Genomic DNA, 85,680 nt, shown 5'->3' with positions numbered 1-85,680 from the left:
TCTCGTTTTGTTTTTTTTTTTTTTAACGCTCCGCCGACCACCGAGAACTACACAGGGCTATTCGTCGGAAGCGTCAGATGTGTATAAGAGACAGTTATAAAATAATTATTGAAGTAAGATCATGTTATTAAGTAAAAATTATATCTGGCTCACATATTTCTTTTTCTCGCCACCATTGTTTATTTATATGTTCTTGATGAACGTAAAAACTCTCCCCCGGCATTGGCGTCAGCAGCGTTATATGTTCTTTTTGACAATGGGTAAGCAAATCTAAAATCGGCTCGTCCCAGCGGTGAGTAAACAGTTCGTATGTAGCCCAATGTACTGGCAACAGTTTTTTCGCATTTAAATCGCGAAACGCTTGCACGGTATGATGAGCCTGCATGTGCCCCCAGTTTTCGACCGGATAACCTTGGCCTTTCACATCGGCAGCCACTTCCAAACAGGCAATGTCGATTGGCCCACATCGCTGTGCGATCTCAGAAAAGTGCGAATCGTAAGCTGAATCACCACTAAAATAGAGCGTCTCTTCTTTGCCTTTGATGACCCAAGAAGCCCACAAGGTCGAGTTTTTATCGAAATAAGTACGACCCGAATTATGGTTAGCGGGCGTACAAATCAGTTCGATTCCAGCATAGTGCACGCTATCCCACCAATCGAATTCCACGATGTTGTCTGCGCAAACGCCCCATTTTATCAGATGCTTGCCAACCCCTAAGGGCACATAAAACGTCACGGGTTTATCAGCGTAGAAACGTATGGTCGACGCTTCTAAATGGTCGTAATGATCGTGCGAAATCACGATAATTTCAGGAATCGGCAAACAATCTCTGGCGTGAGTATTGGGAATATTGCGTTCAAACCACGCTTTTGCGATGAACGGAGAAGCGTAATCAAATACCGGATCGGTCAGAATTCGAATGCCATCGACCTCCACCAGCATAGTGGAATGGCCCAGCCAAGTAAGGCGCATCGATTCACTTCGCTGCGCAAACTGCGTGGGTTGAATTGGGGAATGTGGCAGATGTTCGTTAGGACTCAACGGTGTTCTACCACCAAGATAACTCCAACAAACCTGCCAGAACGATTGCGGACTAGGGACATTTGGCATCTCGTTTTTAACGCGGCCGTTTTCAAATTGAGGCGAGTGGTGAACACGGTGCGCCAACTGCGCATGGTAGGTTTGAGGCGGAATCAGTGAACTTGGCTTTTGTGTCTTTTGTTCACTCGTTAGGTATGTGCGCTTAAGTATCGTCTCAGACATATCGTAGTTTTGTCTCGCTTGCGAACGCTCAACAGTAGGTTTATTAAAACGTGCGTGTATGTCTATTTCGTGACCAAAATGAAGTGTAAGATGAAGATTCAGTTTCAATCAAACGTCTTCTATTTAAGGATACGGTTCTCAAACCTTCTGAATACTGAGTCGGTTTGAAAGGAGAAAACTATGGTGACTTGCAGCCAATACGATTTTATTGAAATCGCCTGTATGTTTAAGCTCCCTATCGAGATCACACTAAAAAATGGTGAAACTCATCAGGGCAACGCGTTCGACACAGGCTACGACATGCAGCGACAAGAGTGCTTGTTTTTAGATATGGATGGTGAGCACACCGCTTTCCCGACTGAACAATTAGTCGCAATGCGCGCGCTCAAAGCCAATCCGCATTTTGACGAAGTGACGTTTGAGTAAACGTCCGTCTTTCATTGACACCGTCCAATAAAAAACGCCTCTCAAGCTGTCACAACTTGAGAGGCGTTCTCTGACACGGTTCACCTGAACTTGTTGTTATTCACGCGACCGGATGAAAACCAGCATCGGCATCATGATCACGAACATCACTCCCACAAGCTGGAAGGTGTGCACAAACGCGACCATTTGCGATTGCTGCTGCAACATCTGCTGGTATTGGTCTAACGCAACCGGGTCGGTAATGGAAAGCCCCTGATTGGCCGCCCAGTCATGCAAGTTAGGATTATAAGGATTAATACCCTCTCCCAGCGCATGCCATTGCTGCTGACTATCACGATATTGGAACGTGGTGGCGATAGAGATACCAAACGAACTACCAATGGTACGGAACAGATTGTAAATGCTCGCCGCCGCGACAGATTGCTCTTTCGGAATCGTTAAATACGCCAAGGTGGACAGCGTCGAGAAGGTTAAACCAAGCCCCATGCCCTGAATCATACTCGGCATCACAATCCAAAATGTATCGATCTGCAGTGAGTATTGCGTCATCAAATAACTACCAATCCCGATGCAGCTCAAGCCAAAGACTATTTTGATTCTGGGATCGAATTGCGGATTGAGTTTAATCACCAAAATCAACATCGCCGCTGACGCCAATCCACGCGGTGCCATTAACAAGCCAGTGGTTGAGACCGGATAATTCAGCAAGCTTTCCAACAACATCGGTTGTTGAGTCGTCAGACCAAACATCGCCATCGACACCACAGCAATCATCAGCGACGAGACCATAAGATTTCGGTCTTTAAGCAGCCATAATGGCGCTATTGGGCTTTTGGTTTTCCAACTGCGATGGATCCACATAACCAATCCCATGACCGCGAGCAATATCGCCGTCTGAATCATGCGTGAGTTGAGCCAGTCTTCTTCGTTCCCTTTATCCAACACAAACTGCAACGCGCCCACACCTAACGCCATGTAACCGATGATCCACCAGTCAAAGTTAGGTTTGGATTTGTTGTCGATGTGGATATAGCGATAAATCAAAGAGGTACAGATCAAACCGAATGGCAAGTTGATGTAAAAAATCCAGCGCCAGTTGATGTTGTCGGTGATCACGCCACCCACGACTGGGCCCAAAATAGGACCAAGCAAAATGCCGATGGAGAAAATCGCCATCGCTTTGCCTTTTTGCTCGTACGGATAAATCTGCACTAACGTCGACTGCGCCAATGGAATCACCGACGCGCCGAAAGCGCCTTGGATAATGCGAAATAGCACCATCTCTTCAAGCGACTGTGCTTGCCCACAAAGCGCACTGGCAATCACAAAACCGATCACGGCAACCAGCATGACTTTGCGTTCACCAAAGCGAGACACCCAGAAACTGGTCATCGGAATGAAGATCGCTTCCGCCATGCTGTAACCCGTCAGCACCCAAGTAATTTGGTCTGCCGTTGCGCCCAATGCGCCCATCATGTGCGATAGCGACACGTTCGCAACGGTCATATCGATTAACACCATGATGGCAGAAAGCATCACGGCGACGGTGGCAATCCCCCGTTTGTCTGCCGTAATTTGATGACTCATTGCACGCTACTTTGCAAATCAATGGTGACTTCTGAGCTCGCACCCACGCGAAGTTGCGGCGCATCGGCCGGTACTTCTAACGCCAAACGTACAGGGAAACGCTGTTTGATTTTAACCCAGTTACCCGTTGCGTTTTCTGGTGGCATCAAGGAGAACGATGTACCACTCGCAGGCGACAGCTGTTCTACCGTTGCTTTCCACACCACGTCTGGGTACATATCAATCACCACATCCGCATGCATGCCAGCTTTAATATGAGTAAGATCGGTTTCTTTAAAGTTCGCGCGTACCCAATAGCTGTCTTTTAAAATCACAGGGAACAGCGTTTGACCCACGCTAACGACCGAGCCCACGTGCGTATTGATTTCTCCGGCAATGCCATCCACTGGTGACGTAATGTCGGTGTAACTCAAGTTCAGCTCCGCTTGCGCTAACTGCGCTGCCGCTTGTTGAACGACCGCAGCCTCTACGCCTTCTTCACCACGGTTCGCAATGGCTTTTTCTACCGTCGCACGCGCTTGCTCTAGGCTCGCTTGGGCATTAGCAAGTTTGTTTTTCGCCGTATCTAAATCTTGGTCCGACGCCAGTTTGCGTTTCACCAGTGAGTCTGTACGTTTGTACTCCACTTGAGCTTCTGTCAGGTTAGAGCGCGCCGCATCTAAGCCCGCTACGGCTTCAGTTACCTGCTTATCGGCAACGTCATGTTGCTGGACCGCCAATTGGTATGCCGCTTTTGCTTGCTTCACTGCCAACAGATATGGGCGTGAATCTATCTTCAGCAGTAGGTCACCTTTATTAACAGATTGGAAATCTTTGGCATCCACAGAAACCACTTGGCCTTTTACCTGAGGCGCTACCGACAAAATTTTTGCCCTAACGTAGGCATCTTCCGTGCTTGGATGACTGTCAGAATACTGCCAAGACCAATACATCGCACCAAATGCGATAACACAGAGAGTAAAGAAAAGAGTTTTTACCAGCTTAGATCTGGAGGAAGAATGCTTCGCGATGTCGCCGCTCATTTATATTGTCCACTTGTTCAATTATGTGATCAGTGTAGGACTTTTCGATCTTCGGACAATAAAATGATCTGCAAGGTAAAGATCCAATTTTGCGTGTTGCTAAGTGGAGTAAATGATGTGCAATCAAAACGAGGATAAAAAAGAGGGGCAGTCCCCGTAACCGCCCCCAAAGTCATGCCAATAATAGTAATGTGCGTGTAACTACTGGTTTTTCTTAGAACTTGTAACCGCCGCTGATCATAAATACCCAAGGGTTAATTTTGACGTCGGTTTTTTGCTTCGCTCCACCTGCTTTGTAAGTTGCTTCTGTTTCAATGTTTGCGTACCACGCAGCAGCGTTGAGGAACCATTGATCGTTGATCATGTAATCCACACCAATATTCGCTGCTAGACCGAATGAGTCATCCAACTTAAGATCTGAAAGACCAGCGCCTTTACCCGTGCTATTGAAGCCCTCATCAAAGAACATGGTGTAGTTGAGACCTGCACCAACGTATGGACGGAACTTACTTTGTGGCTCGCCAAAGTAGTACTGCACCATAAGCGTTGGTGGAAGGTGTTTGGTGTCCGCGATATCACCAAGACCTAACAAGTCTGTTGAAATATCGTGGCTGAATGGTGTTGCTGCTAGAAGCTCTAGACTGATGTTATCTGTGAACATGTAGCCAAACGTCAAACCAAGCTGCGTATTTGAATCCACTTTCAATTCTTCTTGAGAACCAAGAATCTTATCGCTGCTGTCATTAGGAACGACAGACGCCGCACCAACACGAAGAACGAAGTCACCTTGTTTATGAGCGAAAACACTTGGTGACACGAGTGCAGCAACCACTGCTAGACTGCAGATTGTTTTTTTCATTTTTTATTTCCTTTTATAGGGCTTCGTTATGTCGTACCCAAAGGTGTGCCTGCTGACTGGCCTTAGATTTCAAGTAAACTCAGCGCCTTGAAGCACACGGGCATCTATATTTTTTTGAGCTGCGCGCAATCTAGCACATAGAAACCCTACTATTTTGATGGAAATCAATTTGTGAAAAATATAGTTTTTTTGTATAGAGAAACGCCATACCGATCAACAAATTATGCAAATCGGATACAATTCTGTAATGCAAACTGTGCGTGTGAGAAGCCATGCCTACTCAAAAACACGAATCCTCTCGCTAGGGCTCGTAGCCAGCAAAAACTTTTTTCTTCCTCTACGTCTTCTATTTTCAAAAAACAACCCACTTAAAACGCTCGTTTGACCCCTTAAAATTGCGATTTGAGGGGTTTGTAAAACACTGAAATACAAGAAGTTATTTTTCTGGAAAATCAGTCACTTGGAGTGCTAGTCTGCTCGCAGCTAAGGAGAAGATATGTTAAAAACCGATCTCATTTTTGAACGAGAAAACTTTTCTCATCACGATTTTCAGAATGCCACCTTTAAAAACTGCCACTTTTATATGTGCAGTTTCGAGCATGCCGATCTGCGCGATGCTAAGTTCATCGACTGTCGCTTTATCGAATCCAAAGCGCTAGAAGGGTGTAGTTTTCGCTTCGCAAACTTAAAAGACGCCAGCTTTACGAACTGTATGTTGGCGATGAGCCTGTTTAACGGCGCAAATTGTATGGGCTTGGAGCTGCGTAAGTGCGATCTCAAAGGGGCAAACTTTCAAGGTGCGAACTTTGCTAATCGCGTCAGTAACACCATGTTTTTCTGTTCTGCTTTTATTACTGGCTGCAACCTCACCTACTGTAACTTCGAGCGAGTGTTACTAGAAAAATGTGACCTCTTTGAAAACCGTTGGAACGGTGCGAACCTCGCAGGGGCAACTCTCAAAGGCTCGGATTTATCTCGCTGCGAATTCTCGCCAGAACAATGGGGAACCTTTAACGTTGAGCAGTGTGATCTGACTCATGTCGAACTAGACGGGCTAGATGTTCGCCGCGTTTCTCTGTTTGGTGTTAAAATTTGTGATTGGCAACAAGAGCAATTGCTTGCGCCTTTTGGACTGATCATTATCTAAGGAAAGGCCATGAACCTGTTTAAAGACTTACCGAATACCCTCGACGAGGAAGTGTTCGAAGACCTGCTGATCCACAAAAACCTGCGTATAGAACGCATTGTCTCAACAGGGCAAACCTCGCCCAAAAGTGGCTGGTATGATCAAGAAGAACATGAATGGGTATTGGTTCTTAAAGGAGCTGGAGAGCTGACTTTTGAATCAGGTGTAGTGCAACGACTTGAGGCAGGCGATCACGTTACGATTCCAGCTCATACTAAACACAAAGTGAGCTGGACTGACCCAACGCAAGAAACCATCTGGTTAGCGGTGTTTTATCAATAAACACAAAACGATCTTAAATCGAAAAATAGGCGCTGAATTTGCTCGATACTACCAAGCCGTCACTGGCACTGTTTGATTTTGATGGCACCATCACCCGAGAGGATATGTTTAGCCTTTTCCTCCACTATTCTGCTTATGGCCTGCGCAAACGAGTAGGAAAGGTCGCTATCATGCCATTTTATGCGCTGTACAAACTCGGAGTGTTACCCGCTCGTCTTATGCGTCCGCTCAGCAGTTTTATTGCATTTTCAGGGAAAGAAACGCAGCAAATTGAAGCGATTGGCGCTCAGTTTGCCCATGAAGTGATCCCACTGTACTTACGGCCAGAAGCGATGGAAAGGTTGGCGTGGCATCAACACAGAGGCGATACCATTGTGGTGGTGTCGGCATCACTCAATGCGTATCTCAAACCTTGGTGTGAAGCGAGCGGTTACCACTTGCTGTGCAGTGAACTGATCTCAGAACAGCCAAAACTGAGTGGCTTTTACCAGCAAGGTGATTGCAGTTTAGAAAGAAAAGTCTCGCGTGTTAAGGCGGCGTTTTCGCTCGACGAGTTTGCGTCTATTTATGCCTACGGTGATACACACGAAGACATTCCGATGCTCAAACTGGCAGACTACGCGATGCTCAACTGGATCGAGTGGAGAGCAAGCGAATAACGATATGTGCTCTGATTTTCAAGACAACCACTCCGCCAAAGTGGTCGTTTTAGACTGAAAAAACAAACCCTTCTCATGTGAGAAGGGTTTTATTGATCAGGGCCCGAATAACTGGCTTAACGCCATACCCCCCATTGACCCGTTGTGCCTGGTTCCTCACCAGACGTCCACCACTGGGCAGTCCATTCTTTACCGTTGTGCGTCACCACATCACCTTGGTCGTAAACGGCCGTCTTGTCCCACAAGTTGGTTGGTTCAACTGGTGGCGGTACATCCGCTTTGATCAGTGACAACGCATAACTGAAGTCTGCGCTTGGCGCTAATACTTGGTTCGCATTCACATTCTTACTATCGAACATGTAGTGGTTCATCTCTTGATGCCAAATGCCTACATACCAATCGCCCGTTTGCTGCGCGTTAAATTGATCCGCAATTTCTGCCGCCCAAGTCGTCGTATTGTTTGCGCTGATTGGCAGTGAAATATCAACAATTTCATTGCCTGTCGCATTAAACGTACGGAAACGGATGGTGTCACCCGCTTCTACTGGTCCAAAACCTTGCTGAACAAAGTAGCCCAGAGATGTCAGATTGTTGCCAGGTTCGGTTGGATCAACGGGTTCAGTCGGCGGCGTCGTGCCCGTTCCGTTTAACGTAATGTCACTACAGTTGTAGAAACCTTCACCAGCGACATCAATGCGCTGCCAACGAGTATAAAGCACCGCATCGCCGGAACGATCAGCAGGGAAAGTCACCTGAATACGGTAGCGTTTTTCCGCATCAACATACACATCACCTGCGGTGTCGATCAGCTCTAAATCACTCCAAGTAAGCGGTTTTGAATCATCATAGGTCGGCTTGGTGAGATAGAATTCCCAGTATGATGGGTTGTGCGGCGCCTTGCCGTAAAACACCAATTCAATCTGGTTATTTGCATCTGGCGTAACATTGGTGCGCTGCCAGTTTGGAGAAGGAATGTTCAAGCCTTTCTTAGCGGCATCGCCGGCAGAACACAGTTCGCCGTCACGGACTACGGCTTTGACATGCTCCATATCTCGGTAATTTGGTACGTTTGCTGCAATTTCACTGCGTTGCACAAACGGGTAAGCACCAGATTCTTCAAAAGCCGCTTTACACGCTTGGTTGGGGATCTCATTGGTCCAAAAACCACCGTCTAAATAACACGTATTCTGACGAGCACTTGGAAATTCTACCCAGCCGTGGGCGTTGACGTTAAATGAGCTCAATGCGGCAACAGCGCTTAAGCTCAAAAGAGGAAGTGTTACATGTGATTTCATCGTTCATCCTTAAATTTGCTTAAACCGCTCATGAACACAAGCGGTTTAAGCAAAACTAGCAGGATGAGATTATTTCGAAGGTGAGAATAAAGGTGGAAATTGTAAGAGTGCCATCTGCTTTCCAGCATTTGTTGTGTACTTATCTCATACTCGACTGACTCTTTCGAGTCACTTCAAATTCATGTGCCACAAAACCATGCCACTCTTGACCGACTAACGTTCGTCTTTCGGTGTGTCCATTACCACCATGGTTGTGATCGACTTGACGTGCTCACACTCACCCAGTACATCGGCATGGAACGCTTTATATGCGGCTAAACTTTGCGTTTCTACGCGTATTAAATATTCATTGGCTCCCGTAATATTGTGACATTCCACCACTTCATCCACAAAGCGCACGTGTTCTTCAAAACCAAGCTGTGCTTGCTTAGAGTGCGAGGCCAAACCAATCGACACGTAAGCGACAAAACCCACACCAAGTTGCTGATTATCCAGCACCGCTCGGTAGCCTTTGATCACGCCTTTACGCTCTAAATCTTGCACTCGGCGTAAGGTTGCAGACGGAGATAAACCAACGCGTTCCGACAGCTCTACATTGGAGATTCTTCCGTCTCGTTTGAGCACTTGCAATATTCTTTCGTCAAATCTATCCATGATGATGTTTCATTGCTTATTTAGTTTCTAATCATCAAATAAAAGCACAATATTGACCTCAGTTCTACTTATAGTTGTTCTCAACTTATCGAGAACTGATTCAAGGAACAATCTATGGAATATCATCAACTGGGCGCTTTGGCGTTGTTCGCTTTTGTCTCCACTTTTACGCCGGGTCCCAATAACATTATGTTGATGACCTCAGGGGCAAATGTCGGCTTTAAACGCACTATCCCACACATGTTGGGCATTACCTTCGGTTTTGGTGCCATGTTAATTTTGGTGGGCATTGGTTTGATGAGTCTCTTCAACGCTTACCCGATTACTCACTCCATTTTGAAAGTATTGAGCTTGAGTTATTTGCTGTACTTAACGTACAAAATCGCCACGAGCGGCAAAACCGAAGCAAAACACGATTTTCGCCCGATGTCTTTTTTAGGGGCGGTAGCATTCCAGTGGGTGAACCCAAAAGGTTGGTCGATGGCGTTGACGGCCATTACGGTATACACCAGTGGCGGTTCTTGGCTTGAACTGACTTTTATCGCCGGTATCTTCTGTTTAGCCAACTTGCCATCGGTAACATTTTGGACCGCGGCAGGCATGCAACTTCAACGCTGGTTGACCACATCTAGGCGTGTAAAAGGGTTTAACTATGGGATGGCAGCGCTTTTACTGCTGTCGACTATCCCAATGATATAGAAGACAAAATAGCCGTAAAACCGTGATCTAATACAAAGTTCAGGTAGATACTGAATCAATAATCACAATCTAACGCCACTTTTGGACAATGCCAGGGTCATAGTAGCGAAGCAATGCGCTATTTATTAAAAGCACACTAATTATAAGCCACAGCTATTTTTAATGTTCGTTGCTTGCTCGCAGTAACTGCGATGAATCTATCACCCTGGCCAAAAGCTCATGAGCTTAAGGTCCTTTACACAAGGAGCGTTACACAATGCACACTCGCAAGCTTTTTCTTGCTGCCACTTTTGGATTATTATTGGCGGGTTGCAGTCAAACATCCACCACAACCAATGCTGAAGTCATTCCACCCGAGTATCCAGTGGATTATTTCTTTAAAAACAGCGAAGTTTCTAGCTATCAAATCTCTCCTGCTGGTGACTACATCTCAATGATGAAGCCATGGCAAGACCGTAAGAACGTCTTTGTTTATCCCACAGATAACCCCGATCAGATAAAACGCGTCACATCCGTAACAGGGCGCGACATTGCATACTACTACTGGGTTGGCGAAGACACCGTAATTTACTCTCGTGATACGGGAGGAGATGAGAACTTTTATCTCGTGACGGTTAATGTCAAAACAGGCGAAGAGAAAACCATCACACCGACATCCGGTGTTGTGGCATACGTTATCGACACACTAGACAATCAACCCGATGACATTTTGATTTCGAGTAACGAGCGTAACCCGCAAGTATTTGATGTTTATCGACATAATCTAAAAACAGGCGAAAATACTCTCGTCGCGCAAAACCCGGGCAATGTGCGCTCATGGGGTACCGATCACGATGGCAACATTCGTGTCATCACCACATCAGATGGTGTTAATACCTCCGTTTTATATCGCGATACGGTTGAAGATGAATTTAAGCCGCTAAAAAATCTCACTTTCAAAGAGAGCTTTAGCCCCATTTCATTCACGCCGGACAACAAAAACTTATATGTGGCATCACGAATTACGCGTGATAAATCAGCCATCGTTGAATACGATGTAAAAGCCAATAAAGAAATACGAGAAATCTTCTCTCACCCGGAAGTTGACGTGAGTAGCGCTCATTACTCTGAAGCGCTTAATAAGCTGGTTTCAGTCTCTTACGTGACAGATAAAAACCACTATCACTTCTTAGATGATTCCTACCAACAAACCTTCGAACGCCTCTCAGAGAAACTGCCAAATGTAGAAATTTCTGTAACCAGTGCGACGCGAGATGAAAGTAAAATGATTGTCGTCACCTACAGCGATGTCGATCGACCAAATTACTACTTCTACGATCGTAAAGCAGATAAATTGGAGAAATTGGCAGAAAACGCTCCATGGCATAAGCCAGAACATATGGCGAAGATGACGCCTATCCAATACACCGCTCGCGATGGAGAAACCATTCATGGCTACCTAACGCTGCCGAAGGGTCGAGAAGCCAAAGATCTGCCTTTGCTTGTGCTCCCACACGGTGGTCCATGGGCTCGTGATCACTGGGGATTTCAGCCTGAGGTACAATTATTCGCTAATCGTGGTATCGCCGTGCTGCAAATGAACTTCAGGGGCTCAACTGGTTATGGTCGCGAGTTTTGGGAGAAGTCGTTCAAGCAATGGGGACAATCCATGCAGGATGACATTACCGACGGTGTCAAATGGGCTACCGAACAAGGTTACGCACAAGATGGCAACGTATGTATTTATGGTGCCTCTTATGGCGGCTACGCAACTCTGGCGGGGGTGACATTCACTCCTGATTTATATAAGTGCGGAATCGACTACGTTGGCGTATCTAACTTATTTACCTTTATGGACTCCATTCCACCTTATTGGGCACCATTCCTTGCAATGTTACACGAGCAAGTAGGCAATCCGAATGATCCTGAAGATGCGAAAATGATGAAAGCCTACTCACCAGTGTTCCATGTCGACCAAATTAAGGCACCCTTATTGGTTCTACAGGGAGCACAAGATCCACGCGTGGTGAAGAGCGAGTCAGACCAAATCGTTAATGCACTACGTGAACGAGGCGTCGAGGTCGAATACATCGTGAAGGAAAATGAGGGGCACGGATTCCGCTCTTTGGAGAACCGTCTTGATGGTTATCAAGCGATGGATAGATTCCTAAAAACACATTTACTTGAGCAAACTCAGTAAGCCTTTACATCGTTAAGTTCGAAAGGGCATGTTGGCGTGCCCTTTCTTATTTTTTCTACGTATTTTGCTCGCCCCAGTCCCCAGTACTACTGCAATACTCCAATAATCCAGCTCAATTCACAGTGTAAATTTATATAAAGACACTACCCTCTTATGAGAGATCTTGATAACCTTAAATGAGAAAGAGAATAATTATCGAGTAGAGTCAAAGATGAAGAAGAAGCCTCAACCTAAAACGATTGTTGTCACAGATACAGAGACAATTACCCCAAATATGCAGCGTATTACTTTGCAAGGTGAAGCGCTAAGCCAGTTTCCACGCGACTGCGAAGGTAGCTACATCAAGCTATTGTTCAATGAGATGGGCGGTACCGATTTGAACACGCTAAGCGACGATGACCGACCATTAATGCGAACCTATACTATTCGTCGTTTCCATCCGGAAACACACACCATCGAAGTCGATTTTGTCCGCCACACCACACAAGATTTACAGTGTGGCTTTGCCGCGCGTTGGGCGATGGCCGCACAAAAAGGCGATACGATTAATATCGTAGGTCCAGGCAGTATCTCTAATTTGAATACCGAGGCTGACTGGTTCTTTATGGCCGCCGATATGACAGCACTTCCTGCTCTTTCAGCGAAAATTCGTACGCTACCAGAAGAGGCAAAAGGCTACGCCGTGATCAGTGTGATGTCTGCGGCCGACATCCAGCCTCTGCACGCACCAGCTGGTATAGAGCTAATTTGGCTTACAGAAGGTCAAACCCTAGCAGAAGCGGTACGCGAACAAAAATGGCTAGATGGGGACGCCGCAGTATGGTGTGCCTGTGAGTTCGATTCAATGCGCGCGCTGCGCCAATATTTCCGCAATGAGAAAGAAGTCGAACGCGAGAATATCTACATCAGCAGCTATTGGAAACAAGGCGTGTCGGAAGACGGGCACAAAGTGATTAAACGTGAAGACGCGGAATCCAATCAATAGTGGTTCATGTCTTTTCGATTCCAGCTCTCATCCCAATAAAAACGCCCGGCATCACCGGGCGTTTTTCATCATCATGTTTGACGTAATCAGTGTTTGTAAGACTCCGGCACGTCCGCAATGTAAATCGCAGGAACGCCTTCAAAGTCACTGGTAAACAACACACCATCATCGTTCGGTGTGAATGACGGATGCGGGTGAGTAATTTGGCGATCGCCATCCAACACATCCCAAGATGTGCTGTGCTTACACAGTTTTTGCGCCGATTTCGCTTTTGTGTTCAATACATACAAGAACGGGTCATTTTCGATGTTGTAGCTGTCCGCGTCTGCAACATCAACTGGCGCATCGCAACCATCACCAACCATCAAAGAACCATCGAAGTTACTCATAAGGTGAGAACAAGGTGGCATCACCATCACTTCTTCATTCTCTAATGTCTCTGGGTTGGCTTTGTAAATCACGCGATCAGTTTGACCTTTGAAGTAAGAAACGTACGCCATTGCGCTGCCATCTGGAATCCAGAACTCGTGCGTGCACGATTCACCTTCTGCGTGCTCTTTGATTTTACGAACGTTGCTGCCATCTTCATTGACCAGCCACATGCGCGCATCCACCAAATCATGCGGACCTTCATGACAGAAACCAACCGTTGAGTCATCAAACGGACGGTAAATTGGGTGACCTAGCCACGCAGTGTCTTGATGGATCACCTCCAGCTCACCGGTTTCGATATCCACTTTAATTAGGCGACAAGTTGGATTGGTGTGGTAGAACTCGGCAAACTTTTCCCACGATGTCAGCGGTTGCCAATCACGTTTTAGAATCTCGATGCCGACTAACTTGGTACAGTCAGAATTTGCCACCCAAGTACCGTAGCCTTTCCACTCTTCATCGACCGTATAAATGACTTGTTCTTCCAGCGTCTCTAAATCGACTTTCATCAAATTCAGTTCGTTTTTCACGTAGAAAAATGCACGCTCATCCGTCGAAATGAAACCGCCAAAGGTGTTGTCACCTTTACCTTCCGTCAGTTGGACTGCTTGTTGCGTTTCAAGGTTAAGCAGGTAATAGTTGCGATTTCCGTCGAAATCACCTGCAAACAGCAGCTTTTTTCCATCCTGAGTAAAGCACTTCTGGTAAAAGTAGTTACGGTGACAAATCACGTCCGTTGGCGTTAATCGCGTCACTTTCACTTGGGTATCACTATCAACAAACGTTTCGAAGTTGAGAGTAATCACATCACCTTTAGCCATAATATATCTCCACAAAAGGGCTGCCCAAGCGAGGGCAGCCAAAACAAAAATTCAGATTATTGGGTCGTTGTCGCGGCTACTTTAGAGGGCTGCGTGTCTAGCTTGGCACTCTTCTTCAAGCCGTAGCCCACAGCAAAGACTGACGCTGCACAAGCAAGGAACAATAAGCGGCCCCATAGTGGGTTTGGAATCAACACCATCAGTGTTAAACCTGCGGCCATGTAGATAACCAGCGTACCCAATTTCGCGCGTTGCATGCGGTCAACAATGTCTTGGCCTTCTTCTGCAACACACTCGGTGTCCACATCTTTAAAGAATTCCGCCGTTGTCTCTTTGTGCGTGTCTGTTTCTTCTTTGTAGAACAGAGTCGATAGGCAGAAGAAACCAGCAGTAAAGACAAGGTGAGCAGCAATGGTGATCATTGTGCGCATTTCACCTGCTTCGCGGCGTGTTAGCTCATCCATACCGAACCAGCTACCAACAAATTCTGGAGTGAAGATTTTCACCACTGACCAAGAGACAAGCATACCAACCACAACTGTTGCCCATGGTGCCCATTTCGGCGTTCTGCGAATGATGATGCCAAGGAACAATGGAACTAGGATTGGTGATTGAAGTAGCGTCGCCACTTGCATCATTAGATCAAACAAGCTTAGGTGCTTCAGTGAGTTGAAGAACTGAGCCATCATGATAACGAGGATGCCGTTCACCAAACATGCGATTTGACCAGCACGCAGTAGCTCTTTATCCGAAGCTTGGCCTTTACGCACGATGTTTGAGTAGAAGCTGCGAACGAAAATACCTGAGTTACGGTTTAGTGCAGAGTCCATCGAAGACATGGTCGCCGCAAACAGACCTGCCATGAGCAGACCAACGGTGCCTAGAGGCATTGTTTCACGAGCGAAGACAAGGTAAACCGCATCGCTTGCTTTCGCACCCAATGATGAGTATTGCGTTGCTGCATCTGGGTACAGGATTGCTGAAGCCCAAGGTGGGATGAACCAAATTACCGCGCCAAATAGCATCATCACAAGCGCCATCAGCGCAGCTTTGCTTGCGTTTTTCGAATCTTTCGCGTTAAGGAAACGGTAAGACTCCTGCATGTTGTTGATACTTTGCAGCTGTTTCACTACGAAGAAGATGAACGTACAAACTAACAGTAGTGGGTAGTTCATATCTGGGCCCATGATGAAGCCACCAGGGAAGTTCTCAACGATCTCGCCAGGGCCACCAACGACGTACAATGCAACTGCCGCACAAGCAATGGAGATAACCGCAACTACCAGCGTTTGAATAAAGTCCGACGCCACTACGCCCCACGCACCACTCAGCAATGAGATAGCCAATACCGCAAGGCCAGTCACCCAAATGGTAGTCACGATGTCGGCATTAAATACCGCAGAAGCAAACACACCCAAACCGTTTAGCCAAACACCCGCGTTAATCACACTTAATGGAATGATTACCCAAGTGAAAAACTGCTCGTTAGTGTTACCAAAGCGGCGTTTTACCCCTTCAGTCGGCGTATCGACACGCATTTGGCGGAAGCGGCGAGCAAAGTAGAAGTAAGCGAAAACATACGCCACCATGTTGCCAACAAACACGGCCAATACCGCGAAACCATCGTTAAACGCTTTACCCGCTGCACCGGTAAACGTCCATGCAGAGAACTGAGTCATAAATGCTGTGGCACCAACCATCCACCAAAGCATCTTACCGCCCCCGCGGAAATAGTCGCTGGTACTATTGCTTGCCATTTTTTTGAACAGCAAGCTGATTGCCACCATCAGGGCAAAGTAGCCTGCTATTACTAAGTAATCGTATTCCATAATAGAATCCTCGAAACGCTGTTTTAATTTAGATAAATTATATTTTCAAAAAACAAAACTAACTGAGACAAAAATCAAAACAACGGTTCATTTTTTTATTTTTTGCGCTCAAACGTGATGAAGATCAATAGTGAGCGTCTTGTAAATAATTGCGGATCCATACTCGTCGTTGCTGCATTCCCTTAGTTAATCTTAGAACCAAAAAGAGATTGTCACTGACAAGTCGAAAAGCGTAAAAATGCGACCGTTGTAAGGTGAGTTTTGACGAAAAAAAGGGCTCCTGAGAGCCCGTGGTTACTCGTTAGTGAATAAGTTGCTTAAGCTGCATCGCCTCTTGCTTACCCGGAATGGCTTGTTGGGTATCAATCACTGACGCTTGCTTTAATGGCGCGAGCATTTTGCTGTCGACCGCTTTGCCATCACTGGTGTAAGTCGTGCCATTTTCGACCAACGCATTGCCAGTCGATTTCGCACTGTTGATCACGTCGTCATATTTGCTGCTGACATGGAATCGGTAAGAACGGTTATTGGTGAACGTGCCTTGCTCAATCTCGCCGGAATATGGGCTCTTACGGAACAAGTAGTTGAAGCGCTTGTTATCAATCGACACGTTGTCGCTCAATACCAGTGCACCAGGGTTAAAGTTGTCCGTAAATCCGTCCATGTTGTTATTGAAAGACAAGCTGTTTTTCACCACATGTGGAACCGGAATCCCCTCGCCGCCTAGCTTGAAGCCGTTACCAATCGTGCCACCCTTGTTGGCAACATCGAGTGTGCGCCCGTTGCTGAACGAGATGGAATCCAAAATAGTCACCGCACCGTTTGCGCCATCTTCCACTTTGTTGAACAAGTCCCAACCGTCATCAATGTTGTGGTGAGACAAACAACGGATGAAAGTGTTGCCATCGCCGATACGCATCTTGGCAGCAAAACCGTCTGCGTTGATCTGCGAAGGATCCATGTTGTTGTAGCTTTCGCTTTCAATCACTTGGTTGTAACTTGCCCACAGTGCGCGGCCAATGTTTTCAGGAGAGGTGATCACGAAACCAGTATCTGGCGCGCCGTGTGTCACCATTTTTTCGAAGGTGTTGTGGCTACCATGAACAATGAACTGCGCACCCGCAACTTCAATACCTTGGTAATGCCAGTAATTTGCCTCGTGACGAAGTTCCGAAACAAAGCGAACATTGTCTCCTTCCGCACGTAGGTGCTTGAGCTTGTCGGCACTGCCACTCGCCGTCAGCGGGATCTCCATCCCTTGGTAGTCACCATCTTTCAAAATGATGGTGCCACCAGTAGGAAGCAGTTCTACTGCGGTTGCTAAATCAAGCGGTTGCGCTTGAGATCCATTGCCTTTGTCGCTTCCGTTTGGTGCAACATACAGCGTCATTGGGTCTGGCAGAGAAACAACGTCAACGCTGTAACGGTGCGCTTGTGTCTCTTTGTTTCGGCCGTCAATGGCGGTGAATCTCACTTCCATTTGATTCGCGCTGCTATCAAGTGTCAGCCACTGGCTGAACAGCTCGCCCGCCGTCACGGTTTGCTTCGCAACCACTTTGCCATTGTGCAGAACTTCAAATTCGCCCGAGTAGTTGGCACGAGCTTGAACCGGATACTCTTTGGTTGCAGAGCGAGGTGAAGAAGCGATTTGGAATACCAGTTCTCCCTGCTTGGCCGCGTATTTTGGAGCGTCCACGGTATCCGCCGCAGCAAGCTGCAAATCGACATTGCTCACCGTCATTTTTGCATTGCGTGACGCAAAGAAGCCGACGTATTGCGAGTCTGAGTTTTGCATTTCAACGATATTGGCATTCGCGCCTTTTACCGCTTGCTCAACGAATTTTTCGCCATTACGGTAGCTGACTTTGAAACCATCATTGGTGCGTGTCAGCGTCATGCGGTAGGTTTCAGCCGTGCCGTAAGACACCCCTTCCACATAATCGACACGGCTTAAACGGTTACCCGGCGTTCCCCAAGGTTGATAAACGCCTTCACGAAACGATGCGTTGATGTTGGTCATGCCATCGTTCGTGCGGGTGTGAGAACGCATTAGGTTCATCACCATGTTCGATGCAGACGGAAACTCTTCATGGCCCTCAGGTTGCGGCACTAAACGCTCGGCACCTAGAATGTCGCGCACCATCAAACCTGCGCCTTCTTGGCGGTTGGGTGTCGCGCCTGTTTCCGGGCCAAGCTGTTCAAGCACCACATCGGCACTGAGGGTAAAGTTCACATCAGTTGGTAGCTCGGTGTAGTAAAAGGTGAGTCCTTCATGCGAGTTAGCTAACTTGCCGCCGCGGCTTTCAATGGTAAATGTGGACGCTAACTTACCAGCAGCGACAACATCACCATTGACCGTCACTTGGTTCACGCCGACTTTTTCCGGCAAAATGGTTGAGCCAAAGTTCATGTCGGTCGATTGACCAAAAGTGATCGCTTTCCAAGTCAGGTCTTCGACCTTAATCTCAGCAGCGTGTGCGGCTGGGGCCAATATGGCCGCCAGACACAAGGCTAAAGTGTGTTTTTTCATGGTCACTTTTCCTTGTTAGAAGTTGTATTTCAAACCGACACGGAAACGAGGAACATATTCATCTTTAAACTCTGAGCCGTCACCCTTGTGCGTGATAGCCGCGATAGCGAAGAATGGAATCACGCCACTTTCTAACTTGGTGTATTCGCCTTTAAAGTCGATCAGCTGATCATGACCTTTGTCTTTCCAGCCACCTTCACCGCCATGAATATCTTTGTACTCCGCTTCTACGCCAAGCTTGCCCCATTCAAACTTACGGTTTGCGTAAAGGTTGAGCTGGTTGTAACGCGAGTCGTCCGTGTTTTTGTACCCATGACGAATACGCGCAGCGACATCCCACTCGTCATTGATTTTGTACGCGCCAGTCAAGTTGTACTTGAACACTGACGCACCCGATGGGCTGGCATCAATGTTAATGCCCGGCGTTAGAGAGAAATTGTCGGTCGCTTTCCAACGGTAGCTCACGCCAGTTTCATGGCCTGCATTGCCCATGTGACCATCTTTGTAGTTCCATTTTGCTTCCACGCTAAAACCGATTTGGTTGTCGAAACGGTGAGAAACGTAAATACGATCTCGATGTTCGTCACCATCACGATCAGGCACATATTCATGACGAATATCCACCGATGCGGCAGCCGCTAAACCAGAAGTCATTGCAAGTAAGAGTGCAGAAGTAAGGTATCTAACTTTCATTTTGAAACACCATTTTATTTTATAAAAAATCTTGTTTTAATATATTCATTATTACGTACTGATAAAGTTCTTATCGGTATTTTTGTGATCTTTAAAACGGTGTTTTAATTTTTTCGTGAGCTATGGCACATGACTTTATTGGATTCGATGATCGTAATGATCTATCTGCTCTTTATTGGGTTCGCTGCGTGGCTATTTCGCCGCTTTTCCACCTCGTCGAACGACTTCCTTCAAGGTGGAGGAACCATGATGTGGTGGATGGCTGGCGCGACCGCATTCATGACGCAATTTTCAGCGTGGACGTTTACGGGTGCCGCTGCCAAAGCGTATGAAGATGGCATCAGCGTGATGTTCATCTTTTGGGGAAATGCGTTGGGATTTTTCGTCGCGGCGGCGTTTTTTGCGCGTCGCTATCGAAGGTTACGCGTAGAAACTGCCATGGAAGTGATTCGAGTGCGGTTTGGCCACACATCAGAACAGCTATTCACATGGTTAAGCTTTCCGCTGACTTTGATCGCCTGTGCTATTTGGATGAACGGATTGGCGTCTTTTTTCTCTGCCGTTTTTGCCATTGAGATGTCGACCACCATTCTCGCTATGGGGGTGATCGTCACTTTGATCGCCGTGAGCGGAGGCGCGTGGACGGTGTCTGTGACGAATGTGATTCAATTAATTTTGCTGATCGCCATTACTCTAGTGATCGGCTATACCGCACTGCAACGCTTTGACTCACCAAGCGAAGTGTTTGCGTACACCACGCCAATTTATGGTGAACAGATCAGGATTCCGTCTCTGTTTGTGATGTGGGCAATCGCCATGCTGCTGCAACAAACCATGAGTAATAACCACACCTTGAGCTGCTATCGCTTTCTGACCACCGCCAACGATAAAGACGCCACCAAGGCCGCATTCGTTGCTGGTGTGCTGTTTGTTTTTTCCCCTGTACTGTGGTTTATGCCAGCGTGGTTCGTGGCAGCACAAAACATCGATTTACTGGCGATCTATCCTGCACTAGAGCAGAGTGCGAACAACGCCGCTTATCTTTACTACATCCAACATTACATGCCTCAAGGTTTACTCGGATTGGTGATGGTGGCATTGGTGGCCGCGACCATTGCTCCGCTCTCATCAGCACACAACCGCAACGCTGGCATTGTGGTCAAAAGCCTCTACCAAGTGTGGTTCAACCCAAATGCTACCAGTCGTCAGCAGTTGATGGTTGGAAAAATTGCGACGATAGTATCTGGCGTATTAGCCACGGTCACAGCTTTGCTGCTGGCGTCTGTTGAGTCGTACAGCTTGTTCGACATGATGATTGTGTTCGCGGCGTTCATTCAGATGCCAATCAACATCCCATCTCTGCTTGCACTCGTCAGTTTGAAAACATCGAACTGGTCGGGATGGGCCACCGTTATGGTCGGATGCGCAGTATCGCTCTTTATGATGTTTATCTTTGATGTACAGTGGCTCTCTTCCTCACCGTTAACGCCAAGAGAAAGCAAAGACCTGTCCGTGGTCGCAACGCTTGCCGTTCATTTACTGGTGACGGGAGGCTTCTTCCTGTCTACTCGGGTCTTTTATGCCAAAGAGTCACCATCAATCCAGCAAAGTCGCACTGCACTTGCGATTCAACTAGCCACACCGATCAGCGACGAGGAGCAATCCCCTATCAATCATAAGCAAGGACTTTATGTCGGCTCCATCACAGCGTCGGCGGGCATGTTACTGATTCTTGCCGGCGTCGTGTTAGCGGGCTCTTCTCAATCCATCTTTGTCGCAATTGGCTGCATCGTGTTGCTGTTTAGCTTGTTCCTACTACAACCTATCCAGCACTCTAAACGTGCTTGGCAGAAACAAAAAACTAAGTAAGTAAATGGGTAAGTAAACCGTATTGGGCGCGTTGTTTTGTGTCGCGCCTAGTGGAAAGCTGGCTTTTTAACTCGCCAAAACTGCACATAAAAAAACGCCTACGGTGGAGCCGCAGGCGTTGGCAAATTGCTCAAAAGATCGTTCGACTATCTACGATAGTTCTCGGCGCTAACCGGGGTGAGGAATTATTCGATAATTCCCGCAACTTCACGAACCAGCTTCGCCAGTTCATCCCATTGCTCGTTGTCAATCAAATCGCCGGGTACCATCCAAGTACCACCACACGCTAAGACTGAAGAAATAGACAAGTAATCTTTAACATTGCTTGGGCTCACGCCACCGGTTGGCATGAATTTTACAGGATAAACCGCAGATAATGCTTTTAGCATCGCGACGCCGCCTGACGGTTCTGCTGGGAAAAACTTCAGCGTACGCAGACCCATTTCCATTGCTTGTTCAACCAAGCTTGGGTTGTTGACACCAGGGACGATGGTCACGTTACGCTGTTGGCAGTATTTCACTGTAGTTGGGTTGAAACCTGGGCTCACAATAAAGTCCACGCCCGCATCAATCGCTTCATCCACTTGCGCGCTTGTCAGCACAGTTCCCGCGCCAATCAACATCTCTGGGTACGCTTCGCGCATGTTTTTGATCGCTAAAGCGGCATCCTCAGTACGGAACGTCACTTCAGCACATGGCAGGCCATTTTCAATCAGCACCTGTGCCAGTTTCACTGCCTTGCCTGCGTCTTTGATCGCGATAACAGGGACTACTTTAATTTCTGAAAGTTGTTGGTTCAGATCTTTCATTTCATCGTTCCTTAAATAGTTGGCATCGCTTGGCTTGGAATGATCGCGCCGCGATGTTGAATAACCGTGCAAGCCACTTTGTGCCCAGCAAGCGCAGACTCAGCAACGTCTCCGCCTAAAATTCGTTTTGCAAGATAACCCGCACTAAAAGAATCACCCGCCGCCGTGGTATCCACCACAGCATCAACCTTCAAGGCCGCAACGGTGTGTTGTTGATCTTGCGTCACAACAAAGCAGTCGTCCGCGCCACGTTTCACAATGATCTCTTTAACGCCAAAGTTTTTCGTGCGGCTGATCGCTTCATCTTCGTGCTTATCTCCCCACAGCATGACCTCGTCATCGAAGGTCAAAAATGCCATGTCGGTGACGCTGAGGATCTTTGAGTAAAAATCACGAGCTTGCTCGATGTTAGGCCAAAGCTTAGGACGGAAGTTGTTATCGAATGCGATTTTCACACCTTCTTTACGGCACATTGTTAGCAGCTCAATCAACATCTGACGACAATCGTCCGAGATGATCGCCAAGCTAATGCCACTCAGGTAGATCATTTGATGCTGGCAAAGATCTTTCACCAACGACAACAATGCTCGTTCACGCAACCAGTATTTTGCTGCCGCATCATTACGCCAGTAAAAGAAGCTACGCTCGCCATCTTCGGCGGTTTCAATCGCGTAAATGCCTGGCAATTTATCTTCAGAAAGGTAGACCATGTCCGTATTGATCCCCTCTTCACGCCATGCCGTTAGCATTTCACGACTAAACGGATCATGCCCTAATCCCGTCACATACGAAGTTTCGACCCCGTGTTGTTTGGTTAAACGAGAAAGGTACACCGCGGTATTGAGCGTATCACCGCCAAAACCTTGCTGTAGCACGCCGTCATGTTTTTTAAGCTCCACCATACATTCGCCGATGATGGCGACACGACTGATTGGGTTCATGGGAAGTCTCCTCAGTATTTGATGTCGCCATTATTGCAATTACAAAACCAGTTAACAATAAAAATAAAACAACGGTTCATTTATTTCGTGAGCTTGATCTATCTGCGTGCTTTCTCGGCCAGATTTTGTAGCCATGCAGAGAGCAATTGCGGCCACGCCGCGACAGGCAAACCTTGTGCATCGCGAATGCCAAAACCGTGTTTACCTTGCTCAAACAAGTGCATTTCGGTCGCGATTTCGTGCTGGCGAAGTGCTTGCCAAAACACGAGGCTGTTTTCCACACTCACAGCGGTATCATCACTGGCATGTAAAAGAAAACAAGGCGGCATGTCTGACGTCACCTGTTTTTCTAGCGAGAATCGGAGAAGGTCAGATTCACGTTCTAAATTAGCCAGTAACTCGGCACGCGAGCCCATGTGCGCAATGTCGGTGTTCATACTGATCACCGGGTACATCAAAGCGCAAAAATCGGGCTTGGCAGATACACGGTCCGCCTCATCTTGAAGAGGATAAATATCCAATGCGTGATTCGTCGCTAAGCTCGCTGCAACGTGTCCGCCAGCCGAGAAACCTAACACACCAATCGATGATAAATGAGACGCCAAAGGCAACCGACGCACCAAACGCATTGCTCGCTGCGCGTCCGCCAGTGGCGTCCAAGCTCCAAATTCGTGCCCTTCGTTTGGCATGCGATAGGTCATCACAAACACGGTAAAACCTACTTGGTTCAGCACGCGTGCGCTGTCCGCCCCTTCTTTATCCACCGAGACTCGCTGATAACCGCCACCAGGCATCAATAAAATACCAATCCCGTTGGATTGCTCTGGTTCAAACACGACAATTTCGGGATGCGTGATGTCAAACACTGCGCGATCTGGTAACAACTCGTTCGGATTTCTTTCTTGATAACTTTGCACCAGATGGGAGGGGATTTGAGGCTCAGACCATAAAGGCAAAACGGGATGCTCAGGAAACCAAGTCTGTAGTGAAGTAATCGGCGCAACGTGCATGGCATTTTCTCCAGCTTAAAAACAAAAAAAGCCAGCTCAATGGCTGGCCTTAACCTATTTCCCGATAAAATGAGTGCTTAGTCTAGTAGCGACTTCACATATTCTGCAATTTCAGGCACTTGGCAGTGCGCAAAGAAACACTCTTGGAATTGCGTGCTGCCTACTGCAGTTTTCACTAGCTCTTGGTCGATAGCACGTAGACCTTCAACCACGTCTTTTGCTACCGCTGATTTCACGTTGTTTAGGATAGCCGCGTTCGCTTGCTGAGGTGCTGCACGCTCAATTGGGTAACCTTCGCCGCGTTTGCCTGTGAACGCTTTTTCGAAGATGTAACGAACGTTCAATTCACCCGCCCAACCAAAACCTTTCGCAAATGCTAGAGAAATCGCGTTGCCGTTATTGATTTGGTTGAACAGGAACGCGTCTGATGGCTCTAGGCAGTAACCACAAACAACGCCAGGGTGTAGGTTGCAAGACATCAATGCACCTTGGCCAGTACCACAACCAGTTACCACGAAGTCCACAGCTTTTGAGTTCAGCAGAATGCTCGCCATGATACCTAGGTGAATGTAAGTTAGGTGATGGTCGTTTTCATCCGTCATACCAACGTTGAAAACATCGTGACCAAGGCCACCTGCTACTGAGTTAAGCTCACCAGCCACCATTGCGTTTTTCGCTGCTTGGCTGTTTTCCATCATTAGTGCAATTTTCATGTGTTACTCCTGCGGAAACTCCGCATTCAAATTTCAATTCTTAAACAAAATCTTTGCGCATTGGGGTGAAAGTATCGATAAGTACACCCGCTTTCAGACAAACACAGCCATGCTCAATGTTTGGCTCTTTGTACATAGTATCGCCCGTTTTGACGATTTTTTTCTCATCACCGATGGTGAATTCAAACTCACCAGAAAGCACGTAAGTCAGCTGCTCGTGCGGGTGTGAGTGCATCGCACCAATTGCACCTTCTTCAAAGTGCACTTCTACCGACATCATGTTGTCGCTGTGTGCCAGTACTTTGCGTGAAATCCCTTCGCCGAGATCTTCCATCGGAATGTCTTGGTTAAATACGAACATGGTTCACCTAATAACTTGATTGATTAATCATGGATTCTGATTGCTGACGATGTAAGCGATAAATCGTCAATAAATTCATCACGATCACGGTCATTTCTAACAGCGTTCCACCAATGGAACCCACCAGAATATTATTGGTTAGCCAGCAAGACGCGCCGAGCAAAAAGCCAATGCGCATCCTGATCCCTGACAAGCAGAACACCGAGTATGTACCAATCACCGTCCCGATAATCGGCCATAAATCACGCCATTGCTCTGCTACCCAAAAGCCACTGACTAAACTGATCACAATAAAGACAGCAGCGACTCGTTTCGACGAGACAAAAATCGCCGTGGTCGTTCTGAGCGCCGACAGCAATGCGCTCAGCGCAGAGGCCATCGAGCCCAGCAATAAAAAGTGGAGAAGATGATTGAGGTTAAAAATCAGCATCAAGATTTTTAGGTGCCTGTCATTCTTCTGGTAGAAGACGGAGAATCCCAAACCAAAACTAATAAACCCTAAAGCTTGCGCTAATATAGTGGTATCCACCATCACCTTCTCGCAACTCGATTAGCGCGCTAGCCAGCCACCATCTACTGCGATGGTGTAGCCGTTGATGTAATCCGCAGCTTTAGATGCTAGGAATACACAAGGGCCAGCTAGATCTTCTGGCGTACCCCAACGAGCAGCAGGAATACGGTCTACGATTTCTTTGTTGCGCTGTTCATCGGCACGCAATGCCGCCGTGTTGTTGGTTGCCATGTAACCCGGAGCAATCGCGTTTACGTTGATGCCGTGGCTTGCCCATTCGTTCGCCATTAGGCGAGTCACACCCATTACGCCACTTTTAGACGCAGTGTAAGAAGGCACGCGAATACCGCCTTGGAAAGAAAGCATTGATGCGATGTTGATGATCTTGCCGCCTTCACCTTGCGCGATGAACTGTTTTGCAACCGCTTGAGACATAAAGAACACAGACTTCACGTTGATGTTCATTACGTCATCCCAATCTTGCTCAGAAAACTCGATGGCATCGTTACGACGAATGATGCCCGCGTTGTTTACTAAGATATCAATGCGACCAAGTTCGGTTACTGCGCGGTCAACGATAGTTGGGATGTCGTCTAGTTTCATTAAGTTAGCGCGGATATCGACAAACTTACGGCCTTCAGCCTCTACTTTCTCAATCGTTTCTGTTGGTTCGCTGATGTTTACGCCAACAATGTCACAGCCCGCTTTTGCTAGACCAAGCGCCATACCTTGACCAAGGCCAGTGTCACAACCAGTAACAATGGCCACTTTTCCCTCAAGGTTAAATGAATCAAGAATCATGTCGTTTTCCTCAATAGTAGGTAATGTCGTGATTTGGCGTCTTGGCCATGTCACTTTGTATGCATTCATCCTGACCCAAAAAGAAACTGTTTGCAATTTTTTTTGAAAAGGCGTTTTAAAAATATTGATTACGATCTTGTTTTTCTGGATTCTTTAATTGCGCGGTTTCAAATTTTTGAAAAGGCATTTTAAAAATACTGGTTCTTAAATTTTTCAGCGATATAATGCAGAAAACTAAGAATGAAAGGGGCAACAATGGAAAAGTCGACTCAGCCTGAAGCGGTTTCGTCAGTACTTAAGGTTTTTCATATTCTTCAAGCACTTGGTGAACAGAAAGCCATCGGCGTTTCAGAGCTTTCACAACGTCTAATGATGTCGAAAGCGACTACTTACCGTTTTCTGCAAACCATGAAATCGCTCGGTTACGTGTCTCAAGAAGGCGAAGCGGATAAGTACTCTCTAACACTTAAGCTGTTCGAGTTGGGCGCAAAATCGCTTGAGTACGTCGATCTGATCGAACTGGCCGACAAAGAAATGCGCCACATTTCAGAACAAACCAACGAAGCCTTGCACCTTGGTGCGCTGGATGAAAATGCCATCATTTACATCCACAAAATCGACTCTGGCTACAACCTACGCATGCAATCGCGCATCGGTCGTCGCAATCCGCTCTATAGTACTGCTATTGGTAAAGTGCTGCTTTCTGAGCGCGATGAAAGCTTCGTTCGTGACGTATTGAGCGATGTTGAGTTCATTAAGCACACAGAAAAAACATTGGAAAACACCGATCAAGTGCTAGAAGAATTGGCGAAAGTGCGCGATTTCCACTATGCAGAAGATAACGAAGAGCAAGAACCAGGTCTTCGTTGTATCGCTGCGCCGATTTATGACCGCTTTGGTCAAATCATTGCTGGCTTGTCTATCTCATTCCCAACCATCCGTTTCGATGAAGAGAGAATGGAATATTACGTCGGCTTACTGCATCAAGCAGGTAAAAACATTTCTGAGCAATTGGGTTACCACGATTACCCGGCATAATCAGAAACAAGAGGCAGCCGCGAGGCTGCTTTTTTTGCCACTTAGAACAATGTTGAAACACCGGTTCATTTTAGAGGTAAACCATGGGCACATCCGTCACTCCAAACATCTTCGACTTTTTAATCAAAATTGACCCCTTTGATAAACTGCCAGAACCTGTGGTTGAAAGCATCGCGAATTCCGTCAAGGTCAAGTATCTCGTGAGGGGCGAAACCATCGGTTTTAGCGCCTTGTGCGATCAACGTTACCTCTACATCATCCGAACCGGTGCCATTGAACAGCGCACGCCTAACGGCGAACTGCGTGCGCGCCTTGGGCAAGATGACCAATTTGGTTTTACTTTCCTCGACCCACTCGAAAATGCCGAAGATGGTTACCAAGCGGAAGCGATTGAAGATTCATTGCTCTATTTGATCCCCCATTCTGAGCTAAAACTGGTCAGCGAAGAACACCCAGAATTTGCCGACTATTTTGCCGCCCAAGCCAATGTGCGCTTGAGTTCTGCGGTGAAGTACGTTTGTCGGAAAGAAGAAAAAGGGCTGTTCTTTCGTACTGTTGGCGAGATCGCCAGCGAAAACATTGCGATTGTCGATGTGAACGACTCTATCCGCAGTGTGGCGCAAACCATGTGCGGCAAACAACGCAGCTCCTGTGCCGTTGTGATGAAAGAAGGCGAAATTATTGGCTTAGTCACCGACCGAGATATGACGAAATCGGTCGTCGCGCAAGACATGGATACCAATCAGCCCATTGCCGACGTGATGACGCCAAACCCTGTGTTGATCGAAGACGATGCTAAAGTGATTCAAGCCATTTCCTTGATGCTGCAGTACAACATTCGCTGTTTGCCCGTGGTACATGGCAAGCAAGTGAAAGGACTTCTAACGACAACACATTTAGTGCATAACCACCGCACGCAGTCTTTGTTCTTAATTGAGAAAATCAAATACGCGAGTTCACTCAACGCGCTGGCGGCTTTGAAAGAAGAACGTCAAACCATTTTCCAAGCGTTGGTGGAAAGCGGTGTGAGTGCGGAAATTCAGGGTCGGGTGATGTCGATGATCATGGACGCTTTCACGCGCCGCATCATCCAGCTCAATGAAGAACTGTTGGGCCCACCTCCATGTGATTACGCGTGGTTGGTTGCAGGCTCTCACGCCCGTAACGAAGTGCACATGCTGTCGGACCAAGACAGTGCGATTGTGCTTTCCGATGACGCCACCGAAGAACATAAACTGTACTTCACTCACCTTGCCATGCGGGTGTGTAATGGTTTAGCGGCGTGCGGTTATCCGCTTTGTGACGGCAAGTACATGGCAGCGTCACCAAAGTGGTGTCAGCCAATTCGTCGTTGGAAAGAGTACTATCAGAAATGGGTGGCCAGCCCAGAATACAACAAATTATTGAGCATTAGCGTATTCCTTGAAGTGCGTGCCATTCACGGCAACCGCGAGTTTGTCGACCAAATCCAACAACACTTGCATGATTGTATTCAAAAGAGCCCGAGCTTTATTCCGGCTTTGGTGCGAGACGCGATTGACACTCAGCCGCCACTTGGCATTTTCAACAATTTGGTGTTGGAAAAAGGTGGGGAAAACAGCAACACGTTAAACATCAAAAAGTACGCCTTGAATCTGATCATCGATCTGGCGCGTATTTTCAGTCTTGCTGCTGGCGGCTCGTTAACTGGCACAGAAGAGCGTTTTCGCTACGCAGCCCAGCACGGCACATTGTCGAAAGACAGTGTTGAAAACATCATTGGCGCGTATCGCTTTATTACTCAGGTACGTTTCCGTCATCAACTCAATGCGATTCTGGCAGGCACCACACCTGACAACCACATCGCACCCGATGATTTCAGTAGCTTTGAGCGCAAGCACTTAAAAGATGCATTTAAGATCATCAGTGAGCTGCAAGATGTCGCGAAACTGAAGTTTGTGAAAGGGGCGTAACCATGATTAAACGTTGGTTTAAGCGGTGGGAAACGCCGCTCTCTCCTGAGCAAAAACGCCAAGCCATTCACGTTGTTGACGATTGGCCAATCGTGCTGAAAGACTATCTTCAACAGCCTTTGGTGGATGACTCAACGACCTTGAAGGATTTGAGTTTTGTTGCGTTGGACTTTGAAACCACGGGCGTGGACGCGCAAGGCGATAAAATCTTATCGATTGGCGTGGTTGACCTAACGCTGGACGGCATTGATATCGCCAGCTCCAAAGAGTGGTACATTTGTCACGGACAATTCATCAAACCAGAAACAGCGAAAATTAATGGCTTAACTCCGCAAGATCTCGCTAAAGGACTGCCATTGGATGAGGGGATGAATCGGTTGCTGAAACGCATCACAGGAAAAGTGGTGCTCGCCCACGGATGCTGCATTGAAAAAGCCTTCATTCACGCTTACTTTTCCTCTCGCTACCAAGTAGAGGGTTTCCCCGCGTATTTTATCGACACTCTGCAAATCGAAAAGCAGTTTAGCTATGCAGGGAAAAGCGGCGCGCACAGCAGTTATCAGTTGGACGATTTGCGCCGCTACTATCACCTGCCGGGGTACTTATCGCACTCAGCCGCCAGTGATTCCTTGGCGTGCGCGGAATTGTTCTTGGTGCAAAGTAAAAAACTGACCGCGCTTCCGGATGTCACGTTGCGTCAGTTGATGCGCTGATCATGCCAACTCTTGCGCCAAAAAGTCGATCAATAACCGCACTTTTGGCGACAAATTGCGACTTTGCGGATACAGCGCCCAAATGCCTTCGCGATCATCACGGTAATCGGTCAGCACCTCGACCAACTCACCACTGTCTAATGCTTCTTGAACGTAGTAATCCGGCAGCTGCACTAAACCCAGACCACGTTTCGCTGCGTCCACCAAAGCAAAACCGCTGTTGCATTTAATCCGTCCCGACACGCGTAAAGATTTATCGCGTTTATTTTCCTTAAAGTGCCAATAGTCGACCGAGCCAACCAAGCACTGATGCCGTCCCAATTCCGACAACGTATGTGGCTCACCAAAACGCTCCAAGTACATCGGACTGGCACACACGTAGGTTTGACGTGAGGAAAGACGCTTAGCGATCATGCTGGAATCTTGCAAGCGGCCAAGACGAATCGCCACGTCCACACCTTGCTCAATCAAATCCAGCTTTTGGTTGGTCAGCACTAAATCGAGATCCACACGCGGGTATTTTTCCAAAAACTGATGCAAAAGCGGCGCGAGGTTCATTTCCCCATACGTCACAGGAGCCGTCACGCGCAGTAAACCGCGCGGTTCCGTCTGCATTTGCGTTACGGCAAGCTCGGCCAGTTCTAACCCTTCCACCAAATGTTTACACTGCTGGTAATAGAGTTGTCCGGCTTCAGACAGGGAGACTTTTCGCGTCGTGCGATGCAGCAATTTCACCGCAAGTCGTTCTTCAAGTGCTGATACCCGACGACTGATTTGTGCCACCGATGTTTTCAGCTTAGCTGCTGCTCCGGTAAAACTGTTGGTTTCCGCCACAGCAACAAATTCGCTGACCCCTTCCCAATTCGCCATGCTGTATTCCTGTCGACCTCTTTTAGACAAATAGTGATGAAAATGTTCTCGTCGCGCTACGCTTTGAAAACGGGAGAATTTTACGCATCAGGCAACGGACGAAGATCGCCGTACTGCGCATCAAGTTCAATGCCGAAGTATTCTTTCAATGCATCCAGATAGGCTTGGCCTGGCTCTAACTCCAATTCTGTCTGCTCACCTTGGCTGGTGTATTTGAGTGTGTAGTTAAGCAATGTCACCAACCCACTTTCTGTTGCTTTCGCCGCGACTCTTGCGCTGGTAAAACGCGAGTGAGGAGAAGTGGAAGTAAAAAAGTTGCCACACGCGATATCACCCGCAAACACAAACTCTAAATCGAAGCTATAAAGATTGTTCCATGTGTCCGTTCCATCCGTTGACAACACTTGAAGGAAGTAACCAAACTGAGCATCTTCGACAAAGCGGAAGGTTTGTAAATCCGTCTGAATCACTTGGTTGAGGATAAACGGCAATGGCGCGCGCGGCGTATTGGAGCCAAAGCCCACATCAACAATCCATGCTTGTTCATCCAGCGTTACCAACGTGATTTGATGACTACGGCCAGTTGGTGTGCCCGACACATGCACACGCCCTAGTAAACTGCGTGCTTCAAATCCGAGAGTATTGAGTACCTCAAGCATTAAACCATTCAATTCAAAACAGTAACCACCGCGAGAGTGATACACCGTTTTTTGAATGATGTCTTCAATCTCAACAGAGATGCCGCGCTGCAACGCAATATCAAAGTTCTCAAACGGCAGGCTGCGGTGCTGTGCCACGTGTACTTTATGTAATGTTTCTAAATCGGCAGGTAGCTCTCTTGGCAAACCGAGCTTGGTTAAATAGGCATTCAGATCCGTCTTGTTCATAATTACTCTTACTTCGCTGATGGGTTGATTGCGTTCTACTCTAGCCCCTCTAGCTAACTTCAGGTCAACTGCCTTTCCGCTTTCCCTGCCGCTTTGAGGAGACGTCACACTCATATAATCTGCTTACCTTACCATTATTACGTATATGTAAAAATCATTTTCAAAATGGACGGATTATCATTTTTATTGAAACACCTAGAATAGATACCAACAAAACGACGCAGCGCAGTAAGCAAACCTTAACTACGCTTATTACGTCACTCCATATACTGAGAATATAAAGGAAAATCCAATGACTGTTGAAATCAAACCTGGTCAAACTCACATCAAATCCAAGGCAATGGTTGCATGGGCCGCTGGCGAACCACTGAAAATGGAAGAAGTGGATGTACAGCTTCCTAAAGCGGGTGAAGTGCTAGTGCGCATCGTCGCGACAGGTGTTTGTCATACTGATGCGTTCACTCTGTCAGGCGACGATCCAGAAGGCATCTTCCCTTCTATTCTTGGTCACGAAGGTGGCGGTATTGTTGAAATGGTGGGCGAAGGCGTTACCAGCGTTGAGGTTGGCGACCACGTGATTCCTCTTTACACCGCAGAATGTGGCGAGTGTAAGTTCTGTAAATCGGGCAAAACCAACCTTTGTCAGGCCGTGCGTGAAACACAAGGTAAAGGTCTGATGCCCGATGGTACAAGCCGTTTTTCTATCAACGGTGAAACCATCTTCCACTACATGGGTTGTTCTACTTTCTCTGAGTACACGGTACTCCCTGAAATCTCGCTAGCGAAAGTAAACAAAGATGCACCACTTGAAGAAGTGTGTCTGTTAGGTTGTGGCGTAACAACCGGTATGGGCGCAGTTATGAATACGGCAAAAGTTGAAAAAGGCGACACGGTTGCGATATTCGGTCTGGGTGGTATCGGTCTTTCAGCAATCATCGGTGCACGCATGGTGGGTGCAAGCCGCATCATCGGTATCGATATCAACGAAAGCAAATTCGATCTTGCAAAACAGCTAGGCGCAACCGATGTGATTAACCCACAGAAATTCGACAAGCCTATCCAAGAAGTGATTGTTGAAATGACGGATGGCGGTGTTGACTACTCTTTCGAATGTATCGGTAACGTAAACGTGATGCGTCAGGCACTTGAGTGTTGTCACAAAGGTTGGGGTGAGTCGGTGATCATCGGTGTTGCGGGTGCTGGTCAAGAGATCTCAACTCGCCCATTCCAGCTAGTTACTGGTCGTGTATGGCGTGGCTCGGCTTTCGGTGGTGTTAAAGGCCGCTCTGAGCTTCCAGAAATCGTAAACCGTTACATGGCTGGTGAGTTTGGCTTGCAAGAGTTCATTACTCATACAATGGGATTGGCTGACGTAAACAAAGCGTTTGATCTGATGCACGAAGGTAAGAGCATCCGTACTGTTATTCATATGGATCAATAATGCTGCCTCAGGCTCTCCTTTTGGGGAGCCTGAATTCATTCTGTTGTTAGAGAGTTTATTCATGACCATTGAAAATGTAAGCCAAACCAAAGTGTTTGGCGGTTGGCACAAACAATATACACACGAATCCAAAGCCCTAAACTGCACGATGCGCTTTGCGATTTTCTTACCACCGAATGCCACTAAATCGAACCCCGTACCCGCTTTGTACTGGTTGTCGGGCTTAACCTGCACCGATGAAAACTTTATGCAGAAAGCGGGCGCATTTCGTATGGCGGCCGAGCTTGGCATTGCGATCATTGCTCCGGACACGAGTCCAAGAGGCGAAGGTATCGCTGACGATGAAAACTATGACCTGGGTAAAGGAGCTGGCTTTTATCTTAATGCGACTCAAGCACCTTGGTCACTGCATTACTTCATGTACGATTACGTGACTAAAGAGTTACCAGAGATCATTGAAAGCAATTTCCCTGTCTCAGAAGTAAAATCCATTTCTGGGCACAGCATGGGAGGTCACGGAGCATTAACCATTGGTCTGAAAAATGCAGAGCAATATCGCTCAATATCGGCGTTTAGCCCTATCTGTAACCCAGTCCAATGCCCTTGGGGACAAAAAGCTTTTACTGCTTACTTAGGCAAAGATATTGAAAGCTGGAAGCAATACGATGCAAGTGAGCTTCTCAAGCAAAAACCATCACCACTTCCTATTTTGGTTGATCAAGGTGATGCTGATGGCTTCCTCAACGAGCAACTTAGGCCAGAAGCGCTGGTTGCTGCAGCAAAAGTGCATGATTCAAACCTGAACTTAAGAATGCAATCTGGTTATGACCATAGCTATTATTTCATCTCAAGCTTTATTGACGATCATCTCAACTTCCATGCGAAGTATTTGTTTGCCTAATTCATAGAAGTAACTTTATGAATTAAAAAATAAAGTCACCTACCTAGGTGGCTTTATTTTTGGTGCGTATTAACATACCAATCTTAAATAACATTGGAATAAAGATAGAGAACAATGTAAGGATGAAATCGGATTCGCTTATACCTCAATCATTAACCCTTCTAATTCTCATTCACAATACAATTCATCGGTTGAAAATAGGATTAATTTCCATTAAAAATCTGCGAAATGACACGAATTCGTTATAGAGAGAAATAATAACGCATATTTCTGACCTTTTAATTAAGAAGTCACTTAATAACCTTGACGTACAGTAAACCGACAGTTACTTTTCAAACATAACATATTATAAAATCTCATCCGGTTGGCTCTATTATTACAATTACAAATAAAGTACCGCTAGCACCTTTGTCCTAGCTCAGCAAAAAGAATAAAACTCAAAGGGCATATGATGAAAAAGATAGTCGCGCTAGGTCTGTTTTTTGTTGCGCCATTCTTATCTGCAAGTACGATCGTATTTAGCAGTAGCCAACAACCTAGTGTCACATTAAAACTGGAAGAGATTCAATCTTTACCAACCACCAGCTACACAACCACGCTGCCTTGGATCCCTGCTTCTTCTGAATTTCTTGGGGTTAAACTTAGCACGCTCCTCACCCACGTCTATGGCAAAGTGCCAGAACAAGTAGATGTCAGTAGCTTGAATGACTATCACTCGACACTGTCTCGACAAGACATTCTTAGATACCAACCAATACTGGCTTACCAACAAGATCAACACTATATAAAAGTCAGGAATAAGGGGCCATTTTGGGTAATATACTCTCTTAGTCTCTATCCTGAGCTCAACTACAATAAATATCACGCGCAAATGGTCTGGCAAGTAAATGAGATGAAAGCAAAATAATAAGAATGAAGTTATCAGAACCCACCTATCAAAAGCAGAGAGCACCACAATACTCTACAACCAGTAAAATGTTGCTTGTGGTGTTTGCCACTTCTTTGCTTCTCGCAAATGTATTGCTTCTGCAGCAGACACGCGCACTGTCACAAAACTTTAATAATGAGCAAAAACAAGCAACCTGGTTTTTATTCCAACTCTCTAAAGAGCTTTCGGAACTTGTCGGAGAAGCGAGACGAGTCGATGAAAATGTATTAAATATCGAAGGTGCAGAGCTGCAATATGAATTGGCCTGGAGTAGATTCGATTTATTAATTAGTAGTAATGAAGCCTACACTTTTTTCTCTCGAAATAATATGCATCAGTATTTCATTGATCTTTTTGAGGAATTTCAGGGTCTGGAAGCGCAATTAGTTGAAGCAAGAACTGGCGATAGCCAAGCTGCGGCTCAATTTTATCGATCCACTCAAACACTGTACTTAAGCTTGGTCGATTTCGTTAATCAGAACTTTCGCCTAAGCAGCAAAGTCTATGAGGCACAGAAAGGAGAAACGCAACGGTTAATGCAAGCGCAGTATATGCTGTTTGCTACATTCGTTTTGTCGATCCTGTCTCTGACTTATTTCTTTTATCGTGAATCCCATTTCCATAGAAAACTGGCGCTCAGCGACCCACTGACTCATCTTGGAAATCGCAATGCACTATTTATCAACCTGAATGAGCTCACTCAAGAGAAAAGGCCTTTTTCTCTGTGGATTTTAGATTTAAATGGTTTTAAAAGTGTCAACGATACACACGGTCACCAAGTGGGAGACACCGTACTGCGTGAAATTGCTAGACGGCTTAAATCTATGGCGTTGAATGATTTTACCGTCTATCGCATGGGAGGCGATGAGTTCGCCGTCATCCTCGAAGGGGAGCATGTTGATGAAGAAGGCGTTCGTGAGCATATCAATGCGGTATTTGATGCGCCAATACTAAATTCCGACAACGTCGCAACACTATCAACCAGCATGGGCTTAGCGCAATACCCAAAAGACAGTAACAATGTTGACTTTCTTATCAGCATAGCGGATAAGCGCATGTACAAAATGAAATTTCAACGTTAAACGGTATTTATGATGAGAAAGTTCATGCAAGTACTGCTTCTACTGGCAGTCATTGCGGCAGGTGTGTTGGCTTGGGTATTTATCCCATCGCACGAAACCATCGGGCAAAAAACGCTTGAGCAGGCACTCAACGACGACTACAGCCTCGTTGGGCATCGAATCTACTCAACCGATCCGGATGCTGGCAACCGATTCGGCTACTTCGTATTGGCAACGGGTCAAAGTATTGAAGAGCAAGAGCCGTTTTTGGTCACTTCGGATCAGTTTATTCGTATGGAACAAACGGGTGATAACACCTTGTCTGTGACCGTCAATGGCCGTATCTACCAATACCACAACGACTTGTGGGTGCCAAAATCGGACGGAAAGCAGCAGCATTTTTTAGTCAGCGCAACCGCTAAGTACGTGCGCTAAAAAACGGGAACATTACTACCCCCTCCCACCACACAAAAAAACAAAGCCCCGCATGCACTGCGGGGCTTTTTACGTTAAGAAGAAAGTAACATCGAAAGGGGGGCGTTACTTCGCTAACACTTTCTCTTTAATCACTTTGAGTACCCCAGCCTCTTGGTTGCTTGGCGCAGAATAACGAGCGATTTTCTTAATCTCTTCATGCGCATTGGCAACCGCGTACGAATGCTCACTGACTTGCAGCATTTCGAGGTCATTGAGGTAATCACCAAACGTCATGGTTTCTGCCGGAGTAAAATTCATCGTCTCTTGAAGGTGCTGAATGGCCGCGCCTTTAGACGCCTCGGCATTCATCACATCCAGCCAAATTTTTGCGCTCACCACAACTTTATGCGTTGCGCCAAACTTCGCGTTCATGGTCGGGAACAGGAGCTCTTCCGAACCGTCAAAGTGACAAATTGCCACCTTAATAAACTCGTCTTCGACCTCAAGCAAATCCGGCACGTATTCACAGCGGTGGTAGTACTTTTGAAATTCTTCCAGCGATTGCTGATCATGCGTTTCGATGTACGCCGAGCGCTTGCCACACAATACGATGTTCGCCCCGTCAATTTCACGAGCCGCTTTCACAATCTCCGCCACTTCCGCTTTAGGCATGGTGCAACTGTAGAGCTCTTTATCTTGGTACATCACCAAGGTGCCGTTTTCGGCCACATACAACACTCGATCTTTGATTGGCGCGAACGTGTCACGCAGGCTGTAATACTGACGACCAGACGCAGCGGAGAACAAAATACCTTGCTCTTCCAATTGCAAAAACAGATCGAAAAACTCTGGATCCAAACGACCGTATTGGTCAAGCAAAGTGCCGTCCATATCGGAAGCAATAAATTTGATGCGAACTTGTGACATTAACTAAAACTCTAAATGACGCTGCGAAAATATAATCCATGTAAGGTACAGGATCTTGTATGAATCTCAAGTCGGGATGACAACGCCTTTCGCGATTACCAAGGGTGCAGTTTAAAGTAATCTTCACTGTGATCGATGAAAGCTCTCACCGCAGGAGACAAGTGTTTACGTGATGAATACAGCGCGTAAATGTTGAGATCATTTGGCTTCCAATTCGGCAACACCGACTCAAGCTGACCCGATTGCAGATAGATATTGCTCAAATAGGTTGGCAGCATCGAAATACCCATGCCTTGCAAAGCGCCATGCAATAACGCCGTGGCCTCATTGCTGGTTAAACGACACTCAATTCCCACCGATTCGAACTGCTCGCCCTGCGACAAATGCCACACGTGACGCTCAAAGTTTTTGTAACCCAAGCAATCGTGTGAAGATAAATCTCGGGGATGCGCGATCGCGTGGTGAGTTTGCAAGTATTGCGGCGATGCCACCAACACCGATTCACACACCGCAATCGGCTTACCAATCAAAGAAGGATCGGGATCTGACGCAATTCGGATTGCCAGATCGATGCGTTGCTCGGTTAGATCACTCACTGAATCTTGCAGATCTATGTCGATATGCACTTTGGGGTGCTTTTGCATAAAACTGTTTACGGCTGGGATCAACTGTGAGAACCCAAATGAAGTGCTAGACGCGAGACGGATTTTTCCGGACAGCTCACCATCAACGGCAATGTTCGACGTCAACGTATCGGCCTGTTTTAACCAGCGCTCAATCTGAGGCAAGCTGCGCTCCCCTGCGGTGGTGAGCGACACCTTGCGCGTGGTGCGGTGCAACAAACGAGTTTGCAACCAGTTCTCCATCGCCTCTACATAACGAGTCACCATTGGCCGAGACATGTCTAACCGCTCTGCGGTCGCGGTAAAACTGCCAGAATACACCACATCCACAAATACTTTTGCTGCCGTTACTCTGTCCATACATTTGCTCGAAATAAGAAATAGTGATGCACATTATTGTGTATTTTTACGAGCGTATCAATTTTCTAATATAGCTCCCGTTCCCAAGCCATCGTCGCTTGGCCCCAAATTCTTTAGGAGCTTATTATGAAAAAATTCACTTTGATTGCTGCATCCATTTTAATGGCAAGCCCTGTACTAGCGGCAAACCACTCTCCCCTTACTCTTGAGGTTTACAACGCCGACGGTAACAGCTTCCACGTTAACTCAACCTTGGTATACGGTGAGACTGATGCCATGGTCATCGACACTGGCTTCACCAAAGCTGACGCGATGCGCATTGCCGCCAAAGTGTTGGACTCAGGCAAAACGCTTAAAACCATTTTCATCAGCCAAGCGGACCCAGATTACTACTTTGGCGCAGAGGCCTTACACCAACAGTTCCCTGATGCGCAGATCATCACAACGCCAGCGGTTCAAAAAATTATTAAAGAGAAGTTGGCTGGAAAGCTGGCGTACTGGGGACCAAAACTTGGCGCAAACGCACCGGTAAAACCAGTGATCCCTGTCGCATACGACAAAGCATCATTAGAGCTAGAAGGTCATAAGATTGAAATCCGTGGTAACCATGGCACATCAGCACACCGCCCTTACCTATGGATTCCAGATAACAAAGCGATTCTGGGTAACGTAGCCGTGTACTCAAACGTGCATTTATGGATGGCAGATGCCGCTGACCAAACCGCTATCAATGCTTGGGAGCAGCAGCTTAGCGAGATGCTTGCGCTTAAACCTCAAGTGGTCATTCCTGGTCACATGAAAGCAGGCACAAAGCTGAACGCAGACACCATTCGCTACTCGCAACAATACTTGCAGGATTTTCAGCAAGCGAAAAAACACAGCAATAACAGTGCTCAACTCATTGACACCATGTCAGCGAAATACCCAGAAGCTCAATTGCCAATCGCGTTAGAAATCGGTGCGAAAGTGCATACTGGTGAAATGACATGGTAACCGTGCATTACTTCTTCGATCCCATGTGTGGTTGGTGCTACGGGGCATCACCACTCATCGAAGCCTTGATGGACACCTCTCAATTTAAGGTCGAGCTTCATCCCGGCGGCATGATCGAGAAACGCGCGATTGAGCCTGAATTTCGTCAGCACATCATCAACAGTGACGCTCGTATCGCAACCGAAACGGGAGCAACGTTTGGTGAGGCATATCTGCAACGCGTGAAAAGCGAAGATGCGTTTATTCTTGATTCTTATCTACCAACACAAGCGATCTTGAGTGCGGAGAAAATGGGGCTGAATCCATGGCACATTCTAAAGGCCATCCAATCCGCGCATTATCAGCTCGGGTTAAAAGTGAATGAAGCATCGACGCTCAAAGCCATTGCAGAATCGCTAGGTTTAGCAAACGATGCGTGGGAGCAAAACATGACGTTAAGCGAAGCCGAGCTAAACGAGAGAATTCGCTCTAGCCGACAGTTGATGCGCCAGTTACACGTTGGTGGTTATCCAACCCTGATTGCAGAAGTAAATGGCGAGTACCTGACCTTGCCGCACTCGACCTACTACGACAAACCGGCACAGTGGAAGCTTGCATTACAAAAACTGCAATAAGCCCTTCCCCACTCGCTCTTGTTCTTAATCCAAGAGCGAGTGCCAACACCGACATGGCAATCCTGACTCAAACAGGTACAATCCTCGATCGATTTTTTACTCTCGCGGATACCCACCATGCACTCGCCTGAACATTGTTTTACTCGTTTTACTGCTGATATTTCTGGCTATGAATTGCCAACGCAGTTTACGTTTCCGTTCTACTACACGCCGCATCCTCTTTGCGTTATGGCCGCAAAGCAATTGCAACAGCACTTATTAGCGCAAACCGACTTCGAACACGATTTTGGTTTGGTTAATGAAGAAACTGGGCGAGGCAAAATGTTTGGCGTATTGCTGGTAGAAAGCCCTCAAGGCGAGCTCGGCTTTTTAAGTGCGTTTTCTGGCAAAATTGCCGACCAAAACCTAATTCCCGGATTTGTCCCTCCTGTGTACGACATGCTGACCGATGAAGGCTTCTTCCGCGCAGAAACGGATGCCATCAACGCCGCCAATGCGGAGTACAAAGCCAGTGCCGCGAATCCGGAATTGGAGGAGCTTAAAGCGCAAATCCAAGCCGACCGAGCCGCTTATCAGCAAGAAGAGCAAACACAGCGCCAAGTGATGATTGATGGCCGCGCCGCACGCAAACGACAGCGCCAACAGGGCGAGCAAACGCTCAATGCCGATGATCTCAAAATCTTGTTGGATGAGTTGGGTAAGCAAAGTGTCGCCGAGAAAAATGTTCTCAAATACTTAAAGCAAGCGTGGGATGAAAAGCTTGCAATCAAAGAAGCACGATTGGCCGAGTTAGAGCAGCAACTTGCTCACCTGAAAGAGCAGCGCAAAACGCTCTCCAACGCTTTACAGCACAAACTGCATAAACAATACCGCTTCCTAAACAGCCATGGCGAGACACGCGACTTGGTGGACATTTTTGCGGACACCACAAACCCAATACCACCAGCAGGTGCAGGGGAATGTGCTGCGCCAAAGCTGCTCCAATACGCGTTTAAATACGGATTCAAACCGCTGGCGCTGGCAGAATTTTGGTGGGGTGTTTCGCCAAAGTCTGAGGTTCGCCAACACAAAAAATTCTACCCATCGTGCAACAGCAAATGTCAGCCGATTTTAGGCCATATGATGCAAGGGCTGGATGTCGAACCTAACCCATTGGCGGAGAATTGGGCAGAAGACAAAGAGCTAGAGATAATCTACCAAGACGACGCTATGGTCGTCGTCAACAAGCCCTCAGGCTTACTTTCAGTGCCGGGTAAAACCATCAAAGACTCTGCTTATACGCGCCTACAAGCGATGTTCCCTGATGTGGAAGGGCCGTTTGTGATTCATCGCCTCGACATGGCGACCTCTGGCATTTTGGTGTTTGCCTTAACTAAGCGCGCGAACAAAAGTCTGCAAAAACAGTTTATGGCTCGCGGCGTACAAAAACGTTATATGGCACTACTCGAAGGCGTATTGAACGAACCGGAAGGGGAAATTTCACTGCCAATGCGTGGCGACCCAGACGACCGCCCACGTCAGTTGGTGTGTTTTGAACACGGTAAACATGCAGAAACCTACTGGCAACTGATTGAAGTCAAAGATGGACGCAGCAAGGTATACATGTATCCGAAAACCGGGCGAACTCACCAACTACGTGTACACAGTGCTCATCACATGGGGTTAAACATGCCGATGGTTGGTGATGGTTTATACGGCGAAAAAGCGAATCGCTTACACCTGCATGCTGAGATGCTAGAGCTGGATCATCCATACAGCAAAGAGCGCATGGTGTTCAGAGCTGAGTGCGAGTTCTAACTTCTTCCAGATTTTAAATAACAAAAAGGCACTGACTAACAGTGCCTTTTTGGGTTTCTAACAACAGAATAAGCGTGATGCGCGATACCGAAAACCGTTAGCTCACCTTAAACTTGGTCCACACCTGAGAGCGCCAACGCCTTGCCATGATGATACCACGCACCCATTCATCGAGAGCGATTGCCATCCAAGCTCCTAAAACGCCATAACCCATGTGGATGCCAAAGATGTAGGAGAAAAACACGCCTAGTCCCCACATACTCAAAATCCCCATTTGCACTGGGAACTTGATGTCACCCGCGCCTTTGAGCCCCGCGATAAAAATCAGGTTAAACACACGTCCGGCCTCGAGCAAAATTGAGCCCATCACCAATACCCCCGCCAACGCCAAAATTTCCGGCTGATCGGTAAATACGCGCAGTATCTCTTCTCTAAACAGGTAAATCAGTGTGGTTGCCGCCGTTGAGGCAACAAACCCCACTAAGAAGTAGATTTGTACGCGTTTTAAAATGCTGCTCACCCAACCTTTACCGATGTAGTAACCGGTCTGGATTTGCGCTGCCTGACCAATCGCTAGAGCAAACGCGAACGAGAAACGGGCAATGTTTTGCGCATAAGTAAACGCCGCCAGCGACGATGTACCCATTTGCACCACGAAGTACACAATACAGATCTGCGCCATGTTGTAAGACAACACTTCACCCGCGTTCATGCCGCCGATTTTCAGGATCTTCTTGTAAACGTCTTTTGGCACTTGCTTAATCTTGGACATTGGTAGCTCAATGCTGCTGCGCTTCAAAATCACGCCCAATAGCAACATACCAATCACTTGGCTGACCACAGTCGCAATCGCCACACCTTGCACGCCATACACCGGTAAGCCAAACGGTTGGTAAAGCGCAATATAGTTACCGATGATATTAAACACACCGGAGATCAGGTTCACTACCATTGGTGAGCGCGAGTAACCATGGCTACGCAGAATCGTGGTAAAGACAATACCTATCGTAACGTTGAACGTCATCGCGCCGCTGATCAGCAAGTATTCCCGGGCGTACTGCTCAACCTGCGCTTCTAGCCCGTAATACGGTAAGAAGAACACCGCACCAATCACGGCAAGCACACTCAAGAACGCACCGACAATCACGGACAACGCAACACTGGCAACACCCACATCAACCGAGTCTTGCTCACGCCCCGCGCCGTTGTACTGGGCGATCAGAATCCCCGTTCCGCTGCTGACAAAAGTGGATATAATGATCAGGAAAAACGTTAATTGCGTGATCACCCCTACCGCAGACACCGCTTTGTCTGAGTAGCCACTTAGCATGAACACGTCACTGGTTCCTAAAGCCGTCCGTAGCAAAATTTCGACAAGTATCGGCCAAGCCAATGCCACGATGGACATACGTTGGTTGATGTTTTGGCTTTTAGGCATGTTTTTAACCTTTCCTACAACTAAAAACTGCCTCACAAAATGTGTGAAGCAGTTTGGAAAAAGAGTAACTCGAATGAAGCTCGATATGAGGTCGTGATTTAGCGCGGATTCTAGTCGCATATTGGTCACAACGACAACAATATTTCGATCTGTTTCGGAAAAATATTTCTAATGCTTTTTCACAACGAAAAACTCATTGCCGGAATTTAGAGATCGTCGATTGACGAACAATGAGCTCAATAGGTAGAAGGCGCAGTTCATGCTACTCCCAACAGAGTTGAGTCAGGATAGATCCTGCAAATACGGCGGTGGAAATGCATTACTTTGAATTATTAATCGAACCATCTGAAGCCATAAAGATCCGCCATGGAAAACTTTATAAGCCTTTGTTGCGCTTTGAGCACTCTCACCAAACCACACTTCTAGGCCCATACTAAAAATGACTGACATCACATTTGGAAACTTTGTTGTTCTATTCATCGCTAAAATACCGCCTAGAATAAGCGTACACGTTAATTAAGCAAGGATACGTAATGTCGACATTGGCTGGAGCACGCTTAGAGGAAATGGCGGATATCCGCTCAACAAGAAAAAAGAAAATTGTCTTTTTATGCTCCAGTATCGCCGCGGCATGTTTAACTTATGGCTCCATTGCTCAATTGTTTGAGGATAATTGGGGATTAAGCTTTTTCCATGCTCTGTGTGCCTTAGCCTGTTTAGGTATCAGTTATGTGATAAAGGTTCAACGACATCATCAATATGCCGACCTATGGCTGAGTGCAGTATTGATGTTCGAAGGGTTATTGCTACTTCTGTATAACGATGCCCCCTCAGGCAAACTGCTATGGCTATACCCCATTGTCGCTACTCTGGTGCTGATCAATGAGTTTAAAGTCGGTCTGCTGTTTAGTGGCACCTATATCTTACTGATCTTTTTTGGCGTCGTTTTTTTTAGATCGGCTACCAACAGCCAGTGACATCATAGAACGACGATTTATGCTGACCCTGATAGCAACTGCATTTGTGTGTCACACATTCTCGTACTACTACACAAAAGTCCTCAACTACATTCAAACACTTTATCGTGAAGGGATTGAAGAGTTGGCGTATTTTGACCAACTCACAGGGCTTGCCAACCGCTGGAGCTTTGAAACTTGGGCACGTGCAAAGCTCGATGAGATCAACCATTCATCTGATGACAGTATCACTGCTCTGGTCTTCCTAGATATTGATAACTTCAAACACATTAACGATACCTACGGACACGATATTGGTGACCAAGTGCTTCAAGCCTTTGCAACTCGATTAAAAAACAATGTTCGCCATAAAGACAGAAAAACCGACAAACACGACTACTCCATCGCTCGATTTGCGGGCGACGAGTTTGTGCTCATGCTGTACGACATAAACAGTAAAGATGACCTAGACAGCATTTTGAAGCGTATTGTGAATCTATTCCCAAAAGGCTACCGAAGCTACGATATGTTTAACGAGTTAACGATGAGTGTGGGCGCTGCTATCTACAAACAAGATGCGAAAGACTTATCTGAATTGACTCGGTGCGCAGATAAAGCAATGTATGCGGCTAAACACACAGGGAAAAACCAATACGCGTATTACGAGCACTGCAATACCGAAGAGAAGTCAGCCTCTGAAACGCCAGCTGTGTCAGAAGCTTGCTAACGGTTAAGCGAATACATGCATCACCCATAGCCCCAGCACCAGAAATACGATTAGCCACACAGCTTGCAACACTCTGCTCGGCTTATCTTGCTGGCGACCGAATTGGCCTTTAAACGCACGGTCTTTCACTTTGCCCATTAAGCCTTTTCCTAGAGCACGTCGATAGAATTCACGTCTCTTATGGGCTGCATTGGCGACCTCGGTAAAACGATGTCTTTGCTCATTGGTGAGATCTTTGTCCTCGTAACGAGGAGGGAGATCAGAATGCTTGCGTTGTACTGCCATCACTTCCTCCCTGGTCGATGGGTACATTTTTATTAAGTATATACCCAAATAACCAAAAGATGCGTTATAAGTGAAGCACATAGACGAAAAAACCACCCGAAGGTGGTTTTATGACGAGCAACAAATGAGCGCTAGAAGTACTCACATAAATACGCGGTCGCGTCTTTCACATGAAGCTCAAATGAAGAGTTCCCTTCCACTTCAAAAAACTCACCACTTTGGTAAGTCGTCCAATCACTTTCGCCGACACGCTTGACCACAAGCGCACCTTTTACAACCGTCATACGCTCAGGCGCTTGAGTGCCGAACGTGTATTCACCAGGAAGCATTACTCCAACGCTAACGTCCTGATCATTCTGGTTAAAGCTTAGTGATTTTACACTACCTGCAAAATAGCTATTTTCCTTAATACTCATTATTGGTTTCCTTATCAAAAGTCCGCTCTTTTTTACCTTGTTTCTTCCTGTTACTCAAGCTCTGAAAGTCATTAAGCTCAACGTTATAAAGCACATCCTTTGCTACTGAGCGAGGCCACCTTTTTCTAGGCTTAACCAGACGACGTAATTAGTGAGATAAAGTCGGTGAATTAGTTAACGCTAGCAATCAACAAAATCATCAATAAGAGTGTATCTGAATGTAAAAGTGGACATTAGATCATAATTTCTTAGTCTTAATGGCGGGATTGTTTGTTTTTGAGAAGGAAGGTTTCCACCATATTAAAAAAGGGAAGAAAAGTAGACCAATGACGGACTCAGCTCGCCGAAGGCGGAAAACAAGACAGGAACCAAAACTTTCATTTTGGGCTCGCCACCAATCCAAAGCCCTCAAAAGCGCATTTGCCGTTTTCGGGGTGGGTCTTTTGACGTTTTTCAGCTATCAAATCCACCTATCCTATCAAGACCATATTGACCCGAAAAAAGTCTACGGCGAGTGGATTGAGATCGGCGCGCCACCCTACCAAACAGAACGTCTGACTTTCACAGAAGATGGGGTATATCGAAACCATCGACTCATCACGACAGAATTTGAATTCGATGGAAAGGTCATAACGTTGAACACTGGATTAGGAAAAACCGCGTACCAGCTCTCGGGCTCTCACCTTTCACCTCAGATTCGCCGTATTGAGCCTCTTATTCCAGATCAACGATTCATCCGTAAGGGATTTGAGCATACCGTTCAAGGCTCAGAAACCGGAGCGGCTTCAAAACGTCGCGCTGCATTAAGTGAACATTTCAGCCGTGACTAGTACGTCTTCACGGCTATTTCTCCTTTCAATTCTCTTTCTACTTCGATGAAACAAAACCTTAATAAACAATGAAATAAGGTGTTCATCGCATTTATCACACTCGCTACTGAGTAAACAATAATTTTAGTTTCTGCTGAGATTTTATAAATTATTGACTCAGTCTGACACTTTCTGTGTAACAGAGTGCGAGTTTTAGTTAAGTTCTCTCAAGTGCCTCGAAAACCGTCTTAATTTTTTTTGACGAAAAAAAACTCTCTGAAATGCTGAGTGTGATGCTTTTGCACATGGAGTAAATCCAATCATCTTATCTGGTGCAAGAGCAGCCTATGTTCTAGGTAGAACATGAATCCAAGGATTGAGAGAGAAGTTATGATTCGATTTAACCTATGTGCAGCTGGCGTTGCTTTAGCACTATCAGGTGCTGCAGTTGCGGCTCCAACCGCACCAAGTATCGATATGTACGGTTCCAACAACCTTCAGTTTTCTAAAATTGAACTCGCGATGGAAACCACGTCAGGCTACTACGACATGGTGAAATACCATGAGCAAGCGAAGATCACTGTTAAGTTTAACCAGTGGAGTGGCACGCCAGGTGATACTTACAACGTCTATTTTGATGGTGCAAAAGTAGCAACCGGCCCAATCACTGGTAGCCAAACAACAGCGACATTTGAATATGGTCAGGGCGGCCTATACCAAATGGAAATCGAGGCGTGTGATGCGACAGGTTGTGCGAAAAGCGCACCAGCTGAAATCACGATTGCAGATACCGATGGTTCTCACTTGAAGCCACTGACGATGAATGTTGATCCAAACAACAAAACGTACAATACCGATCCAAGCGTCGTGATGGGTACGTATTTTGTTGAGTGGGGCATCTATGGTCGTGACTACACGGTCGATAACATGCCAGTCGACAACTTGACTCACATCCTTTACGGTTTTATCCCAATTTGTGGCCCAAATGAGTCTGTGAAGTCTGTTGGCGGCAACAGCTTCAATGCACTACAAACCGCTTGTACAGGCGTGCCTGACTACGAAGTCGTGATCCACGACCCTTGGGCCGCTTATCAGAAGAGTTTCCCACAAGCTGGTCATGAATACAGCACACCTATCAAGGGTAACTACGCAATGCTAATGGCATTGAAACAACGTAACCCTGATCTAAAAATCATCCCATCTATCGGTGGCTGGACACTGTCTGACCCATTCTTCGATTTCGTAGACAAGAAAAACCGAGACACATTCGTCGCATCGGTTAAGAAGTTCCTGAAAACTTGGAAATTCTACGACGGTGTTGATATCGACTGGGAATTCCCTGGTGGCGGCGGTGCAGCCGCGGATAAGGGCGACCCTGTAAACGATGGCCCAGCTTACATCGCACTGATGCGTGAATTGCGCGTAATGCTTGATGAATTAGAAGCTGAGACTGGCCGTACTTACGAGCTAACGTCAGCTATCGGTGTCGGTTACGACAAGATTGAAGACGTAGACTATGCAGATGCGGTTCAATACATGGACTACATCTTCGCGATGACTTACGACTTCTATGGCGGTTGGAACAACGTTCCTGGTCACCAGACTGCGCTTTACTGTGGTTCATTCATGCGCCCTGGTCAGTGTGACGGTAGTGGCGTTGATGAGAACGGCGAACCGTACAAAGGTCCTGCTTACACAGCAGATAACGGCATCCAGCTTCTTCTTGCTCAAGGCGTTCCTGCGAACAAGCTAGTACTTGGTACAGCAATGTACGGTCGTGGCTGGGAAGGCGTCACTCCAGATACGCTAACCGATCCAAATGACCCAATGACAGGTACTGCTACAGGTAAACTGAAGGGCAGTACAGCGCAAGGTGTTTGGGAAGATGGCGTAATTGACTACAAAGGCATTAAGTCATTCATGCTAGGTGCCAACAACACTGGCATTAACGGCTTCGAGTACGGCTACGATGCACAAGCAGAAGCACCATGGGTATGGAACCGTACTACGGGCGAGTTGATCACATTTGATGACCATCGCTCAGTGCTAGCAAAAGGTAGCTACGCGAAATCTCTGGGTCTTGCGGGTCTATTCTCTTGGGAAATCGACGCGGATAACGGCGACATTCTCAACGCAATGCACGAAGGTATGGCTGGCGGTGTGGTTCCTCAACCAAACCGTAAACCAACTGCAGCAGCTGGCGCAGATCTATCGGTAACTGGCCCTGCAAGTGTGGTTCTAGATGGTAGCCTATCGAAAGACTCTGACGGCACGATCGCGAGTTACGCGTGGGAACAAGTATCTGGTACAGCAGTGGTACTAGCAGGCGCCAACACAGCGAAAGCAAGCTTTGATGCAGCAGAAGTTACTGTTGAAGAGCAATTAACTTTCAAGCTGACAGTGACTGACAACGAAGGTGCAACGGCATCTGACCTTGTTGTAGTAACTGTGAAGCCAGCAGGTGTGGTTGACCCAGTGAACAACGCGCCAGTAGCGCAAGTTGTTGCTCCAGCAACAGCAAACGCTGGTGACGTTGTGGTTGTAGATGCGTCAGCCTCTAGCGATGCAGACAACGATACTCTTACTTTCAACTGGACGCTTCCTCAAGGTTTGAACGCAACGGTTGAAGGTTCTAAAGTAACTTTCACTGCTGCTGAATACCCGCAAGACACTAGCCTGAGCTTTACCGTAAGTGTGAGCGACGGCAAAGCGTCTTCAACGGCAAGCGCAACGGTTGTTGTTGCACAGCATACCACCGATCCAAACCCAGGCACCTGTGACAACGCATGGGATGCAAGCGCAGTGTACACAGGCGGCAACCAAGTCACTCATGCAGGTAAAACTTGGGAAGCGAAATGGTGGACTCAGGGTGACGATCCTAGCCAATCTGGCGAATGGGGCGTATGGAAAGAAGTTGGCGTAGCTAACTGTAACTAAGCCCAACCTTGCAGACTTTCTGTAAAGTTAACGATCAAAGGACAGCTTCGGCTGTCCTTTTTTGTTTTTATCTCATAATGAGAAAAGCGATACCACTGACGAAAAACAGTCCGAGGTATTGCTTTCAAATCGAATTAGCCCAAAACGGATCGAGCCGATTAGTAAGAATGAAGATTACCAAGAACGATCGAGTAAACGGTCAAAACTACTGAAGACTTGTGCACACTTCATCACTCGGCCATGACCTTGACCTTGCGTTTTCACTAACTCAACATTTTCAATCTCTTCAGCGGCTTGTGCAGAAATACTGTACTTAGTGAACTTATCCTGCTCATCATGAACAATGATGGCTGGAGACGAGCGCTCAGCCAAACGCTTTAGCGGATCAATTGACTGTAATGGGTAACCAAATTGATCTTCAACTTCTGAAACCACAGCATTAAAAAGCTTCATCGAATAACCTGAACGCGCAATGCTACCGAATAGGTTCTCTACGTAATTCAATACCGGTGCAATAAGCAGTAAAGGCTTGTTTTCTAATTTGCTATGTCTGCACTCAAGAGCAGAAGCGGTGCCCATGCTGCGCCCAACTAGACCAACAATATCGTCTACCGTATCTAACACATCTTCTAACCCTTTGACAAAACCCGGAATGTGCCCATACTGCCCTTCACTCTCACCATGTGCTGGATGATCGTATGCCAAAGCGGTGAACCCTTTCGACGCAATATGTTCCATCAACGGATAAAACTGACTTGCGGTGCCAGACCAACCATGAGTTAACACCCAAATAGGTCCAGAGCCCAAAGTGTAGGTTTTGATAATGCCTGCATGCCCTTTAATTTCACCCTTGGTAAGTCCTTGAGGTTCGGTGTTTTTAGGTGCTGTGCGAGCAGGTGTCAGGAGCAACTTACGCGCGGTATTCTTTGCATGGGAAGGGGCCAGCGTATGGTGTAAACGCGTACTGATGTTCACCAAACTGCGCTTAATACTGAAACGTTGCGATGTATTAAAGTAAATTTTTTCACTCATGATTATGTCCTTAACTATCAGCTAAGCACAAAAATAGAACGGTCGTGCTTTTTATGCTGATAAGAAAGAGCGAACTCAGCCGCTCTTTATGATTTTATGTCTACAAATCTGGAAAGCGAATAACTGGTATCAGCCTTTCCAGCGAGAAAATAAGTTGTCGATCCCTTGCCAAAACAGGCGCAAGCTTTCTTCCTCACCTTTAATTGAGTAAAAAACATGCGCACTCAAATAAAGACCGTATAAATCAAACGTTGCTTGGCGTGTATCTAAGTCTGCTGCAAATTCTTGCTTCTCTTTGCCTTTCGTTATTTGGATCTCCAAATAGCTCAGCCAAGTGTCTATGGATTTACGCAGTCCGGCCTGAAGTGGGCAATCTTTATCTGCCGTGTCATTCCAAGCGTCTAGAAACATACAACTTCCTTGAAATGCGTGGTTCCAAGTCATCCAAGAGTCGAGCAACCCTCGAATTTTACGTTCGATATTGCCATCCCCTGCTTCACGAACAGGCTCAATAACCCGAGCAGCGAACACTTTATTGGCGTGCTCCAATACCGATAGTTGTAAATTCAACTTCGAATTGAAGTGAGCAAACAGACCACTTTTCGACATACCGCATTGCTTGGCTAACTCACCAATCGTAAGACTTTCTAATCCGTCTTCGCTGGCGATCTCAAAAGCCCGTTGCAGAATAAACTCTTTTGTCACTTTTCCTTTTTGCATAATCTTATTTTTAGCACGATCGTTCTTTTTTGCAATCTAGAGTTAACTGGTCTAACCATACATTAGTGTCATTTTCGACTCGCTAATCACGTATTGAGTTGGTTAATGGGTTAATAATTAAGAAGTTTGAAGTAAGTCTTAAATTTAAACACAGCTTCAGTGTAAGCGCGAGTCTGTTGACTTTTTCACGCATTAATTCAGCCACAACCTGCTACTTTCACCTAAGTTTTTTTTATTTAGGTAAGTAATGTAATGGCAAAGAAACAAAAAATAGCCAGCTTAGAGTTTGCGCGTATTATTGCGATGTTTGCAATTATAGGATTGCACTGCCAGATGGCCCTGACATACTGGCAATGGGATGGAATACCGTGGGTTGGCTATATACTCAACCAATTGGCTCGTTTTGCTGTGCCACTGTTTTTTCTCATTTCTGGTTATCTTATCCAGCCCAAGTTAAGCCGCGCACCTATCGAAACACTAAAAAACTACGCCAAACCACTGATGAAGGTTTGGCTCATTTGGAGCGTGATCAGTTTATTGATGCCATTCCAGTGGCAAACTGTCGCTGAGGCGGGGTATCTCGCCGAAAGGCAGGGCTACTGGGGCTACTTAATGTCGACCCCGTTCAATTCACTCGTCGAAGGCGGGCTCGTTCACCTGTGGTTTATTCCAGCTCTGGTCATTGCCGTTGCCTTAATTGCCTTCCTCGTGCATATCAATATGGCTCAATTGGTACTGCCAACCGCCGTATTGCTATACATATACGGCGTGTTTGCTGGCAGTTATTCGACCATTACCGACCTGCCAGCGCCTTTCTTTACTCGTAATGGGCCGTTTTTCAGTACGTTGCTGGTAACACTGGGTTATCTAGCACGAGAAGAACAGTGGCGATGGTCGCGAAACAATACGATTCGATGCATTCTTCTTGGTATGGCGCTGCACTTTGGTGAAGCTTATTGGCTAATGCAACACGAGGTCGCTTTTAATTCTCACGACTTCCTGTTTGGTACTGTTATCTGGGCCGTGGGTGTCGTCATGTGGCTGTTAGTCCACCCACATTTTGGCGATATGCCTTGGGTATTCAAACTATCTCCTAGCGTGTTAGGCATTTATGTTAGCCATCTTCTTGTGATAATTATTATGATGAATGTCGCTGGATTTATCGGGTTGCAACACCTTGAGAAAGATGTGTTTATTTATCCTGCAACGATTGTCGCAACCATACTGCTTGTGAAAGCAATTGAGGCTTCACCGTTGAGAAAATGGCTGCTGCGCTAAATCCATTCAGCGCTCGATATAGCTAGCTCTAACTCAAAAGGGTTAGAGCTAACCAGTTAAAAATGAGATTTTTCTCTCACTGACCAATTTTTGACTTTCTAATCCTTCAGAATTTGCCGTCACTCACAAAAAACATTGTTCATTTCCTTTAAATTGGCTCGACTATTACAACATTGCTCATTAAACGGAGGCTGTATGTGGGCAGGTCAAGGACTCGTTCCTTTTTTAGAGATTAGCCATTGGTTAACTTACGGTTTGTATGCCGCTGTGGTTTTATTTGGCGCAGCAAGCATTGCGTCACTCAGAAAATAGTGGCGCACACTATCATTTCCTAACTCCTACTGTTAATTCGAGCTCTCTCACAACTAACTCATTAATTTGTGGCTAATATTTCTCCAACCAGACAAAGGAGAAATGTCTATGCCAATCTATCCAATTGTAGCTTTCTGCTGTTTGTTGTTCTCTAGCGCCACCTTTGCTGCCCCCACCAATGAACTGAACCTTGTTAATTCTGGTGTCGGTTACGCGGCTCTCATTATCTTTTCGATTGCTTACATACTGGTTATGTTGGAAGAGTATCTGAAAATGAGAAAATCCAAGCCTGTGCTGCTCGCTGCAGGGTTAATTTGGATTCTAATTGGCTACACTTTTGCTCAACACAACCAGCCAGAAATCGCCAAATCCGCACTAGAGCACAACTTGTTGGAATACGCGGAACTGCTGCTGTTTTTGTTAGTAGCGATGACTTACATCAATGCTATGGAAGAGCGCAAACTCTTCGATGCCTTACAGGCGTGGATGGTCGGCAAAGGCTTTGGCTTCAAAAAGCTGTTTTGGCTGACGGGGTTTCTCGCCTTTATTATTTCACCGATTGCCGATAACTTAACCACAGCCCTCTTGATGTGCGCTGTGGTGATGAAAGTCTCTGGTGATAATCCTAGATTCGTGAATCTTGCCTGTATCAACATTGTTATCGCTGCCAACGCTGGCGGTGCATTCAGCCCATTTGGTGACATTACGACCCTGATGGTGTGGCAAGCCGGGCATGTCAGCTTTGCTGAATTCATCCCGTTATTCGTCCCGTCACTGGTGAACTACTTGGTTCCTGCATTTTTGATGTCACTCTTTGTTCCAAACACCAAACCGAATACGATTCACCAACACGTAGAACTGAAACGCGGCGCGAGACGTATTGTCGCACTATTCATTCTGACGATTGCCACCGCAGTCTCTTTCCACGCTTTGCTGCACTTCCCACCCGTTATGGGCATGATGATGGGCTTGGCTTACTTACAATTTTTCGGTTATTTCTTACGCCAAACACTCAAACACTCCTTGGCAAAAAAAGCAGCCATGGCAATTGCCAATGGCGACGATCACGCATTAAAACGCTTAGGTTCAGTCGTGCCGTTTGACGTGTTCCACCGTGTATCTCGAGCAGAATGGGATACCTTGCTGTTCTTCTACGGCGTAGTGATGTGTGTCGGCGGTTTGAGCTTACTTGGCTATCTCGAACTGGTTTCAAACGTCATGTACAACCAATGGAACCCTGTCTGGGCCAACGTGATGGTTGGTGTTCTATCTGCCATCGTCGATAACATTCCGGTTATGTTTGCTGTACTGACTATGGAACCAAGCATGTCGATGGGGAACTGGTTACTTGTCACATTGACTGCGGGTGTGGGGGGCAGCTTGCTTTCAATTGGCTCTGCGGCAGGTGTCGCATTAATGGGAGCCGCGCGTGGTCAATATACCTTCTTTGGCCACCTAAAATGGGCTCCCGTCATCGCCTTGGGTTATGCCGCCAGTATTGCAGTGCATTTGTGGATGAATAGCGGTTTATTTACCTAAAAGCACCGCGCGTCAGGCGCTTAACTTGCGATATAACCTAACGGTCGGATGGATGGTTAACGCCATCCATCACTTCGATAGTTCCCAATTCATATGGGTTGACGCCCTCTAAACAGCCGACATTATAGCCGTACTCACTCGGGTCAGAGCGACGCTGATGGTGCGTATAAATACCACATTCGCCACAGAAAAAGTGCTTCGCTGTGCGAGTGTTAAATTGATACAGCTTCAAAACGTCTTCGCCTTGCACGATACGAATACCATTCAGAGGCACAGATGCCACAATCGCGCCGCGACGTCGACACATGGAGCAATCACATCGTCTCGGCTTCTCAATACCATTAGGTAATGCAAGTTCCAGCTCAACTTTTCCGCAGTGACAACTCAGTCGATGTAATGCGTTGATTTGGGTAGTGCCGACTTTCTTAATCATAACTTTTCCTTGTTGTTTTTCTACCTGTGTACATTATGTTAAACAGGCTAGCATCAGCACAATCTTGTCCAAAAACTCGACATTCATCACTTTTCGCGACATTTTATTGGCCGATTTGTTAGTTGCTATTTTGGCAACTGTTTATCTCGTTGGATGGACGTGTTGTCTCCGGCGCGGTTTTTAAACCAAGGAAAAAATTTTATGGATAAAGATCATAGCCTAAGAGAGAACCTCTTGGCTCTGACGCTCGGCAGTGCGTTAGTGTCGCTTGGGGTAATATTTTTCAGCAAAGTAGGATTGCTCACCGGAGGTACGGCTGGTTTGGCGATCTTCCTTACCAAAGTGAGTGACTTCAGCTTTGGTCAGATATTTTTCGCTCTCAACCTCCCTTTTTATATTTTGTCTGTAATGCGCATGGGATGGCGCTTCACCATTAATACCTTCATTGCGGTCTCGATTGTTTCTTTTGCGGTCGATCATCTGCACCATGTGATTGAAATTTCGCGAATCGAACCTTTCTATGCAGCACTTCTAGGTGGTGGGTTAATTGGGATAGGTATGTTGGTGATTTTCCGTCACAAGATGAGTTTAGGCGGTTTTAACATTCTAGCGTTGTACCTTCAGGAACGTTTTGGGATTCGAGCTGGTAAAGTTCAGATGGCGCTCGATTGTGCCATCGTAGTGATGTCGCTGTTCATTGTGGATGTGCACCTTATCGCTCTATCCATCCTAGGTGCCGTGGCGACAAACTTGATTTTGGCGATGAACCATAAACCAGGACGATACCAGGCAAAAGCGCAAATAGCATAGTCAACATCGTGTAATGAGTGAACTTACAAAATATGAGCCCCGAGCCATTCGCTCGGGGCTTTTTTATTCAACGTTGAGATCATGTCAACGAACTCGTTGTGCAGTATTGCTGCATCCCCACATCCACTCGAGCTTTATATTTCTGGCTAAGATGGAAGTGCACTTGCATCAGCAAATCATGCGCATGGAACAGCTCAAACGCGTCACCACCATTTTGCTGACAAATGGCTTCGCAGCGCTCGGCATGCTGCTTGGCTTGTCCGGCTTCACCCGCTTTGAGTAAACTCATCGCTAAGCGATACTCAGCACGTTCTTCTTGCATCCAACCACCCGCCACTTTCCAGTAATCCAACGCGAGCTTCGCCGCTTCTAGCATCCTCGATTTTTCCACATCCGTGCGCTCAGCCAGCGCTTCATACTGGCACGCCAAGTTGTTTGCTGTGATTGCGATAGAGCGCGCTAGCGGCCCTTCAGCATCTTGTGGTGTCATACCTAGCGCGGCTTTCGCCAGCCATTGGCTCGCCAGTTCAAGCTGAGCAAGCGCAGAAAGTTCATTCGAAATCAAAGCGTAAACTCGTCGTTGGTCTTGCTCTTCCAATAATTCCATATTGACAGTGCCATCTACGAAGTAGCGCGCAACGGCAATATTGCGTTGCAATGCCGAACTCTCGGCAACCTTGCGTTCATCAAAGCGCTCTAAACAAGCAAGAAACGGTTCTGGACGCTGGAGGTGCCCAATCGCGGTGTGCAGCATCAATGCGAATATTCGCTCGATGTGGTTAACGTTTTCCACCTCACTCAGAGCCGTTTCCAATTGAGCATAAGTTTGTTCGGGCTGTGTTTCGTGATGCTGCCAACACTCACTCATGAATGCATCAAAATCCGTTTTGAAAGGCATGTCCTTATTATCCTTTTTCTATTCGTATAACGAATATGAAACTCTACACTATCGTTTCCCCTGTGTAGCACGCTTGAATCGCCTCACTTAAAGCGGTGTACCTTGCTCCAACGCAAGTAAACGTTGCTTGCGCTCTACTCCACCAGCATACCCTGTCAATTTACCGCTTTTGCCAATAACGCGATGACAAGGCACCACGATAGAAATAGGATTTTTGCCGTTTGCCAACCCAACAGCGCGCACAGCTTTAGGGTTGCCAATCGCGTTGGCGAGATCTTGATAGCTCCACGTCTCGCCGTATGGAATGGTCGTTAGTGCCTGCCACACTTGATTTTGAAAATCCGTGCCTGTAGCCGCCAAAGGCAGCTCAAATTCATTACGTAGGCCAGAAAAGTATTCATTCAACTGGGTAACAGCTTGGCGCAAAACTGGGTGTTGATCGTCTCGCGCTCCCAGTTCACTCGGCTTAGTGGTGCATGTTTCAAACCAAATGCCAAGCAAGCCCTCAGTGTTAGATTGGATGGTCACCGTTCCTAATAGGCTCGGCATTTCGGTATAAAATGTTTTCATGATTGATTCCATAAGTGAAACGTCGCGTAGCTTCCCCAAGGGGCCGCAGTGTGCGTATTCAGTGATGGGTAACGCTGCATCGCCTTTTTCACCACTAAGTCTTTATCTAAAAAGCAATCGGGTTGAGATTGCCCTCGCAGTTGAGCATAACTAACTGTCCAAGGTCCAATGCCTTTCAAGGCTAGCCACTGCTGGGGGGCGGCTTCTGAGTTGTCCTGCATGAACTGGGCGAAGCGCACTAGCGTCTCTTTACGGCTTTGCGGCATGCGCAAAAAGCTCACGTCGGTATTCGCTATCGCATCTGGTGTCGGGAAAAAGCGTTTTTCTGACTCTCCACTAAGTGTGGTCACCAATAAGTTAAGTTGACCAACCGCGGCTTTAACCGACACTTGCTGGCCTAAAATCGCTCTAACCCCTGCTTCCCATGCATTCCATACACCAGGAATACGAATACCTTTACTCGACACGAGCCCAGGCGCGACATACTCCAAATGCTGCTCAACAGTACAAATATCAGCGTCAAGATCGAACATACGACGAATGTCAGACACCAAGTTTTGCAGCTTCGTTACGTCTTCAATTTCAAACGCTAGCTCTAGGTACCCTTCACCTTTGGTCGCTTTAAACCATGCTTTACTGGTATCCAGACAAACGTTGCGCTGATAACTCTCATCACTCACCAGCTCAACTCCCTCAATCGCTCGTAAACGGTAGAAGTTCAGCATGTGCTGCCAATTCAATTCACCTCGATAAGGCAAGGCAATTCGATTGCTACCCATACCGTCAAACTCTTTGCGACGGACTTGAGAAGGCGTCAATTTGAGAAACTTTTGGAAAGCATCGTTAAAGCGGCGTGTACTATTAAAACCGGCGGCGAAGCCTACTTCGGTGACCGACATAGAACTGGAATGAAGTAACTGTTTGGCGAACATTAATTGTTGATATTGCGCATACTGCTTGGGTGACATGCCTAGATACTGCTCAAACAACATACGTAAGTAGCGATCCGAAATCCCAACACGCTCTGCTAGCCCAGACACCGAGTGGTGATGCAACTCCCCTCGATCAATTAACGAAATCGCTCGTTGAAAGGTCGTTTCTACGCCTTTCCATGCCCAAGAACCCGGCGCGCTATCAGGTCGACAACGCAAACATGGACGGTACCCCGCTTGGAGAGCTTGCGCTTTATCGGTGAAGTACTCTACGTTTTCTTCTTTAGGTAAATTAGCCGGACAAATTGGGCGACAAAAGATCCCCGTTGTTTTCACAGCCACATAAAATCGCCCATCAAAGCGGCTGTCTCGCGCGACTCGCGCCTTATGACACTGCTCGAAAGTCAGTGAGGTATGGGGGTGAATAAACATAGTGCTTTCCTTGCTCATGCCTTTTGTCATTTATTGTTCATAGGCATCGTTCAATATAATGTTATTGTAGCTTGCTTAAGCGTCTACAATTAGCCATTTTCGGAACTCAATATTGAGATTTATTGGCATTAGCGCTTTTGTACACTAAAGTTAGATTCAGAACATCACAACAACGTCGGCTAAAGGGAATTGGCATGGACTTACACACTTGCGTAATTGTACTAAGAAACCAAAAGGTTATTACCAGTAAATCCGTAGATCATTCAATTGGAATTATCGAACGAGACTCAGATAACGAGATCTCAGAAATTCAAATTAATGCCACGGATGGGCGTAATATTCGAACCTATCACTACAACAATGTAGAGGAGTCACTAGAGAGCTTAATGAACCTCTGACGGTTTTCTTTAACACACCTTTCTCCCTTGTTAATAGCGAAAGCAATAGAGCACAGCAACCTGTGCTCTTTTTTTGTTTAACAGCAAAAATGTTTATCGAAAATAATGATGGAACCTGATTTAAAACACGACAAAACTGGCATAAAAAACTCATAAAAAACACTCAAGAAACTGATTAAAAATAACAAAAAACCGTTATTCAATTTTTTAGAACGAGTTTATCAAAATACTCCCGTTATTTTTATTCTCACCGCCACCTAAACTGTTCTCAACAGCACGGGAGCACACGCTTCCCACTCATTGAAAAGAGTCAGAGGACAGAATCATGAAAGCACTATTACAGAAAATCACCACTTCAAACGCAGGTTACAGCGCACTATCACTTCGCATTCCAATCGGCATTATCTTTATGGCGCACGGCGCACAAAAACTGTTTGGTTGGTTTGGTGGCTATGGGTTAGAAGGTACAGGTCAGTGGATGGCATCCATCGGTTTAGGTCCTGGCGTGCTAATGGCATTCCTTGCTGGCAGCGCAGAGTTCTTTGGCGGCTTGTTCATCTTGCTTGGCCTACTAACTCGCCCAGCCGCCGTTGCTTTAGCGTTCACGATGGTGGTAGCGATATTCTCCGTCCACTTTGAAAACGGTTTGTTCATGGCAAACAACGGTTATGAGTTTGGCTTAGCTTTACTTGCAGCAAGTGTTTCACTGGCGTTCTCTGGCGCAGGTAAAGCAGCATTAGATAACTTCTTGAACAAAAAGCTCTCTTAGGGAGGCCTTATGATTACGGTAAGACTTGCAGCAGACCGAGGTCGAGCAAACTTTGGTTGGCTTGATAGCAAACATACGTTTTCTTTCGGTAGCTATTACGATCCTCAACATATGGGCTTTTCTGAATTGAGAGTCATCAATGACGATGTAGTCCAACCTGGCGCAGGTTTTGATACACATGGCCATCGTGATATGGAGATCATCAGCTATGTGCTGGATGGTGTTATCGCGCACAAAGACAGCGAAGGTAACGTGAAAACATTACCTGCTGGGGAATTCCAACTCATGTCGGCAGGGAAAGGGATTTACCACAGTGAGTACAATGCGTCGAACCGCGACACGCTGCGCTTTCTACAAATTTGGATTCAGCCAAATACATTTGGAACCAAACCAGGTTATCAGCAAAAAGATTTTGGTCGCACGCCTGGATTAACAACTATCGCGACTCCAACAGGAGAAAACGGTACGCTACTTATTAAGCAAGATGCCACATTACATCAGTTAATTCTTGAACCAAATAGCGAACTTAACTTTGAAATAGAATCGGGTAGAAACTTATTCGTTCACCAAGTAACGGGGAGCCTTAGCATCGACAATACCACCTTGACAGCAGGCGACGGCGCGAAGATCGAACAGCAAAGTAAGGTTGTTTTACGCAATACATCAAACGAGAGCACAACCGCCCTGCTATTTGACTTGCCATAACTATCGATTCATCGAGATAAAAAAAAGCCGCCTGGATCTTCCAAGGCGGCTTTTTAATTTCTCTGAGTCTTCACTCAACGCTATTCGTCGGAAATACCGGAACCAATTTGCTGAAAACTGTAAGCTGTCAGTGGATCAATCTCTTTAACAATTTCTTCCACTTGCTTAATCGCGTCTACAGACGAGCTAGCTTTACGATAGCTCAAATAGATAGGGCGACACCAATCTTCTACGCCAGACACCTTGTGAAGCTGCCCATTGGCGATAAATGGCTCTACCAGAGAGATGGGTAAGTAAGCGGCACCGCCCTTCTCCAAAATAAAGTCCAATGCTATACGCGCTGTTGAGGTGCGTAGATACGGAGCCGGGATCTTAGGGTGACGTTCAGAATGTTCTGATGAGAAGCGCGTTCCCCAATCCACATACACGTATTTGTTTTCAAAAACGGTGTCTAAAGAGTCTTTCTCAGTCGATACCAGAACGAGAACAACATCAGCCACTTTTTTGCAGTTAAGCTCATCAGCTTTGATTTGGTCGAACGCAAATGCCATATCTAACGTGCGCTCTAGCAAGCTGCGACTGAGCATTTCCCGCCCCATCACTTCAGCCATGAAGCCATAGCCTCCAAATGAATCCGTGACGACACTTAAACAGTTCTGCAAGTAGGCGTCCCAAATATTTGGCGTACCACCTAACGTTAATTGCAGCGCTTTACCATCTTCAAGCGATAACTCTAGCTTCGCTTGTTGCAATGTGGTGACCATCACCTCTGCATAACTGATTAAGCGCTCACCTGCAGAGGTCAACTTTATGTTATTTCGATCACGAATAAACAATTGCGTATCGAAGTAACTTTCCAATTGTTTGATACGTGCGCTCACTGCAGCTTGGGTAATATAAAGATTCTCAGCGGCGCGTCCGAAGTGACGAACCCTTGCCAGCTCTAAAAATGTTCGAAAGACTTTTACATCCATAAACCATCTCCTGGTTAATATAAAACCAGATTAACAACTAATTAAAATCATGACGACAAAAAAGTTTTGTTTTTCTTTTGTTAGCTTTACGCCTAATTTTCGCCGTAGTTCACTACATTCATCAATAACGGTTACAGAGGCTGTTGACATGTCTGACACTGAATTCCGTCATGGCAAAAAACGTTTTTACGACAACGTAAAATTCCCACGCGGCTTTGCAAAGTCTGGCGATTTTACTCTCTCGGAAGAGGAAATCCTAACAATTTATGGGGATACTATGCTTGGCTTAGAGTCAGGCGAATTAACACCTGAAAATAGCGAAGAGAAACACTTCATCAAGGTGCTAGAAAACCCAGGCAAAGCAAAAACAAAACTTGAGCGTACGTGGCTAAAGTACACCCAACTTGCTCGTGGTCGCAAGCGCTTCCACACGCTAAATGGTCGTAATAAGCCTGACGCGACAGAAGATTACATTGAAGAGAGTTTGGTCGAAGACGATTAATAACCAAATAAACTAATTCTCGCCTTTTTCTAGCAGTAGGTAATAGGCGAAAGCTCGTTTGGTTTGACTGAGCGAGCAAAACAAGCTCATTTCTTCTCCTAAAGCCCAAGGGCGCGTTCTCCCAAGGGCTTTTTTAGTATTTAGTGCTAGTCTACTTGGCAAGCATCGCGATCTTTTTCAAAAAGCTCTCTTTCAAGTGCTCTTGGTCGTACTCCAATTGATAGGTATTGTGGAAGCCAACCTTTAGCTCAACACCATTCCCTCGTAAGAAAACGTTGTACCCGTCGTAATCGGAAAACGCTTCTACACCTTCATACATTTTGCCAAATTCGGTTGGTGTACCGTTGTTCATCACACATTCGTAAGCCTGTAGTACTTTGCTCGGATCTAACTCATTTTTCATACCGAATTCCTCACTGGTTTACACATTTCAATTATGGTTAAGGAATGAGCGTCGTGCCATGTCCATCCCATAATATTTGAAGTTCGTGTGCGGTTTCACACTCTGTAGGTTGTTAAAAAACAAGGTTAAGTGCGAAGACAGAACTTAATTTAGATCATAAATTTTATCTATCAATTCGTCAGTTTCATAATGCAATTTCTTTGTAAAAAATCGGCTTATAAAAGCATTTAGATATAAAAACAGTCGATAAAATCAACACTGGTTAAAGAAAAAGCAAAATTTTGACCTAAAACAATAGCAGTTCGTCATTACTTATTTTATAATGCGAATTAATGTTTCGGTACATCGTAAATTCCAATAACTAGGGGCACAAAATGAGACTTATCCCGTTAACTCGAGCAGCACAAGTAGGTAAGTGGGCAGCTGCGCATATCGCTAAGCGTATCAACGACTTTAAACCTACTGCTGAGCGTCCATTCGTTCTGGGTCTACCAACTGGTGGCACTCCTCTAGCAACCTACAAAGCCTTAATCGAGCTTTACCAAGCCGGCGAAGTGAGCTTCAAAAACGTCGTGACTTTCAACATGGATGAGTACATTGGCATCCCTGCGGATCACCCAGAGTCTTACCGCTCGTTCATGTACAACAACTTCTTTAATCACATTGATATCCAAGAAGAAAACATCAACCTACTGAATGGTAACACTGACGATCACGACGCAGAATGTAAGCGTTACGAAGACAAAATTAAGTCTTACGGTAAGATCAACCTGTTCATGGGCGGCGTGGGTAACGACGGTCACATCGCGTTCAACGAGCCAGCGTCATCTCTGTCTTCTCGTACTCGCATCAAGACACTGACTGAAGACACTCGCATTGCGAACTCTCGCTTCTTTGACGGCGATATCAACCAAGTGCCTAAATACGCACTGACTATCGGTGTGGGTACACTGCTAGACGCAGAAGAAGTGATGATTCTGGTAACAGGTCATAACAAAGCTCAAGCACTTGAAGCAGCAGTAGAAGGTTGTGTAAACCACCTATGGACGGTTTCTGCACTTCAACTTCACCCTAAAGCAGTGATCGTATGTGACGAGCCAGCTCAACAAGAACTGAAAGTGAAGACAGTGAAGTACTTCTCGGAGCTAGAAGCGGAAAACATCAAAGGTTTTTAATCCATAGGATGACAGCCTAGATGCACGCTAAAAATACGAAACCCGTGATTGATCACGGGTTTTTTCTTATCTGAACAGCGGGCTTAAGTCGTTAATAAGCTTTAATACCAAACTGACGAAGACGCTTAGGCAGCACTTCATCTAACTTGTCTAGTTCACTCGGTTCGACTTCGATAAGGTTAAAATGATGCTGCTCATACACAGTACGAATGGTCTCACGGTCAGCCTCAGCCATCTCCCCAGTATCACTTCCCCAAAACTGCAAATAGACTTTACCACCTGGCAAATAAAAGTCACTGGTGACATCTTGGTCAATCGGCAGCTGACGTTCATAAGCGTGCACCACACCAGCCAAGTACAGCCAGTTGTCGATGAGCAACTCCCCCTTAGAGCGCACGTAATGCCCATCTAATGTTCGGTGTTTGGCTTCAAACTTTTGGCGAAAGCTTGAGTACGATTTATCCGTGGAGTGTGACTCGGCATCTTGCCCTAAAAATTCAATGACAGACTGCTTAAGACGCTTATTACGCAGCACCACATCGTGCCATACGACAAAGGTATTTTGTGTCTCTTTATCGGTTCTTTGCTGGCCACCAGCGCGTATACCAGCTTCAGTGACACTCCAACCTTCTTCAGATTTGGCGATCCACCCCAACTCACTCAACAGTTGGTTCATGCGCTTCGCATTCAGTTTCAGCTTTTCACCCAGCTGCGTGGCGCTTAATGTTTTCCCTGAGCTGGAAGTCAGCTCAATATGTAAATTGGTCGGCCAGACGATGAACTGGCCAAATTTAGGGTGATCCACATATTCGCCGCCAAACTTGGCGCCTTCTTCCGTCAGAATCCATTTTTCGTCTTGACGAACAATGTAGCCAGCACGTTTGAGATCGGCAAACAACAGCTTGGCTTCAACCTTGCGCATTTTCGCTAATGCCGACGTCGATATTTTTTCAGACATGTGGGTACCTCATGCTGCTGTAGAACTGAACACTATGTCATCATAGTAACGTATTGATTTCACGGCTTGAAGTCAGAGAAACTAGATTTCGTGTTACAAATAACAAAGCCAATCTCAAGGGACTGGCTTTGTTAAGTTGAAAGAAGCGGGGGCTATTTAATAAAAGCAATGCAGCCTTGCAAAATCACTAAGTTCACAATGTCGATGAAGAATGCACCGACAATTGGTACTACCATAAATGCTTGTGGTGATGGACCATAACGACTCACGATAGAGCCCATATTCATGACCGCAGTCGGTGTGGCACCTAAACCGAAACCACAATGTCCACTGGCGATCACCGCGGCATCGTAATTACTGCCCATCATGCGGAATGTTACGTAATAAGTGAACACCGCTAGTACGGCAGACTGAATAGCAAGAATAATAAGGAATGGGATCGCAAGATCAAAGATATTCCACAATTTCAAGCTCATCAGAGCCATGGCAAGGAACAGCGATAGCGAAACCGTACCAAGAATATCAACGGTTTCTAAATCAACCTTGCGCACCTTGGTCACTTCCATGATATTGGTGATGACAACACCAATAAACAGCGCATAAACAAAATCTGGGATCATCAACCACTTGATGCCAAAACTGCTCACCCAACTCTCCAGATAGCTCGCGCCTGTCACGCAAAGCAAAATAATGGATAAGCTTTCTACAACTCTTTTCGCCGTGACACGATCTTCTTCATGTTCGTTATAGGTCACCAATTCAGGGAAACTCTGATGGCTTTGGTTGGTGCGTCCGTATTCCGATTCTAAGTTGTGCTTGTTGAGTAACTTTTGCGCGACAGGGCTGCCAATAATCCCGCCCATGACCAAGCCAAACGTAGCAGAAGCCATCGCCACTTCTAGGACATTGTGCAAACCATACATTTCTTGAAAAGTTTGCGACCACGCCGCACCAGTTCCATGTCCGCCAGAAAGCGTAATAGAGCCGGCGATCAACCCCATGAGTGGATCTAACCCCAATGCGGTAGCTAAGGATACGCCGACCGCATTTTGGATAAGAATGTAGACCGATGCCACAACAAGGAAGATGAAAACCTTCGCACCGCCTTTAATAAGTTGGGTGTAATTCGCGGCTAAGCCAACCGTCGCAAAAAACATCAGCATAAAGGTGTTTTGCAGTGGCAAATCAAATGATACATCCACACCATTTAAGTGCATCGTCGTGATCACGCAAGCCACGACTAGACCACCAACAATTGGCTCTGGGATATTGAATTTCTTTAAGGTTGGTAATTTGGTGTTAATGAACTGCCCTAAAAATAACACGCAAATTGCGACGAGAAACGACTCTTGTGGGCCGATAGATATTACCTGATTCATGAGACCTCTTTACTCTCCTCTTTCTCATTCATTGAGCAAGCGCTCAACGTGAGATAGGTGCCTAAGTCAATCAGATTGCCTCTCGAACCTTTTGTTTTCTAGGGTGTATTTGCCACAAATTCTCATCAAGTAAGAAATGGATGCACCCAAAATCCCACTGATTATCATTATATGAGAATACCAATACCAAGCTGGTGGTAAATACCTTGATTGGATTAGAAAAATAACACTTCTCAACTTATGAGAAGTGTCTAATTTATGTTCACAATAAAGTCTTCAAAATAGCTATCACATAGGTAGATATTTAGGGAAAGCGAAGGCTGGAACATACGCTTAATTTTAAATTATTACTTTCTCTCCGGCACACTAGGTGTTATACCTATATATAACACCATTTCAGCCAAGAGATTCACTCATGACCAATTGGCATGATCGCCAACCGATTTTTCGACAGTTGGCTGACCAGATCACTCAACAAATACTGCAAGGTATCTGGCAAGAAGGCGATGCTCTGCCCTCCGTTCGTAGCATCTCTGCGGATATGAAAATTAACCACCTCACCGTCATGAAAGGCTATCAATTGCTTGTTGATGAGGGGTTAGTGGAGAAAAAGCGCGGTCAAGGTATGTTTGTCGCTTCAGGGGCAAAACTAAAATTGCTCGCAGACGAGAAGGCACGTTTTCTTCAACAACAAATTCCTCAGATAGCCGACACAATACAGCGTCTGGATATGTCACTCGACGAATTCATTCAACAACTAAAACCACACTTGAAAGGTGACCAATGAGCGCATTAGTCAGTGTAAACAACGTCTCCAAGCAATATCAGCAACAAGGAGAAGCACTGCATGAAGTGAGTTTCGACCTACATGCAGGACAAGTACTTGGCTTACTCGGCCATAATGGCGCAGGTAAATCAACGCTTATTAATGCCCTACTCGGCGCACATGAATATCAAGGCACTGTTCGTATCAACGGATTTGAACCCATTATGCAACGCGACAAAATAATGCGGAGCTTATCCTATATCTCGGATGTGAACGTTCTGCCAGATTGGATGACTGTCGCTCAACTGCTTAACTATACCGAAGGCGTGCATCCAGGGTTCAATCGCGCTCAAGCAGATACGCTGCTTCGTCAAACGGACATCAAACCTCGTGCGCGCATCAAATCTTTATCCAAAGGGATGAAGGTGCAATTGCACCTCGCGATTGTAATCACGACTAACACCCAAATCCTCATATTGGATGAACCGACACTCGGGTTAGATCTCGTGTATCGTGATACGTTTTATCGTCACTTATTGGAATGGTTTCACGACGGCGAGCGCGTGTTGATCATCGCCAGTCATGAAGTATCAGAGATTGAGCACTTACTGACTGATGTGCTGATTCTCAAGCATGGCCGCCCTGTACTACAAACCTCGATGGACAGTATCAGTGAAGACTACTTTATCCTTGAGGCCAACGACGAATACCGCACACAAATTGAAGCGATGAACCCACTCTCGTCACAAAAAGGGCTCGGTTCAACGAAATGGTTACTCGCTGCCCAGTATGCCCAACAAGCAGAAACAATGGGGGCCATCCATGGAGTGAAGTTAGCGGATCTATTTTTAGCATTGCAGAAGGAGGCAGCGTAATGCGTTCAGTTGTCGCGATGTTGCAAAAAGAGTGGTTGGAAAACCCTCTTGTTTTACGTATTCCACTGTTTGTGTTGGCATGTGGACTTATTCTCTTTGTCAGTTTAATGAGCAACGACACTCTACAACACAATATGTTTTTCCAAATGAGCTTTGGTGGCGATGTCAGTGACATTCACAAAGAGCTTGGTGACGATGTAAACATGTTGATCACCGGCGGGGCGGGACTGCTGTCTATCTTATTAGCCGTTCAATACTTCCCGAGAACACTGCGCAAAGAACGCGCGGAGGGCAGTATTATGTTTTGGCGTAGTATGCCGGTCAGCGACATAAAAACTCACTTAGTGAAGCTAGGGTTTGGCTTATTGGTGATTCCGCTCGTTTGCTCGGCGCTTGTGCTCGCAGCAGATTTGATGTTGTGGTTGCTGAACATCTCTACCGATCACCAATTGGCTTTATTGTACCGCCAAGCCTCGTTAGGTTACGTGCTGCTGCATTGGGGAGAGTTTTTAATCAGAATGTTGTTCGCCGGTATTCTACTGTTACCGCTGGCATTAACCGCAATGGCTATTTCTCAGAAAGTGAACTCACCACTGGTCATTTTGTTTATCGCCATTTATGCGCTGCGCTGGATGCCAATCGCACTATTTGGCTATTACGGCCTAGATCAGTTCTTCTCCGAAGTGCTTTACCTTCCACTGCACGCCATTGTTGCACCAAGCCCATTTAATGCAATTCCTCAAGCGGGTTGGTTAAACGTTGGCATTTACGCTTTCGTCGGCGTTCTTGGTTGGACAGCTAGTCTCAAGTTCAGCCGAACCATTCAATAATCCGTCGTTCGATAAACGGCCAAAATCGAGCCATAAAAAAACGGTCACAACCTGTGTTGTGACCGTTTTTATTTCGACCTCAGGAGATCATGAACTTAAATTTAACCAAGGAATGAAATGTAACCTTGTAAAATGATTAAGTTAACGATGTCGATAAAGAAAGCCCCCACAATTGGCACCACCATAAATGCCTGCGGCGACGGGCCAAATCGGTTAACGATAGAGCCCATGTTCATCACGGCTGTTGGGGTTGCCCCCAAGCCAAAACCACAGTGACCACCCGCAATAACCGCAGCGTCGTAATTGCGTCCCATCACTTTGAACGTGACGTAGTAAGTGAAGATAGCTAAGACCACAGACTGCACAGCCAAAATGACCAAGAATGGAATCGCTAAGTCAAAGATATTCCATAACTTCAAGCTCATTAATGCCATCGCCAAGAACAATGACAAAGAAACGGTACCGAGCATATCGACGGTTTCTGCGTCTAACTTACGAAGCTTGGTCACCTCTAAGAAGTTCGTGATGATCACACCAATGAACAGCGCATATACAAAGTCTGGAATCATCAACCATGAGATTTCATACGTGCTAACCCATTGCTCAACATACTTCGCCCCCGTAACACAGATCAGTAGGAAGAAGAGTTTCTCCACCACTTTTTTCGCCGTTACTTTATCTTCTTCGTATTCGTTGTAGGTCACCAACTCAGGGAATTTTTCGTGAGTTTTGGCATCCCGACCACCACGACCATACTCCGATTCAATGCTGTTTTTTTCTACGAGGCGCTGTGCCACTGGGCTACCAATGATACCGCCGATGATCAAACCAAAAGTGGCTGATGCCATCGCAATTTCCAAAACGTTATCCAATCCATACACGTCTTGGAAGGTTTGTGACCACGCAGCACCTGTACCATGGCCACCAGACAGAGTAATCGAGCCAGCAATTAACCCCATCAAAGGATCTAAACCGAGCGCCGCCGCGAGTGAAACGCCAACGCCGTTTTGTATGATGATGTAAAACGATGCGACAGCTAAGAAGATAAAAACCTTCGCACCTCCTTTCATCAACTGAGTGTAATTTGCGGCCAAACCAACCGTCGCAAAAAACATTAACATAAACGTATTTTGTAACGGCAAATCGAACTCCAAGTCGATGCCGTTGAAATGAAGAGCAGTAATCATGCAGGCCACAATAAGGCCACCTACAATCGGCTCAGGTATGTTGAACTTCTTTAAAATCGGTAGCTTAGCATTAATAAAATGCCCCAGGAAAAGCACACTGATTGCGACCAAGAAGGACTCCAGTGCACCTACAGATATTAAATGATTCATATCGCCTCTTATTATTGTTCTCTTCATCCTCCGTAATGATCGAGTGTTAATTTAACCTTCATTCAATAGCAAATGTTCTCGCTTTACTGTTTCGAAAATACTCAAAAGTTGGTGTAGATGCGCCTTAGGCTAGTTTAAGGGACGCTCCTTTAGCGATGTGTCAGTTTTCCGCTGTTAGCAAGCCCTTAAATGTGAAAGGAGCCGATATAGCTCCTTCAAATGCCCCCTCGCAATACCTGTGCGTGACTGCTTGGGGTATAGTGTTGTGAGTAAATTCTGGGTGACACTTTCTGAACCACATTGGGCTCCCTTACTTAAACAGAATGTGTCAATTACTATCAAACAAAGTTCCTTCCCGTTGTAACCTCTAAACGCCGAGATCGCGTTCAAAACAATTGGGTTTGCTTGTTCCTGTCGTAGTTTTTTAACTCTGGCTCATGGTGTGTAAACGAGCCGAATCCAAGGAAACTCTCAAGCTGCAACAAACGTTTTCGTCACAACGGAGCCGGATTATAACATATTGCTGATAATTTTCTTCAATTCAGTGATATTCACCAATCCCATGGTTTCATTCCATAATGATTAACTGCTGAATAGCATTTTTACAGACAAAAGAGCAAAGCCAATTCAACTTGGCCTCACCAAAAAATAAACCTTAAAAGCCAATCACTTACCTATCGTCTCCTGAGTAAAACGTGTTTTGATAGGCTTTCTGGAGGGCCCAGCAACCAAAATGTACGGGGTTGTCATGGTAGTCTTTCGAGGCTAACTACCCGATTCTGGGTGATAAAAACAATCCCAATTATGCATCACACAAAAACATGTATAATTTTTATGTAAGTTATTCAAATAACAAGAGCCCTACATGAACATTCATTCGCTTTTCCCTGTGCTATTACTCTGTGCCATCTCATCTGCCACTGCAGCGGAAAATATCCGTATTGAATATTCTTCCGTGGAAACAACCCATGAAAAAATCGCCCTGCAATCTATCCAAAACAGCGATGTAAACCCAATTTTTCTTGAGCTATCTCAGATCCACTTTCCATTTCGCAAACCACTCACACTGGTTTACGGCGGAGAAGATGGCCCAATGTACGATCCCGATACGCACACGATACACATTCCCTACACTTTTTATTTGGAATCACTCAATTACTTCTCCAATAACCAGTATGAAGAACGCCTTGGAAAATCCCCAAAAACAGGGGCGTTAGATACGTTATTACACACCTTGCTGCATGAAGCCGGGCATGCTTACATCGAAGATCAAAACATCCCTGTTCTCGGAAAAGAAGAAGATGCCGTCGATAATTTTGCCACGATCTTAATGATTGACTTCCTAGAAGATGGCGCAGAGATGGCCATTAGCGCCGCCGACATGTTCGCATTTGAGTCCGATGACAGACCGGACTACTACGACTTCGGTGAGTACATTGATGAGCACAGTTTTGATTTGCAACGCTACTTCTCTACCTTATGTTTGGTGTACGGCAGTGATCCGGAACAGTACAAGTCGCTTCTCGATGAAGTTGAAAAAGACTACCTACGAGATCGCAAAGACTTTTGCCAATACAATTACGAGAACATACGCGCGAATTGGAACCACTACCTGCAACATAATGAACCAAAAGAAAAATCGCCACGTAGAACTCAGTAAGCCAAATCAAATAATAAGACGATCGCAATGACAAAACTCACCATATTTTATGACGGAACTTGCCCACTGTGCGCCAAAGAAATGCACGCACTTAAGCGACGAGATGTAAAACAAGCGATAAAAATCGTCGATATCTACAGCGATGACTTTTCTGATTACCCACAGATAGACGCACAAAAAGCCAATACGATTTTGCATGCGCTGAATGACAATAATGAACTGATACTTGGTCTTGATGTGACTCACCGAGCATGGCAGTTGGTCGGTCGAGGTTGGCTATATGCACCACTACGTTGGCCATTACTCAAACCAATTGCCGACTGGCTTTACCTACGCTTTGCCAACAATAGGTATCGTGTCTCATACTGGCTTACTGGTAGCTCCCGCTGCAACTCGGGCCAATGCTCTCGCTAATTGTGATCCTGCTTAAAAATGTGAGTCTCTCTCGTCCACGATCACCAACTTCCTGTACTTCTCACCCGCCAACTCGGTTAATCTGCAATCAGTACAAAAATAATTATTAACACTTTTATTTGGTAAAGCTATTGAAGTTTACCAGTTTGTAACGCTGCGCCGAGACGTAAGGAAGTACCTATGAATCTAACGATAAGAAAGCGACTTTATATTCTTTCCATCATTCCCGTGTTAACGATTGCTTTGGGTATGATGTGGTTTACCTACCTCCAAACCAGTACCTACAACCAACAACAAATCAATCATACGCACACGACGATGATGGCGATGAAGAAAGCGGAACTGAAAAACTATGTGCAGATGGCTCATTCCGCACTCAAACCGTTATTGGATCGTAATGCCTCATTGCAAGAAGCTATTCCAGTGCTCAAAGAGCTAGAGTTCGGCCAATCAGGTTATATTTTTGCGTACGACTCAAAAGGCGTGCGTGTTGTTGTCGGAAAAAACAACAAAGGGGTTGGAGAAAACTTCTATAACCTTCAAGACAAAAAAGGCAACTACCTGATCCAAGACCTGTTGAAAAACGCCAAAACGGGTGACTTCACAACCTACTACTTCCCTAAGTTAGGGCAAACCGAAGCATTACCAAAACTCAGCTACTCCATGTTCATTCCCAAGTGGGATATTATGATTGGCACAGGTTTTTATACTGATGATATCGATGCGATCATTACAGAGATGGAAAACACAGCAAACGATGAGCTAAACAATACCTTAGCCGCTATTGCTATGTTTTGTGTCTCTATTGCCGTTGTCGTGGCCATTTTTGCCGTACTCGTCAACCGTAGCATTATGCGCCCTATCGAACAGTTTGACAGCTCAATCCAATCTTTCGCGCAAGGTGACGCCGACTTAACCGCGCGTATGGAAGAATCTAGCGTGCCAGAATTTAAGCAGCTCGCGCATAACTTCAATATCTTCGTTGAGAGCTTGCAAGGAATTATTAAGAGCGTCAGCCATGTCGGACAAGAGGTAGTATCAGAAACTAACAACATGTCTCAACGCGCCTCACAAGTGGATGAATTGGCTTCTGGTCAACGTGAGGAAACGGAACAAGTCGCGACCGCAATGACAGAAATGACGGCCACCGCTCACGAGATCTCTGGCAATGCAAACCAAGCCGCCGATTCCGCTAAAAACGCCGATGACAACGCACAACAAGCAAAACACATCGTAGACTCCGCCGCTAATTCCGTTGAAGCGCTAGCGAATGAGGTCTCTGAAGCAAGCACTGTAATTTCACGTCTAGAGAGTGACGTGCAGAACATCTCATCCTCACTTGAAGTCATCCAAGATATTGCTGAACAAACCAACTTGCTTGCGCTAAATGCCGCCATTGAAGCAGCACGAGCGGGCGACCAAGGACGCGGATTCGCAGTTGTAGCGGATGAAGTGCGTAAGCTTGCAAGCCGCACTCAGGACAGCACAGGTGACATTCACAAGATGATCGATCAACTTAAAGCTGGATCGGATGCCGCAGTAAAAGCGATGGAATCTAGCCAAGCACGTGGCGAAGCGACAGTAGAAGAAGCACGTGCTGCATCGGTTGCGCTGCAAGATATTCAAGCAGCGATTGCGAATATCATGGACATGAACACGCTGATCGCGACCGCGACCGAAGAGCAAAGCCAAGTTGGACAAGAGATTTCACAACGCATCGAAGTCATTTCTCAGCAAAGTAGTCAATCGGCGCACCTTGCCAATCAAAATCGCTCGGGCAGCCAAAACCTCAATCACAAAGCCAACGAGCTTTACGACTTGGTGGGACGCTTCACGGTTTAACTTCCTTAACCATACTTAATAGTAGAAACAGCGACGCCTTAACGTCGCTGTTTTTATTTCTGCTATCCTCAAGCGACTTAGCTATAATGCCGCCAACTAAGCACCCACAAGGGCAAAACCAGATGATTACCATGACCACCAATTTCGGTGACATCGAAATTGAACTGAATCTAGAACGAGCGCCAGTTAGCTCAAAGAACTTCAAAAAATACTGTGAAGATGGCTTTTACGACGGCACCATTTTCCACCGCGTTATCGACGGCTTTATGATCCAAGGTGGCGGTCACACCGAAGACATGGCAGAAAAGCCAACACGCGCCCCAATCGCAAACGAAGCAAACCGTGGTCTAAAGAACCTTGTTGGCACTATCGCAATGGCGCGTACCGATGCACCGCACTCTGCAACGGCACAGTTCTTCATTAACCTGGAAGACAACGATTTCCTAGACCACACCGCAACCACTAACCTAGGCTGGGGTTACGCGGTATTTGGTAAAGTGACCGCGGGTATGGATGTCGTAAACCGCATCGCGAAAGTAAAAACGACCTCTAAGCTTGGTCACGATGATGTACCATGCGATCCAATCATTATTGAGAAAGTGACAGTCAGCGAATAAGCCCATTCGCCTCTTGGTAGAAATCGTCGCTACAAAACGAAAAAAGCGCCTAATGTCTTATGACTTAAGCGCTTTTTGTTTTTATGACTCAGCCTATTAGTTTAGCTTGTGCCGGAGTTATTGATAGAAAAGCTCGGCTTTTGCTCCGACTAAATCAAGCTCAGAGCCTTGAAAATCAGCCAGATATTCAGCAACAAGGTTGTACCCAACCCAATACCCCATGTATTTCGGCCAGCGGCTTTCATCGCTACCAAGAAAGTAAGCGTCGAAGTTGTAATCTAAGCTGGTCAACTTGTCTTTCATCTCAGCATAGAAAGGGCGCCAATCTTGATCTTTGATTTTCTCAAACAAGCTCGGAGTGACACCACCATTTACCTTGCGTTCGAAATGACAAGCTAACCCTTCCATAATCAGTACATCACCAAGCGCAACGCCATTCTCTCCCGCTCGCATACGGAACAGGTGATGCAACTCATGCGCTAACACCGCAGCCAGTTCTTTCTCAATAACATTTTTAATATCAGCACGTTGGGTATCAAGCAAAATCTCTACACGATAGGCACTTAAGCAATAGCCACCAATCCCCGTCTGCGGTACGTCATTGCGATCAAACGGGCTAACGGTCAGGTCAACGTTACTTAAATCGATGTTACTTAAATCAAAGTAACTAGAAAGTAGTGAGCTCAGATCATCAAGTTTCTGATGCAAATACTCAGAGATTGGAGACAACTCTCCCGTCGCATTTAACAGGGTTACGCGATAACTCATTTATCTTCCTTGATAATGTGGGTTAAGAGCAGCGAGTTTACAGTGTAAAGAGTGAGCAGTTCTAGCGATTACATCCCTTTGAACAAACTTTGAGATGCACGACTCACAGGGAGCTTAGTTTCTCCAACATGCACAAACATTCTTCCAGCAAAGTCTTTGTTTACTTTGTTAATTTTGCACACTTGCACCACGCTTGAACGGTGCACTTGCCAGAACTGTTCTGGGTTAAGCTGCCCTATCAACTCTTTCAACGATGTACGAATCAAATACTCCTGTACTTTGCCTTGTCCTTGTTGGGCATACACAGAAACGTATTTTTCTTCCGCTTTGAAATACAACACATCAGACGTGGCGATCAGATGAATATCTTCCCCTTGCGTCGCTTTAATCCACTGTAAATACTGCGGCGTTTGTGGCGCGGATAATTGCTGCAACTGCTCTAACAGGCTGCTCATCTGCACATTACTGCTGCTTTCTTGCTCTCGCTTAGCAAGGCGTGCTTTCACTCTTTCACACGTCGTCAGAAGGCGCTCATCCGAGATAGGCTTGAGCAAATAATCGGCGGCATTTTGCTCAAAAGCTTTGATGGCGTAATCATCGTACGCAGTGACAAACACAATCAAAGGTGGATTGGCGAGTTGATTGAGTTTTTGCGCTAGTGTCATGCCATCCAGAACAGGCATACGAATATCTAGAAACGCAATATCAGGTTGATTTTGCTCAATAGCTTGCAACGCTTGTTCACCATCGGCGACTTTGGCTATCACCTCTAGCTCTGGCCACACTTCAGCTAGGCTTTTATCAAGATGACGCCTCAATAGCGGTTCATCATCAGCAATAATGGCAGTAAACCCTGTATTCATTCCTTTCTTCCTTGATTACGATTCCATTGGCCAGCTCAGGTGAACACATACGCCACCCTGAGCAGACTCACTGATAGAAACCTCTCCTTGCCCGGCGAACAAAGCTTCAACTCGCTGCTTGAGATTACTCAAACCCACGCCGGAGCCCATGTGCCCACTAACATGATTCAAACCAACACCTGTGTCTCTAACTTCAATCTGCAAGTTCTGTTGTTCGCGCTTGATGAGTAAACTGACTTCGCCACCTTCTCGCTTTGGCTCAATACCGTGAACAATGGCATTCTCCACCAAAGGTTGCAACATCATCGGTGACAGTTCTGTTGTTCCTAAACCGTCTTCTACTTCAATTTTGTAGCTTAGACGTCCATCCAGACGTATCTTCTGAATACTCAAGTAGGCTTCAATTAAGGCAATTTCATTCTCAATCGTGGTGTGCTCTTCACGTGAGCTTTTTAGCGTCGCACGTAATAGTGCGGTAAGTTGATCCAACATCTGCTTGGCCTTATCAACGTCCTGGGACATCAACGCGCTGATATTTGCCAAGGTATTAAATAGGAAATGCGGTTCAATCTGGCTTTGCATCTGTTTAAGCTGACTTAGCAACAGTGCACGTTCCTGCTCTGCCTTTTCACGCTTGATACTCTCTAATTCACGCTGAGCAATCGCTTCTTTCTCTCGTGAGTGGAAATAAAAGTAACACATGCCGCTGAATAACAAGCCCATCAGCAACACTGGCAGCATGCCCGAAATGCCGAAGTATTCACCGAGCCAAAACTGCGCATTAATGACGCCAAACAACAAACAGGCGGTCAGTGACAAAGCAATTTCTAGTCTACGAGGGATGCTAGGAAACAACTTGTCGACTAACCAAGAGAAGAACAAGGCGGAGTAACCAAAACCAAAGCTCACCAATACATGTACATAGTAAGGACCACCCCAAACAGACAATGTCATTACCGAGATAAACAAACAGAATAAAGTCGTGACAACCACACTGCGTAGCCATCCACTTTCTACCATTAACTTAGCTGAATACATTTAGAATTTCCCTTTGATATTAAATACAATCATATGCTTATCATTGATTTGTGCGTAAGCAGATTGGTCGTCTCCGGTTAAAAAGCGTGCGGCAACTTCCACTTCTACACTTTGATCGCCAGTATCAATCCATCGGTAGTTAAGCCACTGTGTGACGATCACACCGCCATCTTGCGGCGACAACATCACATCCAACGTAGGGGTTACATCACTTAGCCAGCCCATATCCGCTTTGCCGTTCCATGCAGCCCATGCTTCTACATCCCAACTCCAGTGCAGCATTACGTTATGCTGAACGATATTGGCATGCTGAAACCCTTGGGCGTAGCTTGTCGCAAGTAGAGGTACATTCGGATCAGGGATCTGAGAGAGAAATTCGCCACGCTCTGTTGCTTGTTGCCATTCGCTTTTCGACCATGCTCGGCTGTCGTACCAATATTCAGCGATCACGTTGTGTCCAGCTTGGTTTGCCCAGTTCAGTCCAACTAAGGCCTGGAATGCGCTGCCCTGCTCCTCAACCGAAACGGGTTGGTAGAGATCATCCTGCTGAAACTGATAGCCGACGCTCTGTTTTTGCCACAGCAATGAGCCGTGCATGGCGATGGATTCATCCCACACCGCAGTGGCACTGGCGCCAAGCAAACCTCGGCGCACATCATCGTAATAACCAATAAGTTGATACTCGGTGTCACCCACCAGCGCATAATGACGAATACCAATACCTTGTTGCTCTGCTGCTTGATCAAGTGCACTTTGGTCTTGTTGTCCCCAGCTTGAATCCGTCGCAATCACCGTCCACTCGCCTGCCATATCATAGTGTGAAAGTGAAAACACGCCCGCGCCCTCTTCTGCGACTAAGCCAACCGGGTTTTGTCGATAAGGCTTAAACAGATCCAAAGGTCGGTAGCCATAACCCGCGCCCCAATCCACGCGCAACTTACCTAAGCTCACATCAAAAGTGGTATCACCGACTTGCCACTCTCCTAGCCAAGCCAGCTCTCGAATCAGCAGTTGGTTATCAGCTTCACTCCACCACTCACTCTCTCCTTGTTGATTTAGGTACAAACCTTGGCTGTACAGAGCAAACAAGCCACTGAAGTTCTGATAATTCACCTGCACATCCAACAGTGCATTAAGTGAATCACGAGAACTGCTCTGCGCTTGTATAAATGCGCTGTCACGCTGCTTGGCCGTTTCGTAACTGACAGCCCAATCCCACTCAAAACTCAGTTCATCATTGGCAAAAGCAGGGGCTGACGCGCCCACACACAATGAGGCAGCAATCAACAAACTGGTGCTTTTGTTAAGGTTAGGCTGGTGCGATTTCATGTGACTTCCTTGCTCGTTTTCATGGTTCTCTTTACAAAGCTCAGGCTAAAGCTGAGTCGTGTTGGCTTTCGGCAAATAGCTTGGGTTGTAGAACTTGTTATCCAGTTGCCAAGGCACGATTTCTTGATACTCGATAACGGTCTTTTTGCTCGGCTGAATGCTATCAAGCAAGGTCATCTCACTGACGTAGTCTTCACCGTTGTCGCTTGCACGTCCGTATTGCGCTTGCTTGGCGAGTTTGCCAGAGCGCAAGTAGAGATCAGCTTTAATTGGAAACGCATCTTGCTCAGACAACCACAAATCGATCTTCTGATAGCTTGCCCCTTTGGTTTTCGCGGTTAAGGCAAGGTGATAAGCCGCAACACTCTCTCCGTTCACCGAAACGGTTTCTGTCGCTTTCCATTCACCTTGATAATCTTGGCTCCACGTCAGGGTTGAGATGTCGCCGATAGACGCTTCACCAAGCAGCTTCTGCATTGGCGTAATGCGAATCGGACGGCGGCTCTTTGGCATTTGCAGCCAGTAGTTATCGCCCATCATCAGCATCTTTTGTCCAGCTTCGACTGCCGATTTGAACACCACCAACGATTCACGATTTGGACGCGTGTACACGTGGTAAAGGCGGGTTTTATCTAATTCTTGGTCTTGATATAAGCGCACCAGTGACACCACTTTGGAGGAATCATCTTGCAAGCGGTAGCTGTCGGCTTTTTCAATCAATTGCGCAACTTGCTGTGCATCTAGCGCTGTTTCATTCGCACTGGCATTGATGCTTGCAAAGCAAGTTACCGTCAGCAATGCAATTGGTAATAGTGATTTGAAATTAAACATAAATCAGTGCCTCCGTAATTGGCTTGTTCACCCCTTTGCGTGCCGAGAAAAACGCCGCAATCAAACAAATCATCAATACTGCGAATCCTGCGACAGCCACCAGCTCCCAAGAGAAGTAAATCGTTAATGGGTAACCTTCTGTACGCCCTGGCGGTGGCGGCATTTGCACATCCACGACCATCAGTAAGACGGTAACTAACGCAGTAAACAAAGCGCCGATTAAGCTGCCAATCACCGCAAGTAACCCTGCTTCGCGCAAGAACCCAGCAATGATTTCGCGAGGGTAGCTACCAAGTGCTGACAAGGTGCCAATTTCACGGGTACGCTCGGTGACCGACATGGTCATGGTGTTGAACAGCGCAACAAAGACCACCAGCGCCATCACTGCCCCCATGATGCCGAAAATACGGTCGTACAAATCTTTCACTTTGAGATAGAAGAACGCGCGTTCTTGCCAAGGCGTAATTTCAATATCTTGATCACCAAAGTTCTGCTTTTGTTTAATCAGAACCGAAGCCACTTGTTGCTCGACTTGGCTCGTTAAACTGGTATCAAACAGGAAGACAGATAGTGCACTGACTTTGTCTGAACCTAGCAACGATTGCGCGCTGTTGATGTGTACGTACAGCTGGCGTTTATCAAGCTCAGGCACGCCGGTTGAATAGATGCCACGAACTTTGAAGTCATATGCGTTCAAAGCACCGTCGGTTGTGGTCGCCAGCAAGGTAATCCAATCGCCAACGTGCACGCTTAGGTTGTTCGCTAAATCAACGCCGAGCATCACTTCTGGCTCTGCTGGGTCATAACGCGATGCATGAATGTTGGACAGCGTCTGCCCTTCGCGCACATCCAAAAACGGTCCTTTCATATCGAATTCGCGCTCGTTAACGCCAATGCCGATAAAGATCGAGGACTTGTTGCCGTTGGAAATCAAACCGCTGAACTCAACTCGAGGCTGCACACCTCGCACTTCATTCAAGCCAATCAATTGCTTGGTGATGTCGTCCGCATGAGTTAACCCGTTACTCAGTGGCATCTCTTCTTCTTTAGCGAAGTAACCTGGCGTGGTTAACGTCAGATGCCCCGTGTCACGTGCTGTTGACTCTTTCAAACTGTCGTAGGTGTACAGACCAAAACCACCCGCACTGGTTAAGGCAAACACGGCAATGGCGATGATCAGCATCGACAACAAACTGCGGCGGCGATTGCGTTGCAGGTTCAACCAAGCAAGGCGAACCGAAACGGGAATTAGCTTGCCCATGAAACCTCCTCCACACTCGCGTGCGTTTGGGTAATTTTGCCATCCACTAACTCAATGGTTCGATCGCAGCGAGATGCCATACGAGGGTCGTGTGTAGCGACGACAAAAGTGGTACCAAGCTCGTGTCCGAGCCCTTTCATAATGTCGATGACCTTGTTGGCAGTTTGGCTATCAAGGCTTGCGGTTGGCTCATCAGCAATCACCAACGCTGGTTTATGTACTAACGCACGAGCAATTGCCACGCGTTGTTGCTGACCGCCTGATAGGTTGTCTGGCATGTGATGAATAAACTCGCCCAAGCCAACGTGTTCTAGCATTTGTGTGGCGAGCTCGGTTTGCTCTGCTTTTGAAAAGCCGTTGAGGTGTAGCGGATACGCCACGTTCTCTAACGCCGTCATCACGGGAACAAGGTTGAATTTTTGGAACACAAAGCCAAGCTTCTCACGACGCATTTTCGCCGCTTGCATTTGTCCGGTTGGGTATGGGCTGCCTGCAAATGTCACCTGACCTTGGTATTGAGTATCCAGCATGCCAAGCACGTTAAGTAAGGTGCTTTTGCCTGAGCCAGACGGTCCGCACAATGCCACCATTTCGCCGGCAAACACTTCACCAGACACGTCTCGCAATGCACGTACCGTTTGGCTACCAAGGGCGTAATCACGGCTAAGTTGATTAAATACGATCATGACGCCTCCCTAATATTTCGCTAGCAACGCTTTCGCGGTTTGCGTTTCTAGATTGCTATCACCTAACTGCTCCATTTGCGCCAACCATGTTTTGGCTTGTTGAACATCTTCAGCTCGTAGTGCTGCTTCAATGGCGTAGCGATAAATCCAAGACGTTGCGGCGAAAGGTTGCTGGCTAAAACTCGGTTCATCGAGCAGAGAAAGGTACAGCTCGTAGCCACGCTCAAAGTGATTGAACATGTCTGGCAGAGAGGTAAACGTAGTAGCTGCCATGGCGGTGGCTAATTGGTATTCCGGCAAGCCTTGTAAGCGTTGTTGCTCTTGCAGTGGTAAAGGCTGATTCGCCATTAAATCCAAACCCTTTTGGATTGTGGCAAGGCCGCGCTCGGTGAACTTCATCTTGTTCCAAGGCATAAACGCCTCACGACCTTGCAACGTCTCAGCACTGCCTAAATACACCAAGGTCACCGGCGTTGCGCCCTGCTCTTCGAGTTGTTTGGATAGTTCGCCGTAAACGGTATCAACCAAACCAGAATCACCCTGCGCTGCTTGGTTGAATTGACTGAGTGTACGCTCGCTTGGGTTAGCCAGTACCAGATTGCTGCTGAGTGCAAATGCGGCGATAAACGTACTTGCCAGTTTAAGAGCTTTGATTGAGCGAGATTGAGAAACCATCATGTACTGTCCTTATTTGAACGTGATTTGATGGTTTCAGATTAAGGGAGAAGATCGCACACTGCTTTTGCATGCGACCAATGGCAGTTATTTAGAATGAACGGTTGTTTGCTGCGATGAATGACATTCCATCCTTAAAGAGAACATTTATCCCAGCTTGTTTGTAAGCGTCTGTCTTTCACCACAATAGGAATAAAAATACTGGATTAAAACCTGCGTCTAGTGTATTTATCCATTCCACAGCTTTCCAAGCAGCTTACCCATAACAGACGACATCGACGCCCCTCTCATACACACCTTTGCATGGTGTCTGTTATTTCCAAATAGGATTCTTAGCATCGGAATAGTTCGAACTCTCGAGTTCTGGTTGTTTTCGCGCTCGAACTGGGTGCGTTATTAGGTCGTAGAAAATGAATAAGCGTTTTTTCCCCAGGGTCGATTTGCCACTGCTGATGGCGATCATTCCGATCATGCTATTGAGTACACTAACACTTTGGAGTGCCAGTGGCTTTAATGAGGCCATGCTCTTCAAGCATTTAGCACGCTGCGGACTGACCTTGGTTTGTATATTGGTCATGTCATCGATTCCCGCCGCTAGCTATCAACGCTCAGCTCCATATCTCTACATTATTGCGGTTGCGCTGCTACTTGCTGTCGCTTTGTTTGGCGATAGCACTAATGGTTCTCAACGTTGGCTCGATATTGGCTTTTTTCGCTTTCAACCCTCGGAGCTAATCAAACTCTCGATTCCAATCATGATCGCGTGGATGCTACATATTGAAGGCGGCAGACCAGATAGTAGGAAAATCGCATTCTGCTTACTCATCACAATGATTCCTGCTGGGTTAATCGCGCTACAACCGGATTTAGACGGTGCAGTTTTTACCGTCATTTACGCCTTATTCGTTTTATTTTTAGCTGGCATGAGCTGGAAAATAATCGGTGGCTTTGTCGCGAGTATATTAACGTTGGCGCCAATTTTGTGGTTCTTCGTCATGGAGACGTATCAAAAAAGCCGCGTTACTCAGTTCTTGCACCCGGAGTCGGATCCGTTAGGTTCGGGCTACCAAATCATCCAATCTTTAATTGCGATAGGCTCCGGCGGAATGAAAGGCAAAGGTTGGATGAATGCTACGCAAGGAACACTTGGCTTTATTCCAGAAAGTCATACGGACTTTATTTTTTCGACTTATGCCGAGGAGTGGGGTTTTGTTGGTAGTTTAGTCTTGCTCGCACTGTACTTGTTTATTACCGCGCGCGTCATGTTGCTTGCATGTCAGTCTGAACACTTTTTTAGTCGGCTTGTGAGTGGTGCATTAGCGATGAGCTTTTTCCTGTATGCTTTTATCAATACAGGCATGGTGAGCGGCTTGTTGCCTGTAATGGGAAGCCCTCTACCGTTCTTTAGTTACGGCGGCACGGCCATGCTGACGCAAGGCATCTGTTTTGGTGTGATCATGTCACTGTGTTATTCCAAATATCGCAACGCATAATGCTGCTAGCAAAGAGAGTGATCAAAAAAGGCTTCCCTCGGGAAGCCTTTTTACAACGGTGGAAGCTAAGAAATTATAGCTCTGCGTTGTGGTAAACCTGCTGAACGTCGTCACAGTCATCTAGAAGATCTAGGAATTTCTGGAACTTCTCAGCATCTTCACCCGCTACTGGAGTGTGAGTTTGAGGAACGAAAGTGATTTCTTCCACATCGATCGTTAGATCTGGGAACGCACCATTTAGTGCTGTTTTCGTCTTGAAGAACTCTGTATGAGGAGCGAATACAGTGATCACACCGTCTTCTAGCTCAACGTCAGTTACGTCTACATCTTCCATCATTAGCGTTTCTAGGATGATTTCATCATCGTCGCCTTTGAACTGGAATACCGCTTGGTGATCGAACATGTGAGAAACTGAGCCCTCAACACCAATTTTCGCACCCACTTTAACAAAGCATTGGCGTACATCTTGGAAAGTACGGTTGCCGTTATCGGTCAGACAGTCAACGATAACACTAGTACCGCCAGGGCCGAAGCCTTCGTAGCGCGCTGGTTGGTAATCTTCACCACCGCCGCCACTCGCTTTGTCTAGTGCTTTGTCGATAACGTGCGCTGGTACCTGATCTTTTTTCGCTTTCGCGATCAGGTGGCGAAGAGACAAGTTCATGTCTGGGTCACTACCGCCGTTTTTCGCGCACATGTAAATTTCTTTACCGTATTTGGAATAAACTTTAATTTTCGCGCCTGCAGTTTTCGCCATAGAGGCTTTGCGCACTTCAAAACTTCTTCCCATCGGGATGTCTCTCTAAATTCAAATTTAATGCGAAGGATTTTAGCAAAAAGCGAAACCTTTTCAATTTCGCTTAGCAAAGGAATGGGGAGGTTACCTCATTCGCCACATAGTTTTATACCGTTGTCACGATTCGCGTTAAGCGACACCCATTACTCGTTTGTACTTTTCGACCGATTGCTGAAAAAACGCTTTTTCATCAGCATCGTTAATCTTGGACAACTGTTCTTCTATTGCTTCAGGACCAGATTTGGCCTCTCTGAGCTTCCAAACCAAAAACGACGCTTGTTTATCCAGTTCGATTTTGTTTTTTTCATCAGGCGGCAATAGGGATAGATTGAACGACATTTACAGCCTCAAGGTACTTTAAATACTAGCCGCGCACTATAGCATACAGAGTTACAATTGCAGAATAGAAACGCACTTAACTTGATCAATTTCAAGTTAACTATTTGGGACCCGCACTGATTTTCAGTGCTTTTGGTAAAAACTGCTCGAATATTTGATGCAACCGATCTTTGGTCACAGGTTTGGCGACAAACTCATTCATACCGACGTCAAAGCAATGTTGTTGATCTTCCTTAATAACATTGGCACTCAACGCAATAATGGGAACGTGTTTCCCCCACTCTCCCATTTGTCGAATACGCTCAGTAGTAATGAAACCATCCATCACTGGCATTTGGCAATCCATAAACACCAAGTCAAAAGCTTGCTTCTCACATAGCTGAAGCGCTTCTTCACCATGATTTGCGACGCTCACTCGAACGCCGAGCTTTTCCAACATAATACGCACGACTTTCTGGTTTACGATGGTATCTTCAACAATCAATACCCAAGGTTGATTGTCATGCTGGAGGCTGGTTTCATTATCTTCAACTTTTGGAAACGTCAAAACATTAGGTCGTTCCGTGTAGGTAGACCGTGCTTTTACTACAACTGGAATCGAAAACTCAAAACAACTACCAAGCCCCAACTCACTTGTCAGTTGGATTTCTCCTCCCATTAAGTTCACCAACTGAGCACCAATCGCCAAACCAAGGCCGGTACCACCGTACTTTCTGGTTGTACTGCCATCGGCTTGTTGGAAACGTTCGAAGATCGCTTGTTGGTTCTCTTTCGCAATACCAATGCCAGAGTCAACGACGCGAAATCGAATCATGGCGACATCATGCTCTTGACGTGTTAACTCAACAAGAAGCTTCACATGACCACGATCAGTAAATTTGATCGCGTTGCTCAACAAATTGTTCAATACCTGTTTTAAGCGTGCAGCATCACCTTGCACTTCCGCTGGCAAGTGAGGATCAATATCGCTAAGCAATTGCAGATTCTTCTGCTTGGCTTTGACGGTATGTAAGCTGATCACATCATCCAAAATACGGCGCAGATCATAGCTCGCATTTTCTAATTCGACTTTACCTGCTTCGACTTTAGAAAAGTCGAGAATATCGTCGATGATCGTCATTAAAGAGTGAGAAGAACTATCGATGATCTCTACAAACTCTTTTTGCTGAGGATCGAGTTTGGTGTCACCCAGTAATGAAGCGACACCAATAATGCCATTCATCGGTGTTCGAATTTCATGGCTCATAGTGGCAAGAAATTCACTTTTTTTGCGGTTGGCGACTTCCGCTCTATCTCTTTCTTCTTCAAGCTCAGTCTGATGTTCACGGACTTTCTCAACGCTTCGGTTGTATTTCTCCGCCAACACGCTCACTTCATCAAAACACCAACGCTTTGGGAGCGTAACTTTGCTTGGGACCTTCCCGCCACTAAAATCGCTCACGGCGCCGGAAAGCAGTTGGAGAGGATTGACCAAGAGGCGGAAGGCGACCCAAAGCACGCCAATTATGAGCAATAGGATCTTGATCGCTTCTGT

Annotated in this window: 83 protein-coding genes and 1 pseudogene (1 of these 84 running past the window's edge); 38 read left to right on the top strand and 46 right to left on the bottom strand. The window is 46.3% G+C overall.

Features of this window, described 5'->3' with window-relative positions; genetic code table 11:
- Positions 1–127 precede the first annotated feature (127 nt).
- Complete coding sequence (locus tag EX191_RS09240; RefSeq protein WP_193447622.1) at positions 128–1,264, bottom strand: MBL fold metallo-hydrolase; 1,137 nt, start codon at positions 1,262–1,264, stop codon at positions 128–130.
- 180 nt (positions 1,265–1,444) lie between these two features.
- Here EX191_RS09240 and EX191_RS09235 point away from each other — a divergent pair, with 180 nt between their 5' ends.
- Entirely contained in the window at positions 1,445–1,690 is a 246-nt protein-coding gene (locus EX191_RS09235; protein ID WP_005460845.1) for a Rho-binding antiterminator, read from the top strand.
- Between the two features lie 96 nt (positions 1,691–1,786).
- Here the strand turns inward: EX191_RS09235 and EX191_RS09230 are convergent, their stop codons facing one another.
- From EX191_RS09230 to ompW, 3 genes are all read right to left on the bottom strand, one after another.
- Positions 1,787–3,277 (bottom strand): MDR family MFS transporter, encoded by a 1,491-nt coding sequence (locus tag EX191_RS09230; protein WP_100088171.1) that lies wholly within the window; start codon positions 3,275–3,277, stop codon positions 1,787–1,789.
- Positions 3,274–4,299, bottom strand: a complete 1,026-nt coding sequence (locus EX191_RS09225) for an HlyD family secretion protein (protein WP_193447619.1) — start codon at positions 4,297–4,299, stop codon at positions 3,274–3,276. Before EX191_RS09225 ends, EX191_RS09230 begins: the two co-directional genes overlap by 4 nt.
- 214 nt (positions 4,300–4,513) lie before the next feature.
- Positions 4,514–5,158, bottom strand: coding sequence for an outer membrane protein OmpW (gene ompW / locus EX191_RS09220; RefSeq protein ID WP_005391962.1), 645 nt, complete (start codon positions 5,156–5,158; stop codon positions 4,514–4,516).
- Positions 5,159–5,654: 496 nt separating this feature from the next.
- Between ompW and EX191_RS09215 the strand changes: the two genes are divergently transcribed.
- Genes EX191_RS09215 through EX191_RS09205 form a run of 3 tightly spaced genes read left to right on the top strand, consistent with a single transcriptional unit; the run spans position 5,655 to position 7,285 of the window.
- Positions 5,655–6,305 (top strand): Qnr family pentapeptide repeat protein, encoded by a 651-nt coding sequence (locus EX191_RS09215; RefSeq protein WP_193447618.1) that lies wholly within the window; start codon positions 5,655–5,657, stop codon positions 6,303–6,305.
- A 9-nt stretch (positions 6,306–6,314) separates the two neighbouring features.
- Positions 6,315–6,626 carry a cupin domain-containing protein gene (locus EX191_RS09210; protein WP_193447617.1) on the top strand — a complete coding sequence of 104 codons (312 nt, stop codon included), beginning with the start codon at positions 6,315–6,317 and terminating at the stop codon, positions 6,624–6,626.
- Between the two features lie 38 nt (positions 6,627–6,664).
- Positions 6,665–7,285, top strand: coding sequence for an HAD-IB family hydrolase (locus EX191_RS09205; RefSeq protein ID WP_193447616.1), 621 nt, complete (start codon positions 6,665–6,667; stop codon positions 7,283–7,285).
- A 116-nt stretch (positions 7,286–7,401) separates the two neighbouring features.
- On the opposite strand, the gene EX191_RS09200 is transcribed toward EX191_RS09205, so the two are convergent.
- On the bottom strand, positions 7,402–8,580 hold the full coding sequence (locus EX191_RS09200) for a lytic polysaccharide monooxygenase (RefSeq protein WP_193447615.1): 1,179 nt from the start codon (positions 8,578–8,580) through the stop codon (positions 7,402–7,404).
- Between the two features lie 213 nt (positions 8,581–8,793).
- A complete protein-coding gene (locus tag EX191_RS09195) occupies positions 8,794–9,234 on the bottom strand; it encodes an Lrp/AsnC family transcriptional regulator (RefSeq protein WP_029862756.1) in 441 nt (146 codons plus the stop codon).
- Between the two features lie 114 nt (positions 9,235–9,348).
- Here EX191_RS09195 and EX191_RS09190 point away from each other — a divergent pair, with 114 nt between their 5' ends.
- The 3 genes from EX191_RS09190 to EX191_RS09180 all read left to right on the top strand — a co-directional run bounded on the left by EX191_RS09190 (position 9,349) and on the right by EX191_RS09180 (position 13,097).
- Complete coding sequence (locus tag EX191_RS09190) at positions 9,349–9,933, top strand: LysE family translocator (protein WP_006740964.1); 585 nt, start codon at positions 9,349–9,351, stop codon at positions 9,931–9,933.
- Positions 9,934–10,189: 256 nt separating this feature from the next.
- Positions 10,190–12,112 carry a S9 family peptidase gene (locus tag EX191_RS09185; RefSeq protein ID WP_193447614.1) on the top strand — a complete coding sequence of 641 codons (1,923 nt, stop codon included), beginning with the start codon at positions 10,190–10,192 and terminating at the stop codon, positions 12,110–12,112.
- Positions 12,113–12,323: 211 nt separating this feature from the next.
- Positions 12,324–13,097 carry a siderophore-interacting protein gene (locus EX191_RS09180; RefSeq protein WP_134646366.1) on the top strand — a complete coding sequence of 258 codons (774 nt, stop codon included), beginning with the start codon at positions 12,324–12,326 and terminating at the stop codon, positions 13,095–13,097.
- An 86-nt stretch (positions 13,098–13,183) separates the two neighbouring features.
- Here EX191_RS09180 and EX191_RS09175 read toward each other — a convergent pair whose 3' ends face one another.
- The 4 genes from EX191_RS09175 to EX191_RS09160 form a co-directional block, all read right to left on the bottom strand.
- Positions 13,184–14,350, bottom strand: coding sequence for an oligogalacturonate lyase family protein (locus EX191_RS09175; RefSeq protein ID WP_005482890.1), 1,167 nt, complete (start codon positions 14,348–14,350; stop codon positions 13,184–13,186).
- 56 nt (positions 14,351–14,406) lie between these two features.
- A complete protein-coding gene (locus tag EX191_RS09170) occupies positions 14,407–16,179 on the bottom strand; it encodes a sodium:solute symporter family protein (protein WP_134646364.1) in 1,773 nt (590 codons plus the stop codon).
- Between the two features lie 301 nt (positions 16,180–16,480).
- A complete protein-coding gene (locus EX191_RS09165) occupies positions 16,481–18,709 on the bottom strand; it encodes a right-handed parallel beta-helix repeat-containing protein (RefSeq protein ID WP_193447613.1) in 2,229 nt (742 codons plus the stop codon).
- 15 nt (positions 18,710–18,724) lie between these two features.
- Complete coding sequence (locus EX191_RS09160) at positions 18,725–19,402, bottom strand: oligogalacturonate-specific porin KdgM family protein (RefSeq protein ID WP_005482845.1); 678 nt, start codon at positions 19,400–19,402, stop codon at positions 18,725–18,727.
- A gap of 129 nt (positions 19,403–19,531) precedes the next feature.
- On the opposite strand from EX191_RS09160, the gene EX191_RS09155 reads away from it, so the two are divergent.
- Positions 19,532–21,271 carry a sodium:solute symporter family transporter gene (locus EX191_RS09155; RefSeq protein WP_193447612.1) on the top strand — a complete coding sequence of 580 codons (1,740 nt, stop codon included), beginning with the start codon at positions 19,532–19,534 and terminating at the stop codon, positions 21,269–21,271.
- Positions 21,272–21,456: 185 nt separating this feature from the next.
- Here EX191_RS09155 and EX191_RS09150 read toward each other — a convergent pair whose 3' ends face one another.
- From EX191_RS09150 to kduD, 7 genes are all read right to left on the bottom strand, one after another.
- Positions 21,457–22,080, bottom strand: coding sequence for a bifunctional 4-hydroxy-2-oxoglutarate aldolase/2-dehydro-3-deoxy-phosphogluconate aldolase (locus tag EX191_RS09150; RefSeq protein WP_005460834.1), 624 nt, complete (start codon positions 22,078–22,080; stop codon positions 21,457–21,459).
- 11 nt (positions 22,081–22,091) lie between these two features.
- On the bottom strand, positions 22,092–23,021 hold the full coding sequence (gene kdgK, locus EX191_RS09145; RefSeq protein ID WP_193447611.1) for a 2-dehydro-3-deoxygluconokinase: 930 nt from the start codon (positions 23,019–23,021) through the stop codon (positions 22,092–22,094).
- A gap of 98 nt (positions 23,022–23,119) precedes the next feature.
- A complete protein-coding gene (locus EX191_RS09140) occupies positions 23,120–24,031 on the bottom strand; it encodes an alpha/beta hydrolase (RefSeq protein WP_193447610.1) in 912 nt (303 codons plus the stop codon).
- A 77-nt stretch (positions 24,032–24,108) separates the two neighbouring features.
- On the bottom strand, positions 24,109–24,744 hold the full coding sequence (locus tag EX191_RS09135; protein ID WP_005460779.1) for an RpiB/LacA/LacB family sugar-phosphate isomerase: 636 nt from the start codon (positions 24,742–24,744) through the stop codon (positions 24,109–24,111).
- A 40-nt stretch (positions 24,745–24,784) separates the two neighbouring features.
- On the bottom strand, positions 24,785–25,105 hold the full coding sequence (locus EX191_RS09130; RefSeq protein ID WP_005467181.1) for a cupin domain-containing protein: 321 nt from the start codon (positions 25,103–25,105) through the stop codon (positions 24,785–24,787).
- Positions 25,106–25,112: 7 nt separating this feature from the next.
- Positions 25,113–25,637 (bottom strand): YgjV family protein, encoded by a 525-nt coding sequence (locus tag EX191_RS09125; RefSeq protein ID WP_193447609.1) that lies wholly within the window; start codon positions 25,635–25,637, stop codon positions 25,113–25,115.
- Between the two features lie 18 nt (positions 25,638–25,655).
- Positions 25,656–26,417, bottom strand: a complete 762-nt coding sequence (gene kduD, locus EX191_RS09120) for a 2-dehydro-3-deoxy-D-gluconate 5-dehydrogenase KduD (RefSeq protein WP_005482916.1) — start codon at positions 26,415–26,417, stop codon at positions 25,656–25,658.
- Positions 26,418–26,672: 255 nt separating this feature from the next.
- On the opposite strand from kduD, the gene kdgR reads away from it, so the two are divergent.
- From kdgR to EX191_RS09105, 3 genes are all read left to right on the top strand, one after another.
- The gene (gene kdgR / locus EX191_RS09115; protein WP_005460804.1) at positions 26,673–27,455 is read left to right on the top strand and encodes a DNA-binding transcriptional regulator KdgR; all 783 of its coding nucleotides are present in this window, start codon (positions 26,673–26,675) and stop codon (positions 27,453–27,455) included.
- 83 nt (positions 27,456–27,538) lie between these two features.
- A complete protein-coding gene (locus EX191_RS09110) occupies positions 27,539–29,407 on the top strand; it encodes a DUF294 nucleotidyltransferase-like domain-containing protein (RefSeq protein WP_005482867.1) in 1,869 nt (622 codons plus the stop codon).
- 2 nt (positions 29,408–29,409) lie between these two features.
- A complete protein-coding gene (locus tag EX191_RS09105) occupies positions 29,410–30,120 on the top strand; it encodes a 3'-5' exonuclease (RefSeq protein WP_193447608.1) in 711 nt (236 codons plus the stop codon).
- Here EX191_RS09105 and EX191_RS09100 read toward each other — a convergent pair whose 3' ends face one another.
- Together EX191_RS09100 and EX191_RS09095 are read right to left on the bottom strand one after the other, a co-directional pair.
- Positions 30,121–30,990, bottom strand: coding sequence for a LysR family transcriptional regulator (locus EX191_RS09100; RefSeq protein ID WP_005464972.1), 870 nt, complete (start codon positions 30,988–30,990; stop codon positions 30,121–30,123). It abuts the gene before it with no gap.
- Between the two features lie 80 nt (positions 30,991–31,070).
- A complete protein-coding gene (locus tag EX191_RS09095) occupies positions 31,071–31,877 on the bottom strand; it encodes an arylamine N-acetyltransferase family protein (RefSeq protein WP_046875599.1) in 807 nt (268 codons plus the stop codon).
- Positions 31,878–32,169: 292 nt separating this feature from the next.
- On the opposite strand from EX191_RS09095, the gene EX191_RS09090 reads away from it, so the two are divergent.
- The 5 genes from EX191_RS09090 to EX191_RS09070 all read left to right on the top strand — a co-directional run bounded on the left by EX191_RS09090 (position 32,170) and on the right by EX191_RS09070 (position 36,643).
- Positions 32,170–33,318, top strand: coding sequence for an S-(hydroxymethyl)glutathione dehydrogenase/class III alcohol dehydrogenase (locus EX191_RS09090; protein ID WP_005391984.1), 1,149 nt, complete (start codon positions 32,170–32,172; stop codon positions 33,316–33,318).
- A gap of 61 nt (positions 33,319–33,379) precedes the next feature.
- Positions 33,380–34,219, top strand: a complete 840-nt coding sequence (fghA, locus tag EX191_RS09085; RefSeq protein ID WP_046875601.1) for an S-formylglutathione hydrolase — start codon at positions 33,380–33,382, stop codon at positions 34,217–34,219.
- 451 nt (positions 34,220–34,670) lie between these two features.
- Positions 34,671–35,126 carry a putative pterin-binding protein gene (locus EX191_RS09080; protein WP_005391987.1) on the top strand — a complete coding sequence of 152 codons (456 nt, stop codon included), beginning with the start codon at positions 34,671–34,673 and terminating at the stop codon, positions 35,124–35,126.
- A 5-nt stretch (positions 35,127–35,131) separates the two neighbouring features.
- Complete coding sequence (locus EX191_RS09075; protein ID WP_005391988.1) at positions 35,132–36,229, top strand: GGDEF domain-containing protein; 1,098 nt, start codon at positions 35,132–35,134, stop codon at positions 36,227–36,229.
- A 24-nt stretch (positions 36,230–36,253) separates the two neighbouring features.
- Positions 36,254–36,643, top strand: a complete 390-nt coding sequence (locus EX191_RS09070) for a hypothetical protein (protein WP_243238676.1) — start codon at positions 36,254–36,256, stop codon at positions 36,641–36,643.
- A 105-nt stretch (positions 36,644–36,748) separates the two neighbouring features.
- On the opposite strand, the gene EX191_RS09065 is transcribed toward EX191_RS09070, so the two are convergent.
- On the bottom strand, positions 36,749–37,552 hold the full coding sequence (locus tag EX191_RS09065) for an HAD family hydrolase (RefSeq protein ID WP_193447607.1): 804 nt from the start codon (positions 37,550–37,552) through the stop codon (positions 36,749–36,751).
- Positions 37,553–37,647: 95 nt separating this feature from the next.
- Complete coding sequence (locus tag EX191_RS09060) at positions 37,648–38,535, bottom strand: LysR family transcriptional regulator (protein ID WP_109169345.1); 888 nt, start codon at positions 38,533–38,535, stop codon at positions 37,648–37,650.
- A gap of 126 nt (positions 38,536–38,661) precedes the next feature.
- Here EX191_RS09060 and EX191_RS09055 point away from each other — a divergent pair, with 126 nt between their 5' ends.
- From EX191_RS09055 to EX191_RS09045, 3 genes are all read left to right on the top strand, one after another.
- Positions 38,662–39,528, top strand: a complete 867-nt coding sequence (locus EX191_RS09055; RefSeq protein WP_193447606.1) for an MBL fold metallo-hydrolase — start codon at positions 38,662–38,664, stop codon at positions 39,526–39,528.
- Positions 39,522–40,142 carry a DsbA family protein gene (locus EX191_RS09050; protein WP_193447605.1) on the top strand — a complete coding sequence of 207 codons (621 nt, stop codon included), beginning with the start codon at positions 39,522–39,524 and terminating at the stop codon, positions 40,140–40,142. The genes EX191_RS09055 and EX191_RS09050 overlap by 7 nt, the downstream gene beginning before the upstream one ends.
- A gap of 117 nt (positions 40,143–40,259) precedes the next feature.
- A complete protein-coding gene (locus tag EX191_RS09045) occupies positions 40,260–41,939 on the top strand; it encodes an RluA family pseudouridine synthase (protein WP_193447604.1) in 1,680 nt (559 codons plus the stop codon).
- Between the two features lie 97 nt (positions 41,940–42,036).
- Here EX191_RS09045 and EX191_RS09040 read toward each other — a convergent pair whose 3' ends face one another.
- On the bottom strand, positions 42,037–43,377 hold the full coding sequence (locus tag EX191_RS09040; protein WP_193447603.1) for an MATE family efflux transporter: 1,341 nt from the start codon (positions 43,375–43,377) through the stop codon (positions 42,037–42,039).
- Between the two features lie 533 nt (positions 43,378–43,910).
- On the opposite strand from EX191_RS09040, the pseudogene EX191_RS09035 reads away from it, so the two are divergent.
- A pseudogene (locus EX191_RS09035) lies at positions 43,911–45,060 on the top strand (GGDEF domain-containing protein).
- 3 nt (positions 45,061–45,063) lie between these two features.
- On the opposite strand, the gene EX191_RS09030 reads toward EX191_RS09035, so the two are convergent.
- Positions 45,064–45,345: a hypothetical protein gene (locus EX191_RS09030; RefSeq protein WP_041853103.1), complete on the bottom strand. Its 282-nt coding sequence runs from the start codon at positions 45,343–45,345 to the stop codon at positions 45,064–45,066.
- Between the two features lie 131 nt (positions 45,346–45,476).
- Positions 45,477–45,761 (bottom strand): pyrimidine/purine nucleoside phosphorylase, encoded by a 285-nt coding sequence (gene ppnP, locus EX191_RS09025; protein WP_193447602.1) that lies wholly within the window; start codon positions 45,759–45,761, stop codon positions 45,477–45,479.
- 326 nt (positions 45,762–46,087) lie between these two features.
- On the opposite strand from ppnP, the gene EX191_RS09020 reads away from it, so the two are divergent.
- Both EX191_RS09020 and EX191_RS09015 read left to right on the top strand, forming a co-directional pair.
- On the top strand, positions 46,088–46,591 hold the full coding sequence (locus tag EX191_RS09020) for a DUF2850 domain-containing protein (RefSeq protein WP_046876126.1): 504 nt from the start codon (positions 46,088–46,090) through the stop codon (positions 46,589–46,591).
- Positions 46,592–46,960: 369 nt separating this feature from the next.
- On the top strand, positions 46,961–49,507 hold the full coding sequence (locus EX191_RS09015) for a glycosyl hydrolase family 18 protein (protein ID WP_193447601.1): 2,547 nt from the start codon (positions 46,961–46,963) through the stop codon (positions 49,505–49,507).
- Positions 49,508–49,681: 174 nt separating this feature from the next.
- Here the strand turns inward: EX191_RS09015 and EX191_RS09010 are convergent, their stop codons facing one another.
- Entirely contained in the window at positions 49,682–50,539 is an 858-nt protein-coding gene (locus tag EX191_RS09010; RefSeq protein ID WP_193447600.1) for an alpha/beta hydrolase, read from the bottom strand.
- 129 nt (positions 50,540–50,668) lie between these two features.
- Positions 50,669–51,259: a TetR/AcrR family transcriptional regulator gene (locus EX191_RS09005; protein ID WP_005392013.1), complete on the bottom strand. Its 591-nt coding sequence runs from the start codon at positions 51,257–51,259 to the stop codon at positions 50,669–50,671.
- Between the two features lie 252 nt (positions 51,260–51,511).
- Here EX191_RS09005 and EX191_RS09000 point away from each other — a divergent pair, with 252 nt between their 5' ends.
- Positions 51,512–52,537, top strand: a complete 1,026-nt coding sequence (locus EX191_RS09000) for an acyltransferase (RefSeq protein WP_193447599.1) — start codon at positions 51,512–51,514, stop codon at positions 52,535–52,537.
- Positions 52,538–52,957: 420 nt separating this feature from the next.
- Entirely contained in the window at positions 52,958–54,388 is a 1,431-nt protein-coding gene (gene nhaD, locus EX191_RS08995; protein WP_005392020.1) for a sodium:proton antiporter NhaD, read from the top strand.
- A gap of 37 nt (positions 54,389–54,425) precedes the next feature.
- On the opposite strand, the gene EX191_RS08990 is transcribed toward nhaD, so the two are convergent.
- Complete coding sequence (locus EX191_RS08990; protein ID WP_006740934.1) at positions 54,426–54,821, bottom strand: GFA family protein; 396 nt, start codon at positions 54,819–54,821, stop codon at positions 54,426–54,428.
- 201 nt (positions 54,822–55,022) lie between these two features.
- Between EX191_RS08990 and EX191_RS08985 the strand changes: the two genes are divergently transcribed.
- Positions 55,023–55,631, top strand: a complete 609-nt coding sequence (locus tag EX191_RS08985; protein WP_193447598.1) for a DUF6198 family protein — start codon at positions 55,023–55,025, stop codon at positions 55,629–55,631.
- A 79-nt stretch (positions 55,632–55,710) separates the two neighbouring features.
- Here EX191_RS08985 and EX191_RS08980 read toward each other — a convergent pair whose 3' ends face one another.
- The 3 genes from EX191_RS08980 to EX191_RS08970 all read right to left on the bottom strand — a co-directional run bounded on the left by EX191_RS08980 (position 55,711) and on the right by EX191_RS08970 (position 58,463).
- Positions 55,711–56,529, bottom strand: a complete 819-nt coding sequence (locus tag EX191_RS08980; RefSeq protein WP_193447597.1) for a hypothetical protein — start codon at positions 56,527–56,529, stop codon at positions 55,711–55,713.
- Between the two features lie 87 nt (positions 56,530–56,616).
- A complete protein-coding gene (locus EX191_RS08975; RefSeq protein ID WP_193447596.1) occupies positions 56,617–57,099 on the bottom strand; it encodes a methylated-DNA--[protein]-cysteine S-methyltransferase in 483 nt (160 codons plus the stop codon).
- Positions 57,096–58,463: an AlkA N-terminal domain-containing protein gene (locus tag EX191_RS08970; RefSeq protein ID WP_193447595.1), complete on the bottom strand. Its 1,368-nt coding sequence runs from the start codon at positions 58,461–58,463 to the stop codon at positions 57,096–57,098. Before EX191_RS08970 ends, EX191_RS08975 begins: the two co-directional genes overlap by 4 nt.
- A 194-nt stretch (positions 58,464–58,657) precedes the next feature.
- Here EX191_RS08970 and EX191_RS08965 point away from each other — a divergent pair, with 194 nt between their 5' ends.
- The 3 genes from EX191_RS08965 (at position 58,658) to EX191_RS08955 (ending at position 60,335) form a co-directional block, all read left to right on the top strand.
- On the top strand, positions 58,658–58,861 hold the full coding sequence (locus EX191_RS08965; protein WP_017633816.1) for a hypothetical protein: 204 nt from the start codon (positions 58,658–58,660) through the stop codon (positions 58,859–58,861).
- Positions 58,862–59,186: 325 nt separating this feature from the next.
- Positions 59,187–59,630 carry a DoxX family protein gene (locus EX191_RS08960; RefSeq protein WP_006740929.1) on the top strand — a complete coding sequence of 148 codons (444 nt, stop codon included), beginning with the start codon at positions 59,187–59,189 and terminating at the stop codon, positions 59,628–59,630.
- A gap of 9 nt (positions 59,631–59,639) precedes the next feature.
- Positions 59,640–60,335 carry a pirin family protein gene (locus EX191_RS08955; protein ID WP_167427136.1) on the top strand — a complete coding sequence of 232 codons (696 nt, stop codon included), beginning with the start codon at positions 59,640–59,642 and terminating at the stop codon, positions 60,333–60,335.
- Between the two features lie 80 nt (positions 60,336–60,415).
- Here the strand turns inward: EX191_RS08955 and EX191_RS08950 are convergent, their stop codons facing one another.
- The gene (locus EX191_RS08950) at positions 60,416–61,309 is read right to left on the bottom strand and encodes a LysR family transcriptional regulator (protein WP_046875618.1); all 894 of its coding nucleotides are present in this window, start codon (positions 61,307–61,309) and stop codon (positions 60,416–60,418) included.
- Between the two features lie 148 nt (positions 61,310–61,457).
- On the opposite strand from EX191_RS08950, the gene EX191_RS08945 reads away from it, so the two are divergent.
- On the top strand, positions 61,458–61,811 hold the full coding sequence (locus EX191_RS08945; RefSeq protein WP_005392041.1) for a MaoP family protein: 354 nt from the start codon (positions 61,458–61,460) through the stop codon (positions 61,809–61,811).
- A gap of 151 nt (positions 61,812–61,962) precedes the next feature.
- Here EX191_RS08945 and EX191_RS08940 read toward each other — a convergent pair whose 3' ends face one another.
- Entirely contained in the window at positions 61,963–62,214 is a 252-nt protein-coding gene (locus EX191_RS08940) for a DUF3081 domain-containing protein (RefSeq protein ID WP_005392042.1), read from the bottom strand.
- 374 nt (positions 62,215–62,588) lie between these two features.
- On the opposite strand from EX191_RS08940, the gene nagB reads away from it, so the two are divergent.
- The gene (gene nagB, locus EX191_RS08935) at positions 62,589–63,389 is read left to right on the top strand and encodes a glucosamine-6-phosphate deaminase (protein ID WP_006740926.1); all 801 of its coding nucleotides are present in this window, start codon (positions 62,589–62,591) and stop codon (positions 63,387–63,389) included.
- Positions 63,390–63,480: 91 nt separating this feature from the next.
- Here nagB and EX191_RS08930 read toward each other — a convergent pair whose 3' ends face one another.
- Together EX191_RS08930 and gltS (EX191_RS08925) are read right to left on the bottom strand one after the other, a co-directional pair.
- Positions 63,481–64,347 carry a glycerol kinase gene (locus EX191_RS08930; protein WP_139059720.1) on the bottom strand — a complete coding sequence of 289 codons (867 nt, stop codon included), beginning with the start codon at positions 64,345–64,347 and terminating at the stop codon, positions 63,481–63,483.
- Positions 64,348–64,499: 152 nt separating this feature from the next.
- Positions 64,500–65,726 carry a sodium/glutamate symporter gene (gene gltS / locus EX191_RS08925; protein WP_006740924.1) on the bottom strand — a complete coding sequence of 409 codons (1,227 nt, stop codon included), beginning with the start codon at positions 65,724–65,726 and terminating at the stop codon, positions 64,500–64,502.
- A gap of 415 nt (positions 65,727–66,141) precedes the next feature.
- On the opposite strand from gltS (EX191_RS08925), the gene EX191_RS08920 reads away from it, so the two are divergent.
- From EX191_RS08920 to EX191_RS08910, 3 genes are read left to right on the top strand one after another with little or no spacing between them, the layout of a single operon-like run.
- The gene (locus tag EX191_RS08920) at positions 66,142–66,513 is read left to right on the top strand and encodes a GntR family transcriptional regulator (RefSeq protein ID WP_005392046.1); all 372 of its coding nucleotides are present in this window, start codon (positions 66,142–66,144) and stop codon (positions 66,511–66,513) included.
- Positions 66,510–67,367: an ABC transporter ATP-binding protein gene (locus tag EX191_RS08915; protein ID WP_193447594.1), complete on the top strand. Its 858-nt coding sequence runs from the start codon at positions 66,510–66,512 to the stop codon at positions 67,365–67,367. Before EX191_RS08920 ends, EX191_RS08915 begins: the two co-directional genes overlap by 4 nt.
- Positions 67,367–68,197 carry a hypothetical protein gene (locus tag EX191_RS08910; protein WP_114322669.1) on the top strand — a complete coding sequence of 277 codons (831 nt, stop codon included), beginning with the start codon at positions 67,367–67,369 and terminating at the stop codon, positions 68,195–68,197. Before EX191_RS08915 ends, EX191_RS08910 begins: the two co-directional genes overlap by 1 nt.
- A 101-nt stretch (positions 68,198–68,298) precedes the next feature.
- On the opposite strand, the gene gltS (EX191_RS08905) is transcribed toward EX191_RS08910, so the two are convergent.
- Complete coding sequence (gene gltS, locus EX191_RS08905; RefSeq protein WP_006740921.1) at positions 68,299–69,534, bottom strand: sodium/glutamate symporter; 1,236 nt, start codon at positions 69,532–69,534, stop codon at positions 68,299–68,301.
- A gap of 865 nt (positions 69,535–70,399) precedes the next feature.
- On the opposite strand from gltS (EX191_RS08905), the gene EX191_RS08900 reads away from it, so the two are divergent.
- The 4 genes from EX191_RS08900 (at position 70,400) to EX191_RS08885 (ending at position 74,067) form a co-directional block, all read left to right on the top strand.
- On the top strand, positions 70,400–71,194 hold the full coding sequence (locus EX191_RS08900) for a DUF4344 domain-containing metallopeptidase (RefSeq protein WP_193447593.1): 795 nt from the start codon (positions 70,400–70,402) through the stop codon (positions 71,192–71,194).
- Positions 71,195–71,221: 27 nt separating this feature from the next.
- On the top strand, positions 71,222–71,608 hold the full coding sequence (locus tag EX191_RS08895; RefSeq protein ID WP_006740919.1) for a thiol-disulfide oxidoreductase DCC family protein: 387 nt from the start codon (positions 71,222–71,224) through the stop codon (positions 71,606–71,608).
- Positions 71,609–71,788: 180 nt separating this feature from the next.
- Complete coding sequence (locus EX191_RS08890; protein WP_005392065.1) at positions 71,789–73,450, top strand: methyl-accepting chemotaxis protein; 1,662 nt, start codon at positions 71,789–71,791, stop codon at positions 73,448–73,450.
- Between the two features lie 122 nt (positions 73,451–73,572).
- Positions 73,573–74,067 (top strand): peptidylprolyl isomerase, encoded by a 495-nt coding sequence (locus EX191_RS08885; protein ID WP_109169412.1) that lies wholly within the window; start codon positions 73,573–73,575, stop codon positions 74,065–74,067.
- Positions 74,068–74,184: 117 nt separating this feature from the next.
- Here EX191_RS08885 and EX191_RS08880 read toward each other — a convergent pair whose 3' ends face one another.
- From EX191_RS08880 to EX191_RS08845, 8 genes are all read right to left on the bottom strand, one after another.
- Positions 74,185–74,835: a DUF2268 domain-containing putative Zn-dependent protease gene (locus tag EX191_RS08880; RefSeq protein ID WP_193447592.1), complete on the bottom strand. Its 651-nt coding sequence runs from the start codon at positions 74,833–74,835 to the stop codon at positions 74,185–74,187.
- Between the two features lie 68 nt (positions 74,836–74,903).
- Positions 74,904–75,698 (bottom strand): LytR/AlgR family response regulator transcription factor, encoded by a 795-nt coding sequence (locus EX191_RS08875; RefSeq protein ID WP_193447591.1) that lies wholly within the window; start codon positions 75,696–75,698, stop codon positions 74,904–74,906.
- Between the two features lie 15 nt (positions 75,699–75,713).
- The gene (locus tag EX191_RS08870) at positions 75,714–76,736 is read right to left on the bottom strand and encodes a sensor histidine kinase (RefSeq protein ID WP_193447590.1); all 1,023 of its coding nucleotides are present in this window, start codon (positions 76,734–76,736) and stop codon (positions 75,714–75,716) included.
- The gene (locus EX191_RS08865; RefSeq protein WP_193447589.1) at positions 76,737–78,065 is read right to left on the bottom strand and encodes a hypothetical protein; all 1,329 of its coding nucleotides are present in this window, start codon (positions 78,063–78,065) and stop codon (positions 76,737–76,739) included.
- A 45-nt stretch (positions 78,066–78,110) separates the two neighbouring features.
- Entirely contained in the window at positions 78,111–78,896 is a 786-nt protein-coding gene (locus EX191_RS08860; RefSeq protein WP_042522314.1) for an outer membrane lipoprotein-sorting protein, read from the bottom strand.
- The gene (locus EX191_RS08855; RefSeq protein ID WP_193447588.1) at positions 78,889–80,157 is read right to left on the bottom strand and encodes an ABC transporter permease; all 1,269 of its coding nucleotides are present in this window, start codon (positions 80,155–80,157) and stop codon (positions 78,889–78,891) included. Before EX191_RS08855 ends, EX191_RS08860 begins: the two co-directional genes overlap by 8 nt.
- Positions 80,145–80,843, bottom strand: a complete 699-nt coding sequence (locus EX191_RS08850; RefSeq protein WP_151515220.1) for an ABC transporter ATP-binding protein — start codon at positions 80,841–80,843, stop codon at positions 80,145–80,147. Before EX191_RS08850 ends, EX191_RS08855 begins: the two co-directional genes overlap by 13 nt.
- Positions 80,844–80,852: 9 nt before the next feature.
- Positions 80,853–81,521, bottom strand: coding sequence for a hypothetical protein (locus tag EX191_RS08845; protein ID WP_193447587.1), 669 nt, complete (start codon positions 81,519–81,521; stop codon positions 80,853–80,855).
- A gap of 407 nt (positions 81,522–81,928) precedes the next feature.
- Here EX191_RS08845 and rodA point away from each other — a divergent pair, with 407 nt between their 5' ends.
- Positions 81,929–83,011: a rod shape-determining protein RodA gene (gene rodA / locus EX191_RS08840; protein ID WP_085342435.1), complete on the top strand. Its 1,083-nt coding sequence runs from the start codon at positions 81,929–81,931 to the stop codon at positions 83,009–83,011.
- A 73-nt stretch (positions 83,012–83,084) separates the two neighbouring features.
- Here rodA and EX191_RS08835 read toward each other — a convergent pair whose 3' ends face one another.
- The 3 genes from EX191_RS08835 to EX191_RS08825 form a co-directional block, all read right to left on the bottom strand.
- Positions 83,085–83,801 (bottom strand): YebC/PmpR family DNA-binding transcriptional regulator, encoded by a 717-nt coding sequence (locus EX191_RS08835; RefSeq protein WP_005392082.1) that lies wholly within the window; start codon positions 83,799–83,801, stop codon positions 83,085–83,087.
- A gap of 135 nt (positions 83,802–83,936) precedes the next feature.
- On the bottom strand, positions 83,937–84,146 hold the full coding sequence (locus EX191_RS08830) for a DUF3283 family protein (protein WP_005374484.1): 210 nt from the start codon (positions 84,144–84,146) through the stop codon (positions 83,937–83,939).
- 100 nt (positions 84,147–84,246) lie between these two features.
- On the bottom strand, positions 84,247–85,680 hold the 3' portion of the coding sequence (locus EX191_RS08825) for an ATP-binding protein (protein WP_046875634.1). Its footprint extends 462 nt past the window's final position; only the last 1,434 of its 1,896 coding nucleotides appear in the window; its start codon lies beyond the right edge, outside the window; its stop codon occupies positions 84,247–84,249.

It is taken from the genome of Vibrio chemaguriensis (assembly GCF_012275705.1).
Classification (GTDB): Bacteria; Pseudomonadota; Gammaproteobacteria; order Enterobacterales; family Vibrionaceae; genus Vibrio; species Vibrio diabolicus.
Note: the sequence above shows the minus strand (reverse complement) of the source record. Positions and strands in the feature narration are given on the sequence as shown.

Coding starts and splice junctions, on each gene's coding strand:
- EX191_RS08975 (WP_193447596.1), bottom strand. CDS start 57,099: ATGAAAACATTTTATACCGAAATGCCGAGCCTATTAGGAACGGTGACC.
- EX191_RS08910 (WP_114322669.1), top strand. CDS start 67,367: ATGCGTTCAGTTGTCGCGATGTTGCAAAAAGAGTGGTTGGAAAACCCT.
- rodA (WP_085342435.1), top strand. CDS start 81,929: ATGAATAAGCGTTTTTTCCCCAGGGTCGATTTGCCACTGCTGATGGCG.
- gltS (WP_006740921.1), bottom strand. CDS start 69,534: ATGAATCATTTAATATCTGTAGGTGCACTGGAGTCCTTCTTGGTCGCA.
- EX191_RS09150 (WP_005460834.1), bottom strand. CDS start 22,080: ATGAAAGATCTGAACCAACAACTTTCAGAAATTAAAGTAGTCCCTGTT.
- EX191_RS09030 (WP_041853103.1), bottom strand. CDS start 45,345: ATGGCAGTACAACGCAAGCATTCTGATCTCCCTCCTCGTTACGAGGAC.
- EX191_RS09065 (WP_193447607.1), bottom strand. CDS start 37,552: ATGTCACAAGTTCGCATCAAATTTATTGCTTCCGATATGGACGGCACT.
- EX191_RS09165 (WP_193447613.1), bottom strand. CDS start 18,709: ATGAAAAAACACACTTTAGCCTTGTGTCTGGCGGCCATATTGGCCCCA.
- EX191_RS08920 (WP_005392046.1), top strand. CDS start 66,142: ATGACCAATTGGCATGATCGCCAACCGATTTTTCGACAGTTGGCTGAC.
- fghA (WP_046875601.1), top strand. CDS start 33,380: ATGACCATTGAAAATGTAAGCCAAACCAAAGTGTTTGGCGGTTGGCAC.
- EX191_RS09090 (WP_005391984.1), top strand. CDS start 32,170: ATGACTGTTGAAATCAAACCTGGTCAAACTCACATCAAATCCAAGGCA.
- EX191_RS08860 (WP_042522314.1), bottom strand. CDS start 78,896: ATGTTTAATTTCAAATCACTATTACCAATTGCATTGCTGACGGTAACT.
- EX191_RS08885 (WP_109169412.1), top strand. CDS start 73,573: ATGATTACCATGACCACCAATTTCGGTGACATCGAAATTGAACTGAAT.
- EX191_RS09100 (WP_005464972.1), bottom strand. CDS start 30,990: ATGGCGAATTGGGAAGGGGTCAGCGAATTTGTTGCTGTGGCGGAAACC.
- EX191_RS09140 (WP_193447610.1), bottom strand. CDS start 24,031: ATGCACGTTGCGCCGATTACTTCACTACAGACTTGGTTTCCTGAGCAT.
- EX191_RS09135 (WP_005460779.1), bottom strand. CDS start 24,744: ATGAAAATTGCACTAATGATGGAAAACAGCCAAGCAGCGAAAAACGCA.
- EX191_RS09110 (WP_005482867.1), top strand. CDS start 27,539: ATGGGCACATCCGTCACTCCAAACATCTTCGACTTTTTAATCAAAATT.
- EX191_RS09125 (WP_193447609.1), bottom strand. CDS start 25,637: ATGGTGGATACCACTATATTAGCGCAAGCTTTAGGGTTTATTAGTTTT.
- EX191_RS09020 (WP_046876126.1), top strand. CDS start 46,088: ATGACGGACTCAGCTCGCCGAAGGCGGAAAACAAGACAGGAACCAAAA.
- EX191_RS09215 (WP_193447618.1), top strand. CDS start 5,655: ATGTTAAAAACCGATCTCATTTTTGAACGAGAAAACTTTTCTCATCAC.
- EX191_RS09175 (WP_005482890.1), bottom strand. CDS start 14,350: ATGGCTAAAGGTGATGTGATTACTCTCAACTTCGAAACGTTTGTTGAT.
- EX191_RS08950 (WP_046875618.1), bottom strand. CDS start 61,309: ATGGATGTAAAAGTCTTTCGAACATTTTTAGAGCTGGCAAGGGTTCGT.
- EX191_RS08900 (WP_193447593.1), top strand. CDS start 70,400: ATGAACATTCATTCGCTTTTCCCTGTGCTATTACTCTGTGCCATCTCA.
- EX191_RS09130 (WP_005467181.1), bottom strand. CDS start 25,105: ATGTTCGTATTTAACCAAGACATTCCGATGGAAGATCTCGGCGAAGGG.
- EX191_RS09005 (WP_005392013.1), bottom strand. CDS start 51,259: ATGCAAAAAGGAAAAGTGACAAAAGAGTTTATTCTGCAACGGGCTTTT.
- EX191_RS08855 (WP_193447588.1), bottom strand. CDS start 80,157: ATGGGCAAGCTAATTCCCGTTTCGGTTCGCCTTGCTTGGTTGAACCTG.
- EX191_RS08835 (WP_005392082.1), bottom strand. CDS start 83,801: ATGGGAAGAAGTTTTGAAGTGCGCAAAGCCTCTATGGCGAAAACTGCA.
- EX191_RS09045 (WP_193447604.1), top strand. CDS start 40,260: ATGCACTCGCCTGAACATTGTTTTACTCGTTTTACTGCTGATATTTCT.
- EX191_RS09230 (WP_100088171.1), bottom strand. CDS start 3,277: ATGAGTCATCAAATTACGGCAGACAAACGGGGGATTGCCACCGTCGCC.
- EX191_RS09080 (WP_005391987.1), top strand. CDS start 34,671: ATGAAAAAGATAGTCGCGCTAGGTCTGTTTTTTGTTGCGCCATTCTTA.
- EX191_RS08985 (WP_193447598.1), top strand. CDS start 55,023: ATGGATAAAGATCATAGCCTAAGAGAGAACCTCTTGGCTCTGACGCTC.
- EX191_RS08845 (WP_193447587.1), bottom strand. CDS start 81,521: ATGATGGTTTCTCAATCTCGCTCAATCAAAGCTCTTAAACTGGCAAGT.
- EX191_RS08980 (WP_193447597.1), bottom strand. CDS start 56,529: ATGCCTTTCAAAACGGATTTTGATGCATTCATGAGTGAGTGTTGGCAG.
- EX191_RS08865 (WP_193447589.1), bottom strand. CDS start 78,065: ATGAAATCGCACCAGCCTAACCTTAACAAAAGCACCAGTTTGTTGATT.
- EX191_RS08870 (WP_193447590.1), bottom strand. CDS start 76,736: ATGTATTCAGCTAAGTTAATGGTAGAAAGTGGATGGCTACGCAGTGTG.
- kdgR (WP_005460804.1), top strand. CDS start 26,673: ATGGAAAAGTCGACTCAGCCTGAAGCGGTTTCGTCAGTACTTAAGGTT.
- EX191_RS08990 (WP_006740934.1), bottom strand. CDS start 54,821: ATGATTAAGAAAGTCGGCACTACCCAAATCAACGCATTACATCGACTG.
- EX191_RS09075 (WP_005391988.1), top strand. CDS start 35,132: ATGAAGTTATCAGAACCCACCTATCAAAAGCAGAGAGCACCACAATAC.
- EX191_RS08955 (WP_167427136.1), top strand. CDS start 59,640: ATGATTACGGTAAGACTTGCAGCAGACCGAGGTCGAGCAAACTTTGGT.
- EX191_RS09040 (WP_193447603.1), bottom strand. CDS start 43,377: ATGCCTAAAAGCCAAAACATCAACCAACGTATGTCCATCGTGGCATTG.
- EX191_RS09185 (WP_193447614.1), top strand. CDS start 10,190: ATGCACACTCGCAAGCTTTTTCTTGCTGCCACTTTTGGATTATTATTG.
- EX191_RS09225 (WP_193447619.1), bottom strand. CDS start 4,299: ATGAGCGGCGACATCGCGAAGCATTCTTCCTCCAGATCTAAGCTGGTA.
- nagB (WP_006740926.1), top strand. CDS start 62,589: ATGAGACTTATCCCGTTAACTCGAGCAGCACAAGTAGGTAAGTGGGCA.
- EX191_RS09000 (WP_193447599.1), top strand. CDS start 51,512: ATGGCAAAGAAACAAAAAATAGCCAGCTTAGAGTTTGCGCGTATTATT.
- EX191_RS08895 (WP_006740919.1), top strand. CDS start 71,222: ATGACAAAACTCACCATATTTTATGACGGAACTTGCCCACTGTGCGCC.
- ppnP (WP_193447602.1), bottom strand. CDS start 45,761: ATGAGTATTAAGGAAAATAGCTATTTTGCAGGTAGTGTAAAATCACTA.
- EX191_RS09240 (WP_193447622.1), bottom strand. CDS start 1,264: ATGTCTGAGACGATACTTAAGCGCACATACCTAACGAGTGAACAAAAG.
- EX191_RS08940 (WP_005392042.1), bottom strand. CDS start 62,214: ATGAAAAATGAGTTAGATCCGAGCAAAGTACTACAGGCTTACGAATGT.
- EX191_RS09060 (WP_109169345.1), bottom strand. CDS start 38,535: ATGGACAGAGTAACGGCAGCAAAAGTATTTGTGGATGTGGTGTATTCT.
- kduD (WP_005482916.1), bottom strand. CDS start 26,417: ATGATTCTTGATTCATTTAACCTTGAGGGAAAAGTGGCCATTGTTACT.
- EX191_RS09235 (WP_005460845.1), top strand. CDS start 1,445: ATGGTGACTTGCAGCCAATACGATTTTATTGAAATCGCCTGTATGTTT.
- EX191_RS08850 (WP_151515220.1), bottom strand. CDS start 80,843: ATGATCGTATTTAATCAACTTAGCCGTGATTACGCCCTTGGTAGCCAA.
- EX191_RS09155 (WP_193447612.1), top strand. CDS start 19,532: ATGACTTTATTGGATTCGATGATCGTAATGATCTATCTGCTCTTTATT.
- nhaD (WP_005392020.1), top strand. CDS start 52,958: ATGCCAATCTATCCAATTGTAGCTTTCTGCTGTTTGTTGTTCTCTAGC.
- EX191_RS09180 (WP_134646366.1), top strand. CDS start 12,324: ATGAAGAAGAAGCCTCAACCTAAAACGATTGTTGTCACAGATACAGAG.
- EX191_RS08930 (WP_139059720.1), bottom strand. CDS start 64,347: ATGTCTGAAAAAATATCGACGTCGGCATTAGCGAAAATGCGCAAGGTT.
- EX191_RS09200 (WP_193447615.1), bottom strand. CDS start 8,580: ATGAAATCACATGTAACACTTCCTCTTTTGAGCTTAAGCGCTGTTGCC.
- EX191_RS08875 (WP_193447591.1), bottom strand. CDS start 75,698: ATGAATACAGGGTTTACTGCCATTATTGCTGATGATGAACCGCTATTG.
- EX191_RS09050 (WP_193447605.1), top strand. CDS start 39,522: ATGGTAACCGTGCATTACTTCTTCGATCCCATGTGTGGTTGGTGCTAC.
- EX191_RS09170 (WP_134646364.1), bottom strand. CDS start 16,179: ATGGAATACGATTACTTAGTAATAGCAGGCTACTTTGCCCTGATGGTG.
- EX191_RS09095 (WP_046875599.1), bottom strand. CDS start 31,877: ATGAACAAGACGGATCTGAATGCCTATTTAACCAAGCTCGGTTTGCCA.
- EX191_RS08970 (WP_193447595.1), bottom strand. CDS start 58,463: ATGTTTATTCACCCCCATACCTCACTGACTTTCGAGCAGTGTCATAAG.
- ompW (WP_005391962.1), bottom strand. CDS start 5,158: ATGAAAAAAACAATCTGCAGTCTAGCAGTGGTTGCTGCACTCGTGTCA.
- EX191_RS09210 (WP_193447617.1), top strand. CDS start 6,315: ATGAACCTGTTTAAAGACTTACCGAATACCCTCGACGAGGAAGTGTTC.
- EX191_RS09160 (WP_005482845.1), bottom strand. CDS start 19,402: ATGAAAGTTAGATACCTTACTTCTGCACTCTTACTTGCAATGACTTCT.
- EX191_RS09105 (WP_193447608.1), top strand. CDS start 29,410: ATGATTAAACGTTGGTTTAAGCGGTGGGAAACGCCGCTCTCTCCTGAG.
- EX191_RS09015 (WP_193447601.1), top strand. CDS start 46,961: ATGATTCGATTTAACCTATGTGCAGCTGGCGTTGCTTTAGCACTATCA.
- kdgK (WP_193447611.1), bottom strand. CDS start 23,021: ATGAACCCAATCAGTCGTGTCGCCATCATCGGCGAATGTATGGTGGAG.
- EX191_RS09070 (WP_243238676.1), top strand. CDS start 36,254: ATGCAAGTACTGCTTCTACTGGCAGTCATTGCGGCAGGTGTGTTGGCT.
- EX191_RS08960 (WP_006740929.1), top strand. CDS start 59,187: ATGAAAGCACTATTACAGAAAATCACCACTTCAAACGCAGGTTACAGC.
- EX191_RS09195 (WP_029862756.1), bottom strand. CDS start 9,234: ATGGATAGATTTGACGAAAGAATATTGCAAGTGCTCAAACGAGACGGA.
- EX191_RS08965 (WP_017633816.1), top strand. CDS start 58,658: ATGGACTTACACACTTGCGTAATTGTACTAAGAAACCAAAAGGTTATT.
- EX191_RS08945 (WP_005392041.1), top strand. CDS start 61,458: ATGTCTGACACTGAATTCCGTCATGGCAAAAAACGTTTTTACGACAAC.
- EX191_RS09055 (WP_193447606.1), top strand. CDS start 38,662: ATGAAAAAATTCACTTTGATTGCTGCATCCATTTTAATGGCAAGCCCT.
- EX191_RS08830 (WP_005374484.1), bottom strand. CDS start 84,146: ATGTCGTTCAATCTATCCCTATTGCCGCCTGATGAAAAAAACAAAATC.
- EX191_RS09010 (WP_193447600.1), bottom strand. CDS start 50,539: ATGAGTGAAAAAATTTACTTTAATACATCGCAACGTTTCAGTATTAAG.
- EX191_RS08915 (WP_193447594.1), top strand. CDS start 66,510: ATGAGCGCATTAGTCAGTGTAAACAACGTCTCCAAGCAATATCAGCAA.
- gltS (WP_006740924.1), bottom strand. CDS start 65,726: ATGAATCAGGTAATATCTATCGGCCCACAAGAGTCGTTTCTCGTCGCA.
- EX191_RS09190 (WP_006740964.1), top strand. CDS start 9,349: ATGGAATATCATCAACTGGGCGCTTTGGCGTTGTTCGCTTTTGTCTCC.
- EX191_RS08880 (WP_193447592.1), bottom strand. CDS start 74,835: ATGAGTTATCGCGTAACCCTGTTAAATGCGACGGGAGAGTTGTCTCCA.
- EX191_RS08890 (WP_005392065.1), top strand. CDS start 71,789: ATGAATCTAACGATAAGAAAGCGACTTTATATTCTTTCCATCATTCCC.